The organism is Neorhizobium sp. CSC1952, from assembly GCF_030378245.1.
In the GTDB taxonomy this organism is placed as follows: domain Bacteria; phylum Pseudomonadota; class Alphaproteobacteria; order Rhizobiales; family Rhizobiaceae; genus Neorhizobium; species Neorhizobium oryzae_A.
Genome location: NZ_CP128416.1, coordinates 4024160 through 4139502, shown reverse-complemented (window position 1 = coordinate 4139502; position 115343 = coordinate 4024160). Strand labels below are relative to the sequence as shown.

106 protein-coding genes, 1 tRNA gene and 5 pseudogenes (2 of these 112 running past the window's edge) are annotated in these 115343 nt (G+C 60.2%); 43 read left to right on the top strand and 69 right to left on the bottom strand.

Features of this window, described 5'->3' with window-relative positions:
- Positions 1-323, bottom strand: partial view of a response regulator gene (locus QTA58_RS19950; protein ID WP_289670458.1) — the 5' portion only. It extends 40 nt beyond the left edge of the window; only the first 323 of its 363 coding nucleotides appear in the window; its start codon is at positions 321-323; its stop codon lies beyond the left edge, outside the window.
- A gap of 309 nt (positions 324-632) precedes the next feature.
- Here QTA58_RS19950 and QTA58_RS19945 point away from each other — a divergent pair, with 309 nt between their 5' ends.
- The 8 genes from QTA58_RS19945 (at position 633) to QTA58_RS19910 (ending at position 9998) form a co-directional block, all read left to right on the top strand.
- Positions 633-1256 (top strand): TerC family protein, encoded by a 624-nt coding sequence (locus QTA58_RS19945; protein WP_085425121.1) that lies wholly within the window; start codon positions 633-635, stop codon positions 1254-1256.
- A gap of 154 nt (positions 1257-1410) precedes the next feature.
- Positions 1411-2802 carry a cytochrome c gene (locus QTA58_RS19940; RefSeq protein ID WP_289670457.1) on the top strand — a complete coding sequence of 464 codons (1392 nt, stop codon included), beginning with the start codon at positions 1411-1413 and terminating at the stop codon, positions 2800-2802.
- A 2-nt stretch (positions 2803-2804) separates the two neighbouring features.
- Positions 2805-3305 (top strand): (2Fe-2S)-binding protein, encoded by a 501-nt coding sequence (locus QTA58_RS19935; RefSeq protein ID WP_289670455.1) that lies wholly within the window; start codon positions 2805-2807, stop codon positions 3303-3305.
- Positions 3305-5557 (top strand): molybdopterin cofactor-binding domain-containing protein, encoded by a 2253-nt coding sequence (locus QTA58_RS19930; protein WP_289670454.1) that lies wholly within the window; start codon positions 3305-3307, stop codon positions 5555-5557. Before QTA58_RS19935 ends, QTA58_RS19930 begins: the two co-directional genes overlap by 1 nt.
- Positions 5558-5748: 191 nt before the next feature.
- Positions 5749-6246, top strand: coding sequence for a cupin domain-containing protein (locus tag QTA58_RS19925; protein WP_289670453.1), 498 nt, complete (start codon positions 5749-5751; stop codon positions 6244-6246).
- A 204-nt stretch (positions 6247-6450) separates the two neighbouring features.
- Positions 6451-6858 carry a hypothetical protein gene (locus QTA58_RS19920; protein ID WP_289670452.1) on the top strand — a complete coding sequence of 136 codons (408 nt, stop codon included), beginning with the start codon at positions 6451-6453 and terminating at the stop codon, positions 6856-6858.
- A gap of 88 nt (positions 6859-6946) precedes the next feature.
- Positions 6947-9487 (top strand): protein translocase subunit SecD, encoded by a 2541-nt coding sequence (secD, locus tag QTA58_RS19915; protein ID WP_289670451.1) that lies wholly within the window; start codon positions 6947-6949, stop codon positions 9485-9487.
- Between the two features lie 73 nt (positions 9488-9560).
- On the top strand, positions 9561-9998 hold the full coding sequence (locus tag QTA58_RS19910) for a YqaA family protein (RefSeq protein ID WP_289670450.1): 438 nt from the start codon (positions 9561-9563) through the stop codon (positions 9996-9998).
- Here QTA58_RS19910 and QTA58_RS19905 read toward each other — a convergent pair.
- Both QTA58_RS19905 and QTA58_RS19900 read right to left on the bottom strand, forming a co-directional pair.
- Entirely contained in the window at positions 9985-10620 is a 636-nt protein-coding gene (locus QTA58_RS19905; protein ID WP_289670448.1) for a TetR family transcriptional regulator, read from the bottom strand. The two genes, QTA58_RS19910 and QTA58_RS19905, sit on opposite strands and share 14 nt — an antisense overlap.
- 15 nt (positions 10621-10635) lie before the next feature.
- Positions 10636-11301 carry a methyltransferase domain-containing protein gene (locus QTA58_RS19900; protein ID WP_289670447.1) on the bottom strand — a complete coding sequence of 222 codons (666 nt, stop codon included), beginning with the start codon at positions 11299-11301 and terminating at the stop codon, positions 10636-10638.
- Between the two features lie 308 nt (positions 11302-11609).
- On the opposite strand from QTA58_RS19900, the gene QTA58_RS19895 reads away from it, so the two are divergent.
- Positions 11610-12971 (top strand): APC family permease, encoded by a 1362-nt coding sequence (locus tag QTA58_RS19895; protein ID WP_289670446.1) that lies wholly within the window; start codon positions 11610-11612, stop codon positions 12969-12971.
- A 4-nt stretch (positions 12972-12975) separates the two neighbouring features.
- Here the strand turns inward: QTA58_RS19895 and QTA58_RS19890 are convergent, their stop codons facing one another.
- Positions 12976-13656: an HAD-IA family hydrolase gene (locus QTA58_RS19890; RefSeq protein WP_289670444.1), complete on the bottom strand. Its 681-nt coding sequence runs from the start codon at positions 13654-13656 to the stop codon at positions 12976-12978.
- Positions 13657-13795: 139 nt separating this feature from the next.
- The gene (locus tag QTA58_RS19885) at positions 13796-14035 is read right to left on the bottom strand and encodes a hypothetical protein (protein WP_289670443.1); all 240 of its coding nucleotides are present in this window, start codon (positions 14033-14035) and stop codon (positions 13796-13798) included.
- 11 nt (positions 14036-14046) lie between these two features.
- Here QTA58_RS19885 and QTA58_RS19880 point away from each other — a divergent pair, with 11 nt between their 5' ends.
- A complete protein-coding gene (locus QTA58_RS19880; protein ID WP_289670442.1) occupies positions 14047-14817 on the top strand; it encodes an SDR family oxidoreductase in 771 nt (256 codons plus the stop codon).
- Between the two features lie 120 nt (positions 14818-14937).
- Here the strand turns inward: QTA58_RS19880 and QTA58_RS19875 are convergent, their stop codons facing one another.
- The 3 genes from QTA58_RS19875 to QTA58_RS19865 all read right to left on the bottom strand — a co-directional run bounded on the left by QTA58_RS19875 (position 14938) and on the right by QTA58_RS19865 (position 20280).
- Complete coding sequence (locus tag QTA58_RS19875) at positions 14938-18120, bottom strand: multidrug efflux RND transporter permease subunit (RefSeq protein WP_289670440.1); 3183 nt, start codon at positions 18118-18120, stop codon at positions 14938-14940.
- A 123-nt stretch (positions 18121-18243) separates the two neighbouring features.
- A complete protein-coding gene (locus QTA58_RS19870) occupies positions 18244-19425 on the bottom strand; it encodes an efflux RND transporter periplasmic adaptor subunit (RefSeq protein WP_085424577.1) in 1182 nt (393 codons plus the stop codon).
- A gap of 57 nt (positions 19426-19482) precedes the next feature.
- Positions 19483-20280: an alpha/beta hydrolase gene (locus tag QTA58_RS19865; protein WP_085425122.1), complete on the bottom strand. Its 798-nt coding sequence runs from the start codon at positions 20278-20280 to the stop codon at positions 19483-19485.
- Between the two features lie 156 nt (positions 20281-20436).
- Here QTA58_RS19865 and QTA58_RS19860 point away from each other — a divergent pair, with 156 nt between their 5' ends.
- The 3 genes from QTA58_RS19860 (at position 20437) to QTA58_RS19850 (ending at position 23676) form a co-directional block, all read left to right on the top strand.
- On the top strand, positions 20437-21372 hold the full coding sequence (locus tag QTA58_RS19860; RefSeq protein WP_085424578.1) for a LysR family transcriptional regulator: 936 nt from the start codon (positions 20437-20439) through the stop codon (positions 21370-21372).
- A gap of 104 nt (positions 21373-21476) precedes the next feature.
- Positions 21477-22673 (top strand): MFS transporter, encoded by a 1197-nt coding sequence (locus tag QTA58_RS19855; protein WP_289670438.1) that lies wholly within the window; start codon positions 21477-21479, stop codon positions 22671-22673.
- Positions 22674-22734: 61 nt separating this feature from the next.
- Entirely contained in the window at positions 22735-23676 is a 942-nt protein-coding gene (locus QTA58_RS19850) for an acetamidase/formamidase family protein (RefSeq protein ID WP_289673233.1), read from the top strand.
- Positions 23677-23681: 5 nt separating this feature from the next.
- Here QTA58_RS19850 and QTA58_RS19845 read toward each other — a convergent pair whose 3' ends face one another.
- Entirely contained in the window at positions 23682-24473 is a 792-nt protein-coding gene (locus QTA58_RS19845; protein ID WP_289670436.1) for a BA14K family protein, read from the bottom strand.
- A gap of 295 nt (positions 24474-24768) precedes the next feature.
- Between QTA58_RS19845 and QTA58_RS19840 the strand changes: the two genes are divergently transcribed.
- Positions 24769-24844: transfer RNA gene (locus tag QTA58_RS19840), tRNA-Lys, on the top strand.
- A gap of 63 nt (positions 24845-24907) precedes the next feature.
- Here the strand turns inward: QTA58_RS19840 and QTA58_RS19835 are convergent.
- From QTA58_RS19835 to QTA58_RS19790, 10 genes are all read right to left on the bottom strand, one after another.
- Positions 24908-25825, bottom strand: coding sequence for a PhzF family phenazine biosynthesis protein (locus QTA58_RS19835; RefSeq protein WP_289670435.1), 918 nt, complete (start codon positions 25823-25825; stop codon positions 24908-24910).
- A 65-nt stretch (positions 25826-25890) separates the two neighbouring features.
- Positions 25891-26640: an NUDIX hydrolase gene (locus tag QTA58_RS19830; protein ID WP_289670434.1), complete on the bottom strand. Its 750-nt coding sequence runs from the start codon at positions 26638-26640 to the stop codon at positions 25891-25893.
- On the bottom strand, positions 26637-27746 hold the full coding sequence (locus tag QTA58_RS19825; protein WP_085424583.1) for an endonuclease/exonuclease/phosphatase family protein: 1110 nt from the start codon (positions 27744-27746) through the stop codon (positions 26637-26639). Before QTA58_RS19825 ends, QTA58_RS19830 begins: the two co-directional genes overlap by 4 nt.
- 51 nt (positions 27747-27797) lie before the next feature.
- Positions 27798-28826, bottom strand: a complete 1029-nt coding sequence (locus tag QTA58_RS19820) for an ABC transporter ATP-binding protein (protein WP_289670432.1) — start codon at positions 28824-28826, stop codon at positions 27798-27800.
- The gene (locus tag QTA58_RS19815) at positions 28814-30508 is read right to left on the bottom strand and encodes an iron ABC transporter permease (RefSeq protein WP_289670431.1); all 1695 of its coding nucleotides are present in this window, start codon (positions 30506-30508) and stop codon (positions 28814-28816) included. Before QTA58_RS19815 ends, QTA58_RS19820 begins: the two co-directional genes overlap by 13 nt.
- 12 nt (positions 30509-30520) lie before the next feature.
- A complete protein-coding gene (locus QTA58_RS19810; RefSeq protein ID WP_289670430.1) occupies positions 30521-31504 on the bottom strand; it encodes an ABC transporter substrate-binding protein in 984 nt (327 codons plus the stop codon).
- 154 nt (positions 31505-31658) lie between these two features.
- Positions 31659-32882: a PLP-dependent aminotransferase family protein gene (locus QTA58_RS19805; protein WP_289670429.1), complete on the bottom strand. Its 1224-nt coding sequence runs from the start codon at positions 32880-32882 to the stop codon at positions 31659-31661.
- Between the two features lie 189 nt (positions 32883-33071).
- Positions 33072-34091, bottom strand: coding sequence for a ketol-acid reductoisomerase (gene ilvC, locus QTA58_RS19800; protein ID WP_289670428.1), 1020 nt, complete (start codon positions 34089-34091; stop codon positions 33072-33074).
- A gap of 38 nt (positions 34092-34129) precedes the next feature.
- On the bottom strand, positions 34130-34798 hold the full coding sequence (locus QTA58_RS19795; RefSeq protein ID WP_085424590.1) for a TetR/AcrR family transcriptional regulator: 669 nt from the start codon (positions 34796-34798) through the stop codon (positions 34130-34132).
- A 123-nt stretch (positions 34799-34921) separates the two neighbouring features.
- On the bottom strand, positions 34922-35830 hold the full coding sequence (locus QTA58_RS19790; protein ID WP_085424591.1) for an AraC family transcriptional regulator: 909 nt from the start codon (positions 35828-35830) through the stop codon (positions 34922-34924).
- A 203-nt stretch (positions 35831-36033) separates the two neighbouring features.
- Between QTA58_RS19790 and QTA58_RS19785 the strand changes: the two genes are divergently transcribed.
- Positions 36034-37080: an NAD(P)-dependent alcohol dehydrogenase gene (locus tag QTA58_RS19785; protein WP_289670426.1), complete on the top strand. Its 1047-nt coding sequence runs from the start codon at positions 36034-36036 to the stop codon at positions 37078-37080.
- 53 nt (positions 37081-37133) lie between these two features.
- On the opposite strand, the gene cml is transcribed toward QTA58_RS19785, so the two are convergent.
- A complete protein-coding gene (gene cml / locus QTA58_RS19780) occupies positions 37134-38342 on the bottom strand; it encodes a CmlA/FloR family chloramphenicol efflux MFS transporter (protein ID WP_289670424.1) in 1209 nt (402 codons plus the stop codon).
- Between the two features lie 472 nt (positions 38343-38814).
- Between cml and QTA58_RS19775 the strand changes: the two genes are divergently transcribed.
- Positions 38815-39705: an alpha/beta hydrolase gene (locus tag QTA58_RS19775; RefSeq protein WP_289670423.1), complete on the top strand. Its 891-nt coding sequence runs from the start codon at positions 38815-38817 to the stop codon at positions 39703-39705.
- A 27-nt stretch (positions 39706-39732) separates the two neighbouring features.
- Here QTA58_RS19775 and QTA58_RS19770 read toward each other — a convergent pair whose 3' ends face one another.
- Positions 39733-40143: a helix-turn-helix domain-containing protein gene (locus QTA58_RS19770; protein WP_289670422.1), complete on the bottom strand. Its 411-nt coding sequence runs from the start codon at positions 40141-40143 to the stop codon at positions 39733-39735.
- Positions 40144-40284: 141 nt separating this feature from the next.
- Between QTA58_RS19770 and QTA58_RS19765 the strand changes: the two genes are divergently transcribed.
- The 3 genes from QTA58_RS19765 to QTA58_RS19755 all read left to right on the top strand — a co-directional run bounded on the left by QTA58_RS19765 (position 40285) and on the right by QTA58_RS19755 (position 42982).
- Positions 40285-41175, top strand: a complete 891-nt coding sequence (locus tag QTA58_RS19765; protein WP_289670421.1) for an SDR family oxidoreductase — start codon at positions 40285-40287, stop codon at positions 41173-41175.
- Positions 41176-41258: 83 nt separating this feature from the next.
- The gene (locus QTA58_RS19760; RefSeq protein WP_289670419.1) at positions 41259-41975 is read left to right on the top strand and encodes an aspartate/glutamate racemase family protein; all 717 of its coding nucleotides are present in this window, start codon (positions 41259-41261) and stop codon (positions 41973-41975) included.
- A gap of 59 nt (positions 41976-42034) precedes the next feature.
- Positions 42035-42982, top strand: a complete 948-nt coding sequence (locus QTA58_RS19755) for a helix-turn-helix domain-containing GNAT family N-acetyltransferase (RefSeq protein WP_289670418.1) — start codon at positions 42035-42037, stop codon at positions 42980-42982.
- On the opposite strand, the gene QTA58_RS19750 is transcribed toward QTA58_RS19755, so the two are convergent.
- Positions 42979-43731, bottom strand: a complete 753-nt coding sequence (locus QTA58_RS19750) for a pyridoxine 5'-phosphate synthase (RefSeq protein ID WP_289670417.1) — start codon at positions 43729-43731, stop codon at positions 42979-42981. The genes QTA58_RS19755 and QTA58_RS19750 overlap by 4 nt on opposite strands.
- 252 nt (positions 43732-43983) lie before the next feature.
- On the opposite strand from QTA58_RS19750, the gene QTA58_RS19745 reads away from it, so the two are divergent.
- Complete coding sequence (locus QTA58_RS19745; protein ID WP_289673231.1) at positions 43984-44664, top strand: MerR family transcriptional regulator; 681 nt, start codon at positions 43984-43986, stop codon at positions 44662-44664.
- Here QTA58_RS19745 and QTA58_RS19740 read toward each other — a convergent pair whose 3' ends face one another.
- Positions 44665-45789: an ATP-dependent RecD-like DNA helicase gene (locus QTA58_RS19740; protein WP_085424599.1), complete on the bottom strand. Its 1125-nt coding sequence runs from the start codon at positions 45787-45789 to the stop codon at positions 44665-44667. It abuts the gene before it with no gap.
- Positions 45790-45870: 81 nt separating this feature from the next.
- A complete protein-coding gene (locus QTA58_RS19735) occupies positions 45871-46242 on the bottom strand; it encodes a metalloregulator ArsR/SmtB family transcription factor (RefSeq protein WP_289670415.1) in 372 nt (123 codons plus the stop codon).
- Positions 46243-46392: 150 nt separating this feature from the next.
- On the opposite strand from QTA58_RS19735, the gene QTA58_RS19730 reads away from it, so the two are divergent.
- The 3 genes from QTA58_RS19730 to QTA58_RS19720 are packed head-to-tail and all read left to right on the top strand — an operon-like array spanning position 46393 to position 48111.
- Positions 46393-46767 (top strand): hypothetical protein, encoded by a 375-nt coding sequence (locus QTA58_RS19730; protein WP_289670413.1) that lies wholly within the window; start codon positions 46393-46395, stop codon positions 46765-46767.
- Between the two features lie 31 nt (positions 46768-46798).
- Positions 46799-47329, top strand: a complete 531-nt coding sequence (locus tag QTA58_RS19725; RefSeq protein ID WP_289673229.1) for an RNA polymerase sigma factor — start codon at positions 46799-46801, stop codon at positions 47327-47329.
- Complete coding sequence (locus QTA58_RS19720) at positions 47326-48111, top strand: anti-sigma factor (protein WP_289670412.1); 786 nt, start codon at positions 47326-47328, stop codon at positions 48109-48111. Before QTA58_RS19725 ends, QTA58_RS19720 begins: the two co-directional genes overlap by 4 nt.
- Positions 48112-48124: 13 nt before the next feature.
- Here the strand turns inward: QTA58_RS19720 and QTA58_RS19715 are convergent, their stop codons facing one another.
- From QTA58_RS19715 to QTA58_RS19700, 4 genes are read right to left on the bottom strand one after another with little or no spacing between them, the layout of a single operon-like run.
- Complete coding sequence (locus QTA58_RS19715; protein WP_289670411.1) at positions 48125-48496, bottom strand: nitrile hydratase accessory protein; 372 nt, start codon at positions 48494-48496, stop codon at positions 48125-48127.
- Positions 48483-49142, bottom strand: coding sequence for a nitrile hydratase subunit beta (gene nthB, locus QTA58_RS19710; protein WP_289670410.1), 660 nt, complete (start codon positions 49140-49142; stop codon positions 48483-48485). The genes QTA58_RS19715 and nthB overlap by 14 nt, the downstream gene beginning before the upstream one ends.
- The gene (gene nthA / locus QTA58_RS19705) at positions 49139-49792 is read right to left on the bottom strand and encodes a nitrile hydratase subunit alpha (RefSeq protein WP_289670409.1); all 654 of its coding nucleotides are present in this window, start codon (positions 49790-49792) and stop codon (positions 49139-49141) included. The genes nthB and nthA overlap by 4 nt, the downstream gene beginning before the upstream one ends.
- A gap of 11 nt (positions 49793-49803) precedes the next feature.
- On the bottom strand, positions 49804-50397 hold the full coding sequence (locus QTA58_RS19700; protein WP_289670408.1) for a LysE family translocator: 594 nt from the start codon (positions 50395-50397) through the stop codon (positions 49804-49806).
- 175 nt (positions 50398-50572) lie between these two features.
- Here QTA58_RS19700 and QTA58_RS19695 point away from each other — a divergent pair, with 175 nt between their 5' ends.
- Entirely contained in the window at positions 50573-51415 is an 843-nt protein-coding gene (locus tag QTA58_RS19695) for an aldo/keto reductase (RefSeq protein WP_289670405.1), read from the top strand.
- Here QTA58_RS19695 and QTA58_RS19690 read toward each other — a convergent pair.
- From QTA58_RS19690 to QTA58_RS19670, 5 genes are read right to left on the bottom strand one after another with little or no spacing between them, the layout of a single operon-like run.
- Positions 51412-52419 (bottom strand): capsular biosynthesis protein, encoded by a 1008-nt coding sequence (locus tag QTA58_RS19690; RefSeq protein ID WP_289670403.1) that lies wholly within the window; start codon positions 52417-52419, stop codon positions 51412-51414. The genes QTA58_RS19695 and QTA58_RS19690 overlap by 4 nt on opposite strands.
- Before the next feature lie 44 nt (positions 52420-52463).
- The gene (gene ilvN, locus QTA58_RS19685) at positions 52464-53036 is read right to left on the bottom strand and encodes an acetolactate synthase small subunit (RefSeq protein WP_085424610.1); all 573 of its coding nucleotides are present in this window, start codon (positions 53034-53036) and stop codon (positions 52464-52466) included.
- A 30-nt stretch (positions 53037-53066) separates the two neighbouring features.
- The gene (locus tag QTA58_RS19680; RefSeq protein ID WP_289670400.1) at positions 53067-53342 is read right to left on the bottom strand and encodes a hypothetical protein; all 276 of its coding nucleotides are present in this window, start codon (positions 53340-53342) and stop codon (positions 53067-53069) included.
- Positions 53314-53625, bottom strand: coding sequence for an AbrB/MazE/SpoVT family DNA-binding domain-containing protein (locus QTA58_RS19675; RefSeq protein ID WP_289670398.1), 312 nt, complete (start codon positions 53623-53625; stop codon positions 53314-53316). The genes QTA58_RS19680 and QTA58_RS19675 overlap by 29 nt, the downstream gene beginning before the upstream one ends.
- A 52-nt stretch (positions 53626-53677) precedes the next feature.
- Positions 53678-55465 (bottom strand): acetolactate synthase 3 large subunit, encoded by a 1788-nt coding sequence (locus QTA58_RS19670; protein WP_289673227.1) that lies wholly within the window; start codon positions 55463-55465, stop codon positions 53678-53680.
- Between the two features lie 433 nt (positions 55466-55898).
- On the opposite strand from QTA58_RS19670, the gene QTA58_RS19665 reads away from it, so the two are divergent.
- The gene (locus QTA58_RS19665; RefSeq protein WP_289670396.1) at positions 55899-57995 is read left to right on the top strand and encodes a DUF87 domain-containing protein; all 2097 of its coding nucleotides are present in this window, start codon (positions 55899-55901) and stop codon (positions 57993-57995) included.
- A gap of 8 nt (positions 57996-58003) precedes the next feature.
- Here QTA58_RS19665 and miaA read toward each other — a convergent pair whose 3' ends face one another.
- Positions 58004-58894, bottom strand: coding sequence for a tRNA (adenosine(37)-N6)-dimethylallyltransferase MiaA (gene miaA / locus QTA58_RS19660; RefSeq protein WP_289673225.1), 891 nt, complete (start codon positions 58892-58894; stop codon positions 58004-58006).
- A gap of 3 nt (positions 58895-58897) precedes the next feature.
- Here miaA and serB point away from each other — a divergent pair, with 3 nt between their 5' ends.
- The 4 genes from serB to QTA58_RS19640 all read left to right on the top strand — a co-directional run bounded on the left by serB (position 58898) and on the right by QTA58_RS19640 (position 61104).
- A complete protein-coding gene (gene serB, locus QTA58_RS19655) occupies positions 58898-59800 on the top strand; it encodes a phosphoserine phosphatase SerB (RefSeq protein ID WP_289670394.1) in 903 nt (300 codons plus the stop codon).
- A gap of 67 nt (positions 59801-59867) precedes the next feature.
- Positions 59868-60191 (top strand): type II toxin-antitoxin system RelE/ParE family toxin, encoded by a 324-nt coding sequence (locus QTA58_RS19650; protein WP_289670392.1) that lies wholly within the window; start codon positions 59868-59870, stop codon positions 60189-60191.
- Positions 60188-60511, top strand: a complete 324-nt coding sequence (locus QTA58_RS19645) for a helix-turn-helix transcriptional regulator (protein ID WP_289670390.1) — start codon at positions 60188-60190, stop codon at positions 60509-60511. Before QTA58_RS19650 ends, QTA58_RS19645 begins: the two co-directional genes overlap by 4 nt.
- A gap of 11 nt (positions 60512-60522) precedes the next feature.
- Positions 60523-61104, top strand: coding sequence for a GNAT family N-acetyltransferase (locus QTA58_RS19640; RefSeq protein ID WP_289670387.1), 582 nt, complete (start codon positions 60523-60525; stop codon positions 61102-61104).
- 2 nt (positions 61105-61106) lie between these two features.
- Here QTA58_RS19640 and QTA58_RS19635 read toward each other — a convergent pair whose 3' ends face one another.
- The 6 genes and pseudogenes from QTA58_RS19635 to QTA58_RS19610 form a co-directional block, all read right to left on the bottom strand.
- Complete coding sequence (locus QTA58_RS19635) at positions 61107-62765, bottom strand: Do family serine endopeptidase (RefSeq protein WP_085424619.1); 1659 nt, start codon at positions 62763-62765, stop codon at positions 61107-61109.
- 218 nt (positions 62766-62983) lie between these two features.
- Complete coding sequence (locus QTA58_RS19630) at positions 62984-63928, bottom strand: protease modulator HflC (protein WP_085424620.1); 945 nt, start codon at positions 63926-63928, stop codon at positions 62984-62986.
- A complete protein-coding gene (gene hflK / locus QTA58_RS19625; RefSeq protein ID WP_085424621.1) occupies positions 63925-65034 on the bottom strand; it encodes an FtsH protease activity modulator HflK in 1110 nt (369 codons plus the stop codon). The genes QTA58_RS19630 and hflK overlap by 4 nt, the downstream gene beginning before the upstream one ends.
- 139 nt (positions 65035-65173) lie before the next feature.
- A complete protein-coding gene (locus QTA58_RS19620) occupies positions 65174-65704 on the bottom strand; it encodes a dihydrofolate reductase (RefSeq protein ID WP_289670381.1) in 531 nt (176 codons plus the stop codon).
- A pseudogene (gene thyA / locus QTA58_RS19615) lies at positions 65701-66006 on the bottom strand (thymidylate synthase); the annotation flags it as partial. The gene QTA58_RS19620 and the pseudogene thyA, both read right to left, overlap by 4 nt.
- Before the next feature lie 421 nt (positions 66007-66427).
- Complete coding sequence (locus QTA58_RS19610) at positions 66428-69934, bottom strand: P-loop NTPase fold protein (RefSeq protein ID WP_289670379.1); 3507 nt, start codon at positions 69932-69934, stop codon at positions 66428-66430.
- 234 nt (positions 69935-70168) lie between these two features.
- Here QTA58_RS19610 and QTA58_RS19605 point away from each other — a divergent pair, with 234 nt between their 5' ends.
- Positions 70169-70921, top strand: a complete 753-nt coding sequence (locus tag QTA58_RS19605) for a hypothetical protein (RefSeq protein WP_289670378.1) — start codon at positions 70169-70171, stop codon at positions 70919-70921.
- Between the two features lie 682 nt (positions 70922-71603).
- On the opposite strand, the gene QTA58_RS19600 is transcribed toward QTA58_RS19605, so the two are convergent.
- Together QTA58_RS19600 and QTA58_RS19595 are read right to left on the bottom strand one after the other, a co-directional pair.
- Positions 71604-72320 carry a DNA N-6-adenine-methyltransferase gene (locus tag QTA58_RS19600; RefSeq protein ID WP_289670376.1) on the bottom strand — a complete coding sequence of 239 codons (717 nt, stop codon included), beginning with the start codon at positions 72318-72320 and terminating at the stop codon, positions 71604-71606.
- A complete protein-coding gene (locus tag QTA58_RS19595) occupies positions 72320-72652 on the bottom strand; it encodes a hypothetical protein (protein WP_289670373.1) in 333 nt (110 codons plus the stop codon). The genes QTA58_RS19600 and QTA58_RS19595 overlap by 1 nt, the downstream gene beginning before the upstream one ends.
- Positions 72653-73013: 361 nt before the next feature.
- On the opposite strand from QTA58_RS19595, the pseudogene QTA58_RS19590 reads away from it, so the two are divergent.
- Both QTA58_RS19590 and QTA58_RS19585 read left to right on the top strand, forming a co-directional pair.
- Positions 73014-73292 (top strand): annotated as a pseudogene (locus tag QTA58_RS19590) (transposase); the annotation flags it as partial.
- A gap of 38 nt (positions 73293-73330) precedes the next feature.
- Positions 73331-74391: pseudogene (locus QTA58_RS19585) on the top strand (IS66 family transposase); the annotation flags it as partial.
- 143 nt (positions 74392-74534) lie between these two features.
- Here QTA58_RS19585 and QTA58_RS19580 read toward each other — a convergent pair.
- The 3 genes from QTA58_RS19580 to QTA58_RS19570 form a co-directional block, all read right to left on the bottom strand.
- On the bottom strand, positions 74535-75149 hold the full coding sequence (locus QTA58_RS19580) for an SLATT domain-containing protein (RefSeq protein ID WP_289670370.1): 615 nt from the start codon (positions 75147-75149) through the stop codon (positions 74535-74537).
- Positions 75142-76461, bottom strand: a complete 1320-nt coding sequence (locus QTA58_RS19575; RefSeq protein ID WP_289670368.1) for a nucleotidyltransferase — start codon at positions 76459-76461, stop codon at positions 75142-75144. Before QTA58_RS19575 ends, QTA58_RS19580 begins: the two co-directional genes overlap by 8 nt.
- Positions 76462-76941: 480 nt before the next feature.
- Positions 76942-77829: a sigma-70 family RNA polymerase sigma factor gene (locus tag QTA58_RS19570; RefSeq protein ID WP_289670366.1), complete on the bottom strand. Its 888-nt coding sequence runs from the start codon at positions 77827-77829 to the stop codon at positions 76942-76944.
- A 220-nt stretch (positions 77830-78049) separates the two neighbouring features.
- Between QTA58_RS19570 and QTA58_RS19565 the strand changes: the two genes are divergently transcribed.
- The 3 genes and pseudogenes from QTA58_RS19565 to QTA58_RS19555 all read left to right on the top strand — a co-directional run bounded on the left by QTA58_RS19565 (position 78050) and on the right by QTA58_RS19555 (position 80306).
- The gene (locus QTA58_RS19565; RefSeq protein WP_289670364.1) at positions 78050-78505 is read left to right on the top strand and encodes a carboxymuconolactone decarboxylase family protein; all 456 of its coding nucleotides are present in this window, start codon (positions 78050-78052) and stop codon (positions 78503-78505) included.
- A 243-nt stretch (positions 78506-78748) separates the two neighbouring features.
- A pseudogene (locus QTA58_RS19560) lies at positions 78749-79309 on the top strand (integrase core domain-containing protein); the annotation flags it as partial.
- Between the two features lie 244 nt (positions 79310-79553).
- Positions 79554-80306 (top strand): NAD(P)H-binding protein, encoded by a 753-nt coding sequence (locus QTA58_RS19555; protein ID WP_289670362.1) that lies wholly within the window; start codon positions 79554-79556, stop codon positions 80304-80306.
- A 113-nt stretch (positions 80307-80419) separates the two neighbouring features.
- On the opposite strand, the pseudogene QTA58_RS19550 reads toward QTA58_RS19555, so the two are convergent.
- A pseudogene (locus QTA58_RS19550) lies at positions 80420-80572 on the bottom strand (IS481 family transposase); the annotation flags it as partial.
- Between the two features lie 123 nt (positions 80573-80695).
- On the opposite strand from QTA58_RS19550, the gene QTA58_RS19545 reads away from it, so the two are divergent.
- A complete protein-coding gene (locus QTA58_RS19545) occupies positions 80696-81142 on the top strand; it encodes a hypothetical protein (protein WP_289670361.1) in 447 nt (148 codons plus the stop codon).
- A gap of 190 nt (positions 81143-81332) precedes the next feature.
- Positions 81333-81821 carry a hypothetical protein gene (locus QTA58_RS19540; RefSeq protein WP_289670360.1) on the top strand — a complete coding sequence of 163 codons (489 nt, stop codon included), beginning with the start codon at positions 81333-81335 and terminating at the stop codon, positions 81819-81821.
- A gap of 291 nt (positions 81822-82112) precedes the next feature.
- Here the strand turns inward: QTA58_RS19540 and QTA58_RS19535 are convergent, their stop codons facing one another.
- Positions 82113-83396, bottom strand: a complete 1284-nt coding sequence (locus QTA58_RS19535; protein WP_289670358.1) for an MBL fold metallo-hydrolase — start codon at positions 83394-83396, stop codon at positions 82113-82115.
- Positions 83397-83497: 101 nt separating this feature from the next.
- Positions 83498-83881, bottom strand: a complete 384-nt coding sequence (locus QTA58_RS19530; protein ID WP_289670356.1) for a helix-turn-helix transcriptional regulator — start codon at positions 83879-83881, stop codon at positions 83498-83500.
- Between the two features lie 52 nt (positions 83882-83933).
- Between QTA58_RS19530 and QTA58_RS19525 the strand changes: the two genes are divergently transcribed.
- Entirely contained in the window at positions 83934-84251 is a 318-nt protein-coding gene (locus QTA58_RS19525) for a hypothetical protein (RefSeq protein ID WP_289670354.1), read from the top strand.
- The gene (locus tag QTA58_RS19520; RefSeq protein ID WP_289670353.1) at positions 84248-86272 is read left to right on the top strand and encodes an AAA family ATPase; all 2025 of its coding nucleotides are present in this window, start codon (positions 84248-84250) and stop codon (positions 86270-86272) included. The genes QTA58_RS19525 and QTA58_RS19520 overlap by 4 nt, the downstream gene beginning before the upstream one ends.
- A gap of 302 nt (positions 86273-86574) precedes the next feature.
- On the opposite strand, the gene QTA58_RS19515 is transcribed toward QTA58_RS19520, so the two are convergent.
- The 5 genes from QTA58_RS19515 to QTA58_RS19495 all read right to left on the bottom strand — a co-directional run bounded on the left by QTA58_RS19515 (position 86575) and on the right by QTA58_RS19495 (position 94022).
- Positions 86575-87180, bottom strand: coding sequence for a hypothetical protein (locus tag QTA58_RS19515; protein ID WP_289670352.1), 606 nt, complete (start codon positions 87178-87180; stop codon positions 86575-86577).
- A 164-nt stretch (positions 87181-87344) separates the two neighbouring features.
- Complete coding sequence (locus QTA58_RS19510; protein ID WP_289670350.1) at positions 87345-87989, bottom strand: hypothetical protein; 645 nt, start codon at positions 87987-87989, stop codon at positions 87345-87347.
- Positions 87990-88577: 588 nt separating this feature from the next.
- Positions 88578-91835 carry an error-prone DNA polymerase gene (locus QTA58_RS19505; protein WP_289670349.1) on the bottom strand — a complete coding sequence of 1086 codons (3258 nt, stop codon included), beginning with the start codon at positions 91833-91835 and terminating at the stop codon, positions 88578-88580.
- Positions 91832-93346, bottom strand: coding sequence for a DNA polymerase Y family protein (locus tag QTA58_RS19500; RefSeq protein WP_289670348.1), 1515 nt, complete (start codon positions 93344-93346; stop codon positions 91832-91834). Before QTA58_RS19500 ends, QTA58_RS19505 begins: the two co-directional genes overlap by 4 nt.
- Positions 93264-94022 carry an ImuA family protein gene (locus tag QTA58_RS19495; protein WP_289670346.1) on the bottom strand — a complete coding sequence of 253 codons (759 nt, stop codon included), beginning with the start codon at positions 94020-94022 and terminating at the stop codon, positions 93264-93266. The genes QTA58_RS19500 and QTA58_RS19495 overlap by 83 nt, the downstream gene beginning before the upstream one ends.
- Before the next feature lie 939 nt (positions 94023-94961).
- On the opposite strand from QTA58_RS19495, the gene QTA58_RS19490 reads away from it, so the two are divergent.
- Complete coding sequence (locus QTA58_RS19490; protein ID WP_289670345.1) at positions 94962-96428, top strand: SAM-dependent DNA methyltransferase; 1467 nt, start codon at positions 94962-94964, stop codon at positions 96426-96428.
- 72 nt (positions 96429-96500) lie between these two features.
- Here QTA58_RS19490 and QTA58_RS19485 read toward each other — a convergent pair whose 3' ends face one another.
- The 3 genes from QTA58_RS19485 to QTA58_RS19475 form a co-directional block, all read right to left on the bottom strand.
- Complete coding sequence (locus QTA58_RS19485; protein ID WP_289670344.1) at positions 96501-97829, bottom strand: MFS transporter; 1329 nt, start codon at positions 97827-97829, stop codon at positions 96501-96503.
- Positions 97830-97989: 160 nt separating this feature from the next.
- Positions 97990-98421, bottom strand: a complete 432-nt coding sequence (locus tag QTA58_RS19480; RefSeq protein ID WP_289670343.1) for an organic hydroperoxide resistance protein — start codon at positions 98419-98421, stop codon at positions 97990-97992.
- Positions 98422-98583: 162 nt separating this feature from the next.
- Positions 98584-99480 (bottom strand): LysR family transcriptional regulator, encoded by an 897-nt coding sequence (locus QTA58_RS19475; protein ID WP_289670341.1) that lies wholly within the window; start codon positions 99478-99480, stop codon positions 98584-98586.
- Between the two features lie 97 nt (positions 99481-99577).
- Here QTA58_RS19475 and QTA58_RS19470 point away from each other — a divergent pair, with 97 nt between their 5' ends.
- Together QTA58_RS19470 and QTA58_RS19465 are read left to right on the top strand one after the other, a co-directional pair.
- Positions 99578-100327, top strand: coding sequence for a glucose 1-dehydrogenase (locus tag QTA58_RS19470; protein ID WP_289670340.1), 750 nt, complete (start codon positions 99578-99580; stop codon positions 100325-100327).
- 12 nt (positions 100328-100339) lie between these two features.
- Positions 100340-100765: a nuclear transport factor 2 family protein gene (locus QTA58_RS19465; RefSeq protein ID WP_289670337.1), complete on the top strand. Its 426-nt coding sequence runs from the start codon at positions 100340-100342 to the stop codon at positions 100763-100765.
- A 93-nt stretch (positions 100766-100858) separates the two neighbouring features.
- Here QTA58_RS19465 and QTA58_RS19460 read toward each other — a convergent pair whose 3' ends face one another.
- The 13 genes from QTA58_RS19460 to QTA58_RS19400 form a co-directional block, all read right to left on the bottom strand.
- Positions 100859-101770 carry an alpha/beta hydrolase gene (locus QTA58_RS19460; protein WP_289673223.1) on the bottom strand — a complete coding sequence of 304 codons (912 nt, stop codon included), beginning with the start codon at positions 101768-101770 and terminating at the stop codon, positions 100859-100861.
- Between the two features lie 185 nt (positions 101771-101955).
- Positions 101956-102735, bottom strand: a complete 780-nt coding sequence (locus QTA58_RS19455) for an alpha/beta hydrolase (protein WP_289670335.1) — start codon at positions 102733-102735, stop codon at positions 101956-101958.
- Between the two features lie 460 nt (positions 102736-103195).
- Positions 103196-104119 (bottom strand): LysR substrate-binding domain-containing protein, encoded by a 924-nt coding sequence (locus QTA58_RS19450; RefSeq protein ID WP_289670333.1) that lies wholly within the window; start codon positions 104117-104119, stop codon positions 103196-103198.
- Positions 104120-104209: 90 nt separating this feature from the next.
- A complete protein-coding gene (locus tag QTA58_RS19445) occupies positions 104210-104926 on the bottom strand; it encodes a nitroreductase (protein WP_289670331.1) in 717 nt (238 codons plus the stop codon).
- Between the two features lie 123 nt (positions 104927-105049).
- A complete protein-coding gene (locus tag QTA58_RS19440; RefSeq protein WP_289670329.1) occupies positions 105050-105661 on the bottom strand; it encodes a glutathione S-transferase family protein in 612 nt (203 codons plus the stop codon).
- 104 nt (positions 105662-105765) lie between these two features.
- Positions 105766-106656, bottom strand: coding sequence for a tryptophan 2,3-dioxygenase family protein (locus QTA58_RS19435; RefSeq protein WP_289670328.1), 891 nt, complete (start codon positions 106654-106656; stop codon positions 105766-105768).
- A gap of 8 nt (positions 106657-106664) precedes the next feature.
- Positions 106665-108050: an amidase gene (locus tag QTA58_RS19430; protein ID WP_289670327.1), complete on the bottom strand. Its 1386-nt coding sequence runs from the start codon at positions 108048-108050 to the stop codon at positions 106665-106667.
- Entirely contained in the window at positions 108047-109165 is a 1119-nt protein-coding gene (locus tag QTA58_RS19425) for an iron-containing alcohol dehydrogenase (protein ID WP_289670326.1), read from the bottom strand. The genes QTA58_RS19430 and QTA58_RS19425 overlap by 4 nt, the downstream gene beginning before the upstream one ends.
- A gap of 37 nt (positions 109166-109202) precedes the next feature.
- The gene (locus tag QTA58_RS19420) at positions 109203-110366 is read right to left on the bottom strand and encodes a VOC family protein (RefSeq protein ID WP_289670324.1); all 1164 of its coding nucleotides are present in this window, start codon (positions 110364-110366) and stop codon (positions 109203-109205) included.
- Positions 110367-110393: 27 nt separating this feature from the next.
- Positions 110394-111029 (bottom strand): NAD(P)H:quinone oxidoreductase, encoded by a 636-nt coding sequence (wrbA, locus tag QTA58_RS19415; RefSeq protein ID WP_210248733.1) that lies wholly within the window; start codon positions 111027-111029, stop codon positions 110394-110396.
- A gap of 368 nt (positions 111030-111397) precedes the next feature.
- Positions 111398-112102, bottom strand: a complete 705-nt coding sequence (locus QTA58_RS19410) for a hypothetical protein (protein ID WP_289670321.1) — start codon at positions 112100-112102, stop codon at positions 111398-111400.
- Between the two features lie 294 nt (positions 112103-112396).
- Positions 112397-113356, bottom strand: a complete 960-nt coding sequence (locus QTA58_RS19405; protein WP_289670319.1) for an MBL fold metallo-hydrolase — start codon at positions 113354-113356, stop codon at positions 112397-112399.
- 913 nt (positions 113357-114269) lie between these two features.
- Complete coding sequence (locus tag QTA58_RS19400) at positions 114270-114749, bottom strand: carboxymuconolactone decarboxylase family protein (RefSeq protein WP_289670317.1); 480 nt, start codon at positions 114747-114749, stop codon at positions 114270-114272.
- Positions 114750-115338: 589 nt separating this feature from the next.
- Here QTA58_RS19400 and QTA58_RS19395 point away from each other — a divergent pair.
- Positions 115339-115343: the start of a response regulator gene (locus QTA58_RS19395; RefSeq protein WP_289670316.1), read on the top strand. It continues 358 nt past the right edge of the window; 5 of the gene's 363 nt are visible here — the first part of the coding sequence; its start codon is at positions 115339-115341; the stop codon falls past the right edge of the window.

Sequence of the window (115343 nt, the reverse complement as noted above, 5' to 3'; positions counted from 1 at the left end):
TGCTGATAGGGCTTCGGCAGGAAGACGGTATTGGCCGGCAGAAGCATGGGATCGAGGTTGACCACGCCGGACGTGATGATGATTCCCACACTCGGGCGTATGGCGCGGATGCGCCGGGCGAGCTGGATGCCGTCCATGGAGCCGGCCATGTTGACATCCGTGAAGACGATATTGATATCGGGCCGGTTGCGGAACAGCACCATCGCCTCGTCCGCATTGGCGGCTTCCAGCACCACATGCCCGACTTCCTCCAGCGCGTCGAGCGTGGTGAAGCGGATCAGCGGCTCATCTTCGACGATGAGCACAACGGCCTTTTGCGGCATGGACATCTCCTTGCAGATCGCGCCTGGCGGTATCGGGAAGAACCGGCCTGCCTTCGTCGAACGGCCATATAGGAGAGTGGCGGGATTGCGGCAAGCGGAAGTGAACGGAGGTAAACCCGGGCCATTGCTGATATCTGCTGCGCGTCCCGGTCGCCACAGCCTGTTGCACAATGGATAATGGCATTTGACAGAGCGCAATTTTTCGCTTGCCAAGGCCGCTGAAATATCCTGTACCAATGCCCCACGAAAATGTGACTGGAAGCGAATTCCAGGCCCGCCATCCAACGTCTACTCAGGTTTGCCTTCATGATGGAACTCTTCACCGCGGCCGGTTTTGCGGCCCTTCTCGAGGTCATTGCCATCAACCTCGTCCTCTCGGGCGACAATGCCATCGTCATCGGCCTTGCCGCTGCCGGCCTTCCGCCTGCGCTGCGCAAGAAGGCTATCCTCTTCGGCATCTCCGCCGCGACCGTGCTGCGCATCGTCTTCGCAGCCATCACCTCCTACCTGCTCGGCATCGTGGGCCTCCAGCTCCTCGGCGGCGTGCTGCTCGCCTGGGTCTGCTGGAAGATGTGGAGCGAGCTTCGTGAAAACGACGCTGACGCAGCCCATGCCGGCGCAGCGGAAGCCGCTGAAAACACGCCGCAGAAGACGTTCTTTCAAGCCGCGACTCAGATCGTCGTCGCCGACGTCTCCATGTCGCTCGACAACGTGCTCGCCGTTGCCGGCGCCGCGCAGGAGCACTCGACCGTGCTCATCATCGGCCTCGTCATCTCGATCGCACTGATGGGGGTCGCCGCCAATTTCGTCGCCAAGCTTCTCGCCCGCTTCCGCTGGATCGCCTATCTCGGCCTCGCGGTCATCGTCTACGTCGCGGCCACCATGATATACCACGGCATTTTCGAGGTCCTGCCGCTCATTCAGGGCGCCTGATCTCTTCGAACCTACGCAAAAGCCCCATCCAGGCCCTGCCCGTGCCGATCGCACAGGCAGGGCTTTCTATTTTTGCTGAAAAAACTTGCTTTTGATCAAGAAAGAGAGGGAATACCATCAGACTGTCATACGATAGACCGAGGTTGAGTCTGGCATGCGATTTCTTCGAGCAATTTCTATTCTTCTGACATTGGCGGTGATCGCCGCCGTCGGGTTTCTTCTCATCGGATGGCGTTCGGAGATCCCTCCGGATAATCAGGCAGCGAACGCCCAATATCCTCCCGATCTGGTCGCCAAGGGCGCGCAGCTCGCCGCGGTCGGAAACTGCATCGCCTGTCATACCGAGCCCGGCCAGGAAGCGTTCGCCGGCGGGCTCCCGGTTCCGACGCCGTTCGGCACGCTCTATTCGACGAACATCACGCCGGATCCGGAAACGGGGATAGGCCGCTGGAGCGAGGCTGCCTTCGTCCGCGCCATGCGCGAAGGGGTCGACCGGGAAGGCAACCATCTCTATCCGGCCTTCCCCTACGACCATTTCACCTGGGTGACGGAAGAGGACAACAAGGCGCTCTACGCCTTCCTGATGACACGTGAGCCGGTCAAGGCGACCGCGCCCGCCAACGACCTCGTCTTCCCGCTGCAATTCCGCCCGCTTCTCGTCGGCTGGAACCTGCTCTTCCTCCACGAAGGAGGCATGCAGCCGGATACGTCGCAGAGCGAGGAGTGGAACCGCGGCCGCTATCTCGCCGAAGGGCTTGGGCACTGCGGCGCCTGTCATACGCCCCGAAACGCATTCGGGGCCGAAGACAGAAATCGTCATTTCGGAGGCGGGGAAGCGGAAGGCTGGCAGGCCTATGCGATCAACGCCAGCTCTCATTCGCCGGTCCCGTGGACCGTCGACAGCGTCGCTTTCTACCTGCGCAACGGCTGGCATGAACTGCACGGCGTCTCGCGCGGCCCCATGGCGGAAGTCACGGGCAATCTCGGCCTTCTGTCCGACAGCGATATCCGCGCGATTGCGACCTATGTCGCCTCCGTCATGGGCGAGCCCTCGCCCGAGCGCAAGGAGAAAGGCGAGCGCCTGACCCGGAGCTTCGGCAATGGCGGCGCCAACATCACCACGGCGGCGCTCGACGAGAACAAGGCCTCTGCCGACCTCTCCGCACATCCGGGAGCCGCGATCTACGGCGCGGCCTGCGCCACCTGTCATGAGAGCGGCAGACCTCAGCCCTATGGCGGCCTGAACTTCGCGCTCTCCACCGCCGTCAACGCGCCGAACCCGCAGAACATCGTCAATGTCGTGATGTTCGGCCTGCCGCCAGGGGACGGCCAGCCGAGCGCCGTGATGCCGGCTTTCGGCAATACGCTCAACGACCAGCAGGTCGCCGACCTCCTCGGCTATCTGCGCGCCCGCTTCTCCGATCAGCCCGCCTGGACCGGACTGACCGATCTCGTCGCCAAAACCCGCTCCGGCGAATATCCAGTCACCGTGCTGGCCTCCGACGGCATTGAAAGAGCGCCGAAGAATGTCGGCGCGAAGGAGTAGACATGACCATCACGCTTAACGTCAACGGACAGAACCATCAGGTCGATGCGGAGCCGGATACGCCGCTCCTCTACGTGCTGCGCGACGATCTCGAGCTGAATGCCGCGAAATACGGCTGCGGCCTCGGCCAGTGCGGCGCCTGTACGATCATGATCGACGGCAGGGCGGCGCTCTCCTGCGTCACACCGCTGCTGGTCGCCGAAGAGCGCGAGATCACCACGGTCGAAGGCCTCGGCACGATCGAAAACCCGGGCCCGATCCAGCAGGCCTTCATCGAAAAGCAGTCCGCGCAGTGCGGATATTGCATCGCCGGCATGATGATGAGCGCGACCGCCCTTCTGAAGCACAACCCCAAACCGAGCGACGACGACATCCGCTCGGCGCTGCGCACCAATCTCTGTCGTTGCGGCACCCATATGCGAATCATGGCCGCCATCAAGCGCGCCAGCGAACTGATGGAACAGGCGGCCGTTCCGGCTGCCACGAACAGGAGTGCCGGCTGATGGACACGTTCAACAAGGCCGAAATCACCCGCCGCGGTCTGCTCGCAGGCACCGGCGCCCTCGTCGTCAGCTTCTCGGTGGCAAACGCGCTCGCGCAGCAGCCGGCGCAGCCTCCGGCAGCCCCTGCCCCGGCCAAACCGCCGGCTCTACCCGGCAGCCTGAACACCGATCGTTTCCTCGACAGCTGGATCCGCATCGACGCCGACGGCAAGATCACCGTCTTCACCGGCAAGGTGGAACTCGGCCAGGGCATCCGCACGCCGCTGATCCAGGTCGCGGCCGAGGAACTGAACGTGGAACCCGGCGATATCGAGCTCATCACCGCCGATACCGCCCGCACGCCGGACGAGGGTTTTACCGCCGGCAGCCAGTCGATGCAGAACAGCGGCACGGCGATCCGCAATGCCTCAGCCCAAGTGCGCGAACTGCTGATCGGTCAGGCCGCCACCCGATGGAACCTGCCGGCGGACCAGCTCAAGGCCGAGAAGAAGACGATCGTCGCGCCGGACGGCCGCTCGATCGGCTATGGCGAACTCGTTGCGGGTGAGTTCCTGCATGTCGAAGCGCAGCCGCAATCCAGACTGAAGACGCCGGACCAGTTCAGCGTCATCGGCCGCGATCTGCAGCGCGTCGACATTCCCGGCAAGGTCACGGGCGGTGTCGCCTACATCCAGGATCTGAGGCTAGACGGCATGGTGCACGCCCGCGTCGTGCGTCCGCCGAGCTACAGCGCTACGCTGAAGAACCTCGATGCCTCCGCCATCGAGGCGATGCCGGGCGTCATCTCGGTCGTCCGCGACGGCGACTTCCTCGCGGTCGTCGCCGAGAAGGAATATCAGGCGATCAAGGCGATGCGCGCCCTGGAGCAGGCGGCCGAGTGGGACGAGCCGGCCAACCTGCCGGATCAGGCGATCCTTCCCGCCGAGCTGGTCGCCATGGAAGGCGATATCGGCACGGTCGCGGAATCTGGCGCGCCGGCCTTCCCCAACGGCCCGACCTTCGAGGCGACGTTTACGCGCCCCTACATCATGCACGGTTCGATCGGTCCCTCCTGCGGCATCGCGATCATGAAACCCGACGGCACGATGGACGTCTGGTCGCATACGCAGGGCGTCTTTCCGGACCGCGAGGCGATCGCCCAGATGCTCGGCCTGCCGGAAGACAAGGTACGGGTCATCCACGTGGAAGGCTCCGGCTGCTACGGCCACAACGGCGCCGACGATGCCGCAGCGGATGCGGCCCTGATCGCCGCCAAGGTTCCGGGCCGTCCGATCCGCGTTCAGTGGATGCGCGAGCAGGAGCACATGTGGGAACCCTATGGCCCCGGCATGGTCACGAAGATCAAGGCGTCGGTCGGGCCCGATGGCAAGATCGACAACTGGGCCTATGACCTCTGGAGCAATTCCCACGGCACGCGCCCCGGCGACGCGGGCTCGCTGCTGGCGGGACGGACCAAAGGCAATGCGACGCCGCTCAAGCTGCCGAAGCTCAGCATCAACCCGAACGGCAACGGCGACCGCAATGCCGATCCGCTCTATGCGATCCCGAACCGCCGGATCCTCTGGCACTTCCTGCCGGACATGCCGCTCCGCGTTTCGGCGCTTCGCGGCCTCGGCGCCCAGCCGAACGTCTTCTCGATCGAAAGCACGATGGACGAGCTGGCGATCGCCGCAAAGACCGATCCGGTCGAATTCCGGCTGAAGCATCTCACCGACAACCGGGCCGCCGACGTCGTGAAGCTTGCGGCGGAAAAATTCGGCTGGGGCAAGAACGAGGTTCCGCGCGGCCACGGCGTCGGTTTCGCCTTCGCCCGCTACAAGAACCACGCGGCCTATCTGGCGATCGCATTGGAGCTGCAGGTCGAACAGGAGACAGGCCGCGTCCGGGTCATCCGTGCGGTCTCGGCGATCGACAGCGGCCAGGCGGTCAATCCGGACGGCATCAGGAACCAGACGGAAGGCGGCATCCTGCAATCGATCAGCTGGACGCTCTACGAGGCGGTGACCTTCGACCGGACCCGCATCACCAGCACCGACTGGTCGAGCTATCCGATCATGCGCTTCGCAAGCGTGCCCGATACGGTCGAGGTGCATATCATCGACCGGCCCGGCACGCCGTTCCTGGGAACCGGCGAGGCGGCGCAAGGCCCGACATCGGCGGCGGTCGCCAACGCGGTCCGCAACGCGATCGGCAAGCGGCTCTTCGACCTGCCGCTGACGCGGGAGCGGGTGAAGACTGCGATCGGCGCCTGACCGCTGCACCGAATCGGGACGGAGCCGTCAGGCTTTCGTCACCAAGACTTTGACTTTTGGCGGGTTCCCATTGAACATGTTCGCCGAGCAAAGCTACGTGGGCTCCCAGCCGGCATGATGCCGGTCAGGGGCTCGCGGACCCCCTTCTCGAGAGAGTTGGTGAGCCCCGTCCTAATCAATGAGAGCAGACCTTGAGCCATAGTCACGACGACCATCATCACGATCATGACGATCACACCCACGTCGACTGGCGCGAGCACGGCGTCAAGGTCATTCCCGGCAATTCGCTCGATCCGAACACGGCCCAGACGCCCGGCATGAACCGCGCGACCGCGATCAACAATGCGCGGGCGGGCGCCGAGAAGATCTGGGCAGGCACCGTGACGATCCACGCCAACGCCAAGACCGGCGCCCATCACCACGGCGACCTCGAGAGCATCATCTACGTGGTGAAGGGCAAGGCGCGCATGCGCTGGGGCGACAATCTGGAATTCGTTGCGGAAGCCGGTCCCGGCGATTTCATCTACGTGCCGCCCTATGTGCCGCACCAGGAGATCAACGCCAGCCGCGACGAGACGCTCGAATGCGTGCTGGTGCGCTCCGGCCAGGAGCCGGTCGTGGTGAACCTCGACATCGAGCCGGTCGAAAAGCCGGAAGAGGTTCTGTGGAAGGACCCGATTCACAAGTGACGGCCAGAGACTGCGGGCAATGGCTTGCGGCGGCAAACATGCCGATTTCGGCCCGGAATGCCGTGAGCGTCGGCAATGCTGCCGCAATCCGGAACTAGGTTCGCACCGACTGGAGATTGACCGCCTTCAGGCTCTCCTTTAGAAGGCGGCATTCCGTTCCGAAGCAGATGCTTCGGGAATTTTAACGCTCCGGAGCTGATGCGGATGGCGCCGTTTCCGCAGGATAGGCGGACGAGAAGCGAACGTGGCGGGGATCATCTCCTGTCGCGGTGGCCGGTCTTTGCCGCAGCCCTGCTGATCGCCGCGCTCTTCGGTTTGCTCTCCGGCGTCGTGAAGGACGTGCAGTTCCCGCGCGGCGTCCAGTCTGCCGACAAGAGCACGGACGCGCCGCACCTCTCCAAGCGGGAGCCGCTGAGGGCCGTCGTCTCCGCCGATCGCAAGGATGCGGCCGGCGCTCATTGGCAGGCTGGCAACGGCGCCCTCGCGCCTCGCTCCTTCGAAATCGCCTTTCCGCATTACGCCTCGGTCGTTGCGCCGAGACCGTCTTCCAATCCCGCCGCCTTGTCTTTCTGGCCGGGATCGCTGCCGCGCGCACCGCCCGCTGGCGCCTGAGGACGGCGCGCTTCGGCGCTTTCACGAATAAATGCATACCGCCCCTGACCGCCTGGAAGCGCGACGCGGGCTCAGCAGGATTAGAAACATGAGAAATTCCCCGTGGTTGGTGGCGAGCTATGCTCTCATCATCTTGATCGGCATCCTGGTGGCGTTGCCGAACGTCATCCCGCAGTCGGCGCTCGACCGTCTTCCCTCCTGGTTGCCGCATAGCCGCGTTTCGCTCGGTCTCGACCTGCGCGGCGGTTCGCACCTCGTGCTGGAAGTGGACCGTGCCGATCTGATCAACGAACGCGTCCAGAGCCTGCTTCAGGATGCGCGCCGCGTTCTCCGCGACAAGAACATCAACACGTCGGCGATCCGCCGCTCCGGCGATGCGATCACGGTCGCACTCCGCGATCCGGCCCAGCGCGCCGCCGCCGTGACCGAGCTGCAGACGCTCGCCAACCCGGTCGGCTTCGGCACGACCGTGGGCGGCAGCGATCTTTCGATCACCACGCCCACCGACAACACGATCTCGATCGCGCAGACGGATGCGGGCATCAATTCGCATATTACCGCAGCCGTCGAGCAGAGCCTCGAGATCATCCGCCAGCGCGTCGACCAGGTGGGCGTCGCCGAACCGACGATCCAGCGCGTCGGCTCCGACCGTGTCCTCGTCCAGCTCCCCGGCGAGCAGGATCCGTCGCGCCTTCGCCAGCTTCTCGGTTCGACCGCGAAAATGAGCTTCCATCTGCTCGGCCAGCAGGGCCAGCCCGGCGTCACCATGCTCGCCGACGAGGGCGGCAACCAATATCCCGTGCTTGACCGGGTCGAGCTCTCCGGCGACCGGCTGACGGATGCCCGCGCCGCCTTCGACCAGCAGACCAACGAGCCGGTCGTCAACTTCCGCTTCGACAGTGCCGGCGCCAACCGCTTCGCCCAGATCACCCAGCAGAATGTCGGCCGGCCGTTCGCGATCGTGCTCGACAACAAAGTACTGAGCGCCCCTGTCATCCGCACGCCGATCACCGGCGGCTCCGGTCAGATTTCCGGCGGCTTCACCGTCGAAGAAGCCAATACGCTCGCAGCGCTCCTGCGTGCCGGCGCCCTGCCCGCCAAGCTGACCGTCATCGAGGAACGCACCGTCGGCGCCGATCTCGGAGCCGACGCCATCGAGATGGGCATTTTCACCGGCCTCATCGGTTTCGGCCTGGTCGTCGCCTTCATGTTCTTCCTCTACGGCGCATGGGGCATCCTTGCCAATGTCGCGCTCCTGATCAACGTCATCCTGACCTTTGCGGGCCTGACCCTGATCGGTTCGACGCTCACGCTGCCCGGTATCGCCGGTATCGTACTCGGCATCGGTCTTGCGGTGGATGCCAACGTTCTCATCAACGAACGCATCAAGGAGGAAACGCGAAAGGGCCGCAGCGCCTTCGCCGCGATCGATGCGGGCTTCAAGCGCGCCTATTCCACCATCGTCGACAGTAACGTAACGGCGCTTATCGCAACCGTGCTGCTCTTCTGGTTCGGTACGGGTCCGGTCCGCGGCTTCGCCGTCACGATGGGTCTCGGCATCGGGATTTCCATGTTCACGGCCGTCTCGATCGTCCGCGTGGTGATGATCTACATCGCCGCCCGGCAGAAGCTGAAGAAGATCGACATCAAGCCGCTCCTGCCGATCAACCTCATACCGGACGGCACCCAGATCCAGTTCATGAAGGGTCGCTTCATCGGTATCGGCGTGTCGATCGTGCTGTCGCTCGCCTCGATCGTCCTCTTCATCACCCCCGGCCTGAACTACGGCGTCGATTTCCGCGGCGGCATCCAGATGGAGGTCGTCACTCAGCAGGAAGCCGATCTCGCGGCCTTCCGCTCCGGCCTCGGCGAACTCGGCATGGGCGAAGTCGCGTTGCAGGAATTCGGCGGCAACAACCGCCTCCTGGTGCGCGTCGAACGCCAGCCGGGCGGCGAAGAAGCCCAGACGGCGGCGGTCGAGAGGCTGAAGGCGGAAGTGGTCAAGATCGACCCGAGCGCCAAGGTGGAGCGTACCGAAGTCGTCGGTCCGAAGGTCAGCGGCGAGCTTGCCACCGCCGGCATCCTTGCCGTCGTGCTCGCCTCGCTCGCCATGCTCGTCTATATCTGGGCGCGGTTCGAATGGCCCTTCGCCGTCGGCGCGATCGCGACCCTCGTCCTCGACGTGACGAAGACGATCGGCTTCTTCGCGCTGACCGGTCTCGACTTCAACCTGACCGCCATCGCAGCGCTCCTGACGCTGGTCGGCTACTCGGTCAACGACAAGGTGGTCGTCTACGACCGCATGCGCGAAAACATGCGGCTCTACAAGAAGATGCCGCTGCGGGAGTTGATCGACCGGTCGATCAACGAGACGCTTGCCCGAAGCCTCTACACGTCCTGCACGGCCTTCCTCGCCATGCTGCCGATGGCGATCTGGGGCGGCAGCGCGGTGGAAAGCTTCGCGATCCCGATGGTATTCGGCATCGTCATCGCGGCCTCCTCCTCCGTCTTCATCGCTGCGCCGATCCTGCTCTTCCTGGGCGACTGGCGTACGCGCCGGAAGGCGCATCAGGCCGAGGCTGCCGACGAAACCGTCATCGACGAAGGCGAGCGCGCCAGCCGGGCCTGACCGCCGATACCCCAAGATTCCGGAAGGGCGGACGGAAGTCCGCCCTTTTGTTTCGCCTTGCCCAGGTCCAGCCATGCTCGATTTCGCCGCCTATGCGGGGCTCTTTTCCGCAGCCTTCATCGCCGCGACGATTTTCCCGATGCAATCGGAGGCGATCCTTGTCGGCCTGATCCTCACCGGAAAATATTCGCTCGCCGGATTGCTTCTGGTCGCCACGGTGGGAAACACGCTGGGCGCCGCCGTCAACTGGTTCATCGGCCGCGGCATCGAACGGTTCCGCGACAGGCGCTGGTTTCCGGTGACACCGGAAAAGCTCGAAAAGGCCCAGGTCTGGTACCGGAAATACGGGAAATGGTCCCTGCTATTGAGCTGGCTGCCGATCGGCGGCGACGGCGTCACCGTGGCGGCCGGCGTTCTCAGGGAGCCGCTGCCGACCTTCCTCGTTCTCGTCTTCATCGGCAAGGGAATACGTTATCTGGTGCTGGCCGCCGCCACGCTCAGTCTGTTCTGATGCCGCTGCCTTCACCGCCGAAATCGCCGAGCGTTTTCCAGAAATCGGCAAAGAAACGGTGTGCGAAGGTTTCGAGCGAGACGCCCGGCGGCTGCTCGGCCCAGCGTTCGCCGCCCACCCGCAAGGCACCCATCACGACCGCCGCCAGAAGCCGCATGCGCTCCCGCTCCTCGTCGCTGCGGCTGCGGGCCTTCAGCGCCTCGGTGAGCTTCGCTTCCAGCTTGGCGTATTTGAGCTGGTCCCTGGCTCTCAGCGCCGGCGTGCACCGGATCAGCTCGCCGAGCTTCAGCGCCCTCTCGTCGGCGGCCGACACGACGGCGCTCACCAACCCGTACTGCACCGCCTGGACCGCCGGCTCGTCGGCCGGCCGCGAGGCTATCGCCTCCATCATCCGATCCGCAAACCCGTCCTGCCAGGCAAAGACGACGTCTTCCTTGGAAGGGAAATAATCGAAGAAGCTGCGCTTGGAGACATCCGCTCGTGCGGCGATGTCCTCGATCGTCGTCGCGTCGAATCCCCGTTCGAGGAACAGTTCCATCGCCGCCTGTTCGATGCGCTCGCGGGTCTGTCGGCGTTTTCGTTCGCGCCTGCCCTCGGTCTCCGTAATTCCTGCTTTCGTCATTCCACCCGTTTTCGCTCACTCACCCGTCCGGCCGGCATCCGGAATCGGGCCCGCCTCCGCTCCGCCGCCATATTTGGGACGCTCGCGTGTCAGGTCGAGCGGTTTGCGCCGGGAAATCCTGTAGACGGCGGCCGGCGGAATATTGCGCACCGTGTGACCGATATGCGTTGCCTTGAGGCCGAGCCGGTCGAGGATCGGCCGCGGCACCGGGCAGCGCGGCCCGTAGGTGAACTGGTAGAAGGCGCCGCCCGGGCGAATATAGGTGAAGGCGCCGCCGAGGATCGCGGTTATCTTGCGCGGCGACATGGACAGCAGCGGCAGGCCGCTGATTACCGCCCCCACCGGTTCGCCCTCGAAGAGATCGGCATGGCCGAGTTTCGCGGCGTCCATCTGCAGCACCCGCGCCTGCGGGAAACGCCGCTGAAGGCCGGGGACGAATTCCGCGCCGTATTCGATCAGCGTCAGATCGGATTCGGCAATGCCGCGGGCAAGCAATGCGCGGGTGAAGACGCCTGTCCCCGGCCCGAGCTCGATGATCGGCCCGTCGACCGGGGCGATCTCCTGGGTCATGAGCCGCGCAAGGGAATCGCCGGAGGGGGCGACGGCGGCAACACGCAGAGGATTGCTGATCCAGGAACGGAAGAAATGCAAGAAATCGGAGAAGGCGGCGTCGGCTGTCATGGTCAGAGACTCACCATTTTGAAAATGCGATCGAGTATTCCGCCGAGCTTGACAGCCTGCGTGGCAATTCCAAGGCATAAACAACCTCCGTTTTGAAAAATGCTCCGCCTGGGTGCAATATTTTGCCGGTGCGCGGCAATGAAGCGGTACTTAGTGAATTATTGCATCGAGTGCAATATTATCACGAAAATGTGCCTCCAGCGACAACCCCTGCAGCAATCAGGCATCATCATCTTCGTCGAGGGAACTCGCGGCCTCTGTTTTCATTGAAGGAATTGCGGGACGAAAATCATTTCAGGAGGAGTCTGATGAAAGAACCGGTCGCGGAACTGGGCGAACAGGAGACGGAACTCAACCGGGTCATGGGACCGGGCCTGCTGCTCCTCTTCATCGTGGGCGATATTCTCGGCACGGGCATCTATGCCCTGACGGGTCAGGTGGCCGCGCAGGTGGGCGGCGTCGTGTGGCTACCCTTCTTCATCGCCTTCGTCGTGGCGCTGCTGACCGCCTGCAGCTATCTCGAACTCGTCACCAAATATCCCCGCGCCGCAGGTGCCGCCCTCTACACGCACAAGGCCTTCGGCATCCACTTCGTCACCTTCCTGGTGGCCTTTGCGGTCATGTCGTCGGGAATCACCTCGGCGGCCACGGCGTCGCGCGCCTTCGCCGCCAATTTCGCGACCTCGCTCGGCATGGACGTCGGCACCTGGGGCGTGCCCTTGCTTGCCATCGGCTTCATCGTGCTGGTCGGCGCGATCAATTTCCGCGGCGTCGGCGAGAGCGTGAAGATGAACGTGCTGCTGACCGTCGTCGAGCTGACCGGTCTCTTGATCATCATCGGCATCGGCTTTTGGGCGATCGCCGGCGGCCAGGGCGACGTATCGCGCGCCTGGACCTTTGCGACGCCGGAAGGGAGCGGCGTCTTCTGGCCGGTGATTGCGGCCACCACGCTCGCCTTCTTCGCCATGGTCGGCTTCGAGGATTCGGTCAACATGGCCGAGGAATCCAAGGAACCGAGCCGCATGTTTCCGAAAGTGCTGCTGACGGGCCTTGCGATTACCGGGGTGATCTACGTGCTGGTGGCGATCTCCGCCATCACGCTTGTACCGGCCAACGAGCTCGGCGAGGGCGAAACGCCGCTGCTCAAGGTGATCCAGGCCGGAGCGCCGGGCTTCCCGATCGGCATCTTCGCCGTCATCACCATGTTCGCGGTCGCCAATTCGGCACTGATCAACATGATGATGGCGAGCCGGCTGATCTACGGGATGAGCCGCGAAGGCGTGCTGCCGGGAGTTCTCGGCAAAGTACATGCAAGCCGCCGCACGCCCCATGTGGCGATCTTCTTCACGTCGCTGCTCGCGGTCGCCCTCGTCCTGTTTGCCGGCGGGGTGCCGGCCCTCGGCGGCACGACCGCGCTTCTGCTGCTCTGCGTCTTCACGATCGTCAACATTGCGGTGCTGGTGCTGCGCAAGGACAAGGTCGAGCACAGGCATTTCCGCACGCCGACCGTTTTGCCGGTGCTGGGCGCCATCTCATGCGCCTTCCTCGCCGGTCCCTGGACCGGCCGCGATCCGGTCCAGTACGTGATCGCCGCCTGCCTCATCGGCCTCGGCGTCGTACTCTGGTTCGCGACGATCGGCATCATGCGCGCAGCAAACCAGACGGCTTGAGCAATCAGGCCTTGAGGCGAACCGACAGCCGTCCGTCTTCGGAGATATGCGGCACGACCTCGAGATAGCCGGGTATCCTCGGATGCCCGGTTTCGATCCGATGGGAATGGGTCGCGGTGATCACCATCACGTCCGCCCCGGCCGCCTCGCCCGCCTGAATGCCGGCGAGCACGTCCTCGAAAACCAGCACGTCCGACGGGCTGACGCCGAGCCTTTCGGAGCCCAGGATATAGCCTTGCGGATTGGGCTTTCCGACGGTGACGTCTTCGGCCGTCACCATGTAGCGGGGCTCGGGAATGCCCGCGGCGCCGAGCCGGCGTTTCGCCAGTTCGATCGGCGAGGACGTGACGATCGCCCAGCGCTCCGGCGGAAGCGCGGAGAGGAACTCCACCGCGCCCGGGATCGGCACGACGCCGTCCACATCCTCGATCTCGCCGCGCAGGACGAGTTCCGCTTCGGCCACCGGATCGATCCCCGGCAGGTTCAATCCGCTGATCGTGTCGATGCCGCGCTTGCCGTGCATGGTCGGCAGGAATTTTTCCACGTCGAGCCCCATCGCGGCGGCCCAGCGGCCCCAGACCCTTTCGGCGGCGGCGATCGAGTTCAGGATCGTTCCGTCCATGTCGAACAGGAAGGCGGCATAGGTCTTTTCGGGAAGAGAAAGTGCGGTGGCGCGGGAGGGCACGGAAAATTCCTTTGTCGTCGTCGTGGCTCCGACTCGGAAAATTGGTCGGAAAAAACTGCGTCTCTCCGAGTAATTGCTGCGGCGTCGAAAGGCAAATCCCCGCACATGGATTGGCCCATGAAAGCCCGCGCAGGCGCAGCTATCTAAATCGCGAATGCATGAACTGCGAAACGGCAACGCCGATCACGATGCCGACCGCTATGCCGATTCCGATATTGTCGAAGATGGCTGTACCGAGCACCGTACCAAGCCCGACGCCCACGGCTATTCCCGTCGCTATGGTCATGGCCTGATGATGACGCCAACCGATGGCGAGACTTTGGCAGGCATTCTTGTGTTCGTACATCGACGCGGTAGAAATGGCGACCGACGCCAACAAGGGAGGTGGTCTTGGCCGAAGTCTCTGCTCGTCATACGGATCTTGCCGATCGCGGCGTGCTGATCACCGGCGGCGGATCGGGCATTGGTGCAGCGCTTGTGGAAGGCTTTGCCGCGCAAGGCGCCAGGGTCGCCTTCATCGACATTGCCGATGATGCCAGCCGCGGTCTTGCGGCACGCGTTTCGGAAAAAGCCCGCCATTCCGTTCATTACCTGAAAGCCGATCTCAGCGATGTCGCCGCGGCGAAAGCGGCGGTCGATCGCGCAGCCGAAATACTCGGTTCGCTGTCCGTGCTGGTCAACAATGCCGGCTGGGACGACCGGCACGATCTGGAGGCCGTGACGGAGAAGTATTGGGACCAATCCCAGGCGATCAACCTGAAACAGATGTTCTTCGTCTCGCAGGCCGCCGTCCCGCATCTGCGCAAGGCCGGCGGTGGCGCGATCGTCAATTTCTCCTCGATCGCCTATCTGCTCAACATGGGGGAAATGCCCGCCTACACGACCGCCAAGGCCGGCATCGTCGGACTGACCAAAAGCCTTGCGGGAAAGCTCGGGCCGGAAAACATCCGCGTCAACGCCATCCTGCCCGGCATGATCGTCACCGAACGCCAGAAGACGTTGTGGCTGAAGGAAGAGGATATCGCCGCGATGATCGCCCGCCAGTGCCTGAAGCGGATCCTGGTGGCCGAGGACCTTGTCGGCCCCTGCCTGTTCCTCGCCTCGAACGCCTCCGCTGCCATGACGGCCCAGACGGTCGTCATAGACGGCGGAGCGCTCTAAAGCAATTCCAGGAAAAGTGTGTAGCGGTTTTCCGTCCGGAATTGCGTAAAACAAAGCGATGGAAACGGAGTTGCCGCGCGGGTCCCCGGTGGAAAGAACCCGCGCGGCCTGGAGGCCAGCTTACTCCGCTGGAGAGAGAGCGGGCGCCGCCTCCGTGCCGTGCTGCCGCAGGGGGCGGCTGCCGGTAAGCAAACGTGCCAGCATGTAGAAGACCGGCGTCATGAAGATGCCGAAGAAGGTCACCCCGATCATGCCGGAGAAGACCGCGATGCCCATGGCGACGCGCATCTCGGCACCGGCCCCCGTCGAGACGACGAGCGGCACGACACCCATGATGAAGGCCATCGACGTCATCAGGATCGGACGCAGGCGCAGCCGGCTCGCCTCGACCGCCGCCTGGAACGGCGTCCGGCCTTCGAACTCCAGCTCGCGGGCGAATTCCACGATCAGGATCGCGTTCTTCGCCGATAGTCCCACCAGCACCACGAGCCCGATCTGGGTGAAGATGTTGTTGTCTCCACCTGTCAGCCAGACGCCCGTCAAGGCGGCGAGCACGCCCATCGGCACGATCATGATGATCGCCAGCGGCAGTGTCAGGCTCTCATACTGGGCCGCGAGCACGAGATAGACGAGCAGCAGCGCCAGCGGGAAGACGACGATGCTCGAATTGCCGGCGAGGATCTGCTGGTAGGTCAGGTCCGTCCACTCGAAGTCGATGCCGGAAGGCAGCGTCTCGTTGAGGATCTTCTCGATCGCCGCCTGTGCCTGGCCGGACGAGAAGCCCGGTGCCGGCCCGCCGTTGATGTCGGCGGACAGGAAGCCGTTGTAGCGCGTCGTGCGTTCCGGCCCGGTCTGCGCATCCACCTTCAGCAGGGCGGAAAGCGGGATCATCTGGCCGGACTGCGAACGGACCTTCAATTGGCCGATATCCTCCGGCTTGGCGCGGAACTTCGCATCCGCCTGCACCCGGACGCTGTAGGTGCGGCCGAAGGCATTGAAGTCGTTGACGTAGAGCGAGCCGAGATAGATCTGCAGCGTTTCGAAGACGTCCGTCACCGAGACGCCGAGCTGTTCGGCCTTGGCGCGGTCGAGGTCGGCATAGAGCTGCGGCACGTTGATCTGGAAGCTCGAGAAGATGCCGGCGAGTTCCGGCGTCTGATACGCCTTGGCAAGAACCGCCTTGGCCGCTTCGTCGAGTGCCTGGTTGCCGAGGCCGGCCCGATCTTCGATCTGCAGCTTGAACCCGCCCGTCTGGCCGAGGCCGTTGACCGGCGGCGGCGGGAACATGGCGATGAACGCATCCTGGATGCCGGCATATTTCTGGTTCAGCGCCATGGCGATGGCGCCGCCCGAAAGCTCCGGCGTCTCGCGCTCCTCGAAATCGTCGAGAACGGCGAAGACGATGCCGGCATTGGAGCCGATCGTGAAGCCGTTGATCGACAGGCCGGGGAAGGCGATCGCATGTTCGACGCCCGGCTGCTCCATGGCGATGTCGCTCATCTGCTTGATCACCTCTTCCGTGCGGTCGAGCGTGGCGCCGTCGGGAAGCTGGGCAAAGCCGATCAGGTACTGCTTGTCCTGCGCCGGCACGAAACCGCCCGGCACCGCATTGAACATGCTGTAGGTCGCACCGACCAGCGCTAGGTAGATGATCATCACCAGGCTCTTTCGGGAGAGCAATCCGCCGATCGTCCGGCCGTAGCCGTTGGAAGCGGCTCCGAAGGCCCAGTTGAAGCCGCGGAAGAACCAGCCGAAGACCGCGTCCATAAACCGCGTCAGCCAGTCCTTCGGCGCATGATGGTCCTTCAGAAGAAGGGCGGCAAGCGCCGGGGAAAGCGTCAGCGAGTTGATCGCCGAGATGACGGTCGAGATCGCGATCGTCAGTGCGAATTGCCGGTAGAACTGACCGGACAGGCCGGAGATGAAGGCGAGCGGCACGAAGACGGCGACAAGCACCAGCGCGATCGCGATGATCGGGCCGGAGACTTCCTTCATGGCGCGATAGGTCGCGTCGCGCGGACTGAGCCCGTTCTCGATGTTGCGCTCGACATTCTCCACCACGACGATCGCGTCGTCGACGACGATGCCGATCGCCAGCACGAGGCCGAAGAGCGTCAGTGCATTGATCGAGAAGCCGAAGGCATACATGACCGCGAACGTGCCGATGATCGATACCGGAACGGCGATCAGCGGGATGATCGAGGCGCGCCAGGTCTGCAGAAAGAGAATGACGACGAGAACCACGAGCGCGATTGCTTCGAGCAAGGTATCGACGACCTTCTCGATCGAGGAGCGTACGAACTTGGTCGTGTCGTAGACGATCTCGTACTTGACGCCCTGGGGCATCGCCAGCTGCAGTTGATCCATGGTGGCGCGGACGTTGTCTGCGATCTCGATCGCGTTGGAACCCGGTGCTTGGAGAACCGCCACGGCGACCGCCGGACGGCCGTCGAGCAGCGAGCGCAGCGTGTAGTCGGCAGCGCCGAGCTCGATGCGGGCGACGTCACGCAGCCTGGTGATCTCGCCGTTCTGACCGCTCTTGACGATGATGTTGCCGAATTCCTCCGGCGTCCGCAGGCGGCCCTGGGCGTTCACGTTGAGCTGCAGGTCGACGCCCGGCTGGCTCGGCGATGCGCCGATGATGCCGGCTGCGGCCTGGACGTTCTGCGACCGGATCGCGTTCGAGATGTCGCTGGCGGCAAGCGAGTGCTCGGCCGCCTTCTGCGGGTCGATCCAGACGCGCATCGAATAGTCGCCAGCGCCGAAGACCTGAACCTGGCCGACCCCCTCGATGCGGGCGAGCCGGTCCTTGACGTTCAGCGTCGCGTAGTTGCGCAGGTAGGTGATGTCGTAGTTGTCGGCCTCCGACACGAGGTTCACCACCATGATGAAGTCCGGCGAGCTCTTGACGGTGGTGATACCGAGGGCGCGGACCTCCGCCGGCAGGCGCGGCTCGGCCTGGGAGACGCGGTTCTGCACGAGCTGCTGGGCCTTGTCCGGATCGGTGCCGAGCTTGAACGTGACGGTCACGTTCAAGACGCCGTCGGACGTCGCCTGGCTGGACATGTAGAGCATGTCTTCGACGCCGTTGATCTGCTCTTCCAGTGGCGTCGCCACCGTTTCGGCAATCACGGTCGGGTTTGCGCCGGGATAGGTGGCGCGCACGACGATCGACGGCGGCACGACCTCGGGATATTCGGAAATCGGCAGTGCGCGCATGCCGATGAGGCCCGCCACCACGATGAGGATCGACAACACGGCCGCAAAGACGGGCCTGTCGACGAAAAACCTGGATATATTCATGTCAAAGCCCTCTCTCCGGGGTTGAACAAGAAACGGAAAGCGCCCGTCCCGCAGCCGGGCGGCTGCAGGCGACAAAGGCGATTGATGTCTTGCGAGAGCTGGCCGGCAGTGCCGGTCAGCGGGTTACTTCGTTGCCACCTTGGCTTCGTCCTGCGGCTCCACCACCGCACCGGGACGGATGCGCTGCAGGCCGTTGACGACGATGCGGTCGCCCGGGTTCAGGCCCTTTTCGACGATCCGCTGGCCGTCGACTGCCAGGCCCAGCTCCACCTGCCGGTAGGCGACGGTATTGTTGGCATCGACCACGAAGACGAACTTCTTGTCCTGATCGGTGCCGACGGCGCGCTCGCTGACCATCAGATGGTCCTGAGCCTTCGGCTGGCCCATGCGCACCCGCACGAACTGGCCGGGGATCAGACGACCGCCGGGATTGTCGAAGACGGCGCGGACGCGGATCGTGCCGCTGGAAGCATTCACCTCGTTGTCGATGAGCTGCAGCTTGCCACGGATCGGCGTGCCGTTGTCGGCAAGCGTATTCACCTCGACAGGCACCCGTTCGATCGCCGGAACGCCGTTCTCGACGGGGAGATCGGCGAGCGTGCGGGCCACCAGCTCTTCGCTGGCATCGAAGCTCGCATAGATCGGGTCGGAGGAAACCAGCGTCGTCAGAACGGCGGACTCCGAACCTGCCGCCACGAGATTGCCGACGGTGATCTCCAGCCTGCCGGTCCGGCCCGAAATCGGCGCGCGGATCTGCGTGTAGCCGAGATTGAGCTGCGCCACCTTCAGCGCCGCCTGGGCGGACTGGAGATTGGCGAGCGCCTCGCTGCGGGTGCTCTGGCGCTGGGCGAGATCACTCTGCGAGATGGTGTTCTTGGCCGCGAGATTCTTGCCGCGCTCGAGTTCGGTCGCGGCAAGCTCGACCCTGGCTTCGGCGGAGGCCACCTGGCCTTCGGCCTGCGCCACCGCCGCCTGGTAGGGCTCGGGATCGATGGTGACGAGCAGGTCGCCCTGCTTCACCAGTCCACCCTCGCGGAAATGCACCGATTGAATGGTGCCGGCGACCCGCGGGCGGATCTGCACGCGATCGACGGCTTCCAGCCGGCCGGAGAACTCCTGCCAGGTGGTAACGTTGCGCGGCTCGACGGTGGCGACCGTCACGGGAACGGCCGGAGCCGCGGCTGCCGCTGCCGGCGCCGCATTGGCGCCCTGCGGCAGATCGAGATAGACCGAGGCGCCTGCGATCAGCGCAGCCGTGCCCAGTCCGGTGCCCCACAGGGCCCAGTTCCTGATCTTCGATGTCATCGATACTCTCCTTACGGCCTTGGGAGGAGGCCGTTAGCTTCCTTTAAATACAATATGTTACGCACTTAATTCCTGGACGAAGCCGGTGAATTCGGCGCAGAGCGTCCTCATCCATTTCCCGTCGCCGTCCTTGTATATGCCCGTCCAGCCGCAGCTCGCCGGGAAAACCTTCTTTCTGACCGACACGCCCGCGGCTGCGAGCCGTTCGGCGTAACCGATCGTCTCGTCGCGCAGCGGATCGTCCTCCGATGTCACGACGAGTGCCGGCGCGACACCCGAAAGCCGCGAACAGAGACACGGCGCGGCATAGGGGTGCTGGAACACGCAGGCCGTACGCAGGTAATGGCTCCAGCCGTCCGACCAGCGCTCCCGCATGCCGATTTCGTCGGCCTTGCGGAAAGACGTCGTCGCCATCATCGGGTCGATCATCGGCGACAACAGGATCTGGCCGCTGAGCTCGCCCGGCATCTGGTCGCGCGCCTTGAGCGCCACCCCGGCGGCGATATTGCCGCCCGCCTCGTCGCCGGCGATGAAAAGCCGCGATTTCGCGCTGCCGAACTGCTTGCGACGGCTGGCGAGACAATTGAGCGCCGTGAAAGCACATTCCATCGCCTGCGGAAACACGTTGTGCGAAACGCTGCTATAGTCCGCTTCGAGGACCACGGCCCCGGTTTCCGCAAGCGCCTTTCCGATCGGCCGCTCGCTTTCGCTCCGGCCTTCGTCCAGAAATGCGCCGCCACGCAGGTAGAGTACCAGCGGCGGCACCTTGCCCGCAACGGCGCCTTCATAAAGACGCATGGGCACAGGCGGCTTCACCGACCTGTCAAAAGCGATATTTTCCCACTGCGCCGTCATTGAAAAATCCCGTGCGGCACCCTTATTGAAGAGGAGGTGCTTGCCGTCAATCTTGAACCTGATATTATTGTTCGAGAGAATTCCCACAAGTTCACGGAATTCGGCAACACTATTCCAAATTCAGAAACAATGCTGCAATGCAGCGAGGAAGCTCAGATGGATCAGCTTTCAGCGATGCGCGTTTTCGTCCGCGTGGTGGAGACTGGCAACTTCACCCGCGCCGCAGCGACGCTCAATATGCCGAAGACGACGGTCACCAATCTCGTTCAGAGCCTCGAAGGGCATTTGCGCACGACGCTGCTCAACCGCACGACCCGCCGGGTGATGGTGACGACCGACGGCGCGCTCTATTACGAGCGGGCGACGCAGATCCTCTCCGAACTCGATGAGCTCGACGGCAGCATGTCGAATTCGCAGACGCAGCCGTCCGGACGGCTGCGGGTGGAAATGGCCGGCGCCTTCGCGGACCTGCTGGTCGTCCCGTCGCTTTGCGACTTCCACCAACGCTATCCGCAGATCAGGCTGGATATCGGCGTCGGCGACCGGCTGGTCGATTACATCGCCGAAAACGTCGATTGCGCGCTGCGGGCGGGGACGCCGACCGACCAGTCGCTGATCGCCCGCAAGGTCGGCGAGCTCGGCATGCAGGCCTACGCGGCCCCTCTCTACGTCCGCAACGTAGGAATACCGGAACATCCGAAGGACTTGGAAGGGGATCATTTTTCCGTCGGTTACCTGAACGCCCAGTCGGGGCGCGTGAGGACGCTGGAATTCCGCCGCGGCGATGAGGAACTGGAGATTACGCCGCGTTATATCGTCTCCGTCAACGATGCCCGATCCTATGTGAACGCAGCGGTCTCCGGCATGGGCATCGTGCAGTCGCCGCGCTTCATGGTGCGGGAAGCGGTGGAGAAAGGCGATCTCGTCGAGGTGCTTCCCGACTGGCATTGCGAATCCCTGCCCCTCTACATCGTCTATCCGCAGACCCGGCATTTGAGCAACAAGGTCCGCGTCTTCGTCGACTGGCTTGCCAAGCTCGTGCAGAATTTGAAGGTCGAGGACAATCGCGAGCAGATCCGCAAGGCGAGCTGACGTTAAGCCGAGAAATCATGCGTCCCACCCAGGAATTTATGCCTCGACTCGTTCCGGGGTGATAAAGCCTTCTCCGGGAATTTTGTAATTGGAATAGTCTGAGCATGACGCGTTGGGGACATGTCGCAATCGCCGTACTGGGCGGCATCGCAGCCGCTCTGCATGTCGGCAAGGTACCGCCCGCCATTCCCTTGCTGCGCTCCGAACTCGGCATGGATCTGGTCGCTGCCGGCTGGCTGATGGGGCTGGTGAGCGCGCTGGGCGCGGCCTGCGGCTTCGTCATCGGCCGCTTCACCGACTACCTGACCCATCGCCGCTCGATGATCCTCGGCCTGGCGCTCCTCATCGCCGGCAGCCTGATCGGGGCCGCGACGCTCTCCGAACTGCTGCTTTTCGCAAGCCGCGTCCTGGAAAGCGTCGGGCTCATCATGGTTTCCGTTGCCGCACCCGGCCTGATCGCCTCCTCGATCGATCCGCGCGACACAGGCCTTGCACTGGCGCTCTGGGGCGTATGGATGCCGGTCGGCGTTGCGGTCATGATGATATTCTCGCCTTTCCTCCTGCCGGGGTTCGGCTGGCAGGGCTCCTGGGTTTTCGCTGCCGTCCTGAGCCTCATCCCCATGCTCGCGCTGATGGCGATGAAAACGGCGCAGCCGCAGCCCGCTGGGCAGCCTCCGGCATCCCTGCCGGCCTCCGTCAAGCTCACCGCATCCCGCCCCGTTTCCTGGATCCTCTCGGGCATTTTCGTCGCCTACAGCGCGAGCTTCATGTCCGTCTTCGGCTTCCTGCCGACGCTGCTGATCGAGGAGATGGGGATCGGTCTGACGGCCGCCTCCATCATGACCGCGCTTGCGGTGCTGGCAAACGGCGTCGGCAACGTGTTCGGCGGCGTTTTCGCCCGCTGGGGCGCTCCGCGCTGGATCCTGATCGCCGGCCCCTGCGTGATGCTGGCGCTGACGGCCTTCATCGTCTTCGGCCATAGCTTTCCGCTCTGGATGCGCTATGCCGCTTCGGTGCTCTATGCCGCCTCCGGCGGCGTCCTGCCGGCGACCATCATGGGTTCTCTGCCGGTCTATGCGCCGCGCCGCGACCTTGTCGGCACGTTCAGCGGCTTCGTCATGCAGGGTTCCAACATAGGCCAGGTCTTCGGACCGATGCTGCTCGCCTCGATCGTGGCCGCGGCCGGCTGGCAGGGCGCCCCCTATTACATCGCCGGCGCAACCGGGCTTGGTTTCGTGCTGGCGCTCCTCCTGCGCCAGACGGAACGCCGGATCGCCGCGGCGCGTCCCAGGACGGCATGAGGCAGGCTGGCTTGCGCTGCAAAATCCGTTAGTCTCCCCCTGGCCAAACAAGGGGAAGCAGATCATGAAACATCACGTCGCCGCGTCGTCGAAAACCTGCGCCTGGGGTTACTTCGATCCCGCCCGAGAGCCCGTACTGACCATCGAGAGCGGCGATACGGTGGTGATCGAGACCGTCTCGGGTCCGCCGGAGGTGCTGCCCGGAGAAGGCTTCTCCATCCTTCCCGAACATCTCGAAATCCACGAGAATTGCCGGCCGATCATGCAGGGCCATATCCTGACCGGCCCGGTTGCGGTGCGCGGCGCCAGACCCGGCCAGGTGCTCGAGGTCAAGATCCTCGATATCGAGCTCCGCCAGGACTGGGGCTACAACGTCATCCGTCCGCTGGCCGGCACCCTGCCCTATGATTTCGAGAATACGCGGCTGTTGACCATTCCGCTCGACAAGGAGAGGAATGTCGGCCGCCTGCCCTGGGGACTCGATCTGCCGCTCGCACCCTTCTTCGGCGTCATGGGTGTCGCGCCCCCGCCGAACTGGGGCCGCATCACCTCGATCATGCCGCGTGCCCATGCCGGCAATATCGACAACAAGGAACTCGTCGCCGGCACGACGCTTTATCTGCCGATCTTCAACGAAGGCGCGCTCTTCTCCTGCGGCGACGGTCACGGCGCCCAGGGCGACGGCGAGGTCTGCATCACCGCGATCGAGACGGCGTTGCGCGGCACGTTCCAGCTCACGGTACGCGACGATCTCGATTTCGTCTATCCCCGCGCCGAGACGCCCGCCCACTACATCACCATGGGCATGGACCCGGACCTCGATCAATGCGCCGTCATGGCTCTGCGCGATATGATCGTGCTGCTCGGCGAAAAGGGCGGCCTGTCGCGGGAGGATGCCTATACGCTGTGCAGCCTGGCGGGCGACCTCAGGATCACCCAGACGGTCAACGGCTGCAAAGGCGTCCACATGATGATGGCGAAGAAGCTCGTCCACGCCGCGTGAAGGCATCAGCCGTAAGGCGATCGACACTGACGGCGCGAACTTCCGTCAAAAGGTTGATAGCTGTTGTCCTCGACGCGGTAGGAGCGGTAACGGGCAAAGCACCATTCCTCATGCGCTCCGACGGGCGTATCGCTTTCGATCATTTGCGGATCGGTGTAATCGGCGACGTCGTCGGCTGGCACCGTCTCGTCCGGAACCGGCTGCAATTCGTCATGCCGTATCGGTTCTTGCCGCGGATCGTCCGGTGAAACTGCGGCCATACCCGGCCCGGCGCCGGGCGGCCGGCATTGGCGGCGCGCCCCGCTATAAGGCTGATAGCTGTTGTCCTCCACCCGATAGGAACGATAGCGGGCATAACACCATTCGGCATGGGCGGGACTCACCATGGGAGCAGGCTGCGGCGGATTGCGGAAACCGGCTGTCCTCGGGTCCATGTCTGCCGCGGGCTTCGGATTGACCGAACCCGTCACAATGTCGTCGATTGCCGCATTCCCTGCTCCCGCATTCGGCGCTGCGGCAGCACTCTGCTGGGTGGGAGCCTGCCCGGGCACCTGAACATCGGGCTTCTTGTCGGCGTCCGGGACGGAACCCGAAGGCGTCGACGGCGCAACCCGCTCGTAGCGTTGTTTGGACGTATCGACCGGCTTCGGGCTGGTCGTCCAGAGGTCCGGCGTATCCATGTTGGCAAGGCGGTGCGGTTCCGGTTCGGCAATCACATTGGCGGTGATGATGACGCCGCTCAAGAAGACCAGCACCACCAGTACAAGGCTTGCCAAAAGCAGAAGGACAGGCTTCACGACACGCTCCGCATTTCGCAGTCAAATGCCGACGATGCCACCGCAGTTCCCGGGAAATGGATAAAAGCCACCTGATACGGATCACAGATAGTTGCAGCGCGATACGATGACGCTTCAAATCTTTGAAACTTCAGCCTATTTAATTCAACCCATACCTTCTATAGAGGTAAAATCCGAGCGCTGATTTTTTTCAGCGATCAGGCAAAGAATTTTCGCAGAGCCGCTAGACAAGCTGAACGAACCCCTTTATACGCCCCTCACACCGCTAGCGAGGATGCCTCGCCGCAGACGGTTCGGGTGATTAGCTCAGTTGGTAGAGCAGCTGACTCTTAATCAGCGGGTCGTAGGTTCGAGCCCTACATCACCCACCATCTTTCCCACCACTTAGATGGTCACCAATGTGGCTAGTCTATTAATATTTCGCGATACGAAAATTACAGATCGAGCGTGCCTTCCGCAAGCTTGACCGCCTGCCCGCCGATGCGGGCTCTCGCGATCTCCGCATCCTTCACGTCGATATGCAGATAGATGAAGGACGCTCTCCCGATCTCGACGCCCTGCTCCACGAGGACCGGATGATGGCCGTCCGGCAGCGCATCGAAATGCCGGATCGCGCCGGAAAGCGCCGCGACCGCGGCGCCCGTTGCCGGGTCTTCGGAAATCCCCATGTCCGGAGAGAACATGCGCGCATGGAACTTCGCCTGATGATGCACGCCCCCGCGGCAATAGACGTAAGCCGAAGCCAGCGAGCCCTCCACGAACGGCGCCGCCTTCACCCACAGGCAGGGATCGAATTCCAGGTTCTGCACGGTTGCGAGATTGTGCAGCGGAATCATCAGGAAAGGCACGCCGGCGCTCCAGATCGACGCCACGTGATTCTCGAAACCGATATGGCTCGCCTTGACGCTCAACGCATCGGCGATACCCTGCCGGTCGAGGGGAAGATCGATCCGCGCCGGCTTTCTCGGCAGGTCGAATTCGGCAAACCCTGCCTCGCCTTTGCGAAGCCGCACAGCGCAGCGTACCGGCCCGACATTCTCCTCCAGCACGCAGACCAGGTCCATATTCGCCTCACGGGCGCCGTAGTCGCGTTCCGCGAGCGCCACGGCCGTACCGACGGTCGGATGGCCGGCAAAGGGCAGTTCCCTGCCCGGCGTGAAGATGCGCAGCCGCGCCGCATAGGCCGCGTTCGTGGAAGGCTGGATGAAAACCGTCTCGGAGAGGTTCATCTCTCTCGCGATTTCCTGCATGGCCTCATCGGCAAGGCTGTCACCGTCGAAGATCACCGCCAGCGGATTGCCGGAAAGTTTTTTGTCGGTGAAGACATCATAGATGCAGTAGCGACGGGCCAACGGCACCTCCCCCTTAATTTCGATGGCGCCAAACTGCCCGAGCGGCCCGCCTGGCGCAACCCCGTTCATCGCGGTTTTTGTCCCTCGCCGAAATACCAGTCCAGAACGGGCAGCATGCCGACATTGTAGGGATAAGCGGCGTGATCGGCCGAGCGGATCGCCACCGCGCCGGCGATCTCCTTGTCTTCCGCCACCTGCATATGCCGTTCGATCCGGGCGATCATCTCTTCCGCCGTCAGCTCGAACCGGAAGAGACGGAAGAGCGTCACGGCCCGCCTGTAATGGGCGACGTAATAACCGTCGCTGCCTGTAGCGTCGTGCAGGTCTATCCCCGTCTCCTCCAGCACTTCGCGCCGCATGTTGCGTTCGGGGTCGCAATGGCCGTCGACAACATCCTCGGGTTCGAAGGAGCCGCAGGCGAAATAGACCATGCCCGCATTCGCCGTGTGTTCTCCCATCCGGATCGCCACCAAGGCCCCATCGCGGGATTCGAGAACGGGATAGGCATAGATGTGCAACCCGCCCTGCCGCTCCGGCTGCTTGCGCCACCACAGGAAGGTGGAAAAGGGAATGACATGGCCCTCGCTGAAGATCCCGTCCTGACCGAGGCCGATCCGCATCTGGAGGATCATCCGGCCGTCGAACAGAGCAGGATTGGCGGCAATCTCCTCCCTCCAGTTCTCGGCGATGGCTTCCCGTTCGGCCAGATGGAGCGGATGCTCGCCCGGCAGGATGCGCATCTTCACCCGATCGACGTGAAAGACGGCCTTCTCCGGCGGCCAGCCGGAAAAATCCTCCGAAAGTTCGACGGTCATTTCAGCTCCAGCGACATGACGACGGGGCAGTGATCCGACGCCTTCGGCCGGTCCCAGCCGATTCGTGGAAACCGCTCGACCTCCTGCCCCGGCGGGAAGACGGTACGGTACGGCTGCCCGCCGCGAACGATCTCCGGAACGCTGTCCGGATTGCGCTCGGCGAGCGCCGGGGAGAGCCAGATGTAATCGAGCTGGCAAAGATGCTGCTCCTCGGGCCCGCGGGCGTGGTAGAGCGTCCAGCGGTCCATCACGTCGCGGCGCCCGATCGGGTTCACGACAAATCCGTCGTGCGAAAACACGTCCAGCGCGCTCGCCTCTTCCCGCCTCGGCTCGAAGCGATAGCCTTCGCGCCGGGTGCCGATCACCTGCACCTTTTCCTGATAGTCGTTCATGTCGCCGCAGATGGCGAAATTCTTGTCCGCCGTCCGGCCCTTGCCGAACCGGCGCTCGATGATGTGCCGCACCGCCTTCGCCTCCGCGATCCGGATCGCCATCGTGCCGGTCCGGCCATCGCCGCCCTCGCGGCCGTTGGTCATCGACTTGAAATGCACGACATAGAGCGAGAACGGCCTGCCGCCGATCTTCAGGTCGATCTCCAGGCAATCGCGCTTGAAGATCTTGTCATGCGGCTGGCTGGTCAGCGCCAGCTCCTCGTTGAACAGGCCGAGGTCCTGATAGGTCAGCATGGCGTGGCTGCGCACGTCCAGCACCTCGATCCTCTCGCCGCTGCGGGTCTCCTCGCGCATCAGCACTGCCACGTCGATGCCGCGGGAATCATTGCCCTCGACGAGATATTTCTGCCGGTAACCGTTGCCGACCATGCGGTAGAGATAACCGTATTCGAAGGCCTCCAGTGCCGGCATGTTGTCGACCTCCTGCAGGCAGAGGATGTCGGCATCGGCTTCCGCGATGGCAAGCGCCGAAAGCTGCCGCGTATCGTCCGTCTCCGCGATCAGGCGGGCCTGTTCGAGCTGCTGGTAGATCGCCTTGTCCTGAACGTCGTAAAGCCTCAGCACACGATCCTGCCGGAGCTGGTTGCGCCAGCCGGAGAAATCGAAACGCGTCATCAGGTTTTCGATGTTGAAGGTGGCAAGGCGCAGCGGCATTCGACGTTTCCCTGTTTTGGTCGGCACCATAACCGGCACGCGGCAGCGTGGCTACAATCTCCAGGCGGAGCGGATGACGATCGAAAGCGCCTCTCCGACCTTGACCGGCCGGCGGCTGAAGGCGCGAAGCGCCTGCCCGTCCGGAAGCGAAAGCCGCAGCGCGTAACGCTCACCCTCGAACAGAACGGAAAGAACGGTGACGGCCGCGCCTTCGGCCGCGATCTCCACGTCCTGCGGGCGCACGAGGATATCGGCGCGCGGTGCATCTCCCTCCGCAGTCAGCAGCCTCTGCACCGCCGGCCAGTCAAGAAGCCTCTTGTCACCCTCTGGTGACGGAAGCGAAAGGATCGCCCCCTGCCCGACTAGCCCGCCAACGAGGCGGCCTTCCGGACGCGCATAGATCTCCTCCGGCGTCGCGACCTGCAGCAGCCGGCCTTCCGACATCACGGCAACGTCGGTCGCGAGCGCCATCGCCTCAGCCTGGTCATGCGTGACGTAGATCATCGTCGCGCCCGAGCGGGCATGGAAATCGCGAAAGGTCTCCTCCATCTCCTGGCGCAGATGCCGGTCGAGATTGGCGAGCGGTTCGTCGAGCAGCACGACGTCCGGCTCGGTGACGAGGCAGCGGGCGAGCGCCACGCGCTGGCGCTGCCCGCCGGAAAGATCGGCGGGTCGCCGGTCGGCGAAACTTTCGAGCCTCACGGCAGAAAGAGCCTCCTTCACCTTCCGCTGCCGTTTCTCGCCGGAAATGCCGCGCACCTTGAGCGGATAACCGACATTCTCGGCAACGCTCATATGCGGCCAGAGCGCGTAGGACTGAAAGACCATCGCCATGTTGCGGTGTTCCGGCGGCACCATGTCGCCCGCGTCGGCAAGCAGCCGTTCACCGAGCAGGATCGAACCGTCCGTCGGCTGCTCGAAGCCGGCGATCATCCTGAGCACCGTCGTCTTGCCGCAGCCGGAAGGACCGAGGAGAGCCAGGAAGCCGCCTTCCCGTACTGTCAGCGACACATCGTTGACCGCCGGCCTGCCGCCGAGATCGAACGTCTTGGACAAGCGGTTGAGGATCAGCTTCGCCACGGCACCACACCTTTCGGCAGTCGTTTCGCCATTAGCTCCAGCGCCAGCATCATCACCACGACCATGATGACGACGAGCACGGAAAGGGCCGCGGCGAGGTTGAAACTGCCGCTGTCGTCGAGATTGTAGATCGCCACCCCGAGCGTCTGGGTGCCGGCCGACCAGAGGAGCGCCGAAACGGTGAGCTCGTTGCAGGCGATCAGGAAGACGAGGATCACCGAGGCGCCCGCGGCCGGCGCCACCAGCGGCACGAGAATATCCGCAAGCCGCCGGCCGAACCCCGCGCCGGAAAGCCTGGCCGCCTCTTCGAGCGACGGATCGAGTTGCCGGAAGGCGCTGACCACCGGCTTCAGGCTGACGGCGAAGAAACTGGAAAAATAGGCGATCAGGATGATCCAGATCGTCCCGTAGATCGAGATGCCGACGATGGGGATGGGCGCCGCGAAGAGCAGGATGAAGGCGACCGCCAGCACGATGCCGGGGAGCGCGTAAGGGATCTCGGCAAGCGCCGAGAGAGCCGGCGCAAACCGGCTCCTGCCGCGCACCAGGAAATAGCCGGTCAGCACGGTCACCACCAGGAGACCGAAGGCGGTGGCGAGCGACAGCGTGATGGAATTGGTGAACGCGGTCCGCGTCACCGCCTGCCGGAAAAGGATTTCCTCGTAAGCCTTGATCGTCACGGTCGCCGGACTGAGCGGCACGCCGTAGGCCGGCGCCAGCGAACTTGCGACAAGGGCGGTAAGCGGCATGACGAGGATCACGAAGATCGTCAGCCAGAGCGCCATCTCTACCGGATACCGCCACCCGCCCAGCCGGAACACCGCCACCTGCCCCGAGAGCCCGATGACGCGATAGTCGCGGCCGCGCAGGACGCGCTCCTCCACGCTGAGCCCCACGACCGAGAGAATGGCGATCATCCCCGAGAGAAGCGAGACATCCGCAAAGGTGCCGGGACCGAAGGCGGCGAATTTCGAATAGATCAGCGTCGGCAGCGTGTAGATCGATGCGGGAATGCCCAATATCGCCGGAATGCCGAAATTGCCGACGCAGGAGACGAAGGCGATCGCCGCACCCGCGGCAAGGCCTGGCAGAGAGAGCGGCAGGACGACATCCTTCAATACCTGCCATGATGAAGCGCCGGAAAGCCGTGCGGCCTCCACCGCATCGCGCGGCAGCGCCAGCAGCCCGGCCCTGAGCGAGAGATAGACGAGTGCCGCGTTCTGCACGCCGTAGAGCAGCGCTATGCCGCCGACGGAATAAAGGGGCTGGGGCGATCCCAACGGCGGTGCAAGCCCCAATGCCTTCAGGAGCGCGCTCGACGGACCGGTCATGCCGATCCAGGCAAGCGCCGTCACCTGCGGCGGGATCATCGTCGGCAGCATGAACAGGAAGCCCAGCACCGCCTTGCCGCGGATGTCGAACAACGTCAGCAGCAGCGCGAAGCCGCCGCCGAGCAGGACCGCCGCGATCATGCCGAAGAAGGACGTGGTCAGCGTGTCGTAAACCGCCTGCCAGAGCGCCGGATCGGAGAGGAGCTGGCGCGCGCCGCCCTGCATGGCAGACGCGATGCCGGTCGCCGCAAGCCGCCCCAGAGGCAGCACGCTCAGACAAAAGATCGCCGTTACGACAAAGGGAAACAGCCAGCGTGGCTGGCTGTTTCCCCGATTCCCGGATTGTGCCATGAGGCGCTTATATCAGCCTTTGATGCCGAAGATATCCGCGAAGGTCTTGACGTCCTTTTCGGAGCTCTTGAGCGCTTCCGGAGCATTGATCGGCAGGACCTTGATCTGGTCGCGAACCGGATAGCCGGCCGGCAGGTCGATCCCCTTGCGGGCCGGGATGTAACCAAGCTTGACGGCGATCTTCTGGCCGTTCTCGGACAGAAGATAGTCGATGAACTTCCTGGCGTTGTCCGCATGCTTGGTGGAGGCGAGGATCGCGGCCGGCTCGGTGACGGCGGAGACGCCTTCCGTCGGGAAGACGAACTCGACGGGCGCACCCTTGGCCTTTTCGCGGAGCGGCATGTAGTCGACGACCACGCCGTAGGCCTTCTCGCCCGAGGCGACGGCTTTCAGCACGGCGCCGTTGCCGCCGGAAGCGACCGCACCATTGGCCTTCAGGTTCTTGTAGTAATCCCAGCCGAGGCTGGAGACGCCTGCGAGCGTCTGGGCATGGATGAGCGCCGCACCCGAAGCGAGCGGGCTCGGCATGGTGACGAGCCCCTTGGCTTCCGGCTTGGCGAGGTCCGCCCAGCTCGTCGGCTTCATCGCCGCCTGGGTGTTGTACATGATGCCGGTGGTGATCAGCTTGGTGGAGTAGTAATAGCCGTCGGCGTCATAGAGCGCGGCGTCGAAATTGGCGGCTTCCGGCGACTTGTAGGCCAGGAGCTGACCGGCCTGCTTCATCCGCTCCAGCGTCACTGTATCGGCGATCAGAAGAACGTCGGCGACCGGGTTGCCCGCCTGGATCTCCGCGTTCAGCTTGGCCATGATCTGCGGCGTCCCGTCGCGAACCCACTGCACGTCGAGGCCGGGATTGAGGGCCTTGAAGCCGTCCACCGTGGCCTGCGCATCCTCGTTCGGCTGGCTTGTATAGAGCACGAGGTCGGCGGCTTCGGCGGCGCCGGCGATCATGCCGAAGGCCACGAGGGCCGTGAAAGCGGAGAGAAGGTTCTTCATCGGAGGTCCTTTCGAGAACGTATGGTCCGCTTAAACACAGTCACCTAACAAGTATATGACAGAGGAAGCCTCTCCACAGGCGCCTGTAAGTAAGGCGAAAGGCTCCTGTCCCCGGATGGAGACAGGAGCCTTGGTGGCTTTGGCTTCGCCGGCGTCAGGCCGCGGCCGGAACGGCGTTGGCGATCAGCCTGCCGAGGCGCTGGATGCCCTCGTTGATCATCGCCTCGTCGGCGCAGGAGAAGGAAAGGCGCAGCGTGTTGGCACCCGAGCGGTCTGCGAAGAAAGCCTGGCCCGGCACGAAGGCCACCTTCTCCGTCTCGATCGAACGGGCGAGCAGGTCGGCGCCATCCATGCCGGCCGGCAGCGTCACCCAGACGAACATGCCGCCTTCCGGCTTCGTCCAGTTCGTGCCCTTCGGCATGTATTTGGCAAGTGCGGCCAGCATCGCATCGCGGCGCTTGCTGTAGGCGGCCCGGATCTTGGCGACCTGGGCGTCGAAACCGCGCGAGGCGACATGTTCGATGGCGATCTGGTTGATCGTCGAGGAATGCAGGTCGGCCGCCTGCTTCATCAGCACGAGCTTGCGGATGACCGGCATGGCGGCGACCACGAAACCGACGCGCAGCCCCGGCGCCAGCGTCTTCGAGAAGCTGCCGCTGTAGATCGTGCGGGTGTTTTCGATGCCGCCCTTGCGGGCGATGTCGAGCGCCAGGATCGGCGGGACCGCCTCGCCATCGTAACGCAGGTGCTGATAGGCCGCGTCTTCGAGGATCGCGATATCGAGTTCGTCGGCAAGGTCGAGCAGCTTTTCACGGCCGGCCCGATCGACCGTCTCGCCGGTCGGATTGGCGAAATCGGCCGAAAGATAGGCGAATTTCACGGCGCCGCCGGCCTTGGCCGCCGTCTCGCGATAGGCATCCGGCGTGCGGTTGCCGAAGGAGAGCTGGTCGTAATTCGGCTCATAGGCGTTGAAGGCCTGCAGCGCGCCGAGATAGGTCGGCCAGGTGACGAGCGCCGTGTCCTTCGGCGACAGGAAGAGCTTGCCGAGATAATCGAGCGCCTGCTGCGAACCGGAGGTGATGAAGACGTTCTCGACCTCGCACGGGATGCCGATCTTGACGATCTCGCCGCGGATCCATTCGCGCAGCGGCTTGTAGCCCTCGCTCACCGAATATTGCAGCGCCGAATTCACCTGCGCGCCGGAAAAAATGTCCGAATAGGCCTCCTTGAAGGCCTGGTCCGGAAAGAGCGCCGGATCGGGAATGCCGCCGGCGAACGAAATGATGTCCGGCCGCTCGAGCAGCTTCAGGAGTTCGCGGATTTCGGAGGCGCGCATCCGGCCGGAGCGCGTCGCGAAGATATGTTCCCAATCAAGCACGGGATGTTTCCTCTTATTTCAATTTTCTATGTCCGATCATTACAGAACGATCGACAGGTCAGCAATACTGACCTATTGGTCTGCGGCATATTTTTCGATCACATTTTGAATCTAAACCAACACCGTGAATGAATGAAGGCCGGAGCTTGTGCCCCGGCCTCCAAAAAATATCTGGCTGTCGCGAAAAGCTTAGTTGACGGTCTTGTCGACGAGCTTGTTCTTGCCGATCCAGGGCATCATGGCGCGGAGCTTGGAGCCCACTTCCTCGATCTGGTGGGCGTCGTTGTTGCGGCGGATGCCCTTGAAGCGGGCCATGCCGGAACGGTATTCCTGCATCCACTCGGAGGTGAAGCGGCCGGTCTGGATGTCCTTCAGCACGCGCTTCATCTCGGCCTTGGTCTCTTCCGTGATGATGCGCGGACCGGTGACGTACTCGCCCCACTCGGCCGTGTTGGAGATCGAGTAGTTCATGTTGGCGATGCCGCCTTCATAGATCAGGTCGACGATCAGCTTCACTTCGTGCAGGCATTCGAAATAGGCCATTTCCGGTGCATAGCCGGCTTCCACCAGCGTTTCGAAACCGGCGCGGATGAGCTCGACGAGACCGCCGCAGAGAACGACCTGTTCGCCGAAGAGGTCGGTTTCGCACTCTTCCTTGAAGTTGGTCTCGATGATGCCTGAACGGCCGCCGCCGACGCCGCAGGCATAGGAGAGCGCCAGTTCGAGCGCGTTGCCGGATGCATTCTGGTGAACGGCGACGAGGCAGGGAACGCCGCCGCCCTTCTGGTATTCGCCGCGCACCGTGTGGCCGGGGCCCTTCGGGGCGATCATCACCACGTCGACGGACGCCTTCGGCTCGATCAGGCCGAAATGGACATTGAGGCCGTGCGCGAAGGCGATCGCCGCACCGTCACGGATGTTCGGAGCGATTTCGGCCTTGTAGATGTCGGCTTGCAGCTCGTCCGGGGTCGCCATCATCATCAGGTCGGCCCACTTGGCGGCTTCGGCGACGGTCAGCACCTTGAAGCCGTCGGCTTCCGCCTTCTTGGCGGTCGCGGACCCGGCCTTCAGCGCGATCGCGACATTCTTGGCACCGGAATCCTTCAGGTTCAGCGCATGCGCGCGGCCCTGCGAGCCGTAGCCGATGATGGCGACGTTCTTCGCCTTGATGAGGTTGATGTCGGCATCCCGATCATAATAAACGCGCATCGTTTTTCCTTCCCTATGCGTGTGTCGGTTGGTGTTTTTCACCGTCCAGCGAAAGCGCTGAGCGCATCCGCCGATTGCTTCTGCGTGCCGTGCAGCGTCAGGAAGGCGTCCACGGCCTTCTGCGCCTGGCGCGCATTGTCCTTGAGGCCGGGCTCCCCGAGCAGCATGCGCACATGCAGGTCGGAGACGATCAGGCCGTAAAGCGTGTGATAGGCGGCATCCGCATTGTCGAAACGCAGGAGCCCTGCCCGCTTGCCCTGCTCGATCAGTGCGATCGCGCGGCGGTCGATCTGGCGGCGCCCATGTTCCAGCAGCAGCTTGCCGAGCTTCGAGCCGTCGCGGCTCGATTGGCCCACCGCCAGCCGGTTGAGCGCCAGCGATACGTCGCCCGCCAGAACCTCCAGGAGGTCACGGGCGAAAAGTTCGAGATGGTCGCGCAGCAGATCCGCCGTCAGCCGCTCACCGGGGCGCTCATGGGTGCGCACCTTGCTCGCCTGATAGGCGATCATGGCGGACAAAAGGCCGTCGCGGTCGCCGAACCACTTGTAGAGGCTTTCCTTGGAGCAGTTGGCGGCGCGCGCCAGGCCCGATGTCGTCAGCGCCTTTTCCCCGCCCTGCACGAGCAGCCGAAGCGCCTGTTCCAGAACGGCGTTCTGGCGGGGCGAAAATTCGGGCATCTCGGCGGAATCGGGTCTCACTGCAAACATCCTCTTTGCGTACCGTACGGTACGGTTCTGCCCGTATAAAGCATTCGGCGCCGCCGTCAAGCCTGTTTTGACGCGCCGCTTTATCTTCAGCGAATGTGAATAGGTTTACGGGAAGAGCGAGCGTTATTCCGCAGCGACGCTGTCGCGGATCGCTTCCGTGTCCCGCGCAGGCGACAGACCATAGAGGCGGCTGTATTCCCGGCTGAACTGCGAGGGGCTCTGATAGCCGACGCGGTGGCCGGCATTGCCGGCATCGAGCCTTTCCACCAGCATCAGGCGGCGGGCTTCGTGAAGCCTGAGGCGCTTCTGGTACTGAACCGGTGTCATGGCGGTGATCGTCTTGAAGTGATGATGGAAGGACGACGCGCTCATGCCGACCTGTTCCGCAAGATCCTCGATACGCAGCGGCCGCGCGAAATTTTCCCGAAGCCACGCGATGGCGCGGGCGATCCTGTTGCCCTGGTTGTCGGCGACGGCGATGTTGATCAGCTGACCTCCCGCCGGCCCGGTGAGGATGCGGTAGAGGATTTCCTGCTCGATCAGCGGCGCCATCGCCGCGATGTCTCTCGGATTATCGAGCAAACGCAGCAACCGCACCGCCGCGTCGAGAAGCTCTGGCGTCGCATGGTTGACGACGATCCCGCGCTGGCCTCCGGCAGGCGCGGGCGGCCGTTCCATATCGGCAAGACTGAGCAGATTGAGCAGCCTTTCGCTATTGACGGCGAGCGTCAGGCAGAAATGCGGCGTCTCCGGGCTCGCCTCCACGACGCGCCAGACGACGGGAAGGTCAAGCGATGTCAGGAGGTAGTGGCCCGGTCCGTAATTGATCATATCCGTTCCCAGCTCCACGCTTTTCGCACCCTGGATGACCATGGCCAGGCAGGGACGGTAGCTGCCATGGCAAGGCACGCTCGGCGTGGAGCGGCGGCTGATCGCGAGGCCTTCGATAGCCGTCTGGTACTCGCCGTCGCCGGACGTGAAGCGGGCTGCGATCGACGCTATTTCCTGATAGGGTGTGAACGGCAAGGTCATGGGAAACCTCTTCTTTCCAGGTGGCACGGCTTGATGCTGCTGCTATCTAAAATGCCTTTGCCCCTCCGCAAATAGCCGTCCCGCTCACTTTTGCAGGATCGTGCAAGAAGATAGCAGGATCGATCTAACGCTCTTGCCCGTCTGGGAGGCATAGTCCGCCTCGTCCAATTCCCTCCCGAACCAACAGATGAATGGAGCTCTCCATGGCTATTGCAAGAGGCTATGCAGCAACCGACGCGTCGAAACCTCTGACGCCCTTTACCTTCGAGCGCCGCGAACCGAATGCCGACGACGTGGTCATCGACATCAAGTTCGCCGGCATCTGCCATTCGGACATCCATACCGTCCGCAACGAATGGAAAAATGCGGTCTATCCGATCGTTCCCGGTCACGAGATCGCCGGCATCGTTTCCGCCGTCGGTTCGGCCGTGACGAAGTTCAAGGTCGGCGACCGCGTCGGCGTCGGCTGCTTCGTGAACAGCTGCGTCGGCTGCGCCACCCGAGACCTCGACAACGAGCATTACATGCCGGGCCTCGTCCAGACCTACAACGACTTCGAAGTCGACGGCAAGACGCGGACCCAGGGCGGTTACTCCGACCATATCGTCGTCAAGGAGGGCTACGTCATGTCCATCCCGGACAACCTGCCGCTCGATGCCGCAGCACCCCTGCTCTGCGCCGGCATTACGCTTTATTCGCCACTGCGCCACTGGAATGCCGGTCCCGGCAAGAAGGTCGCGATCGTCGGCATGGGCGGCCTCGGCCACATGGGCGTCAAGCTCGGCGCAGCCATGGGCGCGGATATCACGGTCCTTTCCCAGAGCCTGTCGAAAAAGGAGGACGGACTGAAACTCGGCGCCAAGGAGTATTACGCCACCAGCGACGCAGATACCTTCAAGAAACTCGCCGGCACGTTCGACCTGATCATCTGCACGGTCTCCGCGGAGATCGATTGGAATGCCTATCTGGGCTTGCTGAAGGTCGACGGAACGATGGTTGTCGTCGGCATTCCGGAAAACGCCATTCCCGTTCACGGCTTCTCGCTTGTTCCAGGCCGCAAGAGCCTGTCCGGGTCGATGATCGGCTCGATCAAGGAAACCCAGGAAATGCTGGATTTCTGCGGCAAGCACGACATCGTCTCCGAAATCGAGAAGATCGCCATCCAAGACGTCAACGAAGCCTATGAACGCGTCCTGAAGAGCGACGTCCGCTACCGCTTCGTCATCGACATGGCCTCGCTTGCGGCCTGACGGCCGGCGGGTCTCGCACGGCAGCGTCTCCCGACGGCTGCCGTGCGACGCAGTCATGCCCTGCGGCGACCCGGCACAGAGGCCTTGACACGGAGCAGCGCCAGAACCGTCACGCTGGCCATGCTGAACGTGTAGGCGATCAGCGGCCACCCCGTGCCGCCGTCGAGCATGACCACGAATGCCGTTCCGGCGACGCCAACGATAATGCTCTGGAGGCAGAAATGCAGGGCGACCGCCGAACCGGCGGCATCGTTGAAATCCCGCAGCGCGCCATTGGCGGTGACCGAGGTCGTGACGACGATCCCGACTGCGCAAACCCACATCGGCGGGATGAACGACCAGAACGAAGGCCCAAGGCAGATCTGCCCGAGGAACAGCAGGACCGCACCGCAGATCAGCAGCACCATGCCTCTCAAGGCGCTGCCGCCGATCCCCCACCGTTTGACGAGCTGCTTTGCGAAACGTGTCGTCACGATCATCGCCGCTGCGACGGTTGCGAAAGCCAGGCTGAATTCCAGCCCCGAAAAGCCGGCATTTCCCATCAGAACCCGCGGCGCCGTCGAGAAGAACACGAAGAACGAGCCCATGGCCGTTCCGAAGCCGAGAGTATAGGCCCGGAAGGCGGGGTTCTTCAGGATCGGCCCGAATGCGGTGCCGTGAGCGCCGGGCCGGAGCACGCGCGTCTCGTGCCAGCACGGCAGAACGATCGGGAGCATGGCCAGGGCAGGTATGCCGAGAGCAAGAAACACGCCCCGCCACCCGAATTCCTGGGCGATCACCGCGCCGGCGATGGGACCGAGCGCCGGCACGAAGGCGAGCATCGCATTCATGAGGCTGTAGATGACGACGCTCTCCGGCTTTTCCGCATAGACGTCGCGGATCGTGGCGAACAACGCGACCAGCATAGCCGATGCACCGATCGCCTGCAGCAGCCGCAGCGCCAGAAACGGAACTCCGGATGAGGTCGCCGCAAGAGCAAGGGACGCGATTGCAAAGATGAGGGCGCCGGCAAGCAGAACCGGGCGACGGCCGAGGCGATCGGACAGAGGTCCGAACAGAAGCTGGCCGACGCCGAGCACGATTATATAAAGGGTCAACGTCAACTGGATCACCGTCGGCGTTGTCCCGAGGATGCCGGGCATCGCCGGAACGACCGGCAGGTAGATATCCATGCCGAGCGAGGCAAGCAGGTTGAAAGGCGCCAGAAGCATGAGTGCAACCGGCAGATTATAGGTCCACGCAGGTGGGTTTCGGGTAGGCATGACAAAGCATCCGTTCAAATGAAGATGACATTTGACGGCTTGTCTGCGCGAGAAGATGAGACTGGAACCGGACAGACAGCCGCAACAACAAAGGGCGTTGCTGCGGCTTAACGGTCTGACTGTTTGGGTCCCATGGTTCCGAACTTTCTGAAAAACGGCGAGGCCAGCTTGCGCCCGCTGTAACAGGTCGGCGAGAGAAGCACAACGCCGGGCGATGGTCCTGGTGGGCATTCCCGAACATGCCGTACCCGTGCATGCCTTTTCCATCATCGCCGGCCGCAAGAGTCTGTCGGGTTCGATGATCGGCTCGATAGGCCGTCCCGGCTGAAATGTGGAGGAGCCGCTTGCAGGAACCCGTTGCAAGCGGCTCTCTTCTTTCGGGAACCTGTCGAATTCGATTGCCGCAAAAGTCCGGTTTTGCGATCCTGCCAACAGTCACTTTCATCGACATCGAGGAGAAGCGAGATCGGCTATGAAAACGGTAACTGCCGGCGTTCTGGAAGTCGCATACTTTGAAACAGGGCACGGGAATGGATTGCCGACCATTCTGCTTCATGGATTTCCCTATGATGCCCATGCGTATGACGACGTTGCCGAACGCCTGGCATCCCTGGGCCATAGATGCATTGTCCCCTTTCTCAGAGGCTTTGGACCGACACGCTTCCTTTCGGCCGAAACTCCCCGCTCCGGTGAGCAAGCGGCTCTAGGCGCGGATCTACTCGCTCTGATGGATGCACTTTCGATCGGAAACGCCGTTCTTGGAGGATATGACTGGGGCGGCCGCGCCGCCTGCATCGTCGCCGCTCTCTGGCCGGAGCGCGTACGCGGCCTGGTCAGTTGCGGCACCGGTTACAATATCCAGAATATCGCGCGGGCGGGAAACCCGGTCTCGCCGGAGGAAGAGGCTCGATATTGGTACCAGTATTATTTCCACTCGGAGCGCGGCAGAAAGGCATTACGGCAAAATCGCCGCGATCTCTGCCATTTCATTTGGAAACTATGGTCTCCGACATGGGCCTTTGAGAGCGAAACCTTTGATCGCACCGCCGCGGCTTTCGATAATCCCGACTTTGTCGAGATCGTCATTCATTCCTATCGCCATCGCTTTGGGGGCATTTCCGGGGACCCCGCCTTACAGGCGATAGAGGCCGGTCTGGCAAAGCAGCCGCGCATTGCAATACCGACCATCGTCATGCAGGGCGCCGATGACGGGGTCGATCCGCCCCCTCCCGTCGATCACGATGCGGAGCATTTCACTGCTTCATATGAGCGGCGGATCGTTGCCGGTGCGGGCCATAACCTGCCGCAGGAAGCTCCCGGCGAATTTGCAACCGCGCTCCATTCTCTCGCGAAGAGTTTCTGAGCAATCTCCCCGGACCGCCGCTTCACATCACGAAAGCTCGCCCTCGTCAAACTTTTGACGCGCGGCCTTCACGGCCGGATGATTGTCCCCGGCCCATTGCAGAACCTTGGAAAGCGGCTCGAAAAGCGAATGGCCGAGCGCCGTCATCCGGTATTCGACGCTCGGCGGCTTGGTCGGAAAGACTTGCCTGTCGATATAGCCGTCGCGCTGCAGGTCGCGCAGCGTCTGCGTCAGCATCCGCTGGGAAATGTCCGGTACCAGCCGGCGCAGCTCGCCGAAGCGATAGGGCTGGCGCGCCAGAGCCTCCAGAAGCAGGGTCGACCATTTGCCGGCGATCCGGTCGATCACGTCGCGAACCGGACAATTTCCCGCGTCCCAACCGCTCGTGCCGCATTCCTTTCCATTGAGGTGAGGCTTCTCTGCCGCATGCAGGTCCATGGGTGGTTCCCTCGAAGTAACGATCTCCCTAAAAACTGCCCCCTTTACACGGTGAAGTCAATTCCTATTCTAGTGCTAGTCTCTTTTTGAGACCAATATTCAGCACCGCGCCGATAGTGCCGGCCCATTGGTAGAAAGGAAATGCTCATGACCAAACTTCTCGTCACCGGCGCCGCGGGGCAACTCGGCCGCGCGGTCCTGCATCACCTTCTGGAGACGTCGAAGGTCGCGCCGGGGAACATCGTTGCGGTCAGCCGCAATCCTGAAAAGCTTTCGGAATTCGCGGACAAGAGCATCGAGACACGCGCTGCCGATTTCGATGACGAGACCGGCCTGGTGAAGGCGTTCACCGGCGTCGATCGCGTGCTGATCGTCTCGACGGACGAGCTGGCAATTCCCGGCAAGCGCCTCACGCAGCATAGGACGGCTGTTTCCGCGGCGGCCAAAGCCGGTGTCGGGCACATCGTCTACACATCCATGCCGAACCCGGACAGATCGCTGGTCAGCTTCGCTCCGGACCATCTCGGCACCGAGGAAGCAATCAAGGCGAGCGGCATTTCCTATACGATCCTGCGCAACTCCTGGTACGACGACAATTACCTGAGGTCGATGCCGCACAATCTGCAGGTCGGCACCTGGTATACGTCCATGGGGAGCGGCAAGGTTGCCAACATTACCCGCGACGACTGCGCCCGCGCGGCTGCGGCGGCCCTCGCCGATCCGCCGGCCGGCAGCCGGATACTCACCCTGACGGGTCCGGAATCGCTCACCGCGGAAGAAATCGCGGCACGCGTCTCCAAAGCGACCGGCAAACAGCTCGACGTGGTGCATGTCACCGACGAGCAGCTCGCCCACGGCCTGACCGGCGCGGGCCTGCCGGATTTCGTGGCCACGATGCTGGTTTCGGCCGATGCCAACATCCGCGCAGGCAACTTCGACCTGGTGACGGACGACTTCGAACAATTGACGGGCGCAAAACCGCAGGACCTGGTCGCTTACTTCGAGGCACAGAAAGCGGCATTGACTGCCTGACGCATGGCGACCAGGATTGCAAATCTAAAGAATCCGATGTAATTAGATCAATAATCTAATTTTGATCCATATCGGAGAAAATGATGCGCAAGATCGGCCTGATCGGTGGGATGAGTTTCGAAAGCACTTCCGTCTACTACCGCCTGATCAACGAAATGGTGCGGGATCGCCTTGGCGGTCTCGCCTCCGCCGATCTTCTCCTCCACTCCGTCAACTTCGCCGAAGTGGTCGAGATGCAGAAGGCCGGCCGGTGGGACAAGGCGGCCAGGCATCTCGCCAGAAGCGCTGTGAGCCTCGAGGCCGCCGGCGCCGAATGCGTGCTGATCTGCACCAACACCATGCACCTCGTCGCCTCCGAGGTCCAGGCCGCCGTCGACATTCCCCTCGTCCACATCATCGACGAGACGGCCAGAGCGCTGAAATCCCGGGGACTGAAGCGCCCGCTCCTGCTCGCCACCCGCTATACGATGGAGCACGGCTTTTATACCGAGCGGATGAAGACGCTCGGCATCGACGTCATGGTGCCGGATGCCGACGACCGCACCGACATCCACAACATCATCTTTGGCGAACTCTGCGCCGGCACGGTGCTCGATGCGTCGCGCCTGCGGGCGATCGCCATGATCGAGAGGGCAAAGGCCGAAGGTGCCGACAGCATCATTCTCGGCTGCACGGAAATCTGCCTTCTGCTCGACCCGGAAAACCTGCCGCTTCCCTGCGCCGATTCCACGGCGATTCACGCCCGGGCGGCCGTGGATTTCGCGCTGGGCGAAAACACGATCGATCAGGTCGCTGCTTAATTTATTTGACGCAGTCCAATAAATATTGGACAGAGTCTCCTAGACAGGAGATTCTGCCCATGACCGCGCCCGAAACCATCGAGACCATTCGCGCCTTCAACCGCTTCTACACGAACAAGATCGGCGTGCTCGCCAGGGATTATCTGGCGACACCCTACACCCTCACCGAGGGGCGCATTCTCTATGAGATGGGCGCCCGCGAGCGCGTCTCCGCAACGGAACTCAACCGCGATCTCGGGCTGGACCCTGCCTATCTGAGCCGCATCCTGAAGAAGTTCCGCGAGGCGGGCTTCATCGAGAGCGAACCCGACCCCTCCGATAAACGCAGCCAGATCCTCAATATCACCGACAAGGGACGGGAGATCTATGAGACGCTCGGCGAACGCTCCCGTCAGCAGATCGCCGACGACCTCCGGAACGTCGACGAAACCGGACAGGCAAGGCTGATCGGCGCAATGCAGGCGATCCGGGCGACCCTCGATCCCTCCACGGCAACCCCGCCCGCGCCCGTCATCATGCGGCCCTACCGCATCGGCGACATGGGCTGGCTCATAGAGGCGCAGGCCACGGCCTATGCCCGGGAATACGGCCTGAACGAAAAATTCGAGGCGCTGGTCGCGGAAATCGCCGGCAAGTTCATTGCCAATTTCAATCCCGAACGCGAGCGCTGCTGGATCGCCGAACGCGACGGACGAAGAGTTGGCTCCGTGCTTGTGGCGGATGGCGGCGGCGATACGGCGAAACTGCGCCTTCTCTATCTCGACCCGTCCGTCCGCGGCCTCGGGCTCGGCCGGGCGCTGGTCGAACAATGCATCAAGTTCTCCACCCTGGCCGGCTACAGGAAGCTGTCGCTCTGGACCAACGACATCCTGACGGCGGCGATCCATATCTACGAAAAGACGGGCTTCAAGCTTGTCTCCGAGGAGAGACATGCGATGTTCGGTCCGGAATGCAACGGCCAGACCTGGGAGCTTGACCTCGCCGAGGCAAAACTTTCAGCCGCTTAGATCGTCTGCCCGCAAGCGCGGCGGAAGCGGCGTACGGTTTCCGCCATGCCGTATTCCAGCGCATCCGCCGTCAGTCCATGGCCGATGGAAACCTCGGCAAGCTTCGGGATGCGTTTGACGAGCGCCGGCAGGTTGGCCACCGTCAGGTCGTGGCCCGCATTGACGGCGAGCCCTTCCGCCAAGGCGGCGTCCGCCGTCTGGCCGAGCTTTTGAAGGATATCCGCGCCGCGCTCCGGATTGTCGTAGCAGCCGCCGTAGGGTCCCGTATAAAGCTCGATCCGGTCCGCCCCGGTCGCTCGCGCCAGCTTCACCACCTCGACATCGCCGTCGCCATCGGCAAACAGCGACACGCGCATGCCTTTCTTTTTCAGCCGCGCGACGATCGGCTTTAAAAGTTCCCCCTGCGCACGGAAATCGAAGCCGTGGTCGGAGGTCGCCTGTGTCGGATCGTCCGGCACCAGCGTCACCTGCTCCGGCTCGATCCGCTCGCAAAGCGCCAGGAAATCCTCGCTCGGATAGCCTTCGATGTTGAACTCCGCCTCGGGGAACTCGTCGTCGATCAGCGCGCGGATGACCGGCAGGTCGGAAAAGCGGATATGCCGCTGGTCGGGGCGCGGATGCACGGTCAGTCCCGCAGCGCCCGCCTGGAGCGCGATGCGTCCCAGTCCCTCGACGCTCGGCCAGGGCAGATCGCGGCGGTTGCGCAGCATCGCGACGGCATTGAGGTTCACGGAAAGCTTGGTCGGCATGGCGATATCCCGTCTTCAGAAATCGCCCCGCTTTTAGGCCATGCGCCGGCAGATGGCCACCGGATTTGGACAATTGCATCCATCAAGAGTTTTCATAGGCGGAAATCGCCGATGGCCGGGACTATCATTTTCCGAAATTCTAAGTAACGTATTGCTAATGGAATTTGCCGGATTGGCCCGCCGGGCCTGGCGCGGAGGCGCACCGAAGGAGGCAAATTGACCAAGGAAGCCATTCCGCAGGAAGAACGCCCGATACGCAGCGACGCCGGTGGGCCGGGACCCGAAGACGGCATCTCGGCCGCCTCCGGCCATGCCGGTTTTCTGCCGCAGATATCCCTCCCGTTCGAAACGCCCGGAAAGCCGGTGGCGATCGCCGAAATGGCGGACCTGTTCGGCGTCACCCACCGCACCCTGCATTTCTACGAGGAGAAAGGCCTGCTCGCCGCAAGGCGCTCCGGCACAATGCGCGTTTACGGCGCCGCAGACATCCGGCGCATGGCCGTCATCAATGCCTGCCGGGAGATCGGCATTCCGGTGGCGGTGATCCAGGAGCTGATGGAGGAACTGGCGGCCGCGACCTCGCAGGCCGAAGCCGATGATATCTTCCAGAGCGCCCTGGCGCGCCGCAAGCGCGAGCTGACGGCGGACATATCCAACATCCACCGCCAGATGCAGCAGATCGAAACCCTGCTGAGCGGCGAGGAAGAGACGCCGGGAACCTCCAGGCCCGCTCCGCCGTCGCTGACCGACATGGAAAAACGGTGCCTCGCGCTGATGGCGGAAGGTTATTCCGCACCGCGCATCGCTCGCGCTCTCAACCTCGAATTCGAGACGCTCAGAGAGATGGAGGACGGCATCACCGGAAAACTCCAGGCGACCAACCGCTACCAGGCGGTCGCCAAGGCGCTCCTGCTCGGCATCGTGCAGAACTGATCAGCGCACCACGGTCAGCGTTTCGGCGGCGCGCGTGATCGCGGTGTAAAGCCAGCGCTCGCGGGTGTCGCGGAAGGCGAAGCTCTCGTCGAACAGCACGACATTGTTCCACTGCGATCCCTGAGCCTTGTGCACGGTCAGCGCATACCCGTAGTCGAACTCGTCATAGCGCTTGCGGGTCGACCAGGGAATTTCCTCCTCGCTCTCGAAGGCCTGCTTCAGGAGCTTGATCTTGGCCGCCCCCCGGTCCATGTCGTCGTCTTCCGGACGGATCATCAGGTTGATGCCGGGCTTCACCGTCTCCCGCGACGAACTCATCACCTGCCAGAGCGAGCCGTTGAGCAGGCCCTTGGCCGGATCGTTCCGGAGGCAGACGAGCTTGTCGCCGGATTGCGGATATTCCGCGGTAAAACCCTTCAATTCCCGGAGCCGCTGGTTATAGCGCTTGCGGGTCCTGTTGGTGCCGACCAGCACCTGGTCCGCCTCCAGCACCAAGGGCTGCGTCACCTCGTTGCGGGAGATCACCTTGGCGGTGCCGTAGTCGCCATACATGATCTCCTTGCCCTCGCGAACGTCCATCGCGAGCCGGATGATCGGGTTGTCGCGGGCCTGGCGATGGATTTCCGTGAGCAGGTAATCCGGCTCCTGTTCGGTGAAGAAGCCCCCGCCGGAAACGGGCGGCAACTGGCCCGGATCGCCGAGCACCAGGATCGGCGTGCCGAAGCTCATCAGATCCTTGCCGAGCGCCTCGTCCACCATCGAGCATTCGTCGATGATGATCAGCGCCGCCTTGGCGACAGGGCTCTGGCGGTTGATGGAAAACATCGGCGAGATGGAGGTCTTGCCGGTTTCCTCGTCTTCCACCGCCTCCTCGCCGCGCGGCCGGTAGATCAGCGAATGGATGGTCTTGGCGTTGCGGGCGCCGCGCGAGCGCAGCACCTGCGCCGCCTTGCCGGTGAAGGCCGCGAAGAGAACGTCGCCATCGACATGCTCGGCGAAATATTTGGCAAGCGTCGTCTTGCCGGTGCCCGCATAGCCGAACAGCCGGAAAACCTGGCTGCGTCCCTCCTTCAGCCATTGTGAAACGGCCTTGAGGGCCTCGTCCTGTTGCGGTGCGAATTGCATGGCGAGGACTTGGCAGGATTCGAAAGGAAATCGCAACCGAAAAAGAACGAAAGATGAATCGAAGCCGGGAAGCGCCCGAAATTATCGCCTTCGGCCTTGCTCCTCTTTTTGCTGCGTGCGGAGGAATTCCTGTTTCGCCAGAACCAGCTGCTCCAGCCGGTCGGTGCGGGCTTCCCAGATCGCCCGCTGCTCGGAAAGCCAGAGCTCCAGCATCGCGAACCGCGCCCTTTCCAGCATGCAGGTGCGCACCCGCCCCTCCTTGCGCGTGCGGATAAGGCCGCGCTCCTCCAGGAAGCGGATATGCTTCATGAAGGACGGCAGCGCCATGTCGAAGGGCACGGCAAGATCGCCGATGCTTGCGGGCCCATGACCCAATCGTCCGAGCACCGCCCTTCGGGTCGGGTCGGCGAGGGCCTGGAAGAGATCGTCCAGCTGCTTTGAATGGTTTTCCATAAGGCTAAGTATCATTTTTAAAAACTTAGCTCAAGGGCTAAGTGTGGAAATCTTGGAAAATCCGAAGGCTGGACGGAATAAATATACTTGTTGCGGTGTCTTGGCATTGGCGGCCGAGAAAACCCGCCGTTCCAAACCAGGGAGACACCCATGAAGACCTTCATCCTTGCGCCTTTCGCATTCGCAGCGCTGACCACGGCAGCCTTTGCCGCTGGGCCGTTCAAGACCGTCAGCAGCGCCAAGGGCGACGTGCTTGCCGGCGAAAAGGGCATGACGCTCTACACGTTCAGGAACGACAAGCCCGGCACCTCCAACTGCTACGACAAGTGCGCCCAGAACTGGCCGCCGGTCATGGCCGCTTCCGATGCGAAGGCCGATGGGGCATATTCGATCGTGACCCGCAAGGACGGGTCCAAACAATGGGCCAAGGACGGCATGCCGCTTTACTACTGGGTCAAGGACACCAAGGAAGGCGATGTCACCGGCGACGGCGTGAACGGCGTTTGGGATGTCGCAAAACCCTGATCATCCCGGCTCCTCTTCGGGCCAAGGGGAGATGAAGGCGCGGGAGGCACAGGCTCCCGCGCCGCTCTCCTTCGAGGCACAGATCCTCGCTCTCCTGCCGCAGCTCCGGCGCTATTCGCGCAGCCTGACGCGATCGGACACGGAGAGCGAGGACCTGCTGCAGGACTGCATCGAAAAGGCGCTCGTCAACCGGACGCAATGGCGCGGCTCGAATTTCAAATCCTGGGTCTACAGGATCATGACCAATCTTCACCTCAACGCGCGACGCCTGAATGCGCGGCGGCCGTCCGTGGGGATCGAGGATGCGGAGGGCCTGGCGGCAAGCCCCGGCGTGGATGATCCGCTGGAAAAGAACCGCCTCGTCCAGGCGCTCGAAACGCTGCCGAAGGATGCGCGCGCCATCCTGATGCTCGTGGTCGTCGAGGGTTACGCCTACCAGGAAGTCGCCGACATGCTCGAAATCCCTGTCGGCACCGTCATGTCGCGCCTCTCGCGGGCGCGACAGGCCTTGCGCGAAAAAATGCGGGAGGAGAACGTCATTCAATTGCGGAGACCCCGATGACCGAAGCCCGATCCGTAACCGAGGCGGACCTGCACGCCTATGCCGACGGCTTCCTCGACGAGGCCGGCCGCGCCCGCGTAGAGCGTTTCCTGGCAGACAATCCGGAAGCGGCGGAAATGATCGCCGCCTGGCAGGCACAGAGCGACGAATTGCGCGCCGCCTTTGCGCCTTACGAAAAATCCAAATCCTTCGATATCCGGCTGCTTTCCGTCGGCTTTGCCAGGCCGGCGGCCCCGCCCGGGCGGCGCTTCGCTCTGGCTGCGGCGGCCGTCCTTGTCTTCGCGCTTGGCGCGCTCGGCGGCCATTATGGACCGCGGCTCTTCGAGCGTCCGGAAATCCGTCTCGCCTATACGGAAGTCCTGCCGCGGGAAGCCCGCAATGCCTTCCTCGTCTATGCGAACGAAGTCCGCCATCCCGTCGAGGTGTTTGCCGACGAGGAGACGCATCTTGCCAACTGGCTCGGCAAGCGGCTTTCCATCGCCGATCTCAAGGTCCCGAACCTGCAGCCGCTGGGTTTCAAGCTGGTGGGAGGCCGGCTTCTGCCCGTCGGCGGCAAGCCGGGCGCGATGTTCATGTACGAGGACCAGACCGGCCAGCGCGTGACGGTCCTCGTCGGCCGCAACAGGGAAAACCGGACGACGAGCTTCCGCTTCGCCTCCGCCAATGATGTCGAGACCTTTTACTGGATCGACGGCGAACTCGGATATGCGGTTACCGGCGAGATTTCCCGCGATATGCTCCAGAAGATCGCCGAGGAATGTTATCGGCAGTTTCCGTCCTGAGGCTGCAGAACCTTTACCGCAGCGGATCGTTGGCAAGCTCGATCGGCTTGCCGTGCGGCGTCGCCTCCGCCGCCCGCTGCCAGCTCTGTTGCAGAGCTAGAATGGTCCCGGCGTCGGCGACGCCTTTCTTCACCAGGAGACCGGAGAGCGCCGCGACCCAGCAATCGAAATAGTCGCTGCCGTCTTCGGCACGGCCCTGCCTGCGCACCTCGGCCGAAAGTGCCTCGGCCCATTCGCCCCAGGTGAACAGGCCCTTTTCGTGCAGGTGCACGGCCATGGCGAAGGCCTCCGCCGCCCAGGGTTCGGGAAAGACCGGGTCACCCTGCGGCGACTTCGGGAGCCCCGCTGACTGCGCAAGCCCGGACGGAACGTCACACGTGCTCAAGGTAGCTCTCCCAGGCATCGATCGAGACGGTGAGCATCGGATCGGCGCCCTCGCCCCAGATCTCGCCGCCGTCGAAGACGACCGTATAGACCCATTGCGGGTTCTCGCCTTTGCCATGGGCGTTGTCGTCGGGAAAAACGTAAGATCCTTGGACCGCCTCCACCACGCCCGTCCTGGCGCGGGCGTAGCGGGGCAGCCGCGTGTGGGTGGCGGGGTTGAAGTTCTTCGTCCGCACCTTGTCGCCCGGCTGGAAGAGCGGTTCCGTTTCCACAGGTCTGTCGCACGGCCCGCCTCTGGCAAGCCCGCCCGGGACCATGTCCGCCGTCAGGATGCGCTTCGGCTTTGCGGGCTCGATCTGCTTATGGCCGGCATCGATCTCCGCGCGCGTCGCGAACCCATGCCGCTCCAGCAGCACTTCCAGCGCCCGCGTCCATATCTCGTAATAGCTCGCTGCGAGATAATCCGCCGGGGGCACGTTCTCGCGGGCGTGCCGGCTTTCGTCGATCGACCACGCGCCGAAGGCACCGCAGGAAAGCGTGAGCCCGAGCGCCCGCTTCTCCCATTCGGCGTGAAAATAGGGCTCGTCCTTTTCGGGAGAAACCAGTCCGAAACCCATCTGACCGCCGAGATCGTGAGGTCCGTTCATGGCCTTTTCTTCCCGGATTCGGCCCTCGCAATCGCCGTGCCGATCATCGCGTCGCGGCTGACGAGCTTGGCGAGTTCGTCCTCGCTCATACCCTCCGTCCCCTCCGGACGTTCGGGAATGACGAGGTAGCGCAGTTCCGCGGTCGAATCCCAGACGCGGATCTTCTTGGTCTCCGGCAGCGTCAGCCCGAATTCGGCAAGCACGCCGCGCGGATCGATGACGGCGCGCGAGCGATAGGCCGGCGCCTTGTACCAGACCGGCGGCAGGCCGAGCACCGACCAGGGATAGCAGGAGCAGAGCGTGCAGACGACGAGATTATGCGTATCCGGCGTGTTGAAGACGGCGCGCATATGCTCACCCTGCCGCCCGGCATAGCCAAGGCTCGCGATCGCCGCCGTCGCGTCCCGCTTGAGCCAGCCGGAAAAATCCGGATCGTTCCAGGCTTTGGCTACCACATGGGCGCCGTTGCGCGGACCGATCTTGGTCTCATAGGTTTCGACGATGGCGTCGATCGCCGCCGGATCGATCAGGCCCTTTTCCGTCAGCACCGTCTCCAGCGCCCTCACCCGCGCCTGCATGTCGGTGTAGCGGTTGTCGTGGTGGTGCCCATGATTGTGGTCGTGATCGTGATGATGATGGTCTGCGGACATGACGATCTCCTTCACTTCAACATCGGCCAGAGGCTCGCGACAAGCAAGACCGCCATGGTGATGTTGAACCACTTGAGCCTCGCCGGAACGGAAAGCCACTCCCGCAGCGCCGAGCCGAAGCCGGCCCAGGTGGAAACGCTCGGCACGTTGACGGCGGCGAATGCGATGCCGACCAGCAGCACGGTCCGCAGATAATAGTCCGGATCGGTATAGGTGGCCATCGCCGTCACCGCCATGACCCAGGCCTTGGGATTGACCCACTGGAAGGCGGCCGCTCCGAGAAACGTCATCGGCCCCGCGCCTGCCTTGCCGTCCGAGAGATTACGCGACGTGCCGATCTTCCAGGCGATCCAGACCAGATACGCGCCGCCGGCGAATTTCAGCGCCGTATAGACAGCCGGCAAGGTCTGCAGCAGCGCACCAAGCCCGAGACCGACCGCAATCAGCAGCGACAGGAAACCCGCGCCGATGCCGAGCATGTGCGGAACAGTCCGGGTGAACCCGAAATTCACGCCGGATGCGAAAAGCATCATATTGTTCGGCCCCGGCGTGATCGAGGTCGTGAAGGCGAATAGAACGAGAGCCAGAAAGGTTTCCAGCGACATGATGTCTCCCCAGGCGCCAAACGGACCCCGAATCTCTCTGCCGCCTCTTTTGCGGGCGGCTGAATGCCGGTGATAGGATCGTTGCCGACGATCCGCAAGAGGAACTGAAAGCTTGGCGCGAGGCCATATCCCGGTAGTATGAAGCTTCCCGCAAGCGACAGGTCGAGGTTTTCCGATGCCCGATATTCCTACCGTCACCCTGCCCTCCGGCGTTTGCGTCCCGGCGCTCGGCCTCGGCACCTGGAACATGGGCGAGGAGAGCCGAAAGGCAGGCATCGAGATCGAAAGCCTGAAGTGCGGCCTCGACCTCGGCATGACGCTGATCGATACGGCGGAAATGTACGCCGAAGGCGGCGCCGAAAAGATTACGGCCGAGGCGATCGCCGGCCGTCGCGACGAGGTGTTTCTGGTCAGCAAGGTCTATCCCTGGAACGCCGGCCGCAAGGGCGTGGTCGAGGCCTGCGAGCGCAGCCTGAACCGGCTGAAGACCGACCGGCTGGACCTCTACCTCCTCCACTGGCGCGGTCAGCACCCGCTTGCCGAAACCGTAGCCGGCTTCGAGGAATTGCGCCGCGCCGGCAAGATCGCCGCCTGGGGCGTGTCGAATTTCGATCTCGACGACATGGAAGAGCTGATGGCCGTGCCGGAGGGGAGGAACTGCGCAGCCAACCAAGTGCTCTACAATCTCTCCCGCCGCGGCGTCGAATACGATCTTCTCCCCTGGTGCCAGGAACGCGGCATCGCCGTCATGGCCTATTCGCCGATCGAGCAGGGCCGGCTTCTGAGGAATGCAGACCTGATCCGCATTGCCAAGGCCTATCAGGCGACCCCGGCGCAGGTGGCGCTCGCCTTCCTTCTGGAACGCGACGGTGTCGTCGCCATTCCGAAATCCGCCAATCCGGATCGCGTCGCGGAGAACGCCGAAGCGGCCGACCTGGACCTGAGCGAGGAGGACTGGAAAGCCCTGGACGCCGCCTTCCCTCCGCCAGCGCAAAAACGTCCGCTGGACATGCTCTAATCGAGAGCGAGCCGGTTGCGTTCCGCAACGAGCGTATCGATCGCCCGGAAGACGTCGATTTCTTCCCAGGTGGCGGTATCGCGGTAGGAGGGATAAAGGCTGAACGTCGCCGCGGCGAGATGATCGACGCTCGGCCGCGCCACCCTCCTCGGCAAGGCCTCTCTCGACGCCTCGCCCAGCCGGTCGTCGGTCAGACCCCAGCCCGCATAGAAGGGCGCGCCGTAACATCGCACGGGGATGCCCCTGAGCAGCGCATCGAGGCCGAATTGGCTCGATACGGTCCAGACCTCGTCCACCGCTTCCAGAACCGAGGCCGCCGAGACGGCATCCGCGAGCAGGATCACGCCGGGCGTCCCGGCCGCCTTCTCGGTGAGATATCCCTTGCGGAAACCGGCCATCACGTCCGGATGGGTGCGTACCACGCACTGGACACCGCTCGCGACCGCATCCTCGAGCATCCGTGCAAAACTCTCGGGCGACCCGCCCGACATGGGCACGGAGACGTCGCCGAACACCTGGTCGACGAGGAGAACCCGCCGCCGCGCGGTGCGCTCGAGCTTCGGTTCGCGATGCGGTAGGTTGTTGTATTTCGAGAGCCTGTTTGCGACGAGCGCCTCGCGGATACTCGCTCCGAGCCCGGCCACGTCCATCTCGACCGAGCCAGCTATCAACCCCTCCAGCCGGGAGGTTTTCGACGCATCGACGGGCATGCCGAGATCGTCGACGATGATGGAAATCGGCAAGGCGTTCCCCTTGCCGAGACCGACCGACCGCAGATAGCCATCCTCGATATACCAATAGGGCAGCCGCCGGAACCATGCGATGCGGCGGGCGAGCTTGGCAGCGGAGCGACCGCCCCAGAAGACTATCCCCTTGATTCCGGGCGCGAAGGCCGATTCCAGCTCCCGAAGCCCGAAATAATGCTTCAGCCAAGGCGTCGGCCGCGTAACGTAACGGGTGGCGCCGAGGCGCATGCCGGCGGGAGGGTACCAATCTTTCGTCAAGCGTGTCCTAGCCTCGCCAACCGATGCGCCGGTCCCGAAGGATCCTACATTCCCTGCTGGCCGCGGTTCATCGCGGCAATCCCCGTGCGGCAGACCTCGATCAGCCCCAGCGGTTTCATGATTGCCACGAACTGGTCGATCTTGGAGGATTTACCGGTGATTTCGAAGATGAAATGTTCGACCGTCGCATCGACCACCTTGGCATGGAAAGCGTCCGCCAGGCGCAGCGTCTCGGCACGGCGCTCGCCCTGGCCGACCACCTTCACCAGCGCCACCTCGCGCTCGATCGGGCGCTCCTGCCCGAGTTCGCGGGCCCGCACGGTCAAGTCCAGGACCCGATGGACCGGCACGATCCGCTCGAGCTGCGCCTTGATCTGCTCGAGCACCGTCGGCGTGCCGTTGGTCACGATGGTGATGCGGGATAGGTGCGCCTCGTGCTCCGTCTCCGAAACCGTCAGGCTTTCGATATTGTAGCCGCGGCCGGAAAACAGGCCGATCACGCGGGCGAGAACCCCCGGCTCGTTGTTGACGAGAACCGAAAGCGTATGGCTTTCGGCTTTCGCCGTCTCCGGTGCGATGAAATAAGCCGATCCCGTCGGTTGCTGATGCGCATTCATGGTCTTAAGTCCGTTTCCTCAGAATTCCATTCAGGACGCCAGCTCCACGCTGACGCGATCGATATGTTTGTTGGCCAACCGCACAAGATCGCGGTCGAAAGTTACGAAGACGCCTTGGAGAGCACCACACACATGCACCGCGTCGGCGAAACCCATGCCCTCAGCGAAGGCACGGATTGCTGTCGATACGGCATCTGGACTGTCGAATTCGACCATGTCCAGCGCTACCAGTCCGTCAAAAAGATCCAATATCGTCACCCGGCTGTAGTTGAGTCGGCTACGCAGAACCCATTCCGTCTCGAGCAACGACTATTCTTTTCATCCCACCTGCGCCGGACTCCTCGGCAATAGCTTCGCTGATCATTTCATCGGTGATAGGAGGACCTTCGTATCTGGGGATGCGCTCGATAAATTCCTCGAGCGTCAGCTTCTTCGGCGCGTCCTTCTTCTCGACAGGCTCTACCAGTTCCAGAACGATGAGCTTGCCTTGGTCGACTATCTCGAATTCGGCACCGTCCTCCAGTCCATGCGCGTCACGCAGGGACTTCGGAATGACAATCGCACCATCCTTCATTTTTGCTCTGGCCATGGCTCCTGCCTCCGAAGGGGATGCGATCAGTCTAACGCATCCCCTTCGTTTCTCAAACGAGCTGCCGCCCCTTTGCGTCGATCGCGCTGGCAACCGCCTCGTCGGTCGCCTCGTCCGGCAGCAGCATCTCGTTATGCGCCTTGCCCGAGGGGATCATCGGGAAGCAGTTGGCGAGGTTCGCCACGCGGCAGTCGAAGATCACCGGCTTCTTCACCGCGATCATCTCCTCGATCTTCTGGTCGAGTTCCTTCGGATCGTCGCAATACATGCCGACCGCGCCGTAGGCTTCCGCGAGCTTGACGAAATCCGGCATCGCCTCCGTATAGGAATTCGATAACCGGTTGCCGTGCAGAAGCTGCTGCCACTGGCGGACCATGCCCATGTACTGGTTGTTGAGGATGAAGATCTTGACCGGCAGATTGTACTGGATCGCCGTCGACATTTCCTGGATGCACATCTGGATCGAGGCATCGCCGGCGACGTCGATGACGAGCGAATCCGGATGCGCGACCTGAACGCCGATCGCCGCCGGGAAGCCGTAGCCCATGGTGCCGAGGCCGCCGGACGTCATCCAGCGGTTCGGCTCCTCGAACTCGATGAACTGTGCCGCCCACATCTGATGCTGGCCGACTTCGGTCGTGATGTAGGTATCGCGGTCCTTCGTCAGTTCATAGAGGCGCTGCAGCGCATATTGCGGCATGATGACGTCGTTGGAATTCTTGTAGGAGAAGGATTTGCGCGCCCGCCAGCGGGCGATCTCCTGCCACCAGTCGGCGGCCTGATCCTTGGCCGGCTTGTGCGGCAGCGCCCGCCACAGGCGGACCATGTCTTCCAGAACGCTCCCGACATCGCCGAGGATCGGAATATCCACATGGACGTTCTTGTTGATCGAGGACGGATCGATGTCGATGTGGATTTTCCGCGAGTTCGGCGAGAACGCGTTGATGCGGCCCGTAATGCGGTCGTCGAAGCGCGCACCGATGCAGACCATCACGTCGCAATCGTGCATCGCCATGTTCGCCTCGTAGGAGCCGTGCATGCCGAGCATGCCGAGCCAGTTCTTGCCCGAGGCCGGATAGGCGCCGAGGCCCATCAGCGTCGAGGTGATCGGAAAACCGGTGAGCTGGACCAGCTCGCGCAGCAGACGTGAGGCTTCCGGACCGGAATTGACGACGCCGCCGCCGGTATAGAGGATCGGCCGGCGGGCCGAGGCCATCAGCTCGACGGCCGCCTGGACGGCGCCGAGATCGCCGTGCGTCTTCGGCTGGTAGCTGATGTTGGCAGCGATCTCCGGCTTCGGCGTATAGGTGCCGGTCGCGAACTGGATATCCTTCGGAATGTCGACGACGACAGGGCCCGGACGGCCGGTCTGGGCGATGCGGAAGGCTTCGTGGATGATCGCAGCGAGCTCGTTGACGTCCTTGACCAGCCAGTTGTGCTTGGTGCAGGGCCGGGTGATGCCGACGGTGTCGCATTCCTGGAAGGCGTCGGAACCGATCAGCGTGGTGGGAACCTGGCCCGAGATGCAGACCAGCGGAATGGAATCCATCAGCGCGTCCTGCAGCGGCGTGACGGCATTGGTGGCGCCTGGTCCCGACGTCACCAGCATGACGCCGACCTTGCCGGTGGAGCGGGCATAACCTTCGGCCGCATGGCCGGCGCCCTGCTCGTGGCGGACGAGGATGTGCTGGATCTCGTCCTGCTGGAAAATCTCGTCGTAGATCGGCAGAACCGCGCCGCCCGGATATCCGAAGATGTGCTCGACGCCATTGTCCCTCAGCGCCTTCAGAACGATCTCCGCGCCAGTCATCCGATTATCTGGCATCCGGTTATCTGGCATCTGGTTATCTGCCGTCTCGTTGTTGCTGTCCGTCATTGTCTTGGTCCATTTCGCTGCTGGATTTTTACCGGCGGCTCCTCCGAGCCGGATTGAAGGCATAAAAAAAGGCCCCTTTTGAGGAGCCTGTCTTTCCGCGCATGGGTGGCTGTCGCCGGATGGTTACACCATCCTGCCCATGCGCGTTCCCACCACAATAAGAGCGATCGAGATTTTCATGGCGCGAAGTGTTAGCCGGACAAATGCCATTCGTCAACGCCGCTCTGCACCAAAAAATGCCATCCGCCTGATTTTGCAGTGCTGTATCCCCCGGAACCGCCGCCTCCCTTACACGAGTTGTTAAGCCCCCGCGGCTATAGTCTCCCCGTTTGGAGGGTAGCGACCTGACGGATGAGCCATGACCCGATCCGCCACCCCAATGACAGGGGCTTGAAGCTTGCTGAACAATGACCTCCATCGCTCCGTCTCCGCCGGAGAGCAGGATCGCCGTGATCTCCATAAACCCGGCAACCGCATGCTGGGACGGGTCGTTGCCTGCAACGGTTCCCACGCGACCATTTCCGCGGTTGCCGAAAACGGCGAGACCGACCTGACGGAACTCTGGTCCGTCGGCCGCCTGATCTCGATCAGCGTCGGCGAAAACCGCGTCGTTGCGCTCGCCTATGCGATGAAGACCGGCGACGGCAACTGGGGCGAAGGCGAGAACACCGGCTTCCATATCGAGGTGGAACTGCTCGGCGAAGTTCGAAAAGGTCCGGACGGCCGCGACGAATTCTCCCGCGGCATCTCGCGCTATCCCTATCTCGGCGCCGTCGCGCACCGCATCCGCGCCGCCGATCTGCTGCGCATCTACGATACCGGCAAGAGCGATACCTGCGTCATCGGCAAGTTGACCCAGGACGAAGCCATCGACGCGACCATTCACATTCCCTCGATGCTGTCGAAGCATTTTGCCATCGTCGGATCCACGGGCGTCGGCAAGTCGACTGCCGTCTCACTGCTGCTGCACAAGGCCATCGAGGCGGATCCGAAGCTGCGCGTGCTGATCCTCGATCCGCACAACGAATTTGCCGCCGCCTTTCCGGAACATGCCGTCGTCATCGACACCGATACGCTCGACCTGCCCTTCTGGCTGATGCGGCTCGAGGAGTTCGCCGAAGTCGTCTTCCGCGGCCGCCCGGCCGCGTCGGAGGAACTGGATATCCTGCGCGACCTCATCCCGGAGGCGAAGCGCGCCTTCCGCGGCGGCGATTCGTCCCTGATGCGGCGCGCGACCGAAAAGAGTTCGATAACGGCCGATACGCCGGTGCCCTATCGCATGGCGGATCTGCTTGCATCGATCGACGAACGCATCGGCCGCCTGGAAGGCCGCAGCGACAAACCTTTCCTTCGCTCGCTGAAGATGCGCATCACGTCGGCCATCAACGACCCGCGCTATCACTTCATGTTCTCCAACAATACGATCACCGACACGATCACGGAGACGATCGCGCATATCTTCCGCATTCCCGGCGGCGACAGGCCGATTTCCACGTTCCAGCTCGCTGGCATCCCGTCGGAAGTGGTCAATTCGATCGCTTCGATCCTCTGCCGCATGGCCTTCGAACTGGCGCTCTGGAGCAACGGCGCCATTCACACGCTGGTGGTTTGCGAAGAGGCGCACCGCTACGTACCGGCCGATCACAATCTCGGCTTCTTCCCGACCCGCCAGGCAATTTCGCGCATCGCCAAGGAAGGCCGCAAATACGGGGTCTCGCTCGGCGTCATCACCCAGCGCCCGGGCGAACTCGACCAGACGATCCTCTCGCAATGCTCGACCCTGTTCGCCATGCGGCTTTCCAACGACCGCGACCAGGAAATCATCAAGTCGGCGATCCCGAATTCGTCGATCTCGACCACCAGCTTCCTCTCCTCGATCGGCAACGGCGAAGCGATCGCGTTCGGCGAAGCGATCGCGGTACCGATGCGCATGAAATTCGCCCGCGTCGAGAGGAAATATCTGCCGAAAGCCAACGGGACTGCCGCCAAAGGCTCGGAAGACACGCCGGATACGGTCGATCTGCGTACCGTCGTGGCGCGCATGCGGGCCGTCAGCGGACCGGATATTTCCGCCTTCCAGCAGAGCTATAGCGCCGCCAATCCGGCCTTTTCCGACAATTCCCTTGTGGGGGAAGAGACGGACGACGAATTCCCGCCGGCAAGCGATACGGAACTCGAACGGTGGGAGCGCGAACTCCGCGCGAACGGCCATGTGACGGCGAATCCGGCGCCCGCACGGCAGAACGCGCAACCGGAACCCTATCGGCCGGACATGCTGCCGCGCCCGCCGATTTCCGAATCTCTGCTGCCGCCGCGCCCGGACCGGTTCGCGGACCTGCGCCGGGAACGGTCGGCCGACACGCCGCAGCCGGCCTTCCAGCGTCCATCCTTCCCCGAAGGGGCGCCGCGTCCCGGCTCCCTGCTCCGCCGCGAAGGTTCACTCCGCGACAGCCTGCTGAAGAAACCGCTCGGCAGCCTTTACGACAAGGAATGACGGACGCGTCAGCCGACGCGCTCCCAGCTCTCGTCCATCTGGTTGCGAAACCATGTCATCTGCCGCTTGGCATATTGACGGGTCAGCGCCGAACCGCGCTCGACGACCTCTTCCCGGCTCATGCGGCCTTCCAGCATGTCGGCGATCTGCGCCACGCCGATCGCCTTCATCGCCGGAACATCGGGTGCCGGGCGCAATGCAAGAAGCGCCCTCACCTCATCCACCGCACCGCTCTCCAGCATCTTTTCGAAACGCCGGTCGATACGTTCGTGCAGGATTTTCCGCTCCGGCAGGACGACAAGCTTTTTCGCACGCGCAGGATCGATCACCATCGGCCCCTGCCTGCCTTGAAAGTCGGCGATCGAGCGTCCCGTCTCTTCAAGCACCTCCAGCGCCCGGACAATCCGCTGCCCGTCTTTCGGCTCGAGGCTTCCGGCAACCGGCGCATCGCGCCGGAAAAGCTCCGCATGCAGTGCCTCCGGCCCGTCTTCCTTTAGCCGCAGCCGCACCCGGCAGCGGATATCCTGCGAAATCTCCGGCATGTCGGACAGGCCGCCGGTGAGCGCCTTGAAATAAAGCCCCGTTCCGCCGACGAAGACCGGGAGACGGCCTTCCGCACGAAGCCTCGGCAACAGGTCCTGGACGTCCCGCAACCATTCGCCGGTCGAATAGGCGCGCGTTGCCGGCACGTGGCCGTAAAGAAGATGCGGCACGCCTTCCATTTCGTCATCCGAAGGCCGCGCCGTCAGGACCCGCAGCGTATCGTAGACCTGCATGCTGTCCGCATTGACGACGACGCCATTTTTCTCCCGCGCCAGACGAAGCGCAAGCGCCGACTTGCCGCTCGCCGTCGGCCCGGTTATCAGGATCGCGTCCACATCGTCGATAAGGTCGGTCATCATATGGCTTTCGTTGCCACGCTCATTGCCCATCCGTCAAATCCTGTTCTGAACGCGAGGCTCGGAGAACAAGCGGCGGAGGGCGTAAAAGCCTCCGGCCTCTATTGGCTGGCCGACGGCATCGCCTGCGATATCGCACTGCGCGACGACGCGGATATCAGGGCTGCCGAAGCCAATCTCGGCGCCGTCATTGCCGGTGCGCCGATCGATCTCGTGGTGCAGGACGCGGAAACGCGGCGGAAGAGATTCCTGATCGCCGACATGGATTCGACCATGATCGGCCAGGAATGCATCGACGAGCTGGCCGATGTCGTGGGTTTGAAAGACAAGGTCGCGGCGATCACGGCGCGCGCGATGAACGGCGAGATCGCCTTCGAGCCGGCGCTCAGGGAGCGCGTGGCGCTGCTGAGAGGCCTGCCGATCACCGTGGTTGACGACGTCATCGCCAAGCGCATCACGCTGACCTCCGGCGGCCCGGAACTGATCGCCACCATGAAGGCCAGGGACAATTACACCGCCCTCGTCTCGGGCGGCTTCACGGTCTTCACCAGCCGCATCGCCGAAAGACTGGGTTTCGACGAGAACCAGGCGAACATCCTGATCGAAAAAGACGGCATCCTGACCGGCGAGGTGGCCGAACCCATTCTCGGCAAGCAGGCCAAGGTGGATGCGCTTCTCGCGATCGCCGAAAAGCTCGGCATCTCGCCGGAGGATGCGATCGCCGTCGGCGATGGCGCCAACGATCTCGGCATGCTCGGCATCGCCGGCTCGGGCGTCGCACTGCACGCCAAGCCGACAGTGGCGGCGCAGGCCAAGATGCGCATCGACCACGGCGACCTCACCGCACTCCTCTACATCCAGGGCTACCGCAAGACGGATTTCGTGACGAGCCAAATACAACCCTGACGATTGACAGATTGTCTGGAAAACCACACCATCTGCATTGAAGATCATTGCAAAAATGGTATATTCAATGACATGGACGATTGAGTTTCTGAACACCGATGTAAAGGAAAAGCTTTATTCGCTCCCTTTGGATATGCGAGCTGCCTTCGAGCGAATTTCCCACCTTATCGAAGACCATGGCCTTGCGGGAATGCGTGAACCCTATGTGAAGCACCTCGAAGGGCCAATTTGGGAAATGCGATTGAAAGGGCGTGATGGAATTGCCCGTGCAGCGTATGTCACAGTGAAGGATAGACGCGTGGTAGTCGTCCATGTTTTCAGAAAGAAAACCCAGAAGACACCACGCCGCGACATCGAATTCGCGCTGAGGAAAGCAAAGGAAATCAAATGACAAAACGAGAGAGCCTGCTTGCTCGTGATGCCTTTGAAGAGTGGCGCAAGGACCCGGAATATCTCGCGGCCTACGACGCCCTCGAAGAGGAATTCGCTCTCGCCGAGGCCCTGATCAAGGCGCGTGCCCAGGCTTCCATGACGCAGGAGGACGTTGCCAAGGCCATGGGCACGACGCAGGCGGCCATCGCCCGGCTGGAAAGCGGTCGCACCATGCCCTCGACGCGTACTCTCCAGCGTTTTGCGGATGCGACCGGCACAAAGCTCCGCATCCGTTTCGAAAAGCCGAAATCCTCCTCGCGGGCTTCGAAGGCAAGCTAAGGACGCCCGCAATGATCATCCTCGAAACCGAGCGCCTGCGGCTCCGCGACTGGCTCGACAGCGACCGCGATCTGTTTCGGGAGATCAATTCCGATCCGAAGGTGATGGAATTCTTTCCGTTCCGGCGGACCCATGAGGAGGCGGACGCCTTTCTGGCGAGGCTGAACGACACGATCATCGAGACGGGGCTCGGCTTCTACGCGCTGGAGCTCAAGCAGACGCGGGAGCCCATGGGCTTCTGCGGCCTGTCGCTCGCCAACATGCCGGATGTCTTTCCGCCCGAGACGGTGGAGATCGGCTGGCGGCTCGCCACCCGCTTCTGGGGCAACGGCTACGTGACGGAAGCCGCCCGCGCGCTCCTCGACTTCGCCTTCGGCGAAAAGCATCTCGAGGCGGTGGTCTCCTTCGCGGTCACCGACAACCACCGCTCGACGGCGGTCATGAAGCGGCTCGGCCTGCATCGGGTCGCGAGCCTCGATTTCGATCATCCGCGCGTCCCCGACACGCATCCGCATCTGAAGCCCCATGTCGTCTACGCCGTGACGCGGGACGAATGGCTGCGCCAGAAACACAAAGCCGGGCGCAGCGGATAGCGTTACTCCAGCGGCAGCGCCACGAAGCGCAGGTTGCCGGCGGGATCCGCGATCATCACATGCGCATTGCGGCGGCCTTCAGACTTCAGCATGTTGATCCGCTTCACCACGTCCTCGGGGTTTTCGACGAAATCCTGCGCCACCTCGACGACGACTTCGCCGACCTTCAGGCCCTTCTGGGCGGCGGGCGAATTGGGCTCCACGGCGGTGATCACCACGCCCTCGACGCTCTCGGCGATGCCGAAGCTCTTGCGGCGCTCCTCATCGAGCGCGGCGAGCGTCATGCCGAAAGTCACGGCCGGCCCCTGGTCCGCCCCTTGATCCGTCTGGCCCTGCTGATCGCCGGGCGCACCGTTGTCCGGCGCCGTCATGTCGTTGCCCTGGTCCTCCGGCAGCACCGGCTGACCGGCATCCTCCTGCGGCTCGGCGCTGTCTTCGAGCCGGCCGAGCGGCACCTTGACGGTCTGCTCCTTGCCGTCGCGCAGGATCACCACGTCGACCTCCTTGCCGACCGGGCTTTCCGCCACGATGCGCGGCAGGTCGCGCATCTCGTTGACCGGCTGGCCGTCGAAATTCAGGATCACGTCGCCGGCCTTGATCTCGCCGTTCTTGATCGGACCTTCGGTCACCACGCCGGAAACCAGGGCGCCGCGCGCCCGGTCGAGGCCGAGGCTCGCCGCCACGTCGTCGGTCACGGGCTGGATGCGCACGCCGAGCCAGCCGCGGCGCGTCTCGCCGAATTCGATCAACTGATGCACGATATTCTCGGCAAGCTCCGTCGGCACGGCGAAACCGATGCCGATCGAGCCGCCCGAGGGCGAGATGATCGCCGTGTTGATGCCGATGACCTCGCCGCGCATGTTGAACAGCGGACCGCCGGAATTGCCCTTGTTGATCGCCGCATCCGTCTGGATGAAGTTGTCATAGGGACCGGCATTGATGTTGCGGCCCCGCGCCGAGATGATGCCCAGCGTCACCGATCCGCCGAGCCCGAACGGATTGCCGATCGCCATTACCCAGTCGCCGATGCGCATGCGGCGGGAATCGCCGAACCGCACGGCTTTCAGCGGCGTCTTCGGCTCCACCTTCAGCACGGAAAGATCCGTCTTGGTGTCGGTGCCGACCAATGTCGCCTTGAGCTTCGAGCCGTTCGGGAAGACCACCTCGATGTCGTCGGCGCCTTCGATGACGTGATTGTTGGTGACGACGAAACCCGAGGGATCGATCACGAAGCCGGAACCGAGCGAGGAAACCTTCTGGTTGCCGTTCTGGTTGCCGGGGCTGTCGAAGAAATCCTCGAAGAATTCCTGGAAGGGCGAGCCTTCCTGGATCTGCGGCTGCGGACCGGCGCCCTGGTCCTTGACGCTCTGCGACGTGGAAATGTTGACCACCGCATCGAGCAGGCCCTCGGCGAGATCGGCGATGGAGGCCGGCCCTGCGGGAGTTATCGGGCCGGGTGCCGGCGGCGGGTTGATGTTCGGAGACGGGGTCGGCGGCACCGGCAGCATGGCGCCTGGATTGGCGGCGGGCGGATTGGCGCCCTGACCGGGAGCGGGCGGTGCCGGGGTCTGGGCGATCGCCTGCAAGGGTCCCGCCAACACGGCCAAGGCCGCCGTCAGCACGACGGAGCGCTTGAGGGACGATCGAACCGAATGAGCCATCTGGCATCCTCGCTGTTGGATTTTCCGTCGCCAGGGAGCGGCGCTCACCCGGGCAGGTTATTGGAGCCTTTGAATCGGGCGGAGTTTCGGCAGAGCATAAGGCGGAATGAGAACGGGGGAAATTACCTTTTCGTGAGATCGCGCAGCCCTTCGGCCCGGTAATGCGTGATCCCCAAAATGGCGGGGGCGGCTTTTTCACCGCCCCCGGTCCGTGTCGGTCAGTTTGCGGGCGCCGCGGGCGCAGCCGGCGGCGCGGCAGGGGCAGCCCCCTGGGGAGCCGGCGCTCCACCCGACGAATTGAAGAAACGGAAGAATTCCGAATCCGGTGTCAGCACCATGGTCGTGCCGGTGTCCGAAAGCGAGGCGACATAGGCCCGCATCGACCGGTAGAACTCGAAGAAGGCCGGATCGCGCTGGAAGGCCTCGCCGAAGATCCTGTTGCGCTCGGCATCGCCCTCACCGCGCAGGATTTCGGAATCCCGCTGCGCTTCGGAGACGAACTCGACCACCTGGCGGTCCGCCACGGCGCGGCGCCGCTGGCCTTCTTCGTTACCGCGGGCACGGATCAGCTCCGCTTCCGCAAGACGTTCGGCCCGCATGCGCTGGAAGGTCTGCGCCGAGACTTCCTGCGTCAGATCGGTCCGGCGGATGCGCACGTCGCGGATCGTCAGGCCCAGCGTCTCGGCTGCCGCGTTCAGGTCCGCATGCACTTCCTGCATCATCGAGGAGCGTTCGTCGGAAAGCGCCGCGGCGAAGTTCCTGAGACCGTAGACCCGGCGCAGCGCCGCATCGAGACGGGTGCGAAGACGCGATTCCGCCGCCTCGCGGTCACCCGATACGGTCTCGCGGAAGCGCCGCGGATCGCTGATCGAATAGACGACGAAGGCATCGACCTCGTAGAAGGCGCCGCCGCGCACCTGCACGCGGATATTGTCGAGATCGAAGCGCAGCGCCCGGTCCTCGACATACTGGACCCGGTCTGCGTCCATGAAGCCGAAGGGCAGCTTCAAATAGATGCCCGGCTCGCGCTTCACGTCCTGGATCTGGCCGAAGCGGACGACGATCGCCTGCTCGCGCTCGTTGACCACGAAGACCGAGGAATAGATGAGCAGAAGGACGACGGCGAGGCCGATGAGGATGGCCGGAAGTCGATTGGAGTTCATCGTGCGGCTCCTCCCTGCTGGATCGTCTGCTGCCGGTTGATCTCGTTGAGCGGCAGGTAGGGAACCACGCCCTGCTTGTCATCCAGGATGATCTTGTTGGAGTTCTTCAGCACCGCTTCCATGGTTTCGAGGAAGATGCGCCGGCGCGTGACTTCGGGCGCATTGGCATATTCGTTATAGATGGAGACGAAACGTTGCGCCTCGCCCTGCGCCTCGTTGACGACCCGGTCCTTGTAGGCGGAAGCCTCTTCGCGGATCTGGGCGGCCTGGCCGCGCGCCTGGCCGAGTTTCTGGTTGGCGTACTGGTTCGCCTCCTCGACGAAGCGGTCTTCGTCCTGTTCGGCGCGCTGCACCTCTTCGAAAGCGTCGGCCACTTCACGCGGCGGCGCGGCGTCCTCGATCGGCACGGCGTTGATGGAAATGCCGGAACCGTAGGTGTCCATCGTGCCCTGGATGATGCTGCGCACCTCGGTCGAGATGCCTTCGCGGTTGTCGCGGAAGATGTCCTGGGCCGGACGGCGGCCGACGACCTCGCGCATGGCGCTTTCGGAGACCTGCTGCAGCGTCGAGGCCGGGCTTTCCAGGTTGAAGAGATAGGCCTTCGGATCGGTGACGGTGAACAGCACCGAGAATTGCACGTTGACGATGTTCTGGTCGCCGGTCAGCATCCAGCCGGCATTGGAGCTCGAACCCCGCGCCGCGCCGATATTCTGCTGCTGCTCCGTGACCTTGACGATCTCGACGGTTTCGAACGGCCAGAAGTGGAAATGCAGGCCCGGCATGGAGATTTCCTCCTTCGGGCGGCCGAAGCGCAGTTCGACGCCGCGTTCGTCCGGCTGCACGGTATAGATGGACTGGAAGGCCAGAAACGCCAGGATCACGACGAGCACGATCACGAAGGCGCCGCCGTTGAAGCCGCCGGGCATGACGCCGCGCAGCCGGTCCTGACTGCGCCGGATGATGTCTTCGAGATCAGGCGGGCCGCCGCTGCCGCTGCCTCCGCCGCCGCGCGGGCGGTTCGGTCCCTGCCCCCAGGGTCCCTGATTGTTACCGCCACCGCCGCCCCAAGGGCCGCCGCCGCCACCATTCTGATTGCTCCAGGGCATCAAAACCTCTTTGTTCGTATCGCTCCCAGGCCTCGACCTTGCCGTGTGTCGGCTGTCCGGCCATTGCCCGTTATAGGTATGAGGAGGCCTGCTTTCAACGCAGCTTCAATAACTTCCCGTTGTTCGGTAACGAAATGTTTCAGTTTGCCGCAGCTCTGCGGACATAAGTGGCAAAACGGGTCGGATAGCTGTCCTTCTCGCCCGCCGGGACGGCGACTTCCTCGGTCTTCTCGAAGACGGTGGGATCGATCGCCGGAAAGAAGGTGTCGCCGTCGGAAATCTCGGTCTCGACATGGGTGATGCGCAGCATGTCGGCGATCTTGATCGCCTGGGCGTAGATCTCGCCGCCGCCGAGCACATAGATCTCGTCGGCGCCGCTCTCGGCCGCCTTCAGCCTTGCGATCTCTATCGCCTCGGTGAGTGACGCAGCCACGTCGACGCCCTCGTAGGCGAAATCGGAATTGCGGGTGACGATCACGTGCGGACGCCCCGGCAGCGGCTTCCCACCGAAACTGTCGAAGGTCTTGCGCCCGACGATGACCGGCTTGCCGAGCGTCAGCGCCTTGAAACGCCGGAGATCGGTCGAAAGCCTCCAGGGCATGTCGCCTTCCCGGCCGATGACGCCGTTTTGCGAGACCGCGGCGATGATGACGAGTTTCGGCTTGCTCAAATCGCCACCGGGGCCTTGATATGCGCGTCGGCCTGATAGCCTTCGAGCGAAAAATCCTCATAGACGAAGGAGAAGATGTCCTTCACGGCCGGATTGATGCGCATCGTCGGCAAGGGTTTCGGCGTGCGGGTGAGCTGCAGCCGCGCCTGCTCGAAATGGTCGGAATAGATATGCGTGTCGCCGAGCGTATGGACGAAGTCGCCGAGCTTCAGCCCGGTCACCTGCGCCACCATCATGGTGAGCAGCGCATAGGACGCGATGTTGAAGGGTTTTCCGACATCATCAATTTTTTTCATAACTTGGTACCGAAAAACGAGTCATTTCCTATTGTCGGCCTCCGCTGGTGATAGTCAATTCGTTCAATCCAAATTTGACGCTTGAGAGTTGACTCCTACACCGAGCCTGTTCCCTGTTCGATCCCCCAGAGGGGAGCGAACCGCCCGAAGGGCGCTTCTTGATGTTCCCCGTCCCGATAGCTCTCGCACGACATGTAAGGAGGAGCTTGTCACCCGCCAGGGCCGGAACGAAGTGGAGGACGCAAGCGTGCTTGCGTTGACTAGCTTCTCTGTCATGTCAGGCTTTGCGCAGGGTCGGTCCAACAGCCACGTCTTTGTGTCATGCTAAAAATCTCGATTACATGGGATTCTTAAATCTTCTGGACGAACTAAGATGATCAACCACGTCGCCAAGCACGGGTCAAGTTTTAGCCTGTTGGGCATAACATCATGCTACCGGGGCCGTATCATCGTCCTCAACATCATCGTTTATGGTCCAAAGTCTCTCGAAGAGAGACTTGGCCCTCTTTCCTTGAACAAGCTCGCCCACTCTCCGAACGTAGTCATAGTTGCCGCGTTGCGCGGTTGAAAACAGGCGTAAAGCGGGCTCCATACTGGTTCGAACGCTTTCGTCCGACGCGCGAATGAAGTCGGCGACTATGCTGCGCTTTAACTCGAGGAACGCGTCCGTCACCGGAATTAACCCACCCTCTAAAGCGGGACGTAGAACGTATCGGATAAGGTTCTCCTTTTCTTGCCTCGATTTCTCACCTTTCTGGATGACGTTGCGCAAGATGGAAGGGAATAGACGGATAGCTTCCGAGATGGTTTCGATTGTGGTGGATTTGATCCCCTCACGGATCATCCGGTAAAACTCCAGGTGATAGCCTTGGTCGATCACACTCATGATCGTATCGTAATCCGAGTCTGGGACTTGCGTTATCGAACCATCCAGCGTGCCAAGGATGAACTGAAGGAGCGCATCCCTCACCCCTGTCGACGTCGGAATGTACCCAGAGGATTTCGCCTTCTCTAATAGGAGCTTTAGATTTTCCTCGCCTGACGAGAAGCTGTCTAACCAGTTCTCCGTCGTGATTTCATTGAGAAGGACATCTGCCCGCTCATGGAGCAGTTTCCACTCGGTCGAAGAAAAATTGGCGGTGTCTATGAGAATTCCCACTGGGAAGTCTGCGACAGCAATTTTGGGTAGATCGTCAACGCGAACCTTGCTGCCCAATTTCGGCAGCGCGTTCTGAAATTCGCTGCCGAGCACTTTTTTGATATAAGCGTATTGTTTCAGCAGGTCCGTCGCCGCAATCCATGGCGGCGTCTCCCGAGAGAAGGCGGCACTCACCACTAATGATACCAAGGAGTTATCTGGTTGGGTAATGCCATAGGCGCTCCATCGTGGAATCCGATAGTGCATCACCAGCTTATCCACAAGTAGGTCAAGTTGTTCCTTTACCAGAGGCAATTCGCCGGTAAGGAGTTTATAGAACCACGCGAATTCTTCCTGGGCACCCACCACTCGTTGATTATTAGGTAGCGTTTGCATTGGTTGAGCAAGCTTTCCCCCCACAAATAAGTCGCCAGCCAAAAAGATAGCATGAGCGATCCCGGCGTCGGTCAAATCTTCAGAATATGCGCTGTGGAGGTTTTTATAGAAGGTAGCGTCCGCGAACATGTCGGCGAGATCGACTTCCTTAAGTTTCGGCAGCGATGTGTAGGACCTGCTCGCGCTCAGAACGGGCAGCCTTTCATGGAATTGATCCAACTCCGTGTCGCTGGTAACCAATGATTTGGCCACAGTAGTGGATATGGCGTTCCACTGCTCGTCATTGATTATCGCGGCGCTCTTGAAGCTGGCGAATGCCGGGATACAATCGATCGGCTGTGCAATCGCTATTGTCTCCAAGAATGTTGGATCGGACGACAAATCGAGAACGGGCTTTGCAACTTGGTTTAGTTTAATGGACGAAGAAAAAGCATCGGTTGCGAATCCGAAAAGGAATGTCGGGCTCGACGGCAATGCAACCTTCTTAAGTGAGGGGGTGATTTGGATGTCGGGGTCCACAGAGGCGACAGTCGCTGCGGCTTCCGACAGAAACTTTAGGAATGCCTTACCTTTTGCTTGGTCGAGTTTGTCCGCGCCCAATCCATTCAAAGCGGTGGTAAAAAGATGCTCCAAAACGATTAGCCGGTCAGAGGGTGCACACACAGTCAAGAGCTTCTGGACGCGCCCTGCGTCCCGTCCCAAGGCAATCTCAGAGATCCCCTGGAAAGCCGCGACGGTGGACTTTCTTAGATGGGAAGCGCCTTCTCCCTCATACACTTGTAGGAGGTCGGAAAAGTTGCTTATTGCTAAAGCAAATTTTGCTGAGCTGCGCCATGCCGAAGCGTTCGCGACGAAAACATCGTTGACACGCACGCCAAAGCCGGGCGATTTCGAAAGTGCAAGCAACTGATCTGAAGAATCGGAGTTTGCAGCAGTTTCGATCTCACCGTCCAGAAGGAGCTGAAAGGCGAGTTCGGGCTCGACATTGAATAAGATCGCAGCAAGATTTTTCTCAAGATCTTTATCGGCAGCTAAGGATCGAAGATGTTCATCGATGGTGGCATAATCGGCCAGTGCAGCAGGATGATCTTCGAGCGTGTCCTGCAACGCTAGATAAACGCCAACGGTCGGCAAAGGGACACGCCCGGCGTGTAGGGAATAGAGGCCGCTAACTTCATTTATATATGAGATCACTTGGCGAGGGGTGGCTTTCCCACCACCGCGATCTATCAACATGTTGAAGATCAAATATACGCGGAACAGAGCGTCGGCGTCGCTGAAGTCCGGCAACGCAACTCGAATCTTCTGGTCGAAGAACTCCCTGGTGTTAGACATAACCGGCGGAGCGACGTTTAAAATTTCGTCAAACGTCTTCGAAAACAGCTCTCTTTTGCGCAAGAGGGTTAGGCTATTGTTAGTGTTCTTGTCTTTATCCGCAGCAACATCAATATGCCGCCGGTCATAAGGGACGATTGCGATTATCTGACTGTAGCGCTCAGTTGCGCTGTCGGAATGTGTCCGTGAAAAAATCGAACGGACTAACGCCCAATATTCGCCGATTTCGTCGGGTGGTAGCCTGTCGATGTTATCCAGTACAATAATAACTTTGGATCGATCATCTTGAACGGCTGCCAAAATTTCACGAAGCACGGACTGAAACTCGAAGTCGTTGGGGTCGGTCTCGCGAATGTACTGCGTGACCTTTTGGTGCTCGTACTGCTTGGCCCCAATCAAGAGTGTCTGCGAAAGTGCCAAGCGGAACCTCCCCAGTCGGTTTTTGCCGGATGGGCTTTGTCTCTTATATTTAGCATATGCCGCCAAAAACGTCGTAGCTAGAAACGCATAAATCAGGAACATCGGCCAAGAATACAAGAACTGGTCTTCCTGCTTAGCCGAGACAAATGCGTCGAATACAGATTTCGTCCATAGGACATAGATTGGAAGGAATGGCACTGCTAAAAGTAACACTATACCATATATATCAAGATTTAGCTGATTATTGCTATCAACCTCTCGAATCTTCCCTTTGATCTTGCTTTCAATTTCCCGTAACTTTTGTGACTTCTTTGGAAAGGTGATATGCGCCCAAGCAACTAGGTGCTCTAAAAACGAGCGACGAAACGCCGAACCCTGGGACTTCCATATATCGAAGGTGAAGAAATGGAATTTGACTTTCCCATTTCCGTTCGCCTGGTGGAGCTTTCGCTCAGCGATACCGACAACACTGGATTTCCCACTTCCCCATGGCCCGTCCAATCCAATGGCCCGATCAGCATCTTTAAAAGTCTTGATCGCTGAGACTAAAGCGTCGGCAGTTCTTTCGTGGCCTTTGCCATGGAAAAGGTCTTCGTTCGACGGCTCATCTAGAAGAATTTCTCTACGCATTTCCTTGGCGGTCATTCGCAATCCGTAGTGGCATGTTGCTATCTCGGCATCAGCTAAGAACTGATTTGCGCTGTCTGCAATATGTAAAGTCGTACGCTACCCGGGTTTAATATCTATATTGCAAGTTATGCACAGATCGTCTGCCGCAATGTCGCTTTCAGCCTTTGCGTCGACAAGCGACGCCAGCTCAAGCGTTACCTCCGCGTCCTATCGCACGGGATAAGCCATCAACTGGATTGGTCAATTTCTATGAAGCAGATCGACATACCGGCGCAAAAAGAAATCCTTTGGCATCGCCTGCGGACCGATTTGAAATCGTTGGTACCGCGGTTCGACAACGATGATCTTTTGCTCTGCCCTACCTGTTGCCGTCCGCTCGGTTTCGATGAGTTCTCGGTAGAGCACATCGTTCCAAAGCAAGCTCTTAGGTGCGACCCTGCAAATGTACGCCAGGCCATCCCTCAGAATGAGCGGAGTGGCTTGACGTTGCTATGCCAGAAACCACTGGTGATCAAAGGGAAGCGCGTTCCAGGCCACGGCTGCAACAGCTGGAAGGGCAAGCACTTCGATCCCTCCCTCCGTGAATTGCTCGGGGCCGACTTTCAAAAGGCGAGGATCAACACTCGGCACCAAGTCTCGTTATATTCCGCCGGTTATCTCGCGCTATTCCGACAGTTTGGCTATCAGATTTCCTTGTCTCCGGCCGGACTGCTCTCTCGCCGCCAGTTTTTCTTTCCCAACACGTTTCTGCCGGATGTGCCTCTTAACTGCCAGATGATTCTGGCTGGAGAGCGGAGATCGGAATTCAACGAGGATGAAAAGGCCTATTGGTGCGAACCGTTCAACATTAAAATTGACGACCAGACCGCCCTGGTCGTGCTGCGAAATATGGGATTTCGCGTCCCGATATCTCGCGACCCTACCCAGCCTCTGGCTCGAATACTTCCTTATCTTCCGTCGAAGTTCAAATTTCGACCTGATCTCACAACGGTCTTCGAATAAGCGACGATTGGCTTGTACGTCGGTCGGAGGAATGCGGTTGGAGCGAAATTATCGGAATAACCTAGAGCTTTATTGGGAAGACATCCCAGTGGTCTCGGGGATGACGGAACTCTGGATCCTATTCCAGTTGTCCTGATCTCAACCGCGCGGACTCTAAAGTCGATGTAGCGAATCCCTTCTGTTCTTCGCCATCCGCTGCATTGTCTTGAGCGCGAGGGAGCTCCTCTTCGTCTCGTACTCGTCGAAGGGCCGCATAAAACGTACCGTGTTTTCGTGGCCATCGTATCGGAATGACAAGGACGTAACTGTTCCAGCAATGAGGGCTGCGTTAGGCGGAATTCCTGCCATCCCACATGATTTCCACTTTCCCAAAGATACGAAACAGGCCGAACGCAATGATCAATTCAAACAGGTCTTGAGAACCCTGATAGAAGAACGGATTAGGAAGTTGCAGTATTGAGACCGTGGTCCTCATTTTTCGGCTATATTACAAACGCAGCCTTCGGCAGCGACTTGTCCGATCTCATCGCAAGGCCCGAACCACAATCCATTTCTTAAACCGGTGACTCGATACAACGCGGAACAGCAGGGCGATCCTGGAGTAGCCGTTGAGGTCGCGATACGATTTGCCGGAGTGAGCAACTCGCAAAGTCGTTTCGCCCAGCGCAAAGTGCAGCGCACCTCAAGGTGACGTGATGGCGCGAGGCTGACGCTCCAAGAATTCCTTTGCGACCGCCGCGATGGAGACAGCATCCAGCTCGGTCATTTCCGCGAACCGCCCTCCCCAGCCTAAAGCGCGCTCTTTGATTTTCGCAGCCGCAACCTCCACAGAAGCATCCTGCTTCGATATCGAGTGCGGCGGTATCGGCTCCGCCTTCCTTACAACTGCTTCGGGTTTCGGATGATCGGAGACGAGGTTAGTCAAAGGCTTGGCCAGAATACCGAGCCCTGCAGCTGAAGCTCTTTCCAAAGCCTCTGTCGCCACCTCCCCGATTCCGAGCAATGCGGTACCGTTCGATGGCGCTTTTCCGACGGAGCCATCCGGACGATGGAAGCGCAGTTTTGGCGTGAAGAGCACGAGATCCGCGCCGCGCCACGCTTCCCTGAACCAAGGCGCACTTGTGCGGTCGGGTACCAGTGCAATCCCGTTCCCATGGCTAAAGAACTTTTCCAGCCATGGCACGAGACCATTCCGTCCGCCAAACGGCGGATTCATCCAGATGAAACCTTGCCAGTCTTGCTCAAGACTTCGTTCATCGATGAAGTGCAAGGCCGGAACGAAGGTCTTGATCCCCTTCGGCGATGCCACGTCGAGATCGAACACCGCCCCGAGCGCGTCGAAAACATGTTTTGGTGTGTACCACTCGTCAGATGCACCTGGTTGATCCCAATACGCCATCAGATCAGTATGCCCCTAGGCGAATCGATGCTGTCATGGTCCTCCTCGTCGGAGGCTGGCTCAATGCCCGCTTTCTCGTTCGGGACCCAGGTCCAACTCATGACGAAAGCTCCATCGTCGCCCCGGGACACGACTGCGTCCGGATCGACTTCCAGATCGTCACTCGTTGCGACGGCGTCTATAAATGCTTGGGCGTCCGGATCAGCAGGTTCTCGCAGCTTTTCGGCGACAGTTCCCTCCGGCATGAGAGCTAGTATTTCTCTTACTTCCGTATCTTTCAGATTGAACCACATGGTCAGATTCCGCATTGCACTGATGATAGCGTCAATCATGAATCTGTCGGCCGCAACCCACAAAAATATCGCGCAATCACCCCTACGAAGGGGATGGCTCATGAGTCGGATTGTTATAATCGGATCTACTGACGGCCTCGGGCTTGCGGCGGCTCGACTCTCATCAAGCAACGTGATGAGGTCGTCGTTCACGCGCGGTCAGAAAACCGTGCGGCGGCATTTGACCACATGCGCCTCCAATGCTTCGGCATCGTTGTCGGCGACCATTCGAGCGAACTTCGCTGGCGACGAAGTCCCATAGCTGTTGCAGCGGTAACCGCGCGCAATTCACTCCGTCCGTCTCCCTGATGACGTGCTCCCTTCGAATAGGACCGTTTCCGGCCGGAATTTTCCAACGATAATGCCTCGATGGGAGAAGGAGAGTTCCAATGAAGACATCGAAGTTTCAGAGGCACAGATCGCGTTTGTGCTGAAGCAGGCTGAAGATGGCACGGCGATCGGCGAGGTCTGTCGAAAGGCGGGAATTTCGGAAGCGACGTTCTACAACTGGCGCAAGCGCTATGCGGGTCTGATGCCGTCGGAGGTGACGCGGCTGCGCCAGCTCGAGGAGGAGAACGCCAAGCTGAAGCGGATCGTGGCCGCCAGGTCATTGGACAAGGCAATGCTTCAGGACGTGCTGTGCCTTCTTCCAACCAGATAGTAACAGCGCCGACGATGATTCCTCGTGTCGAGGAAATCATTGAACCGGAAGCCTGATCTGCTGCTGTGGCGGCGGCCTGCATTGCATCGGCGAGGATGTTTCTGATCGCTTGGATGTTATCCCGGCGCAGTTCCGTGTCATCGTCACCCGACGTCCAAAATACGCCTGCCGTGCCTGCACGGACGGCGTCTCCCAAGCTCCAGCGCCTGCGCGACTGATTGCCGCTGGATTGCCGACCGAGGCGACTATCGCACATGTGCTGGTCTCCAAATATGCCGATCACATACCTCGGTATCGCCAAGCCCAGATCATGAGCCGACAAGGCGTTCGATCTTGACCGCTCGACACTCGCCGATTGGGTCGGTCGAGCAGCATTCGAACTGCGTCCGGTCTTCGACCCTCTGATTGCAGACCTGAAGCGGTCGACGAAGCTCTTCATGGACGAGACTCGTGCGCCGGTCCTTGAACCTGGCTCCCGCAAGACCAAGACCGGATACTTCTTGGCGCTGGCTCGTGATGACCGACCTTGGGGCGGAGGTGCGCCGCCAGGTGTGGCCTTCACCTACGCACCCGGTGGTAGCGGACACCATGCCGAGCGGAAACTGCAAGGGTTTACGGGCATCCTCCAGGTCGATGGATACGCCGGATATAATCGGCTAATCGCCCAGGGTCCTGTCGGTCCCGACATCCAGCTTTCCTATTGTTGGGCGCATGCTCGTCGCAAGCTGGTCGAGATCACGCGCACCGGGTCAGCGCCCATTGCCGAGGAGGGTGTAGGGCGGATCGGCGAACTCTATCGGATCGAGCCCGAGCTACGCGGGCTCCCCGCAGAAGCTCGCCTCGCTGGGCTGCAAGAACGATCATCGCCATTGATTGCCGACATGCGAACCTAGCTCACGCAGCATCGCGCCCGCGTCGCTGGTAAATCGCCGCTCGGCGAAGCGCTTTCCTACATCGCCAAATACTGGGATGGCCTCTGCATCTTCCTGACCGACGGCCGGATCGAGATCGACAACAATTCCGTGAGCGGACCATTCGGCCGATAGCATTAAATCGGAAGAATGCTCTCTTTGCGTGACACGATGCGGGAGCGGAGAACTGGGCGACCATCGCCTCGCTGTTCGCTTGGAGGTGCCAGAAGTTGCCCTTCAAACTGGTGCGTCGCAGTTTCAATCCTTATCGCGACTACCATAATTTCAGAGACTTAGTTGGATTTTGGCCTCACCCCCAAAACTTGGGGAGCAGCAAGGGAGCGTTAGAGCACCGAAGAAGGCCGACTAAAATGAATACCGCCACCACCGCCAGTGTGAGGGACAGCGATAGCGGCACCTTATCCCGCCAGAACGTGAATTTTTTTTGCTCGTCGATCCACTCTATTTGGTGCTGCCAGAAGAATTTATAGTGAGCGTACCAGTCGCTAAAAAGGATTTGCTTCGATTGGTTGGAGCTGAACACCTCCGCCTGAAGCGCATCTAGGTGCTGTCGATAGGCCGTAAGGTCGTCGCCTTCCGCCGTCGCCTGCACGTCGCGATAGAGGTCGCGCAGCCGATAAAACAACGCGGTCAGTCGCTCCCCTTCTTCGCAACAGGCGACCTTGTTGTGTTCGTAGTGCGTAATCATCAACGTGACGATGCCAAATGCGACCATCGTCGCAGCGATCCACTTCGCGTTAAGCGGCTCCCAGATAAGCGCATAGAGGCCTACCAACAGGGAGAGGAGCCCGAGCCCGCCGGGAACCTTCTGCACAATGTCGTGCGTGGCAAAATTCTTCTTCGCTCCAAAGCCGACGTTGTAGCCCGTCTCAGCAATGCTCCGGAGTAGACCCTCCCTATTCATCGTAATCCTCTTGATTCGCGCTTATCGGCACGTGGATGCGGTCGGTCGCTACGACAACGCCGTCAACGAGGGCATAGCACTCAACAATGTGGTCACCCTTGAAATTTGTGCGCTCGACTTTCCTCTTATGCCCATCGTCCCTCACGATTTGACCTCTAATGCAGTCGCGCTTGATTGCCTCCTGGCCCCGATTGAGCACCTTCCAAAATAAACCATAGGAACCAGCGATATCCGTCTCAACCACGGAGAAGGTGAGCTTCTTGCGCGGTATCAAGAGCGCGCCGTTGCGAAGCATTTCACTGAGTGACGCGGGGCGAAAGCCGCTCTGCTCAACCTGGCAATCGATGCTGATGTTCTTTCGAATGTCGATGGCGGCGAATACCTCGTCGGGGAACTCCTCCGTCATGCGAACAGCGTGGCCCGCGCGATCTGTAAGCGCAGCCTTCTGCATCTTCTCGGCGGCAGGGAACAACCGCCCATATACTGCGCGCCACTTGTCGTTCTGGTGGTCCTTGCCCTCGGCCTCGATAGCCTTGAGGCAGAGCTCGTAGGCCTTCTTTGCCTTCCGCTGAAACTGCTTTTTCACCTTAACGCGCTGGCCGCTCCCCAGCGCTGCGAAGTAGTCCTGCTTGGGCAATTCCTTGAGATAGGCAAAGAAATCACGGCTCATGTAGTCGTAGTAAAGATAGCTCTTGTCGTCATATTCGCTGGTAGATTTGAGAAAGTTGTGCGCCAGCGTGTCGATCAGCAACCCACCGATCCCAACGCCGTGCTTGTTCTTCCAGGCGCGAGCCATCTTGCAGAGTCGCCTGAGGTTGTCGTTCTTTTCGGCCACAAACTCCGACATGGCCTTAATCTCTTCCCGAGGCTTGGTTATTTTCCAAGCCCCCCCATTGTAGGTGTCGGGATATTTGAAGCTGCCGTCGTCCTGCTCAAATACTGGCTGGGCCTCCACGGTGAAATTAGAATAGACGGCTTGAACAACGAGCCGATCCACCCGGATGGTCGTCTTGGGATAGCGCGCGCGGATGGCGGCGGCGACATCGGACAGCAGCTTTGACTGACCGCCGTTTTTGTAATTGTCCCATTCGCCCTTCGGCATGATGTAGAGCATATCCAGGTCGGAGATGCCCTTGATAGCAGTATGTCGTCCGTAGGAGCCAACTTGCAGGGTATTGGCAGTCTTCGATTCCGAATCGCGGAATTTCTTATTGAGCGCGCAGGTAATTTCCCCATACCGATCTGAGATCGCTTGGGCGTTGTCGACGGCAAGGTTGCTGAGAAACTGCTTGAATGTGTCTGCTATACTCAAGCCCCCACCCCCGGTTGTGCTATCGCCCTTTCGTAGGTGTAGAGCAAAACGGGACGATCACAATGATCCCGTTCGAAGCATTCACATAAATTTCGAGGCACTTAGCACGACCGCGTCCGCCAGCGGGCAATTCAGTTTCGGAAAAACCGCTACGGCAAGTTAAACAACCGAAATGGGGTCGGGGTATGCCGTTCATTAACGCACTAAGAGATGTCTGCAATTGGCGCTTTGTTGCCGTCAATGCTGCGGCGGTAGCTTTCGGAACGGCCCACCGCGCCTGGTCAACGTGCGAGGAAAACACCGCTTACTGCCTATCCGGCCGACGTCATCACCAAAATCGTCAATGGCCACCCGAATAGTCAGCTCGACGACCTGTTGCCTTGGGCCTACGCCGACCAGCCAGAAACCAAGCCCGTGGCCTGAGAACACCGCTTAGATGAATGCTGTGCGGGCGGGCGCTCGAAGGCCGCAGCGGCGATCTTAAACGTCAATATGCGTCAGCTTGTTCGGGTTTTTGACGATATAGATCGCGAAAATCTTACCGTCGCGAATGCCGAGAGCTGTTGTTTGCAGCACACCATTTGGATCAAGGCTTACATACCCGGGCAGGCCGCCAATAGTTGCGGTTCGCAGCAAGGTGGGCGGAGTCGCGGCCTTACGCTGAGCGGAAACGAAGAGTCGCAGTGCACGTTCCAAGCCGCGGATGACTTCTCGGAACGCCAGCACCTTGCCGCCGCCGTCGCTATGTATCTCGACATCGCGCGCGAGCAACGCCGAAAGCGCGGTGACATCGCCGTCACGCGAAGCAGCAAAAAAAGCGCGCGCAATTCCATCAGCCTCTGCCGCCCCGACGCTGTATCGTGGTCGTGCATTCTGAACATTCTTGCGCGCGCGAGAAGCAAGTTGCCGAACGGCGGCAGGTTCACGATGAAGCACGACCGCGACCTCGGTCAGCGCCACGTCGAACACTTCGTGGAGCAGGAAGGCCGCTCGTTCTAGCGGCGAAAGTCGCTCCAACGCTAACATCAGCGTCACAGTGACATCGTCAGCAATGGCTTCTTGCGCATCAAGAGGCTCGACCAAAGGCTCTGGTAGCCATGGGCCGACATAGATCTCGCGGCGCGCTCGCGCCGACTTCATCCGATCAAGGCATAGTCGGGTGACGATGCGAGTGAGATAGGCGCTCGGAATACGGACTTCGTCTTCAACGCGTATCCAACGCAACCACGCATCCTGCACGACATCTTCCGCCTCCGTGATCGACCCTAGCATCCGGTAGCTCAGACGCAGCAAGCGTTTGCGATCAAGTTCGAATTCTACGGTTCTTTGGTCGCTAAGCGGCACATCAGCGCTCGCTTCATTGGCCATCCCCCCCTCGCGGATGTCATGAGACCGGTCCGTTGCGTTCCTGCCGTTGTGCCACATGCCACTTTCCTCGCACTCGCTCGCCTGACCCGTGGACGAGCGAGTTCGTGCAAGTGTGACATGGCACATGCCAAAATAAAATCAGGTCGAGATGTCACGCCTCCCATCGCCGCGTCGTCACTCGAGCAGCGCCGCGTGTTGGCGCGATTCACAGGAGACCATCATGAATATGACAACGCGCCTCAACTGGTACGAGGTAGCACCCGCTGGAGCCAAGGCCCTTTTCGGCGTCCATCACTACGTCACACACAACACGAATTTGCCTGGGGAACTTATCCATCTCGTGTTCCTGCGCGTATCGCAGATCAACGGCTGCGCACATTGTATCGACCTGCACACCCGCGATCTGTTGCAGACCATGGCAGCCGACAAGGTCGCTCTGGTCCCGGTATGGGAAGAGGTGCCGCATCTTTTCTCCGAACAGTACCGCGCGGCGCTGGCCTGGGCCGAGGAGGTGACGCTTGTCAGCGAGACACATGCTTCTGACCGAGCCTATGCTGCTGTCTCGGCAGTTTTCGGGCCTAAAGATTTGGTAGACCTCACAATCACGATCGCAGCTATGAACGCCTTCAACCGTCTAGGCGCGCCATTCCGACTTCCGGTGAAGGCGCAGCCCTGAAAACGCGCTGGCGCTGTTGCTTAGCCACGACGGCACCACTGTGCTTATGGATCGGTTGCTTGCAGGCCCCGCTGGCTTCCAGCTTTACGACCGGGATGGGGTCGAAACAGCTCCTTCATCAACCCGCAAAGGCTCGTCCCGGTCGGTGCATTCATGCCATCAATCAAGCAGCGATAGTAATCGGAGCGATCTTTCGCGCTTAGTCAATGTGGGAGGAAAACACCGCTTACAGTTAGGGCTTAGTTGCGCAACAAAACGCCGAAACGGCTGGTGAAGGCGAAGCTGCGGGAAGACAGGACGGAGGCGACGAGATGCAACCAGACCTGGGCAATGGACTTCGTTCACGATCAGCTCGCGACCGGAAAGAAGCTGCGCGTTCTGACCATCGTCGACATCTGGTCGCGCTTCTCGCCAGCTGTCGACCCCCGCTACAGCTATCGTGGGGAGGATGTCGTCGCCACCGTCGAACGGGTCTGTCGCGAACATGGCTATCCGCAATCGATCCGGGTTGACCAGGTCTCCGAATTCATCTCCCGCGACCTCGACCCGTGGGCCTATCAGAAGGATGTCGTGCTTGATTTCTCGCGGCCGGGCAAGCCGACCGACAACTCCTTCATCGGGTCGTTCAACGGGAAGTTTTGGGCGGAGTGCCTGAACACCCACTGGTTCCTCACGCTTGACGACGCCCGTCAGAAGATGGAGCATTGGCTTAGAGACTACAACGAGGTCCGTCCTCACAGCGCCATCGGCAACAAGCCGCCGATATCGCTCATGAACGGCTCCGGCGCATCCCATCCCCCATGAGTTCAAGCCCGAGAATCCTCCAGCCGGGCGGTCCAAAATCCGGGAGCACCTCACTGATACGACGGACTCTATCAGATTTGGAGAAAGTTCAGGGTCTCAGGTGACAACTCGTGAGTTTTCGTTGAGATCGGTAGAGAACTTGCGGATGGTCGACCTTCGCTTGGTCAACCCAAAACATCGTTTAATCGATCATGCTGTCGGAACCCTTAGTATCGCCTTCTGGGTACATTGAGAGGATAGCGCGATGAGAACCGTAGTTTTGGGCTCGAGCGGATTGATGGGCAGCAGGATAGTGGGGGCTCTGCAGCGCAGCGGGGTCGAAGTAGTAGAAGCGTCCAAAAGTACGGGCGTGGATGCGATCACAGGCGAAGGACTTAGCCAGGCTCTCGCGTTTGCCGACACCCTTATTGATGTAACCAATTTTGGCTCCTTCGGCGGCAACGATGCCCTTCAGTCCTTCAAGCAAGCCGGATCCAACCTGCTCACCGCCGCGCGAGATGCCGAAATCCAGCACTATATCGTCCTATCCGTTGTCGGAGCCGATCAGCTGGTCGAGAACGACTACTTCCGAGCAAAGCTGGTCCAAGAAAACCTCGTTCGGTCGTCCGGCGTACCATATACAATTGTTCGATCCACCCAATTTTTTGAAACACTTGGAGGCATAGTAGACGCTTCCGAAGTTGATGGAGCGTTGGCATTGCCCGTAGTCGACCTCCAGCCGATCGCCGCCGACGAAGCGGCAGCGATCATCGCGCGCGTGGGCCAACAGAAAGCAAAATATCGCACTGTTGATCTCGGAGGCCCAGAAGCCAGCCAACTTTGCGATCTAGCCCGAGAGCTCCTAAGCGCACATCAAGATAACCGTGCCATTGTTTCCAGCCCAACAGCTCTGTATTTTGGGGTTGCACTGAGGGGCAACGCCCTTTTGCCAGCGAGACCGTTCGCGTCAGGCACCGAGACCTTTCACGACTGGCTTTCACGAGGCCTGCAGACATAGCAGCGAGGACGAAGGAGAGCATCTTCTTCCTCCCTTAAGTTCACTATCTAGACACTTCGGGATGCAAGCTCGTCCGCGCTCACTTAGGCTGCCAATCTGCCCGGCTTATGGCAGCGGCCGGAGCTATACGCGGGAATGGAGCTTTGGAGATGGTTTCGGTACTGATCATGGTTATCATCGTGAAAGCACTTGACTATGGTGCGTTTCATCCGCTCGACCTGACCGTTGGCCCCTGGAGGTTTCGACTTTGTCAGTCGGTGTTCGATGTCGAGGGTTTGGCAGGCGCGGACGAACGGATCATCGCGCCACATAGCTGTAGGCTTTGAGCAGTTTTTCGGCAGATCGGCAAACTGGATCCTGTTGTTCATTTATAGGAGGACGTTAATCGCATGGCGCGCAGGTCCGCATTTGATATTGCTTTTCATGATTTGAGGACAGAATTCAATCCTACTAGTAAACGCGCAGCCTTCCTTGATGACATCAAATGGCAGTTGGAAGAAGACCCGGACATCTACGATATCGTAAGAAAGCGGCGGTCATCCATCCAGTACCTTGCCGTCTCATTCGACCGAAAGGTCAATGACGTGGGTTTCTCGTATGGCGATCTAGATTTGGTCCTAGTCGCCTTGGACGCGGCGGCCGGTGGATCGGGTATACGTAAGCCCGTCAATCAGATGCGCGTCCTACGCTGGAATTCAACGAAACGCGACCTAAGGCGCGTCTTGCAATATCTTGCCAAGCTGAACCCACAAATCAGGACTCGGAGCATGCTGATCTTACCATTCCCGATGCCAGTCGTCGGTCGCGGTTTGGTGAGCACGATCTATAAGAGCTGATGGTTCCAGCCTACTGCGCCCTTCTTTTTTGGGTGCGGTCGTTCCCGGATCTGTTGAGTACGACCGGCGCTATCGGCGACGCGTTTCGTCGCCGATAGCGATGGCGGCCTAAAATTTGTACACGCAATTTTCCGCTTGCACCATTCGCCGCCGCGGAAGACCCTATTCATGAAGAACGGGGAGTATTCATATGCGTATCATAGAAGAGCTTAGAGAATTAGCGGCCGGACACGTCGTCTCGAAAGATGTCCTCGATCGGCCCGGGTATGCAACCTCCTATAGAGATACATTGTGCGAATTTATCCATGCTTTTGAGACCGGCATCGATCCGAAGAGTATGTTACTCCGTCCGCGCGGCAACAATGTTCGAAAAGCGCTGTTGAACGCTTTGGACGAACTTGTACGCACGGGGCCGGTTCTTCATCACGACCATAGCCGAGCCGCCGGTACCATCGCTCGGCAATGGGATCGTTCAGCCTGGCTTGCGGCGCTCGCCCTCGCGCGGGACACACTGCAACAACTTTCAGAGGCAGATCATCGTAAACAAGGCTGCGAAACATCGGTGATCGCGAGCCGGAGCGCCATCAATGTAATTGCAAGCACGCTTCTGTCGATTTCCGGTGGGCTCGACATACCGGATCCAGGGTCCCGGTCGGCGTTTGCCGGTGCGGCTCCTTAACTTTGGCCCTGATGGTTAGAAAAGCCCGGAGCCCCGGGACTTTTCGCTCTCGACCCACTGTCGATACTCTTTGAGTTGCTCCAGAAGAGCTTCCGCATCCGAAAGTCGCAGCGGTCGAACGTGGCACCCGTCTCACCCAGATGCGCTTTCAATTCGTGTACGATTTCCACCATACGCCTTACTCCTGACGCACCAGGAGATAGCATCAGCCCTCATCGGTATCTCTTGGCACTTGCTCTCCATAACGCCGGGGCTCCGATGGAGCGAAGGTTGCCCTGCGCAGGTTCGCCTTTATTTCAGATATCTATCACCCCGGCCATAGTGGGGGTAATCAGCCGCCGTAGAAATCCACGGACGTAGGCCCGCAGATACGTGTGACGCTTTGGTTGTCAGGTCTGGATGGCGGTAAACGTTGCCCGAGCCGAATGAGACAACCGACTTCTCGAACTTGCTTGACGGTGTAGGTAGTCCTTTTAAGCCGCCTGAACATTTCGCGCCGTGATGACTTACGACGAGATACTCGACCGGTTTGTTGAAGCCGGTTGGCAGCGTCGGATATGCAGCGTCTCCGGTGAGTAGCGCACGCTTACCACTTGCCAGATTTGCTACCACTGCCAGCCCAGTGTCATTCACATTTCCTGCGGTGCCCAAGCATTCAGCTACCGAAACTGCCGCGGAGTTGTAGGCGTGCCCGGCTGGCCAAACATGAAGCCCACCCCTCCTCGCTATAATAAGGGCCAGCCGGGCGGCCCCTGGCCCCAGCTTCTGAGACGGAACAATCCACTTCGCGTCAAGCAGCGCCGGGATCGAATACGGGGCATGCAAGTGGTCCCAGTCGAAGTGCGACAGAATAACGGTTTGCTGTTTAGCTGGTTGGATATTGATCGATTTCGGTGCCGTATGTCCGTTGAAGGAGATCGGGAGACCGGTGTCAAAGTGGAGGTAGGCGTCACCATCCTTGGTCAAGAAGGATGTGAAGCACGCTTGGCCCACGTCACGAACGACAATGGTTTCCGGCACTTGTATCTGCGCCAAAATCCCGTCGAGGACGGTAGTGTCAGATGATACCGTCGCAACCTTGGAAAGCTCTGCGATGCTCTGGGGAAGCTTTTGCCTGCTTGCCGCCGCGCCGAGGCTGCGAGGTCTTGGCCGGTCGGATGGGTCTAGCGGATCCTCCAGTGGCAATCCGGATATTGTCGAGCCTCGTGACTGATCATAGTAGCCGGTCGGCCCAAGCTGAGCATGCCAGGACATCAACCCTTTATGGAGGACGCCCGGCTCAAGTTCCAGGTGATACCATCCGCCAATGACCGGGGGTGATCCAAGGACTTCGGAGAAACGATGAGGCGTCGTTACAATCCGCACCAGACCGAACGACCAGAACTCCCGGCCGTCGAAGAGTTCCTTTTTTACATCGGTCGCCAGGTCAACCGAGCGCGCATCAATGCCGTCGAACTCAAAGGACGCACGACGATGTGGCCGATCACTGAGGAAATCGATGCGGGAAAGTCGAGCGTATAAGCTCCGCCGAGGAAATTCTTTAAGATATCTTGGCGTCGGAATATCGATGAACAATGTAACCATACCCCCTGCTCAAACGAACGTTGGGCAGTCTTAGATGACACCTTGAAGATTGGGAATTAGTCTCTCTTGTAAGCTAAACCGCCGAGCAGCTGTCAACCATCCTTTGAGCGCGTGTCCGGCTTCTTCTCGTTAGGCTTACGACGCCGAATGCCTGGGCCCTCCCCGGCGTTTTCGTGGATAAAGACAATTCCTTGCTCTTCCAGCGCAACCTTTATCTTCTCGAGCGTCTCAATAGTCACCTTTTCAGGCGTTGTTTCCGCCTTGCGCAAAAACGGCACCGAAATCTTCAAAAGACGCGCCAAATCTTCCTGCGTTAAGCCAGCAAGAACGCGCGCAGCTCGGAGCGTTGAAGGATCGAATGACAATGCCATCCGTCCAAAAACATCTGCGCCAGGAAAAATGTCAACATAGCTTGCATTTTCCAAACGATAACTTCTACAAAGCAATTCTTCGTTTGCATTTTCGAAACGAATCACGCTTTTTTGTGTGAAATTCTTTCTGTTTTCGAACCCACCGGAGAATCAGCAAATGGATTTCACATCAACGTTCTACTCCGACGGTCTTCGGGAGATGGCCGCAACGTATCGCACGCTAGCGGCAGATCTCACTTCTTTGGCCGACGGGCACCTTCCCCATCCAACGGTTATGATTGACGACTGGATAATCGTGAAGCGTGCAGTTCCTTGTCTACTTGGTACGATGAACTCTCACCCATCAATCCACGACGGCAGAGGCGGCGTTACATCGGAGCTGATCTATATTGATCAGTCTCTCGGCATCGCCCGCACGACCAATCGCTGGTACAGCCTTGGCTCGCTCCTGGTGCAACAGGAGCACCAGTCGTGACCGAAAAATATGACAGCGAGCTGCTCGACGCAGCCATCGCCGCAATGATGCAAGCTGCGAAGAGAGTCGATGAAGTGCGCTCCAAGATGCCACTGAGCTTTCGGCGAAACGCTGCCTTCCAGGCTCTTGATAGAGGTCCCCGCCTCTTCCTGGAGTGCTGCGCATTCATCCAACTGTTGAAGCGGGTTCCAGCCTTTCTGAGCGCGCGCACCTTCGTCCTAATCGTAAGAGTGCCGCGAAACTGGGCTTTGGAAGATCTTGAGGCCGTTTCAGCCCTGTGCCTCGGATCGACAGAAAACCGGCCTTCCCATTTTGCTGCATTCACCCATCCCGAAAGAAACAAGAAGGGCAAATGGGAAACTGTTCCTAAGGACATGTTGAGAGCAAGCAAGATTATCATATTTGCGAATATTGGTTCGAATCTCCACCCAGTGATCGAGGCCATGGCGGACGCAGTCATGGACCTGGAACCGATGCAGGATGCTCATCTTGATGGCTTGGCGCGTTTGATGAATGCCGGAATACTGACAGCCGATCAGAAAGAATTTTTGCGCCAGCAAGAGCCCGCCTTGCTTGACGGCATTTTCAGAAGCGGGCGGCGTGCCTCGCTTTCTATCGAACGCCTGCGGCGTCAGCGAGTTCAGGTGGCGTCAGCCAAAAACATCCTCCCGATGCAGGCGTTCGGAGAGACCGGTCGTTGGGGCACGCAGCTGAAACACGACCTCTCTGCTTGGCGTCAAGGCAAGCTCTCCTGGGCAGACGTAGACCGGGGCATTCTCTTGTACGGTCCGCCAGGAGTAGGCAAAACAACATTCGCCTCGTCGCTCGCCGTTGAATGTAACGCCCATTTTGTCCCCTGCTCGTTGGCCAAATGGCAGTCCCGCGGACATTTGGGAGATCTCCTAAAGGCCATGAATGCTGATTTCAACGAAGCACGGGAGATGGCTCCTGCCATCCTCTTCATCGATGAAGTCGACGCGGTCGGCGACCGGCGCAGGTTCTCAGGCGATAACTCTCAATACTGCACGGAGGTCGTGACGGCCCTGCTCGAAGCAATTGATGGATCTATCAGCCGCGAAGGTGTGATTATCGTGGCCGCAACCAACTTACCGGATCGACTGGACCCCGCCCTCACTCGTGCGGGTCGCCTGGAACGGCATGTCGAAATCCTTGCGCCATCCATCGACGACAGGATCGCCATCCTTGAATTTTATTTGCCCGAGCTATCCGGCGATCTGTCGGTTCGAGACGCAGCGGAAAAACTACCTGGATACACGGGTGCCGATCTTGAGTACCTAACCAGACAAGTGCGCCAATTCGCACGCATAGACAATCGTCAGGTTCAACCCGCCGACTTGGAGCGGGCGTTGCCTAAGCGCCCTCGCCTTACCGAGCAAGAGATTTGGCGGGTTTGTGTCCACGAAGCGGGCCATGCGGTCATCGCGAAACTGTTGGACGTTGGTGAGATATTTTCGGTTGAAGTTTACGCATTCGACTACATCGCGAACGACAACCGCTATTCTCATGGAAATACGAAGGTCCGTCAGCCCACTTCGGCGCTGAAGACCGCGACCGCCTTTCGGGCGGAAATAGCTGTCGGCTTGGCTGGCCTTGCTGCGGAGGAGATCATCTGCGGAGACCGCTCAACATCTGCTGGTGGTTCGAATGAAAGCGATCTCGCCTCGGCAACGGAGATAGCTGCCCGCATGGTAGCGACTTTCGGCATGGGCACGGTAATAAGCTTCATGCCCATCCACCTCGTGGACTCGTCTGATCCGGGCTTTCTGGAACGACGGCCGGATCTACGGAAGGAGATCGGCACTATTCTGAGGGCTGAATATCGCAAAGCCAAAGAGGCCCTGAACGCTCACAAACCCATTCTTCTGCAACTCGCCCATGCTTTGAAAACGGAGGGAAAGCTGAACGGTCCGAAACTGGATGAGCTTCTTCGCCCGCTCGACAAAAGCCCGTCAGGTCGGTCCGAAGATTTGGAGCATGCCGATAGTCAGCAAGCGGTCTAATCCATCACGCCCACACTCCGAGGCACCAGGTTGCGTATGACGAGAACGACCGCACGAGCATCCTCCTCGCTCATTGAAGCGAAGGTTCCACCCCATTCCCGGCAGCGTAATCGCAGCTTATCAGTTGCGCGTCGTATCTCGTCCTCGTCCGAGACGGCATCAACTTGGGTCTCGGCCTTGGATTGCAAAGCATTCTTCCTCAAAAACTGACTGTCCCTCGTGATGGTTGAGCCGCCACGACATTGCGACGGCAGGAGCCGGGCAAGCACCGGGACGCAGTGGCTCTCACGTGTTGCTGAGACCTACAGCAGGTGTCGCGCACCCGCTGAACTGCCCGATGCACCAGATACCCGCGATGGTTTCGCCCTCAGGGTCGGCTTCCGACCGGTGCCACTGAAACCAGAAATCACTGCTGTTCGTGAGATCACCATCGGCAAAACTTCGGACTCCAGGCCGTCCATCGAAAGCCAAAACTTCGCGGCATCTGAGAGGTTAACGACGCTGAGCTCGAGGTATTCGACAACTTCCGCTACGGACGAACGCCCGCCCTTCGTTATGTAGCCTGTCACCTGGAGAGCGACGTCCAAGGGAAATATCTTCAGGGCGACCTCAGGGTACGCGCCAGTCGGACGGAGGAAGTCCTGATCTACGATTGGTTCCTGCTCGATAGCGACACGGACATTTTCATAGAGGATTGGTCGCATTTGCGTCCCTCGCCGAATGGGCTCAATGTTCAAATCTGGAAATATTGTGAACGGCGAGGTGCCGCAAGGGGCAGTCCACCGGACATCGGCCAAATCAAAGGATGAGCCCGCGAAATATGTCCACATTCGCTTGGCGCTTTCTTCGTCATTTGCGGGGACATATGCTTTGGTGGTCAGATTTAACTTCGCCTCGAAAATTGTCATGCTAAATTTCCAACTGCAACTATTCTAATGCTCAGCTGGATTTTTCCGTCCGTCAATTGCAAACCTTAAAAACCATGCTTCATCAAGTTTGAAGCATTGCGATATGCTCGCCTCAGCCGGAACGCTCCTAATTGTTTGGCTATGAGCTAGCCCAGATGAGGCGATCAGGTGACAATGGTGGGGTTAACGTCACACGGAAGTTCTCTGTCAAAGTCGGCTAAGGCGAGGTCTGCGTCGAGATCGGCCAAAAGGGTTTGAAAAGCGAGGATGTGTTTTTTCACCAGTCTGGAGCTCTCCAGAAATGACCTTCGGTGGCTTGGAGTATTAGAGGCTGCATAAATTTCTGACCGTCTAGCGAGTAGGTAGTCGTGAGCCTTGACGATGGAAACATTCAGGTCAACGAGGAGAGATTGAGACGCGACTGCTGCAGGTGTGTTCTCTCCGGAACTTGTCTTATTGATCGAGCCCCGAGTAGCTTGCCAGCTGCTGGAGCCCTCGTACAGATACGCGTCCGTGTCCTCGCACTCCGGCTCCCGATAGACTGGTAAGCAGTCGATCACATCTCCCAAATCATAAAACAGGACGATACCGTATCCGTGATCGGCCGCGTGCTGGATGACAGAATACAAGTCGGAGAACGGCCGCTCGGTGTCGGCGTAAACATCCCCATCTACATGAAAAAACCAGCCAACATCCCGATATGGTCCGCCCAGGATTGGCCAGTCCATGCAGTCGGTGGAGGACAGAAAGGCATTTGTTTCGTTGGAAAGGTGGGTTGTGCTGACGACCAGCATGGTGGGGTTACTCATTACGGATATTCCTGACGCGATACAAAAATGTTCGCGTCACCACTCACCGCCGTCAAGCGTAGATCGCTGGAGACTGTTGTGTACCCGAACGGAGGTTGATCAGGACCGCTGCGATTGGAACGCGCTCCAGGCTCTCAGCTTTTGGGTATTGGAAACTATCGTTGTGCTGCAGTTCGGAAACGAACGTCAATTCCTGCAGGTTCGTGGTGTTGCGCACTGTTGTCTCATGCAAAGGCGTGCTGCCTACTTGCCAATGCAGAAAAAGGAGACCGGCAGACGCCAAGACGACATAAAATTACTTCGAGTTTCGAAGCATTCTTCGTCTCTAAATAATTCGAATTTCGAACTGTTTTCGATGCCGCGTGTTGTGAAAAGTTAGTGGACTTCTTTCAGAAGTGAGTGGACTTCCGGATTCGGCCACGGCGTTTCCGCCATAACATCATACAGTTAACGAGGTTTAGAAATTTGGGAATCTATTGAATCCAGAAGGCTCTATATCCGCCGTCCACCGCGCGTCGATGCCGAAGTGGCTTAAAACCTTCGCAAGAGACTCAGTAGCTGCGAACGAGCGGGACATCGTCGCCCTTCTCAATGAAAGTTCCTCGATTTCACCTTCAGAGTGTCAATGTGGAGGTCCGGGATATAGATGTCTCTCGCCTGCACTGCAGGCTTGCGATTGTCACGCGGATCCGGACCACCACCATATTTGACCTGATCACCGCGTCCGTGAGGAAGAGGAAAGTCCCCGTCCCGTTCGCCAAGGCTCGACAGGTCAGCCGAGAAGTCAAAAAGCTTCTGGGCCACGAGGTGCACGACCTCGCCTTCCCGCTGGATTTTCCCGTGGATGCCCATCATGCTTGCGGTCATCAGGACCCTTCTCTGTTTCTCGAACAAGGACGGCCAGACCACAGCGTTCAAAATGCCAGTTTCGTCCTCAAGCGTCAGGAACATCACACCCTTTGCGGATCCGGGTCGCTGACGAACGAGAACCAGCCCTGCGGTCCAGAGCCATCTGCCATCGCGCTCGCCCATCGCCTCGGCACAGGTGACTATTCGTTTGGCTTCGAGCTCCTTTCGGAGGAAAGACATCGGATGCGCCCGCAGGGTCAGCCCCGTATGGGAATAGTCCTCAACGACCTCCCTGCCCTTGGCCATCGATTTCAGGGTTACCTCAGGCTCCTGCATCTCTGCCACGGTTTTTGCCTCCCGCTTAGCGGCCACCGCCCACAGTTCGAGCGGCTCGTCGCGAAGAGCTTTGATGTCCCAGAGCGCCTGACGGCGTTCCAGTTTCAACGACGGCAGGAAGGCATCCGCATCGGCGAGCTTGACCAAGGATGCCGTCGGCACACCGGATCGACGCCACATGTCGTCGGCACTCCCGAATGGTTGGTCGGCACGCGCGAGGACTATGCGCGCGGCATCAACCTGGGACAGCCCCTTGACCACACGCATGCCAAGCCGGACCGCCAAGCGGTCGGTGTCTCCGATCTTTTCCATAGTACAGTCCCAACGAGACGCGTTCACGCAGACAGGCCTGACCTCGACACCATGTTGGCGGGCGTCGGTTACGATCTGCGCAACAGAGTAAAATCCCATGGGCTGGCTGTTGATCAGTGCGGCACAGAAGACATCGGGATGCCAGCATTTCACCCATGACGATGCGTAGGCGATCAGGGCAAACGACGCTGCATGGGATTCCGGGAAGCCGTAGCTTCCGAAGCCTTCAAGCTGCGTGAAAGTCTTCTCCGCGAATTCCCGCGTATATCCATTGGCGACCATCCCGTCGACGAGCTTGTCCTTGAATTTACTGACTCCGCCCGTGAACTTGAACGTCGCCATTGCACGGCGCAGCTGATCGGCCTCACCCGCGGTAAAACCCGCGCAGGTCATAGCCACCTTCATGGCGGACTCCTGAAAAAGTGGAACCCCGAGAGTTTTTCCAAGAACGGCTTCAAGTTCTGGCGTTGGGTACTCGACCTTCTCTTTTCCCTCACGGCGGCGGAGGTAAGGATGCACCATGTCGCCTTGGATAGGTCCGGGCCTGACAATCGCCACTTGCACCACCAAATCGTAAAATGTCCTCGGCTTCAGACGCGGCAGCATTGCCATCTGGGCGCGAGATTCGATTTGGAAAGTTCCGAGGGTATCTGCCCGACGTATCATCGCGTAAGTGCGCTGGTCCTCCTGCGGAACGTCGGCAAGTCCCATAGGCAATGCCTTGTGCTCGGCCAGCAGCTCGAACGACCTGGACATGCACGACAGCATGCCCAGAGCCAGAACATCCACCTTCATGAATTTCAAGGCTTCAATGTCGTCCTTGTCCCATTCGACGACCTGCCGATCCTTCATGGTCGCCGGTTCGATCGGGACTAAGTCGTCCAAGCGGTCTTGGGTCAACACGAAGCCACCAGGGTGTTGGCCGAGATGGCGGGGCGCGCCCATCAACTGCCCGGCCAATTCAAGAGCGAGGCGGAGACGGTAGTCAGAACCGTTCATATTGTTTTCGCGGAGCTGTTTATCGCCAATTCTGTCTGACCACCCCCAGACGCCAGATGAGAGCTGACCGATTACGTCTTCGGGAAGGCCGAGGGCTTTGCCGACATCGCGGAGAGCGCCTTTTGCCCGATAACGAGTGACCGTAGAGCAGAGCGCAGACCGCGAGCGCCCATACGTCTCATAGATCCATTGGATGACCTCCTCTCGCCGGGAATGCTCGAAATCTACGTCGATATCCGGAGGTTCATTGCGCTCCATTGAGACAAAGCGTTCGAACAGCAAATCACTGCTTTCCGGATTGATGCTCGTGATCCCCAGGCAGTAACAGACGGCCGAGTTAGCGGCACTGCCCCTACCTTGGCATAGGATATTTTTTGACCTCGCAAACCTGACGATACTGTAGACGGTCAGGAAGTACGGCGCGTACTTCATGAGACGGATCAACTCTAGTTCGTGAAGGATGGCCTTGCGAACCTTGGTAGGGATACCTTCAGGATAGCGGTCGGCGGCTCCTTCCCATGCGAACTTCGTCAACGATTGCTGGGCGTCGAGCCCCGGAACAATGGCTTCTTCCGGATATTGGTATTGGAGTTCGCTCATGTCGAACGTGCAGCGATCGACGATCTCGCGTGTTCGCGCCAGCGCCTCAGGATATTCCGAGAAGAGACGATGCATCTCCTCGGGAGCCTTGAGATAACGGTCCGCGTGGCGCTCCCGGTCGAACCCTACGCTGTCGATGGTCGTGTGATTTCGAATGCAGGTGACAACGTCCTGAAGCTGGCGACGGCTGGAATCATGAAAAAGTATATCGTTGGTGACGACGGTCTTGATCTTATGACGGGCTGCGATATTCGAGAGGTTGTGAAGTCTCAGGCGATCATTTGGCCGTCGGCGAAGACAGAGACTCACGTAAGCTCTGTCGCCGAAGGTAGCGGCGACTTTGCGCAGCTGCCCCGCATAGATGTCGTCGGCCTCATCGGGAACCAAGACCGCGAGAAGCCCCTCGCTATATGCCTCAACATCCGGAAAACCGAGGACGCATTTCCCTTTGCCGCCTCGGGATTTTCCCAGAGACAGCAGGCGCGTCAGCCGTGAATAAGCGGGCCGGTCCGTCGGGTAGACCAGGATCGACATGCCGTCGGTGAGGTCGAGGCGACAACCGACGACCAAGCGGACACCCGTTGTTTTCGCGGCTTCCCACGCGCGGACAATACCAGCAAGACTGTTGCGGTCCACGACTCCTAAGGCATCGATACGCAGCGCAGCCGCTGTGGCGAACAGTTCGTCGGCACTGGATGCACCGCGGAGGAAACTGAAGTGGGTGGTGACCTGGAGTTCCGAATATTTCATCCGAAAACCCCGTGTAGAAACCATTTGTGCGAGCCGGTTCCAGCATGAACGCCATCGCCAGATCGATATACCCACAACCGTTCACCTTGTTCGTCTTCGACGACGAAGTAGTCGCGGACGGCCTCCATCTCTTTGGGCCGCAGCCACCATTCTCCGAAGATGCGTTCCGGGCCATCCGCGCGGACGATGCGCCTGCGTTTACCCCGCCATGTAATGACGACGGGCGGCTGGTCCGGCAGCACGGCCATGGTCTCGATCTCCTCCGGGCGCGCGAGGAGTCTTGACGGCCGAGGCCATTTGACGGCCCAGTCGGTTCCGGTCGCGTCGGCCATAGGCGCAACCCTCATCACAGACCGCTCTGGGACATCGGAGGCCACGGGTATCATACGATACAGGCGCTGACCGCGATTACCGAGAATGTCGATAAGCGGTGTTACATCAACCACCTGCTCTTCAACCAAAGACGAAATGATCTGCCGTTCTTGCAGAGGTTCCGCCATCACCGCGACGAGGATCATCTTCTCGATCCCATAGCCAGGATCGATTTTCTCGATCTGATCACACAGGAGCTTCGACAGGCGACCGGGGTCACGGACGGGCTGAGCGAGGCCAGATCGCACAGACTGCCTCGTGTTATCCACCCTATGGATGATAAGGTCCGAGCGCCTGACACCTAGACCTCGCTCCTCAAGCTGAGCGGTCAGCTGGACGACCAGACGACGCAAGTATTTGGATATAGTTTCGGGTGCGCCGATCGGTTCCTGGAAGGTGCGGGAGACTTCGATGAGTTCTGGCGTGCGTAGCGGCTCAATCGGTTCAGCCAGCCTTCCGAAGAGCTGGTCAATCCTTCGTCCGACTTCGGGGCCGAACCGCAACGTCAGCGGTGCTCGGGGCATCGCCGACAGCTCGCCGACGGTCTCGACCCCGAGAACGCGGAGGGCATGGATAATGTCCGAAGGCAGGCGAAGGCAGTGGATCGGCAAACCGGTCACCGCCTTGCTGACGCCGCCAACTGGAACAACCGTGGTCTCCGCCGTTGTGAGGCGAGTGATGGCATGGGCAGCTCCCCACGTATCGGCTACCGCGGCCCGCGCAGTTAGGCCACGTCCACGAAGCATGTTCACGAGGCCTGAGATCATCATCGTCTCGCCGCCGCGGAGATGATCCGCACCTTCCGTGTCCATGACCAAACCATCCGTACCGTCTAAGGCAACGATAGGAGAGTATTGCCGGAGCGCCCAGAGACCCAATCGTTCAAGTGCCGCGGCGTCAGCGGCCGGGTCAGCGTCGATCATCGTCAGGTTCGCGAAGGCAGCCTGAGCCTTGCTGGCGGCCATACCGACGCGGACACCGGCCTTGCAGGCGGCGGCATCAATGGCGGACACCGAACGCTTCACTCCCGACTTCGAGATGACGACGAGAGGCTGGTCAGCTGGCACAGCTGCGTCCCCATGACGACGTATTCGATCCGTCGACAGATACGGGAAGTAAACACACACGACCCTTGGCATCACAGGCACCTATCTCGAACTCAGCACACTCGCCCGCCTTTACTCTCATCAACTCTGCCAACCATCTCGCTCGCCCGATGCCTGCCGTTGGCAATGGCTCAGACGGCAGGACATTTATCCGCCATCTGGTCATCGAGGCCGTAGGGTTCCCGAAATCCGACGCCTCTGTCTGCCGACGCCACCTCCTGACGACCAACCCCATCGTCCCAGTCTTCTCGGCGGCAAGCTGAAGCCGACGGGATTGCGTCATCGGTAGCCTCACCAGTTCACCTACGACGGACGCAAGGCCGCCAAAGGAAAGCCCCTCCTCCATGGAGGCTAAAACATCGTCTTCCCTGTCACTTTCGCAAAAGATGACGCGGTCGGGGTGCAGCCCCGCTTGCGACAGCGCAGGGGCGAAGAGGTCTGGACGGGTCAGACACCAAAGAACTTTCCCTTTCGATCTCGCGGCTATACCCGCAGCGAACAGAGCGGCTGCGGCCCCGTCGACCGTTCCTGCGCCACCCCCCGCAATCTCGTGGACCGCGCCATATGACAGTCCGCCGCCTGGAAGACGCGCATCTATTTCGGGAACTCCGAACGGCAGCACGATGGCCTTCCTTGAGTTGGTGCCTTCAAGATGCGCGATCCGATCCCGAAGGTTGTCTATTACCCGAGAAATCCGGGCATGCGTCATTGTTCACGGACCTCCTGTGGTTCGCGTAGAGTGGTGGACTTCATGTCCTATGAATGTCTATGTTCTCCTTCTGTTCCCTCTCAAGGCGTGAGTCAAGACGCCCGAAAACAGCGTTTTTTTCACGAAAGACTACTCGCCCCACGAATAGGTAGATGAATCAGGGCTCTAAATGCCTCTGTTAAGTAAACAACGGCGTCGAATATTTTCTGGATCTTGTCGGCCTTGTGGCGCATCGCGATGAACTTGGACTACGCTGTAATGCCACATCGAGTTCGTCGAGTGTAAGTCTGCCACAATACGGCTAACTTGAGCGCCAAGCGCTTTTGCGCGGATCGTATTGATCGGTGTCAAGCCTAACTATCCGCCGAAAGATCGCGATAGCCAACCACACGATGTTCTTCAAACGCCAAACGCGCCGACGACTGGGCCAATGACCTAGAATGCCTCTAATCCTGAACTAGCACATCGGCAATGGAAGCTAAATACGACTAAGTTCAAAAGTCAAATATAGCCCCATCTACACCGCCTAACGTCCAATAATCTTCGTTATTGGACGTCAGTATTTGAGCTCATAATTTTTATGCGAACAATGGATTTTTTTCGGTAACGTTTGAGACTATGACTGCCTTCGTATCTAAATACATAGGCGCAGCAATATATTTCCATGAACCAGCCGCTCGCTTACCACCAGCCCGAGCGCTTATAGGTCATCGGGGTGGGGCCGACATTGGCTGCACGTGACTGCCGTCTTTAGATTTCCGCACCCCATGTTGAGATGGATGCATGCGGACGTGTCCTCAATAAGCAGGTCCTGGACGAGCAGAAGGAAAATTTTCCTCCAGAACCTCGTGGGCTCTTGTCGCGCTCCAACAATTCAGCCCACAATTGATTATCGGCAACTTCAGCCACGACAAGCTCGTCGGGCTGCCCTAATTCACCATGAAATTTGTCTCTCTGGACGGCGTCCAAGCCGAACCTCTTGGTCAATTCTTTACCCCGGAGCATGTAGCCCAATCCCTCGTCCGCTGGGTTGTCTACGACCCCGGCGATCGTCTGCTCGATCCGACTTGCGGTGACGGTGCGATTGTCCGATATCATCCGAATTCGAGGGGCATTGAACACGACCCGTTCGCGGCATTGCTTGCTCGGGAGCGAGCACCAACCGCCACAATCGACAACACCGATTTCTTCCAGTGGGCTCTGGACACCAGGGAACGGTTTCCTTGCGCAGCTGGGAACCCGCCTTTTATTCGCTTCCAAAAGTTCAAGGGAAAAACCAGAATTGCCGCCGAGGAGATTTGCGCAGCGCAAGGCGTGAAGCTTGGCAGCCTAAGTTCGACCTGGGCTGCCTTCCTGGTTGCAACAGCCAGCCTCCTTGAGGTCGGAGGGCGAATGGCTTTTGTCGTTCCCGCCGAAATAGGTCACGCCCCCTACGCTAAGCCAATTTTGCAGTATCTTGTCGAGCACTTCCGGACCGTTCACGTTGTCGCCGTACAAAGAAAGCTTTTCCCTAAATTATCCGAGGATTGCTGGCTTCTCCACTGCGACGGCTTTGGCGAGCGGACAACCCACATCGAGTTCACCAAAGTCAGCAGCTTTGAGCCATGTGATCGTCCGCCACCTTCCGACGAGCGGGTCAGTTGGCGTGACCTTGAAATCAATTGGCAGGGTCGCTTGCGGCCGTTTCTAATATCGCGTGACTGCCGGGCGCTCTACCAGGAATATAGCCTGCGTTCAGGCACGGAGCGTTTTGGAGACTTCGCGAAGATCGGCATTGGTTATATCAGCGGAGACAACGACTTCTTTCACCTGTCCCCAACCTCCGCACGTTCACTTGGCATTCCCAGCGAGTATTTGCTTCCGACCGTACGGAGAGGCGAATATCTCCAGACCGATGCAGTAAGAGAAGGTACCATCAACGAATGGATGATTAACGACGAGCAATGCCTTCTGCTCAATCTCCCAGCGGGACCCGTGCCGGACTCCGTTGCGAAATATCTGGACAGTGACCGCGGCCTTATCGCTCGAGCTCGGTATAAGTGCCGGTCCCGCGCAGCTTGGTATTCTGTCCCAGGCGTCATTCGGCCGGATTATTTCCTACAGTATATGTCGGGTGCAGAGGTCCGGCTCGCGCGCAATGAGGTCGGGGCAGTATGTACGAACAGCATTCTCGCGGTGAAAATCATCAATCCGGCTTCCGCGACGTTAAGGTTGCCAAGTTGGGGATCGGATTTCGTAAAGCTGAGCTGCGAGCTTGAAGGCCATCCCCTTGGCGGAGGAATGCTCAAGCTCGAACCAGGGGAGGCTCGGCGGGTGGTTTTTCCGGCTCTTCGCTCCACCGAGAACCAGGGTGTCATTCAGGAAGCCGTCCGAACTCTAAGAGAGTGGCGTCATACGAAATGCTAGTCTCTTGCCCGGTCCAGGCGCAAACGGCTGAGAGTGCGGTGCGCAGGATTCCAGTGATAGCGAAATCTCGGTTCACGCCGACGATATCGCTCCAACGCGCGACGTGTTTTTGGCCTCCAGCCACGGTACCCCCAGCATTCCCACGGCCGTTGTCACCATCATGAAGTACGCAGGAACAAAAGCATCCCCAGTCTTCGAAATCAGCAGTGTCAGGACTAACTGCAGCGACGCTCCGAATACGCAGACAACCACCGCGTAGCTTATCGACAGCCCGGTGCTTCTCACCGCAACGGGCAACGCAGCCATCATCGCACCGAAGCTAGCTCCTCCACTTAACATCGACAGGAATGGGAGGGCAGTGCTTACGAGGATAACACCATAAAGAGACCCCTCTGCGGCCCAGAAAAGCGGATAGACCGTTATCAATAGGATGGCGCGAGATATGTAGATGACAGAGCGCGAACCATGAACATCAGCGAGGACTCCGCCCGCCACCGAGCCGATGCAGATGAAGAGGCCGACTAGGCAGGTTGCCAGAAAGGACATCTGCGCGGGCATTTTGAGCGCGGTGAGAATGTATGTGTTCATATAGGCGCATACGTAGACGGCAATCGTACCGAAGGCGATCTGGGTTACGATAGCTACCAGGACCTTCGGATACCCCACCACCAAACCGATCATATCCTGGGTGACCTTCCGTTTATCGTGGCGGTCAGCAGCAGACAGTGTTTCGGGCATCCTCCGGCGGAGGACCAGAGCGATCAGCAACACAGCAGAACCTATCAGAAAGGGAAGCCGCCAGCCCCATCCGACAAGAGGTTCCGGGGGCATCGACGCGCTGAGTGCTAAGCCGAATACCCCCGCAAACATCGTCGCCAATCCTTGAATGGCTGGCTGCCAGCTGGCGTAGAGACCGCGCCGGTTCGAGGGAGCGAGCTCGTAGACGAGCGCGGTCGAAGGACCGACTTCCCCGCCAAAGGCAAAGCCCTGTGTCAGACGGGCGATCACCACTGCGACCGAAGCGAAAATGCCGACCTGTCCGTAGCTCGGCATCAAGGCTATGATCAGGGTGGCGGCGGCCATCAAGGTCGCGGTCAGTACGAGAGCCGAGCGCCTTCCCCTTCTGTCGGCATAGGCACCCATTATCAAACTTCCGAAGGGTCTAGTAATGAACCCGGCACCGAAAACCGCAACGGCGGCAAGCACTTCGAGCTGGGGGTTAGAGTTCGGGAAAAACGTATGACCGATCGCGAATGCGTAAATCCCAAATAGCGTTACATCGTAGAACTCGATGCCACTGCAAACAATGGCTGCCACTGCCCCTCGGAAAGAAATGGCTGAACCGTGCTTGTCAGGTTCTGTCGCAGACATCGCCGCCTCCGCTCTCGTCGACTCGATCAACAGAATTCCTGGCGATGACTCAAGGTAAACCCTCGTTTAGGTTGATTTGGCGAACTTGCCCAATTCCCTATCCGTGCGAATTCTTTGCGGCGACACCCTTAAACCAAACGGCCGTCACGAGGACGGCCGCGACTCCAAAATGGAGCGCTGCTGGACACGATCAGGTCCGGATTGTGAAGTCGACATCAACGCTTGCTTTGATAGCGTTCGAATAAGGGCAGATTCCATGCGTGACCTCGACAAGATGCTTGGCGTCTGGTTCGCTCAAACCGGGTAGATAAACGTCAAGCGCTGCCGTAATGCCGAAACCACCTTCAGAGCGTGGACCAATTCCAATGGTGGCGGAGACCGTCGAGCCCTCGGGAACCTTTGACTTCAGCTGCGATGCGCCAACCCGCAATGCGCCAAGGAAGCAGGCGGAGTAACCGAGTGCGAAGAGCTTTTTTGGGTTCGCGCCGTCTCCGCCCGATCCGCCAAGCTCTCTCGGAACGACAAGCTGCAGTTCGAGCGTACCGTCGGCGAGCGCGGTTTTACCGTCGCGCCCTCCTCCGGTCGCTGTCGCGCTGGTCTTATATTTTGCCTGGACTGACATGTTCTCTCCTTTCGCCGACAAGACAAGGTGAAGAACAATCCATTGGCCCGGTTCTGTCGAGGGAAACCTAGGTATACCTGTGCCACGTGAATGGCTGGATTGGTGGTTCTCAGCTTCCCAAGGAGGAGAGGGCCGCCTCCGAGATCACCCGTTACGTACGCATCATTGACGGGAGATGTTATTGATTTCGTTGGCAATGAAATCGCACATTGCCCGCACCCTTAGCGGTACGGAACGACGAAACCCGTGCAACGCGTTGAGCGGAAGGGAGGGCAGCTCCAGCTCGGGAAGCAGCTGCACCAGACGGCCAGCTTCAATATCGTCCGCCACTACGAACTTCATGAGATGGGCGACGCCTATACCATGCAAGGCGGCAGCCTGCAGGCCAAATCCGGAATCACACTCAATCGGTCCGCCCGGTGCAATCCTGCTTCCGTTCGAGAACAGGACTTCGAATGGTCGGCCCGGGACGTAGTATTTTGCAAAGGGCAACCTAGCTAGGTCTTCGATGTTCACCGGATTGCCGTAACGCTCCAGAAGCGATGGAGCCGCGACGAGCACCATCTCCATCTCGGATAACTTCCTTGCGATCAGTTCGCTCTCGGCGACACGGCCGACGCGAAACACGACATCGTAGTCTTCGCGGATAACGTCCACGAATCTATCTGTTACTCCGACGACGATGCTCAGGTCGGGATGGCTCGCGGCGAAGTCTTTCAGCAAGGCGTCCATCACGACGCGTGCAACCTCGCTTGGAAGACTGATTTTGAGTCTACCGGAAAGCCCCGTTTGCCCCCCAACAATATCGCCCGCGGCTTGCAGCTCCCTCAGCAGCGGTGCCACGCGATCAAAAAACAGCTGCCCGTCGGAGGTAAGCACGAGAGCACGCGTCGACCGCAAGAATAGACGCACGCCGAGAACCCTTTCAATGCGTGCGACGCTCTTCGAAATGGCCGAGGGTGTTGTCGCCATATGCCTTGCCGCAGCGCTGAAAGACCCAGTTTCCACTGTCCTGACGAAGGCAATCAAGTTGGCTGTTTCGGTGAGTAAGTTAGTCATTTGAGCCTGGAAGGAAGAGATCCTGTGCCAATTGGAGTTCTAATGAGGGTCGGGAATGCAGCTTACTTACCGTGCATTACAACGGAGTAAGAAGGCAATGCAGAAGCTGAAAAACAAGGTTGCGGTCATCACGGGCGGGAACAGCGGCATAGGCAAAGCTACCGCCGCCATGTTCGCCAGAGAAGGAGCCCAGGTTGTCATTACGGCACGAAGGCAAGATGTCCTGGAAAGTGCGGTTCGGGAGATTGGACATGGCGCGCTTGGCATTCAAGGTGACGTGGCTGATCTGGAACATCATGCGGCGGTGGCTTCGAAAGTTCGAGAGCTTTTCGGAGCGGTTGACATCTACATCGCAAACGCGGGGATCATCAACCTTACTACGGCCGACAAAGTAACACCGGATGAATACGACAAGCATTTCGCGGTGAATACCCGCGGAGTATTTTTCGGGGTGCAAGAAATCCTTCCCGTTATGAGGGACGGCGGCAGTATTGTGATTACGAGTTCGCTTGCCGCCTCCAAAATTCTGCCCAATCACACTCTGTATGCCGGGACGAAAGCCGCGATAGCTGCATTCGCCCGCAACTGGGCATTGGAGCTGAGAGACCGGAAGATTCGTGTGAATATCCTGAGCCCGGGGCCAACAGACACAGCAATCCTCAGCAAGTTGGGTATCTCAGACGGGGACCGGCCCTCCCTTGAGGCAGAGCTAGCACGCACCATTCCTGCAGGTCGCCTTGGGACGCCCGAGGAACTTGCAAACGCCGCCTTCTTCCTTGCTTCTGACGCGGGAAGCTTCGTCAACGGAATTGAGCTGAACGTCGACGGCGGCATGTCTATCACGTGAAAGGATGAGAAGATGAGCAAATTGAACCAGGAAATAGTAGAGTTCATTGATCGGCTCGCGGACACGGGCAGCCACTATCGAATGGACGAGATGGACGATCTTTACACCGATGATCTCGGCTTTCTCGTTCTGACCGCTGAGGGTGAGGTGGCGCGCTTCTCGAAGTCCGAGATGTTCGCCGAATTCCGTTCCCGCCGAGACGCTGGAGAGGAACCACTGTCGACAGAAAAACGTATCCTCCACATTGAGGAGCAAGGTAACCAAGCAACTGCGCTTCTCTACAGGAGAATGAGCCAGCATGCAGATGCTGCCCTCTATGAACTGCGTCTCGTGAAGAAGGACAACGGATGGAAAGTCGCGGGAGAAACGGTTCTCCCGTGGCCCGACCTTTCTTCAGCCAAAGGCTTCCTTCCGCCTAGAGCGCAACCACAACGTTGATCGGTGCAAGGTCGCGCGACAGCAGGGTCACCTTGGCCCCGCTGTTGCGTCGACCCTGCGTAGCCGCAGCTAAAACTAGGGATCCACACAGCGTCAGGTTAGTGAGGCGACTTCCAGCACAGCGTCTGCGAAGGCCAGTGGCGCTTCCTGGGGCAGGTTATGCCCAACACCTTTCACGACCCGATGAACTCTTTTAGCAGAGAACTTGTTCGCGGAGGCGGTTCCGTCGGTAGCGGCCACGACCCCGTCGGAACCACCGTCTAGGGTAACAGTCGGCACGGTGATGACAGGTTGTTGAGCAAGTCGCCGTTCCAGTTCCGCATACTCAGGGTAGCCCGGCGCGCCACCCAGACGATGACGGTAGGAATGGATCACCACATCAACGTAGTCCAAGTTCTCGAAGGACGCCGCACTTCGCTCAAAGGTTGGCTTGTCGAAGCGCCAGGTAGGGGAATTGTCATGCCACATGATCTCGGCAATTTCTTTTCTATGCGCCTCCAGACCCGCCCTGCCCCGCTCAGTCTGGAAGTAGAACTGATACCAGAATCCGCGCTCCACCCTGGCAGGAGCGGGCTGCGCCGACTTCGCGATATCCTGGATCAAATAGCCGTTGACGGAAACGAGGCCTGAGCATCGGTCAGGCCATAGAGCCGCGGCAACGCACGCTGCCCTTCCACCCCAGTCGTATCCCGCGAATACCGCCTTCTTGATCTTCAGGGCATCTACAAGGTCCAAGAGGTCTCGTCCTATAGCGGCTTGTTGCCCCGCGCGCGGAGTATCTGCGTCAAGGAACCTGGTGTTACCATGCCCCCTCAGGTGCGGTACGATAACGCGGAAGCCTTTGGATGCCAAAAGTGGCGCAACCTCGCGGTAGCTCTGGATGTCGTATGGGAAGCCATGCAGGAGGATGGCTGTTGGTCCGTCTGAAGGACCGATTTCATAGTATCCCACTTCCAGGACACCTGCTTTCACCTGTTTCGGGGTCCCGAGGGTGTCTGTCGTCATGTCGTTACCTTCGGCCGCTACAGCGGCTCTCGATAAGGAGAGTGGCAGAGAGGCGGCTGCGGCACCAGCGACGCCAGCAAGCACCAAGCTTCGGCGGCTTATCGTGCTGTCGTTGAACATTCTTCTGCTCCTTACATTGCCATTCAGGTGCGACGCTAAGCTCATGAGCCCACGCACCGGCGAATTCAATCTCGGCGAGCCGCGTCCTCGATCAGACGGGTAACCTTGATGGGATTGGAGACCATCACGACATGCGAGCCGCCTTTCACCACGACAGTGCCCTTGGAACCTGCTCGTTCCGCCATCCAACCTAACGCCTTTGGGGGAATGTTCTTGTCGGCGTCGCCGTACACGAACCAGGAAGGAATTGATTTCCAGGCAGCACTCACCGACGGTTCAGAAAGGGCTGCCTCAATTATAGGGCGCTGGGTTGCTGCCATCAGGTCGGCCTGGGCATTGGATACATCAGCGGCGAACTGCTCGTGGAACCTGGACTGTTCAATGTATAGGTCTTTTTGGCCTCCTTCCAGAACGACGGGCTTGGCCAACGCCGAGGCTAAGGTACTGCCGGGAAACTTGCCCGACAGCTCAGCCGCCGTTTCACCGCGTTCCGGAGCGAAAGCCGCCACGAAAACCAAAGCTTTGACATTGCTCTTGGGAACCGCCGCGTCATTGATGACGGAGCCGCCATACGAGTGCCCGACCAGAACAACCGGACCCTCAATCCCGGCGACGACCCGCCGGACATAGTCGGCGTCGAATTTGACGCTACGGAGAGGGTTTGCCACGGCTACCACGGGAAAGCCGTCCTTCTCTAGCTCGCCGATGACACCATTCCAGCTCGAAGCGTCAGCGAACGCCCCGTGCACAAGCACGACAGTGGGCTTTGCGTCAGCAGCGAGGACAGAACCTGTCGTTGCGCTAAGAAACGCGGCAAAGAGGTTCGCCTTGATTACCTTCATCATTTTCGCATCCTTCCATTTTCAGGGCGCTATCAACTTTCCAGCCGACGCCCGGACAACCTTGCGGTCATCGGTGTGACCTTTCGTGCGCGGCAGGATTGAGCATGCTGCTGCTCGTGCAAGCTTCTGTGATCACGGACAATTCGTCTGGTCACACCTTGCAATTTAAGCATCTGCTGCCGCCGGGGCAGCTATACGGTGGTATGATCCGTGCTAGTTGCAGGCACGCGAAAATGTTGAGCGTGATGCTAAGGGTTCCCAGTCACAGCCTCTGTCAGACTTGCCAGCAAAGGTGGAGAGAGGCGTCTCCGTCCGGCCGTCCCGAACGTTTCCACTGGATCGGAGCGTCCGTATCGACACCTCCGCGGCCCTGCTTCGACAACAATAAATTGCCAACCTGGATTGCCTGAATGCCCTCAAGAGACTTCGCAACAACGGCTCAGCGCGCAGGGACGCTAGCTTGCTACCATCGGACGGCGTCTTCCGAGAACTCCGTGATCTTCGGTATTTCGGCCGCCAGGAAGTCCACCAGAGCGCGCACGGCAGGCGGAAGTCCTTCTCTGTGCGGCATCACTGCGGACATTCGGGCGTCCGCCGTGATCCAGCCCGGCATGAGCTGAACTAGCCTGCGGTCGGCCAGTTCGTCCTTACATATATAGCCCGGTAGCGCCGCGATCCCGAGATCGGCACAGGCCGCTTCCTTCAGCGCCACCATGTTGTTGCTGAGAAATCTCGGATCAACGGCGATCTCAAGCATGGTGCCGTCACCGTTCTGCAATTTCCAAACACCAGTGGTTCGGCCGACCATCGAGATCGTCTCATGTCGGACCAGATCCTCAGGCGCGATCGGAGTACCCTTGTCTTTCAGATAGCCGGGACTGGCGAAGAGACACCATGGCACTCTCGCGATCGCGCGCTGTACCAATCCGGAATCCTGTAGTGGCGTCACATGCCCTCGTAGGGCGAGATCGAAACCTTCACCGACAATATCTATCAACCGATCGGTCGTGATCTCTACAATTCGCACCTTAGGATACTTGTTGAGGAAGGTTGGAAGGAGGTGCTTTAGGGCAAACTGCGCGATCTCGACCGCAGTAGTTATACGAATGGTCCCGCTGGGTTCAGACACCCGCTGTCGTACGGCCTGTTCCGCCAGGTCGGCTTCACGGAGGACCTGCGTTGCGTAACGGTAAAACTCGGTGCCGACTTCAGTCATGCCGAACTGTCGCGACGTCCGGTTAAGGAGGCGAACGCCAAGGTTCACTTCGAGTTCACGCATGCGATGGCTTAGTGTGGACTTCGGCAACCGGAGAAAATTTCCGGCCGCCGTGAACCCGCCTCGATCCACGATTTGAACAAAATAGTAGATGTCACGTAAGTCGAGCATCAAGACTCCTGCCAGACGCCAATCTTGCAGGTCTCGCGAACGTTCGCAATCCTTGCGGCAGCCTGCAGGACGGTGCGGTTGACCGCGCCCTTATTGAACGAAGTCTGCGACTTCTTCCAGCGGAAGCTTTTCTATGGCCATATTGTTCTCGGCCCGGCTATTGTCGGCGTACCCGAGAGACATGCCCGCGACCACCATGTCAGTGTCGGGAATCCTAAGTTCTTCCTTCAGCAAAGGATGCTGGAGAGACCAGATCTGCTGCGCGCACGTGTCCAGACCTCGTGCCTTGGCGGCCAGCATGATGTTCTGCAGGAAACAGCCATAGCAGATAAAGCTTGCCCACTCCAGCCGACGGTCCATGGTGAAGATTAGGCCGACGGGAGCGTTAAAGAAGCGAAACTGGCGCTCGACGTCCTTTGCGCGCCCATACCGATCGCTACGGGGCACCCCCACGGCGTCGCCTAGCTGCCCACGGAACGTGTTGAACCTGCTCAAGTATGGTTCGTGTAGCGGCTGGGGGAAAAACGGGTACTCCGGCGCTAGTTTCTCCGGTCCAGCACGAAATATCTCTACCGCTTTCTCCGTAATCCTATCCCTTGATGGGCCCATGAGAACATAGCAGCGCCAAGGCTGCGTGTTGCTGGAGCTGGGTGCGTACCGGGCGATGGACAGTATCTCCCGAACGACATCCACCGATACCGCCCTGTCGAGGAAACCTCGTTTAGCCGTGCGGTCTTTCATCACCCGGTCCACGAAGTACGCAGCGGAGGCCTGATCGGTTTCTGCACGCTGGATCGTTGCGTTCATTCTCATTCCCCTTCTTGTGCTCTTACGGCACTACGAGAGTACGAGAACCAGCCTCGATGAAAAGGCGCAACGATTGCACGCATCGTCCAATATCGCGAACGCCGACATTATCGGAGGTCGGCTCTACGTCTGCACATCCTGCAGCAGGTCGATCCATCCTGGTTGGTTCCTCACGGAGCTGAGCCAGCGGGCAATGTTCTGGAATGGCCGCATATCAAATCCACCTTCGTGGGCCAGCGACACATAGGGAAAAACCGCCAAATCGGCTAAGGAGTAGTTTTCTCCGACGAGCCACTGGCGACCCTCTAGACAGCGGTCGAGTTTTTCCAGAGCCGCGGTGCCCTCCGTCAGCATCCGCGCCATGTCATCGACTTTTGCTTCGGCCAGTCCCCTGATGCGGTACATCCGCGAAAGGGCAAGGGGTTTCTGGAGATCGGCCTGCTCGAAAAACATCCAGCTATGAACGTCCGCCCGCTGCAGACGATCGTCGGGAAGCAACGGAGACCCTTCCGCTAGGTAGAGCAAGATTGCTGCAGACTCGACGATGGTGGTCCCATCATCGAGTTCCAGCACCGGAATTCGTGAGAATCGGCTCTTCTGGACGAATGAAGGCTCCCTGGTATCGCCGCGTTCGAGATCGAGCGTCACCCGTTGGAACGGCGTCCCCAGGTGGCTTAAAAGAAGCCTGACCTTCCATGAATTACCAGACAGGCGGCTGTCATATAGTCGTAGCATCGAATGGATCCGTCATATGAAGATCCATTGATAACGTCTTCCCCGGCCCTTGGCTATCACTTCGCAAGGGCTGAAGACCTGCGGCCCAAAGCCGCTTGTTGGAGTCATCTATGATGAGGACATGCCAACGGAGTCTGTCCGGACTGAGGATCACCAATCGAGGTTCTTGCGCTCCAAAGCTCGGGGAACGGCAGTTCTTCCAGCGTTGGTGTCAGCCACGCGATGCCTTCGCTTCCGAAATACGCCATTCGCTTGCCGAATGTCCGACGCGTTGCCATCAGGTGATGGTATTTCCAGTTGGTGAACTCTTCGGCGACATCCGCGAGGACCTCACCGAGATCCTTCAGGTCCTCGTCACACGAAGCATATACTGCTTTCCATGCCTCCTCCACTTCGGGGGAACAGGTCGATGGCGAAGCAGGGTTTCTGGTGAGGACGTCGGCGGGAATAGCGAAGCCACGCCGTGCAAGGTAGGCGATGACGTCATCGTAGAGGCTGGGCTCCGCCAGAACCTTCTCAAGCTGCCTCATGCGATGAGGCTGCGGCTCGAAATGTCTCAGATGCTCCGCTTGCTTGATGCCCATCAGGTAAACCATATGCCGGTAGGTCCAGCCTTGAAGAGCCGTGTCTTGACCGTGTTTCTGCACAACCTTTGAAAGCATCGACAGGAGGTCGGCTGGAGTCATCCAGGCAATTGACTTCCATGTCGCGTTAAGCGGGGCATGATGCCCCACGACCCGCCGTAGGGTGCGGACAGCTTCACGGACGTTGTTCTGCCTAAGCTGCTGCTGCGCTATCTCCATCTCTTTAATGATCAACATCCAACACAGCTCGGAGATGTGGACGGTGACGATAAACCCGTACTCCCCCGGATGATCACCCACCGTCTGCTGAAGGGAATGCAACTCGTCTACCTTTAGCCATGCGCTATAGGGGGTATGGCCTTCAGGTGTGCCTGCGGGCCAGTTCCTGCTCTCGAGGTGATTAATCATCATTGGTCCTCCTAGTAGTCTGATGTTCTTGCCTGGCAGAGTAATCTTTCCAATGCGGCCGCGACCCGCAAAAGGCCGCCATCGGAGCCCGGACGCCCCACAATCTGCAGACCTACGGGCATGGATAGCGCGGGATGCGGCATCGGGATGCTGACGGCCGGACACCCGGAGAGATTGAAAGCGCAGGTGTATGCCATAAGCGCTTCCCGCACAGAACCATCCCACCATTCGATGGACACGCTAGCTGTGCCTCTTTTGGGAGCAATGCATGGGGTGGTTGGAAGCAACAGGAATTCTGCCTCCTGAAAGAGACCGAACAAGCGAGCGTTAAATTTCCTCCGGCGTTCCTGTACCGCCGCATACGAGGAGAGTGTTAAGCCTTCTGCGGCCGCTACTCTGTCAGCCGTCTCCTTCGAGCAGTAACGCCGCAGGAAATCCATCCCGTGTCGCATCAGATGTACTGCTGAAGCTTCGAACCGCACCGTTGACGCAAAAATTTCATAGGCTTCAGAAGTGACAACTCCGCCGCGCGCGGGAAGCAGTTCGTAGCGGCTACTCACCTTGTCCAAGGCTGCCTGGAAGGCCAATGCAACTGCACGCTCCGCTGGCACGGCCGCGTCCTCGTGAGCCGAAGCGAAGGAAGGGCTGGCATCTGCGAGAAGCCCGGAGAGGTCAATACCGCATGCCTCCGCGATGATGCTCACGTCCTCAACCGTAACGCCAAGGATGCCGACGTGGTCAAGTGATGGGGAAAGCGGAAAGACACCTTCCACGGGGACGGCTCCGTAACTGGGCTTGTAGCCGACGGTGCCGCAGAGCGAGGCTGGAATCCGAACAGAGCCTCCCGTATCCGTTCCAAGTCCTACCCGAACCGCTCCGGCTGCGATAGCGGCGGCCGCGCCTCCGCTTGAGCCGCCAGGTGTACGAGACCCGTCGAAAGGATTGAGGGTGTCGCCCAGCGCCGCGCTCTCCGTCGTCACGCCCCACGCGAATTCATGTGTTGTCGTCTTTCCGACCACGACTGCGCCTTCGCGCCGGAGGCGCTCAACGACAGCCGCATCACGAGACGGGACGTGACCAAGATAGGCAGCCGAGCCGTACCCCGTTTCCATACCTCGCGTGTCGATCATATCCTTCACGGCTATAGGAAGTCCCTCCAAGGGTCTCTGCCGTCCGGAGCGGAGCCGCGCGTCCGAGGCGTCCGCCTCATCGAGTGCGGTTTTGGAGAGGGTCGAGAAGGCATTGATCTTCCCATTGCATGTTCGAATGCGCTCGAATGCCATTTCTGCGGCGGAACGTGCGGTGAGCATTCCTTCGCGTAGCGAAAGCAGCAGTTCACTAACGGATCGATCCGCAGGAAGAAGGCCATCCGAACCGTTGTTTTCGACAGCGCTCACCACATCGCCTCCAAGAGCGGCAGCAGCTTCTCCTCCGCCCCGGGACCGAGGTCACGGACCTCGTCAGGGTAGTTTTCCTGCAGAAGAGACGCGACATCGGGCAGTGCCTCTCTCGCTAGCCTAAGGTCGCTGAGGGTGGAAGGCAGGCCTAAATGTTTCACCGTCTGGGCTATAACCCGGGCCAAATACTCTGCCGGGGCAGCTGCATTCTCTTCCGGCGCGAATGGGCGCAGTTTGCTTCCATAGAACGCTGACGTAGCGGACATGACCGGCGCAAGGGTGACACAGGAGGTCATGCTATGGGGCAACTCGAAAGTCCCGCCAAGTATGTGGCCGATGCGATGGCTAAGGCCGTAGACAACCGACGCGGGGTAGAAGTAGCAGTGCCACGCGCTGAGCTGGAGCGCGAGAATATCTTCTAGCGTCACCAGTCCCTTCGCTAACGCGTCTTCCGTTTCCAGCTGCTTCGGCCAATTCCCGAGAACAGACAGGAACCTGCGAACCCCTTGAGCCGCCAGGATCGCATGCGGATGCTCCGTTCCCACTTTCCTCATTCCCTCAAGTGCGTGGTCCATCCCTTTGATGGCGGACGAAAGAAGGAGTGGTCTGGGCGTTCTCCGCATCAGGTCGGGGTCGATGATTACGTGTCGAGGCGTCGTGTCCCGCACAGCGTAGCTGCGCTTGAACCTAGTCCCTCCACTCGTCTCAGTTATCCCGAAGTAGTGAGAGAATTCCGATCCTGATAGCGTGGTGGGAAGAGCGACGATAGGGAGGAAACTTCCCGTTCCCAGGTGGTGCGCGTGCGAGACGGCCTTGGCGGCGTCAAGCACGGACCCTCCGCCGCAAGCAACTATCAGACCCGCTCCTGCAGATTTTGCAGCGCCCAGCGCAGCCTCGACGGCGAAATCGGGAACATGCGGGGGGAAATCCAGATACCTTGAACATGTCTTCCCAAGCCCAGGCGCGACAGTTTCCTCCAGTACGTTTACCAATTCCGGGATGCTGAATAGTATCGGTTTCTGCGTGAATTGTTCTCTGACCTGGCGCAACGCGGGCGCAACTACATCCTTTCCCCAGATCACCGATGACTGGGGAAGGAAACGGATCTCGCTCATCTGGGCTCTCCCCTGCTTAGTGACCGAAACGCTTAGTTTAAGGTTGGACTGGCACTGGAGCTGGGCGGAACGCTATATGGCGTTCGATAGCGGTGCGATCGGCCTCCTGGTCTTCAGGCAGGCACAACTTCTTGCCCAACTGGCCCGGCTCCTCATCAAGGGTAAACTCGCTCGGGGTCGACAGCGCGCAAATGTGGCCATCCGGATCACGGAAGTAAAATTGCTGCGCGTAGGGAGTTGCCTGGATTTGGGAGACGCTTACGCCGAGACGGGACAGTCTTCCGTGCTGGTCCGCAAGCGCAGCGTCATTTTCGACATTTAGCGAGAAGTGGTGAGCCAATCCGGTACCCAGCCTCCCCGGCTTATAGCCCGGTAGGCCAAAGAAAGTCAGCACTGAGCCCGGCGAGAGGTCGTCGTCGCAACCATAATAGAAGTGGGTGCCACCCTTCTCGTCGAGATAATCTGTCTTCTTGATCAAGTGCAGCCCGACCGTCTCGACGAAGAACTTCTCGGTCCGCTCAGCGTTGCTGGAAACTGAGGTGATGTGATGGAAGCCGCGGAGCGCGAAGTGCGGAGTGATCGTCTCCACAGGCTCTGGCCAGGTTTCTGACGCCACCGAGAGTTCGTCGCGTCCCCCGATAAGGTTCTCCTTTGGTTGCGGGCGAAATCCCGAGCCCAGAACGGCCTCGTCGTGGCCAAAGCCTGGCTCGCTGGTTGCGATTTCGATGATCGCTCCGTCCGGGTCGCGGAGGTAGATGGCGTGGAAATAGTGGCGGTTGTAGGGGCCAGTTACGTGAATCCCGTGATCAGTCAGGCGGCGCTTCCACTTAAGAAGTCCGTTTCGATCAGGCACATGCAGCGCGAGATGGTGGTTGGTACCAGCGCCCCACCGACCCCGCGGATCTCCGGCCCGAGGAGAGGACACGCCATCAGCAGCTTGCTGAGGATCGACGAAACCGGCCTCAGGCATCATGTAGAAGATGGGGTTCCATTCAATGTAGGTGATCGTCTCGCGCCGCTTTTTTTCGCCAGGATGTTCAGCGAAGCCGAACGTGATCACGGGCAAGCGGTTGTCGAGATTGTGGACCGTTCTCTTGACGACTGGCAGACCGAGCAGTTGGGAAAAGAACTGCTCGGTACGGCGGATATTCGCGGACACGAAGGTCTGGCTGTTAACGCCTTTGATGATCATCTCATTCATTGTTCCACCTCTTTTTAGTTGTCTGGTTTAGGCCGAAAGCCGTTCATCTTCAGCCGAAGCTCTGGCCTCGAGCAGGGCGCTGGCCACGTGGGCGACACGGTGGCCTTGGTAGCGAGCTACCGCGAGGTCAGCCTCGCCTGGAGCCACCGTGTCCCGAGCCGAAACGTGCGTCGCGCCGTAGGGAGTACCGGCCGCAAACATGGATGGATCAGAGTAGCCAAGAGGGACGATGATCAGGCCGAGATGAGCCATCGGTCCATACAGCGACAGGAGCGTCGCTTCGTTTCCTCCATGCTTGGAGGAAGTAGACCCGAACACCGATCCAGCCTTTCCGTTAAGCTTGCCCTGCATCCAGAGGCCCCCTAGCCCGTCGATGTAAGCTTTCAGTTCCGAAGAGACGGATCCGAATCGGGTAGGCGTTCCGAAAACGATCGCGTCCGCCCAGTCGGCATCCTGCTCCGTGGGAGCTTCGTACTTCTCGTTCATCGCATCAGCGGCCACGCCCCACCCCGGCACGGACTCCATGATCTCCCGCGACACCAACTCCCGGGCGCGCCTCAACCTGACTTCTGCTCCATTTGAACGCGCCCCTTCCGCTATCGCATTGGCGAGGCTTTCCGTTGATCCATTGCGTGAATGGAATACGATCAACACCTTGGGCATCTTCACTCCTGACTAAGCATACGGGTACGATCGGTAGCGCGATGCTGCCGTCGGTTGCCCGTTTCGGTTCTAGGTTGACGCGGCCACCAGGGCCCGCAAGTCGCCGAGTTTACGCAAATGGGAGTAAGGCGGAAGCCCGTCCTGCAAGACCCACCGTCCAACCGATTGAACGATCCCACGACGGAAGAATGCGAAAAAGGCATTGCAAACGCAGCAACCCTCATCTCGGTCGCATCACCGACACCCGGCGATTTTTCTCAGGAAGGAGGCAGCCCGTTCAAGCGTGAGGGAAGCGCGGCGGCAAAATAGGCAAAGGAGTGTCAATGTTACTGATTGACACTCCTTTGCCTATTGAGGAGCTTACTCGGTTACGACGAGAGCGGGAGATCCATCACGTTTGCGCCAACATCGACTGCGAACCTACCCGCGCACTTGGCCTGAGAACGCGATCCACCGGACGAGCTCAAGCATTCCCGGCACCCCGGTGGAAGGGCTTGAGTAGAGAATCCAGAAGCGGGGCATTTCGGTTGAACTGGTTGAGCATCCGCGGAGCGGTTTATCTGCGGGATGTCTACAGGTCGCCACTCAAAAAGCCGCGCCCCACCTGAGCTACCGTCTTTGAATATATCCTTGTCAAGGGCTATGGCGAAGTCTGCATGGATCGGATCGCAGAAGCCTATAAAAAGCATCCTTTGATGCCAGGTCGTGACAGCGGTGCTGTACTTGACTTCAATAAGCGCCAGGGTGCCATCCCAATGTGAGTGCTTCAGAGGATTTCTATCCGCCTGAAGTGCTCGGTCCGAATAGGCGTACACCTCAGGCAGAAGAAAGAAGCTGTCGATTTCCCGGCAGGTATCCTGGCCATCCTCCCGCACCAGTTCACTTTCAGTGTTGATGGAACCGCTGTGATAGTCGCGACGATACGCCTTCCCAACCACCTCGAAGCTTCTGTAGCAAAAGGCATTGCGGAATATAACGACTTCCATGGTACCCCTCACGTTGTCCGAACGACGGAGTTTCTGCATCCGCTCTCGCAGATCCATGGCGTACTCGCGGTAAGAAGTGGTGGTCATGGTGCTGCCCTTCGCTAGGTGATGGTAGGGACCGACGGCCCTAGTGCGATGGACAGGTTCCGCCGCTCCCGTCGGGGTCATCACGATCATAAGCGGACGGCGTGCACGTCCAAGCTATACATCCGTTTGCTTAAATTGCCTGGTGACGAACAGCCACCAACATGATGCGAGGTCCGGGTTTGCCCGAACCTCGCTGGATCAGTCGGATGCATCGGCAGGACGGTGCGTGCATCATCGAGTACCGTCAGCCATTTAGCGCAGGCGGACGCGTAATTTGGCGTCGACTGCTAGCGGTTAATAGTCCCAGAAGACCGGTACCCAACGAAAAGCTTCGCCGGAGACAGCCACTCGGCCGATAGAGGGGAACGGCAGATGGGTTGCCACCAGCAGCTCGCCCGTCGCCGCTAGTTCCCGCAAAAGATCAACGCGGACGCGGGCTGCCTCTTCAGGGTCGTGCTCGAAGCCGTTATGCCACTCTGGCTGATCGAATCCGACCGGAAACACAGCGTCTCCGGCGAAAGTTAACGCTTCGCCACCAGACGCCAAACGGATCACGCAGTGTCCTGGTGTGTGTCCGCCCGTGCGACGGGCCACTACTCCAGGTGCTACCTCGTACTCGTCATCGAACATCCGAAGCTGGTTGTGGTACTCGTTCAGAAAACGCTTGGAGGTCGCCTTAAGCGCGTCCGGGAAACCCTGCGGCATGTTCGTTTGGGAGAAATCGGGGGCTTCCCAGAACTTGACCTCGGAGGCCGCCACATGGATCTTCAGGTCGGGGCGTAGCCGTTCCTTAACGCCTTCGACGAGAAGCCCGCCGATGTGGTCCATGTGCAAGTGAGTAAGCACCACGTCGGTTACGGATCCGAGATCGATATCCGCGGCTTCCAGCCGCTTTACCAATTGCCCAGCCCTCGGCAAGTGCAAGTCCGGGTCCAGCCCAAGTCCTGCATCGACGAGAATAGTCTGCTCGCCGCTACGCACCACCACCGCATTCAGCGGCCAGTCAAATGCATCTGGCGGAAGAAACATGTTCTCCATCCATGTCGCCCGCACAGCGGGATCGGCGTTGTGTCCCAACATCTTAGTTGGGAGCGGCAGCACTCCATCGCTGACTACCATAACGTCAATCTCGCCAATCCGCAGCGCGTAGCGCGACGGAACGAGCTCCTCGGCACCCGATTTACCGGGATGAAAGGTGTTGTCCGAGGGAATATTTGATTGCGAGGTAAGGGCTTTTGCTTCTGACTGCGACATGACGCACTCCTTTTGCGTGGAAACTAGCCTGCCACCTTCCATCCGGTAGAACGCTGACATCGCATACGTGAGGTGTTTCCGCGCTCGAACTTGATCTGATCATTGCCGTCCAAGCGCTTCTCGGTGACGGCTGTCGTCAACTTATGTTCGCCCTCAAGCGCCGATAATCCAAACTTAGGTTTAGGAGTGGCGTCTACCGCACAACACCTTTGCCTTCATTCCTCAAGCAGGTCGGACGCCGGTTGCGTCGAAGCGCTTCTACTCAGTTGCGCAGAGCTATGCAGACCCAATACGACAAACCAACGTATAACTATTGCCGAGGCAGGGGCGGGCTTATCTTGTGAACGTCGCCGCTCTGATCCCCCTCACTATCGGCGGCAACCTCCGGTCCCGCCGCCTCCCCGGCCGGAGTAGCGGATCTCTCTCCGCTCAGGCCGCCCCTTAAATCGGGGCGGCCTTTCTTTTCGAGCGGATCTCCAGCAATGCCCCCTCCCCGCCTGACTGACGATGTGTCCAGTTGCGCCCACCTTGGCTCCCATTGAACAGGTGATTGGATTGCCTGCTGGCTAAAGCGTCTTACTATTAGCGATATCAGGCGTCGGCTATATTGGATTGAGCAAGAGAGGTGCCAGCACTGGCCAACCTTTGAGTCGACGCCACAGGCCTTGTTTGGATCATACGCCGCTGATTAGCACTCGTCTCCCAATGGCCTCCCCGATCAGCCGTGTCAGGACCGATCTTTTCCTTCAGGAGCCGTGCCAAGTAAAAGGCCCTTAGTGACCGCATAGCAGCATGGAATAGCCGTCGATCTCGGGGCCAGTCACACGCGGCATCTTTGGCACCAAAGGGCGGGCAACTACATAAACGCGAGCAGACAACCGCTGGAGAGCGGCTGTCTGTAGCCGGGAACGCTTTACTTCAACCCGGCCTTATCGAGGCCAAATGCCTTGTCGGCAGACCCGGGTACGGCTTTGACCGCGATGCTAACGCGGTTCCAGGCATTGATCGCCATGACCTGGAACGTCAGGTCGGAGAGCTCCTTCTCCGAGAACTGCCCGCGAACCTTCTCATAGAGATCATCCGCAACGCCTCCGTCTGATAGCTTCGTAAGCGCTTCAGTCCAGGCGAGAGCTGCGCGCTCGCGAGGGCTAAACAACGTCGAACCCCGCCAAGCGGCGACGTGGTGCAGGCGTAGCGGCCGTTCCTCGTGCATCCGCGCTTCTTTGGAATGCATGTCCAGGCAGAAGGTGCACCCGTTGATTTGCGACGCCCTGATGTCGACTAGGTCCAGGATTGACTGCTCGATAGAGCCCTTTTTGATTTCGTTGCTGAACGCCATCAGACCCTTGAAGTGCTCAGGTGAAAGTTGAGCGTAGTTAAGCCGCTGTGTCATGTTCTGTCGTCCATCTCAAAATATTTGTTTGCAGGGGAGCCCAACATCGTATGCGTTTAGGCGTAAGGATGATGGTGCACATTAAAACCCTATTGTAGCTATACGTCTGTTGGGGAGGTGCGACGGCGAAGGGAGTTCCGGTTGCCGCAGTCCGAATTTCCACGCGCTAAAAAGCAAGATTCCGAACCCAGCAACAACGATGGGCGAACCGAAGTGCTGACGCTATGATGCGAAAGATATCGAACCTACGAGGCCAGGGGATCACCGAAACAGCTTCTACCCACCTGGACGGTTCGCCATCGAGGTTTGGAAGATCGACTACGGCCGAGAAGCAGCGACAAGCGGCGCGGCCATATGGCCGACATCTGCGATCATACGACGTGTATGTCACCTCACGCATCGACAACTTGGATTGGATTTGAGCATATGCCGCCGAGAGCTCCAGACGCTTCCATCACAACAAGGGGTTCCTTCCAAGGGGCCCATGTGGGCGACGCTCGCTTTCACTCTTCCGCCTGCACCACCTTCAGAACCTAGCATGTCTCGACTGCCCAGACCGACACCGAATACTTCGCGGGAGCGCCCTAACATGCA

Bases quoted from the DNA above. Each gene is read 5' to 3' on its own strand.
- QTA58_RS19860 (WP_085424578.1), top strand. From the start codon at position 20,437: ATGGATCAGCTTTCAGCGATGCGCGTTTTCGTCCGCGTGGTGGAGACT.
- QTA58_RS19920 (WP_289670452.1), top strand. From the start codon at position 6,451: ATGGCGCCGTTTCCGCAGGATAGGCGGACGAGAAGCGAACGTGGCGGG.
- QTA58_RS19785 (WP_289670426.1), top strand. From the start codon at position 36,034: ATGGCTATTGCAAGAGGCTATGCAGCAACCGACGCGTCGAAACCTCTG.
- QTA58_RS19895 (WP_289670446.1), top strand. From the start codon at position 11,610: ATGAAAGAACCGGTCGCGGAACTGGGCGAACAGGAGACGGAACTCAAC.
- QTA58_RS19700 (WP_289670408.1), bottom strand. From the start codon at position 50,397: ATGTCGCTGGAAACCTTTCTGGCTCTCGTTCTATTCGCCTTCACGACC.
- QTA58_RS19825 (WP_085424583.1), bottom strand. From the start codon at position 27,746: ATGCCGCTGCGCCTTGCCACCTTCAACATCGAAAACCTGATGACGCGT.
- QTA58_RS19525 (WP_289670354.1), top strand. From the start codon at position 83,934: ATGGATTTCACATCAACGTTCTACTCCGACGGTCTTCGGGAGATGGCC.
- QTA58_RS19775 (WP_289670423.1), top strand. From the start codon at position 38,815: ATGAAAACGGTAACTGCCGGCGTTCTGGAAGTCGCATACTTTGAAACA.
- nthA (WP_289670409.1), bottom strand. From the start codon at position 49,792: ATGTCCGCAGACCATCATCATCACGATCACGACCACAATCATGGGCAC.
- QTA58_RS19740 (WP_085424599.1), bottom strand. From the start codon at position 45,789: ATGCAATTCGCACCGCAACAGGACGAGGCCCTCAAGGCCGTTTCACAA.
- QTA58_RS19645 (WP_289670390.1), top strand. From the start codon at position 60,188: ATGACAAAACGAGAGAGCCTGCTTGCTCGTGATGCCTTTGAAGAGTGG.
- QTA58_RS19425 (WP_289670326.1), bottom strand. From the start codon at position 109,165: ATGAGCGAGATCCGTTTCCTTCCCCAGTCATCGGTGATCTGGGGAAAG.
- QTA58_RS19790 (WP_085424591.1), bottom strand. From the start codon at position 35,830: ATGACCTTGCCGTTCACACCCTATCAGGAAATAGCGTCGATCGCAGCC.
- QTA58_RS19735 (WP_289670415.1), bottom strand. From the start codon at position 46,242: ATGGAAAACCATTCAAAGCAGCTGGACGATCTCTTCCAGGCCCTCGCC.
- QTA58_RS19630 (WP_085424620.1), bottom strand. From the start codon at position 63,928: ATGAACTCCAATCGACTTCCGGCCATCCTCATCGGCCTCGCCGTCGTC.
- QTA58_RS19640 (WP_289670387.1), top strand. From the start codon at position 60,523: ATGATCATCCTCGAAACCGAGCGCCTGCGGCTCCGCGACTGGCTCGAC.
- QTA58_RS19445 (WP_289670331.1), bottom strand. From the start codon at position 104,926: ATGAACGCAACGATCCAGCGTGCAGAAACCGATCAGGCCTCCGCTGCG.
- QTA58_RS19540 (WP_289670360.1), top strand. From the start codon at position 81,333: ATGCGTATCATAGAAGAGCTTAGAGAATTAGCGGCCGGACACGTCGTC.
- QTA58_RS19855 (WP_289670438.1), top strand. From the start codon at position 21,477: ATGACGCGTTGGGGACATGTCGCAATCGCCGTACTGGGCGGCATCGCA.
- QTA58_RS19930 (WP_289670454.1), top strand. From the start codon at position 3,305: ATGGACACGTTCAACAAGGCCGAAATCACCCGCCGCGGTCTGCTCGCA.
- QTA58_RS19595 (WP_289670373.1), bottom strand. From the start codon at position 72,652: ATGATTGACGCTATCATCAGTGCAATGCGGAATCTGACCATGTGGTTC.
- QTA58_RS19765 (WP_289670421.1), top strand. From the start codon at position 40,285: ATGCTCATGACCAAACTTCTCGTCACCGGCGCCGCGGGGCAACTCGGC.
- QTA58_RS19440 (WP_289670329.1), bottom strand. From the start codon at position 105,661: ATGCTACGACTATATGACAGCCGCCTGTCTGGTAATTCATGGAAGGTC.
- QTA58_RS19450 (WP_289670333.1), bottom strand. From the start codon at position 104,119: ATGCTCGACTTACGTGACATCTACTATTTTGTTCAAATCGTGGATCGA.
- QTA58_RS19945 (WP_085425121.1), top strand. From the start codon at position 633: ATGGAACTCTTCACCGCGGCCGGTTTTGCGGCCCTTCTCGAGGTCATT.
- QTA58_RS19725 (WP_289673229.1), top strand. From the start codon at position 46,799: ATGAAGGCGCGGGAGGCACAGGCTCCCGCGCCGCTCTCCTTCGAGGCA.
- QTA58_RS19420 (WP_289670324.1), bottom strand. From the start codon at position 110,366: ATGAATGAGATGATCATCAAAGGCGTTAACAGCCAGACCTTCGTGTCC.
- QTA58_RS19670 (WP_289673227.1), bottom strand. From the start codon at position 55,465: ATGCCAGATAACCGGATGCCAGATAATCGGATGACTGGCGCGGAGATC.
- QTA58_RS19720 (WP_289670412.1), top strand. From the start codon at position 47,326: ATGACCGAAGCCCGATCCGTAACCGAGGCGGACCTGCACGCCTATGCC.
- QTA58_RS19760 (WP_289670419.1), top strand. From the start codon at position 41,259: ATGCGCAAGATCGGCCTGATCGGTGGGATGAGTTTCGAAAGCACTTCC.
- QTA58_RS19545 (WP_289670361.1), top strand. From the start codon at position 80,696: ATGGCGCGCAGGTCCGCATTTGATATTGCTTTTCATGATTTGAGGACA.
- QTA58_RS19815 (WP_289670431.1), bottom strand. From the start codon at position 30,508: ATGGCACAATCCGGGAATCGGGGAAACAGCCAGCCACGCTGGCTGTTT.
- QTA58_RS19610 (WP_289670379.1), bottom strand. From the start codon at position 69,934: ATGACCGCCAAGGAAATGCGTAGAGAAATTCTTCTAGATGAGCCGTCG.
- QTA58_RS19495 (WP_289670346.1), bottom strand. From the start codon at position 94,022: ATGACGCATGCCCGGATTTCTCGGGTAATAGACAACCTTCGGGATCGG.
- QTA58_RS19555 (WP_289670362.1), top strand. From the start codon at position 79,554: ATGAGAACCGTAGTTTTGGGCTCGAGCGGATTGATGGGCAGCAGGATA.
- QTA58_RS19470 (WP_289670340.1), top strand. From the start codon at position 99,578: ATGCAGAAGCTGAAAAACAAGGTTGCGGTCATCACGGGCGGGAACAGC.
- QTA58_RS19500 (WP_289670348.1), bottom strand. From the start codon at position 93,346: ATGCCAAGGGTCGTGTGTGTTTACTTCCCGTATCTGTCGACGGATCGA.
- QTA58_RS19565 (WP_289670364.1), top strand. From the start codon at position 78,050: ATGAATATGACAACGCGCCTCAACTGGTACGAGGTAGCACCCGCTGGA.
- QTA58_RS19730 (WP_289670413.1), top strand. From the start codon at position 46,393: ATGAAGACCTTCATCCTTGCGCCTTTCGCATTCGCAGCGCTGACCACG.
- ilvN (WP_085424610.1), bottom strand. From the start codon at position 53,036: ATGAATGCGCATCAGCAACCGACGGGATCGGCTTATTTCATCGCACCG.
- QTA58_RS19830 (WP_289670434.1), bottom strand. From the start codon at position 26,640: ATGACCGTCGAACTTTCGGAGGATTTTTCCGGCTGGCCGCCGGAGAAG.
- QTA58_RS19900 (WP_289670447.1), bottom strand. From the start codon at position 11,301: ATGACAGCCGACGCCGCCTTCTCCGATTTCTTGCATTTCTTCCGTTCC.
- QTA58_RS19460 (WP_289673223.1), bottom strand. From the start codon at position 101,770: ATGACGACAGACACCCTCGGGACCCCGAAACAGGTGAAAGCAGGTGTC.
- QTA58_RS19650 (WP_289670392.1), top strand. From the start codon at position 59,868: ATGACATGGACGATTGAGTTTCTGAACACCGATGTAAAGGAAAAGCTT.
- serB (WP_289670394.1), top strand. From the start codon at position 58,898: ATGGCTTTCGTTGCCACGCTCATTGCCCATCCGTCAAATCCTGTTCTG.
- QTA58_RS19435 (WP_289670328.1), bottom strand. From the start codon at position 106,656: ATGATGATTAATCACCTCGAGAGCAGGAACTGGCCCGCAGGCACACCT.
- QTA58_RS19905 (WP_289670448.1), bottom strand. From the start codon at position 10,620: ATGACGAAAGCAGGAATTACGGAGACCGAGGGCAGGCGCGAACGAAAA.
- QTA58_RS19490 (WP_289670345.1), top strand. From the start codon at position 94,962: ATGAAATTTGTCTCTCTGGACGGCGTCCAAGCCGAACCTCTTGGTCAA.
- QTA58_RS19515 (WP_289670352.1), bottom strand. From the start codon at position 87,180: ATGACAATTTTCGAGGCGAAGTTAAATCTGACCACCAAAGCATATGTC.
- QTA58_RS19870 (WP_085424577.1), bottom strand. From the start codon at position 19,425: ATGACATCGAAGATCAGGAACTGGGCCCTGTGGGGCACCGGACTGGGC.
- ilvC (WP_289670428.1), bottom strand. From the start codon at position 34,091: ATGCGCGTTTATTATGATCGGGATGCCGACATCAACCTCATCAAGGCG.
- QTA58_RS19480 (WP_289670343.1), bottom strand. From the start codon at position 98,421: ATGTCAGTCCAGGCAAAATATAAGACCAGCGCGACAGCGACCGGAGGA.
- QTA58_RS19795 (WP_085424590.1), bottom strand. From the start codon at position 34,798: ATGTTTGCAGTGAGACCCGATTCCGCCGAGATGCCCGAATTTTCGCCC.
- QTA58_RS19695 (WP_289670405.1), top strand. From the start codon at position 50,573: ATGCCCGATATTCCTACCGTCACCCTGCCCTCCGGCGTTTGCGTCCCG.
- QTA58_RS19465 (WP_289670337.1), top strand. From the start codon at position 100,340: ATGAGCAAATTGAACCAGGAAATAGTAGAGTTCATTGATCGGCTCGCG.
- QTA58_RS19940 (WP_289670457.1), top strand. From the start codon at position 1,411: ATGCGATTTCTTCGAGCAATTTCTATTCTTCTGACATTGGCGGTGATC.
- nthB (WP_289670410.1), bottom strand. From the start codon at position 49,142: ATGAACGGACCTCACGATCTCGGCGGTCAGATGGGTTTCGGACTGGTT.
- QTA58_RS19605 (WP_289670378.1), top strand. From the start codon at position 70,169: ATGAAGCAGATCGACATACCGGCGCAAAAAGAAATCCTTTGGCATCGC.
- secD (WP_289670451.1), top strand. From the start codon at position 6,947: ATGAGAAATTCCCCGTGGTTGGTGGCGAGCTATGCTCTCATCATCTTG.
- QTA58_RS19875 (WP_289670440.1), bottom strand. From the start codon at position 18,120: ATGAATATATCCAGGTTTTTCGTCGACAGGCCCGTCTTTGCGGCCGTG.
- hflK (WP_085424621.1), bottom strand. From the start codon at position 65,034: ATGCCCTGGAGCAATCAGAATGGTGGCGGCGGCGGCCCTTGGGGCGGC.
- QTA58_RS19405 (WP_289670319.1), bottom strand. From the start codon at position 113,356: ATGTCGCAGTCAGAAGCAAAAGCCCTTACCTCGCAATCAAATATTCCC.
- QTA58_RS19510 (WP_289670350.1), bottom strand. From the start codon at position 87,989: ATGAGTAACCCCACCATGCTGGTCGTCAGCACAACCCACCTTTCCAAC.
- QTA58_RS19400 (WP_289670317.1), bottom strand. From the start codon at position 114,749: ATGACACAGCGGCTTAACTACGCTCAACTTTCACCTGAGCACTTCAAG.
- QTA58_RS19600 (WP_289670376.1), bottom strand. From the start codon at position 72,320: ATGGCGTATTGGGATCAACCAGGTGCATCTGACGAGTGGTACACACCA.
- QTA58_RS19810 (WP_289670430.1), bottom strand. From the start codon at position 31,504: ATGAAGAACCTTCTCTCCGCTTTCACGGCCCTCGTGGCCTTCGGCATG.
- QTA58_RS19755 (WP_289670418.1), top strand. From the start codon at position 42,035: ATGACCGCGCCCGAAACCATCGAGACCATTCGCGCCTTCAACCGCTTC.
- QTA58_RS19770 (WP_289670422.1), bottom strand. From the start codon at position 40,143: ATGGACCTGCATGCGGCAGAGAAGCCTCACCTCAATGGAAAGGAATGC.
- QTA58_RS19570 (WP_289670366.1), bottom strand. From the start codon at position 77,829: ATGGCCAATGAAGCGAGCGCTGATGTGCCGCTTAGCGACCAAAGAACC.
- QTA58_RS19910 (WP_289670450.1), top strand. From the start codon at position 9,561: ATGCTCGATTTCGCCGCCTATGCGGGGCTCTTTTCCGCAGCCTTCATC.
- QTA58_RS19750 (WP_289670417.1), bottom strand. From the start codon at position 43,731: ATGCCGACCAAGCTTTCCGTGAACCTCAATGCCGTCGCGATGCTGCGC.
- miaA (WP_289673225.1), bottom strand. From the start codon at position 58,894: ATGACCGACCTTATCGACGATGTGGACGCGATCCTGATAACCGGGCCG.
- QTA58_RS19505 (WP_289670349.1), bottom strand. From the start codon at position 91,835: ATGAAATATTCGGAACTCCAGGTCACCACCCACTTCAGTTTCCTCCGC.
- QTA58_RS19455 (WP_289670335.1), bottom strand. From the start codon at position 102,735: ATGATGAAGGTAATCAAGGCGAACCTCTTTGCCGCGTTTCTTAGCGCA.
- QTA58_RS19635 (WP_085424619.1), bottom strand. From the start codon at position 62,765: ATGGCTCATTCGGTTCGATCGTCCCTCAAGCGCTCCGTCGTGCTGACG.
- QTA58_RS19865 (WP_085425122.1), bottom strand. From the start codon at position 20,280: ATGACGGCGCAGTGGGAAAATATCGCTTTTGACAGGTCGGTGAAGCCG.
- QTA58_RS19675 (WP_289670398.1), bottom strand. From the start codon at position 53,625: ATGGCCAGAGCAAAAATGAAGGATGGTGCGATTGTCATTCCGAAGTCC.
- QTA58_RS19935 (WP_289670455.1), top strand. From the start codon at position 2,805: ATGACCATCACGCTTAACGTCAACGGACAGAACCATCAGGTCGATGCG.
- cml (WP_289670424.1), bottom strand. From the start codon at position 38,342: ATGCCTACCCGAAACCCACCTGCGTGGACCTATAATCTGCCGGTTGCA.
- wrbA (WP_210248733.1), bottom strand. From the start codon at position 111,029: ATGCCCAAGGTGTTGATCGTATTCCATTCACGCAATGGATCAACGGAA.
- QTA58_RS19475 (WP_289670341.1), bottom strand. From the start codon at position 99,480: ATGACTAACTTACTCACCGAAACAGCCAACTTGATTGCCTTCGTCAGG.
- QTA58_RS19580 (WP_289670370.1), bottom strand. From the start codon at position 75,149: ATGAATAGGGAGGGTCTACTCCGGAGCATTGCTGAGACGGGCTACAAC.
- QTA58_RS19410 (WP_289670321.1), bottom strand. From the start codon at position 112,102: ATGACCACCACTTCTTACCGCGAGTACGCCATGGATCTGCGAGAGCGG.